The sequence below is a fragment of the Pseudomonas sp. CCNWLW23 genome (assembly GCF_037095675.1).
GTDB classification, from domain to species: domain Bacteria; phylum Pseudomonadota; class Gammaproteobacteria; order Pseudomonadales; family Pseudomonadaceae; genus Aquipseudomonas; species Aquipseudomonas atacamensis.
Map to the genome: position 1 here is coordinate 198,979 of NZ_JBAWKM010000004.1, position 114,777 is coordinate 313,755.

Here is a 114,777-nt window from a genome sequence, read left to right on the forward strand (position 1 = left end):
CATGGTGCAATCCTTCTAAGCAGAGGAATGGCAAACGACTCGATCTCCCTGTCGGAACCGATATCCCTGTGGGAGCGAGCCTGCTCGCGAAGGCGTCAGATCAGTCGACATCGCTGTTGAATGACCCTCCGCTTTCGCGAGCAGGCTCGCTCCCACATTGGGTTTCCGGCTCCTTCAGTGGGAGCGCTGTGGCGTCAGAGATCAGCCAGGGTCGAAACCAGAATCGCCTTGATCGTGTGCATGCGGTTTTCCGCTTGCTCGAAGGCGATGCAGGCCGGCGACTCGAACACGTCGTCGGTCACTTCGATGCCGTTTTTCAGGTGCGGATATTGTTCGGCGATCTGTTTGCCGACCTTGGTGTCGCTGTTGTGGAAGGCCGGCAGGCAGTGCATGAACTTGGTACGCGGGTTGCCGGTGGCTTTCATCAGGTCGGCGTTGACCTGATACGGCAGCAGTTGCTGGATACGCTCGGCCCAGGCTTCCACCGGTTCGCCCATCGATACCCAGACATCGGTGTGAATGAAGTCGACGCCCTTGACCGCTTCTTTCGGATCTTCGGTGAGGGTGATGCGTGCGCCGCTTTCCTCACCGTATTTTTTGCAGCGCGCCACCAGATCGTCCAGCGGCCACAGGGCTTTCGGCGCGCAGATGCGCACGTCCATGCCGAGCTTGGCGCCGATCAGCAGCAGCGAGTTGCCCATGTTGTTGCGCGCGTCGCCCAAGTAGGCGTAGCTGATTTCGTGGATCGGCTTGTCAGCGTGTTCACGCATGGTCAGCACGTCGGCGATCATCTGGGTCGGGTGATATTCATCGGTCAGGCCGTTGAACACCGGCACGCCGGCGAACTTGGCCAGCTCTTCGACGATTTCCTGCTTGAAGCCACGGTACTCGATGGCGTCGTACATGCGCCCGAGCACGCGGGCGGTGTCCTTCATGCTTTCCTTGTGGCCGATTTGCGAGGAGTTCGGGTCGATGTAAGTGACGTTGGCGCCTTGGTCATAGGCCGCCACTTCGAAGGCGCAACGGGTGCGGGTCGAAGTTTTCTCGAAAATCAGGGCGATGTTGTTGCCCTTCAGATGCTGTTGCTCGGTGCCGGTGTATTTCGCGCGTTTCAGATCGCGGGACAGGTCGAGCAGGTAACGCAGCTCACGTGGGGTGTGGTGTTCCAGGCTGAGCAGGTTACGGTTGTGAATGTTAAAAGCCATGATGGATCTCCTTGGGTTTCGGTTATCCCCTTGGCCGCGCTCGATAAGTCGCGGCGAAGGCTCAAAGATTAGTAATCGATAGGGTCGCGGATGATCGGGCAGGTCATGCAGTGGCCGCCGCCACGGCCGCGGCCGAGTTCGCCGGCGCTGATGGTGATGACCTCCACGCCAGCCTTGCGCAGCAGGGTGTTGGTGTAGGTGTTGCGGTCGTAGCCGATGACCACGCCCGGTTCCATCGCCACCACGTTATTGCCGTCGTCCCATTGCTCGCGTTCGGCGGCGAAGCTGTTGCCGCCGGTTTCCACTACGCGCAGTTTCGGCAGGTTGAGCGCCGCAGCGACGGTGTCGAGGAAGCTGCCTTCTTCGCGGCGGATGTCGATGCCGCCCTGTTTGCTTTCGTCAGGGCGCAGGGTGAAGGCGACGATCTGGTTGACCACTTCCGGGAAGATCGTCACCAGGTCGCGGTCGCAGAAGCTGAACACGGTGTCCAGGTGCATTGCCGCGCGGGATTTCGGCAGGCCGGCGACGATGACTTTTTCCACTGCTTTGTTGTTGAACAGGTTCAGCGCCAGTTGGCCGATGGCCTGACGCGATGAACGCTCGCCCATGCCGATCAGCACCACACCGTTGCCGATCGGCATGACGTCGCCGCCCTCAAGGGTAGAGTTGCCGTGATCCTTGTCCGGGTCGCCGTACCAGATCTCGAATTCGGCGTTGGTGAACTGCGGATGGAATTTGTAGATGGCGGTGGTCAGCAGGGTTTCCTGACGGCGCGCCGGCCAGTACATCGGGTTCAGCGTCACACCACCGTAGATCCAGCAGGTGGTATCGCGGGTGAACTGGGTGTTGGGCAGCGGCGGCAGGATGAAGCTGGAGTGGCCGAGGAAGTCGCGGAACATCTGGATGGTCTTGCCACCGAAGCTGTCCGGCAGATCATCGGCCGAGACGCCGCCGATCAGGAACTCGGCGATGTGCCGTGGCTCGAGGCTTTTCAGCCAGGATTTCACTTCGCTGATCAGGCCCAGGCCCACCGAGTCGGCCGTCACCTTGCGCTCAAGAATCCAGTCCAGCGCTTCGGGAATGGCGACGATGTCGGTCAGCAGGTTGTGCATTTCCACCACGTCGATGCCGCGCTCGCGCATCTTGGTGACAAAGTCGAAATGGTCGCGCTTGGCTTGCGCCACCCACAGCACGTCATCGAACAGCAGTTCATCGCAGTTGTTCGGGGTCAGCCGCTGATGGGCCAGACCTGGGGAGCAAACCATGACTTTACGCAGTTTCCCGGCTTCGGAGTGGACGCCGTACTTCACTTTTTCCGTGGTCATTTCTGTGTTCCTCCAGATGACAATTCAATCAGGGGTTACAGCGTCAGGAAGCCATCGTAGAGACCGTAGGCCGCCACCACGGCGCCCACGACCACTGCGGCGAAAATCAGCTTCTCGACGTTGGTGAAAACCGGTTGTCTGAGTTCCAGCTTGGCCTTGGCGAACAGGATTGCGCCGGGCGCATAGAGCAGGGCCGACAGCAGCAGGTACTTGACCCCGCCGGCGTACAACAACCACACCGCATAGATCAGGGCGATACCGCCGATGATCAGATCCTTGCGCCGCTCGGCGGCAAAGCCTTCGTAGCTCTCGCCGCGCACCGCCAGCAGCAGGGCATAGGCCGCCGACCACAGGTAGGGCACCAGAATCATCGAGGTGGCGAGGTAGATCAGTGACAGGTAAGTGCTGGCCGAGAACAGGGTGATGATCAGGAACACCTGCACCATCGCGTTGGTCAGCCACAGGGCGTTGACCGGCACATGGTTGGCGTTTTCCTTGCGCAGGAACTCCGGCATGGTGTGGTCTTTGGCGGCGGCGAACATGATCTCGGCACACAGCAGCACCCACGACAGCAGCGCGCCGAGCAGCGAGATGATCAGGCCGACGCTGATCAGCACCGCACCCCAGTGACCGACCACATGCTCGAGCACGGCGGCCATCGACGGGTTCTGCAGTTTCGCCAGTTCCGGCTGGGTCATGATGCCCAGCGACAGCACGTTCACCAGCACCAGAAACAGCAGCACGGTGATGAAGCCGATCACGGTGGCCTTGCCGACGTCAGAGCGCTTCTCGGCGCGGGCGGAAAAGATGCTCGCGCCTTCGATGCCGATGAACACCCAGACGGTGACCAGCATCATGTTGCGCACCTGGTTCATCACGCTGCCCAGGTCGGGGTTCTTCACGCCCCAGATGTCGGCGGTGAAGATGTCCAGTCTGAACGCGAAGACTGCGATCAACACGAACAGCAGCAGCGGCACGACCTTGGCGACGGTGGTCACCAGGTTGATGAACGCCGCTTCCTTGATCCCGCGCAACACCAGGAAATGCACGCCCCACAGCAGCAAGGACGCGCCGATCACCGCCGCCGGGGTATTGCCTTCGCCGAAGATCGGAAAGAAATAGCCGAGGGTGCTGAACAGCAGAACGAAGTAGCCGACGTTGCCCAGCCAGGCGCTGATCCAGTAGCCCCAGGCCGAGGAGAAACCCATGTAGTCGCCGAATCCGGCCTTGGCGTAGGCGTAGACTCCGCCGTCCAGGTCAGGCTTGCGATTGGCGAGGGTCTGAAAGACGAAAGCGAGGGTGAGCATGCCTACTGCGGTGATGGCCCAGCCGATCAGCACTGCACCGACGTCGGCGCTGGCGGCCATGTTTTGTGGCAACGAAAATATCCCGCCGCCAATCATTGAACCGACTACCAGTGCAACCAGTGCACCGAGTCTTAGTTTTCCGGGCGCTTCAGACATTTGCATGACTCCATTGCAGGAAAGGAGAGCTCACAGCCTAGTACTGTTGTCTGTTCGAACAGCTGACATGGATCAGTGCATGGTCACATTCCATTGTTAATGAATGACTTGTGCGCCCGTTGCGGGCATAACGCTGTAGCCTCAAATGCCCATTCCAGAGCCGTTTCGCTGAGGCAGTCGAGAATAGCTATTAATGCTTTCGAACTATGACGCTAGTTGCTTTTCAGCGATTGGCAAATGTCGGTCATCTGTTTTCAGCACAGAATCGAATAATCAAGATCGGCGCACAAAACTGACTTAATGTGCTACGCCTTATCGTGGTCGGCTATATATAACGCTGCGAGATTCGGCATTACCTGATAAACGTCATCTACCCTTAGGCTTTTAGTCGGCTGTTGTTACAAATAAACAACAACGACTCTTTCAAGGAGATCTGCATGTCGCAACCGACGCAAAAGCTGCGCCTTGGTGCGTTGATCGCGCTGGTGGTGGGGTCGATGATCGGCGGGGGGATTTTCTCGTTGCCGCAGAACATGGCGGCACGCGCCGATGCAGGGGCGATCCTGATCGGTTGGGGCATTACTGCGATAGGCATGCTGACGCTGGCGTTCGTCTTTCAGACCCTGGCCAATCGCAAGCCGGAGCTGGACTCGGGCGTCTACGCCTACGCCAAGGCCGGGTTTGGCGACTACATGGGATTTTCATCAGCGTGGGGTTACTGGATCAGTGCCTGGCTGGGCAACGTCGGCTATTTCGTCTTGCTGTTCAGCACCCTTGGCTATTTCTTCCCGGTGTTCGGTCAGGGCAATACGCCGATCGCCATCGGCTGCGCTTCGGTGCTGTTGTGGGCGGTGCATTTTCTGGTGATGCGCGGGATCAAGGAGGCGGCGCTGATCAACCAGCTGACCACCGTGGCCAAGGTCGTGCCGCTGATCATGTTTATCGTCATCGCTGCCGTCGCGTTCAAGGCAGAGATCTTCACCCGCGACATCTGGGGCCGCAGCAACCCGAACTTCGGCGGGGTGATGGATCAGGTGCGCAACATGATGCTGGTCACCGTGTTCGTCTTCATCGGCATCGAAGGCGCCAGCGTCTATTCGGCCCGCGCGGAGAAACGCAGCGACGTCGGCCGCGCCACGGTGATCGGGTTTCTTGGCGTGCTGGCTCTGCTGGTACTGGTCAACGTGCTGTCGCTGGGGATCATGAGCCAGCCGGAACTGGCCAACCTGCAGAACCCTTCACTGGCGGCGGTGCTCGAGCACATCGTCGGGCCGTGGGGCGCATTGCTGATCAGCGTCGGGTTGGCGATTTCCTTGCTCGGTGCTTTGTTGTCCTGGGCCTTGCTCTGCGCGGAAATCCTTTTCGCCACGGCCAAGGACAAGACCATGCCGGCGTTCCTGAAGAAGGAAAACAAGAACCACGTGCCGGTCAACGCGCTGTGGCTGACCAATGCGATGATCCAGATTTTCCTGCTGATCACGCTGTTCTCGGCGGGCACTTATACCAGTCTGATTTACCTGGCGTCGTCGATGATTCTGGTGCCGTACCTGTGGTCAGCGGCCTACGCGGTACTGCTCAGCGGGCGCGGCGAAACCTACGAGCACGCGTCGGCCGAGCGCACCAAGGATCTGCTGATTGGCGGCATCGCCCTGGTTTACGCGGTGTGGCTGTTGTACGCCGGCGGGGTGAAGTATCTGCTGCTGTCGGCGCTGCTGTATGCGCCGGGGGTGATTCTGTTTGCCAAGGCCAAGCGTGAACAGGGGCAGCCGGTTTTTACCACGGTGGAGAAAGGGATTTTTGCCTGCGTGGTGATCGGGGCTGGGCTGGCGGCGTATGGGTTGTATAGCGGGGTATTGTCGTTGTGATCTGAAAAGCAGCCCCTCACCCTAGCCCTCTCCCAGAGGGAGAGGGGACCGACCGAGGTGTCTGGCGCTATACATCGACCTGAGCGATCGAGTCGATTATGGATTCGACAAAAATCTTTCACGTCGGCGTAACTCTCCAGTATCCCCCAATCAGTCCCCTCTCCCTCTGGGAGAGGGCTAGGGTGAGGGGCTTCTCATGGCCAACAGGGAGGATGCGAGCCCAACTCCGTCGCCGGCCAATTCCACTGCACCGCCGTCCCGCTGATCTGCACCGGTACGCGCAACCTTCGCGCCGGCCCCCACGCGGTGTGTTCAATCGCCGGATCCTGATCCAGTGCATCTTCGGCCCGCAGCAGGTCATGCGTCCCCGGGCCATGCTCGACCAACAGCTTCGCCGTACGCGCCAGCGACAACCGCGCCGAACCTCCGCAACCGTTGGCCAGTCGTTCAGTCAGCAGCCTTATCGCGCTCGCCGCCAGCAGATACCCGGTTGCATGATCCAGCGCCTGCACCGGCAGCGGCGTCGGTTTATCGCTGTGCTTCCAATGCTGTCCGGCCTCGGCGATGCCGCTGCTCATCTGCACCAGGCTGTCGAAGCCCCGGCGGTTCTGCCAGGGGCCGCTCCAGCCGTAGGCGTTGAGGCAGACGTCGATCAGCCCCGGTGCCAGTTGCCTTCGACGTTCAATACCAAACCCCAGATGTTCCAGCGCATCGGCGCGATAGCCGTGGAGCAAGATGTCGGCGTCTTGCAATAAACCTTCGAACACTGCGCGATCCGCTGGCACTTGCAGATCCAGCCGCGCGCAGCGTTTGCCCACGGTCATCTCCGGAACGACGCCGGGTTCGTTCCAGCTCGGTGGATCGATGCGCAAGACGTTGGCGCCCAGCCCGGCGAGAAAGCGGCTGGCGGTGGGGCCGGCGAGCACGCGAGTCAGGTCGAGCACCTTGATCCCGGCCAGAGGTCGTGCGATCGAGCCTTGCCATGGGCTGCGGTTCTCGTCCGTCTGCTCGATGAATTGCACCAGCGCTTCAGCATTCACCGCCAGCCCTTGCGGGTGTTGCTGCCACTGCGTCCAACTGCGCATTTCGGCGGCGCAGCCCTTGGCGTCGACCACCGCCTGCTCAAGCTCCGCGCTCGCCCACTGTGCGACTTTCGCCGCCATTGCGGCACGATCGGCGCAGGCGCCGAGCACGCGTTCTGCGGCGGCGCGGTGGTGCGGGGCGTTGGTGTGCAGACGGATCCAGCCGTCCCGGGTCGCATAGTCGCCGGCGATTGCGTCCCATAACGGCGGCACCTGCCAGCCGATCGGGCGCAGCGAGGTGGAGAACCACAACGAGGCCAGACGGCGGTCGACTGCAACCGCAGGCAAGTGCCCGGTTTGCTGGAGAAGCAATTCGCTGAGCGCTTGCCCGGCAGCGGCGATGCTGGCGCAGGCCAGTTCAGTGACGGCGAACGCCGAGGGCAACGCGCCGTCACCGTTGAAGGGGATCGGCGTGTGGGGCAGGCCGAGTGCGGTTTGGATGGACGTGAGCAGATCAGTCATCGAAGGCCCTCCGGAACGAGAGGGCGATGATAGTGCAAAACATAACCGGGCTGGATTGAAGATCGTTCCCACGCTCCGCGTGGGAATGCCGCCCGGGACGCTCTGCGTCCCAATCGAAAGCTGGAACGCGGAGCGTCCCTTGATGCATTCCCACGCGGAGCGTGGGAACGATCGATAGGTGGGGTAGCGGCTAGACGCGAAACTGATCCATCAATTTCATCTGCTGGCTCGCCAGGCTGTTGAGCTGGCTGCTGATCGCTGCCGATTCGGTGGCCTGTTCGGTCAGGGTTTCGGTCACGGTGCGAATCGCCGAGACGTTGCGGTTGACCTCTTCGGCCACTGCGCTTTGCTCTTCGGCGGCGCTGGCGATCTGCAGGTTCATGTCGCTGATCACCGTTACCGCGTCGCTGATCTTGCCCAGTGCATCGACCGCCTGACGAATCTGCCCGGCATTGTTGTGCGCCTGGGTCTGGCTCGAATGCATGGTCGCGACCACGCCACGGGTGCCGGTCTGGATGCGCTCGATAACGATGCGAATTTCTTCCACCGAATCCTGCGTGCGCTTGGCCAGGTTGCGCACCTCATCGGCGACCACGGCAAAACCGCGACCGCTTTCGCCGGCGCGGGCGGCTTCGATGGCGGCGTTGAGGGCCAGCAGGTTGGTTTGTTCGGCGATGCTGCGGATTACTTCCAGCACCGAACCGATCTGCTCGCTGTTCACTGCCAGCGCTTCGACCTCGGTCACTGCTTTGCTGACCTCATCGGCCAGTTGATTGATGTCGCGGGTGCTGCGCTCGATGATCGCCATGCCGTCCTTCGCCGACTGATCGGCACCCTTGGCCGCGTTGGCTGCGTTCGAGGCACTGTTGGCGACGTCGTGGGCAGTGGCGCTCATTTCGTTGGAGGCGGTGGCAACCTGATCGATTTCGCGGAACTGCACCTGCATGCCTTCGCTGGTCTGGCGGGCAATTTCCGATGACTGATCAGCCGTGCCACGTGCTTCGGTGATGCTCTGTTTGATCTGCGCGATGGTCGGCTGAAGCTTGTCGAGGAAGCGGTTGAACCAGTTCACCAGTTCGCCCAGTTCATCTTTCTTGCTGTAGTTCAGGCGCTGGGTCAGATCGCCTTCGCCGCTGGCGATGTTTTTCAGCATCTCGGCGACGCTGTTGATCGGACGGGTGACGCCGGAGGCGGTGAGCCAGATCAGCAGCAGGCCGACCAGACCGGCCACGCCCGCTACCATCAGCGCAGTGATCACGCCGGTTTGTTGTGCGTCATCGAGTACCGCTTGCAGCTTTACCGAATCGGCCAGCAGCACGTGCTCGGGCAGGTCGATGACCACGCCCCAGGCGCGCGAATTGCCGATCGGGTCGACCGGGTAAACCGCGCGAATCAGCTCGCCCTGTTGGAGAATTTTTGCCGTGCCGCTGCCGACCAGTTGCAATACATCCTTGCCGTCAGCGCCGAGGGTGTCGCTGATTTTTTTGCCCACTCGCGTCGCGTCGGCACTGTCGGCCGCCAGCACGCCGCTGCCGGAGACGATCAGCATGTGCCCGGCGTTGTTGAACAGGCTGCGCTGCGAGTCGACGGCGGCGGCTTGCAGGGCGTCGAGCGCGATGTCGACACCGACCACGCCGATCGCTTTGCCATCCACCAGCAGCGGCACGGAAATGGTCGTCATGAGCATTTCCTTGCCACCGACGGTGTCGGCATACGGGTCGAGCAGGCAGGTGCGTTTGTTGTCGCGAGGGCAGGTGTACCAACTGTTGTACGGCGTGCCGCTGACGCTGAGGGTGGTTTTGGTCAGGTCGTCTTCGACCATGATTGTATTCAGCGCGGCGCCGGCGGCACGGCTCCAGTACGAGGCGAATCGCCCGGCTTCGTTGGATTGCCGCGCGGCATCGTTGGCGAATTCGCTGTCCTTGCCGTCGAGGCCATTGGGTTCGAAGGCCAGCCAAATGCCCAGGACTTTATCGTTGCGCTCGAAAGCGGTTTTCAGGCTTTGATTCAACTCTTCACGAACAGCGCCGGCTTCGAGCGAACGCTTGGCCGCCATCGTCCGCAGATCCTTGATCTGATCGGCGAGGGCGGTGACCACCAGCAGGCTTTCACCAAAGGTTTTCTGCACCCGCACCGCTTGTTCGGCGGCCTTGGCCTGCAGCAGGTTCTGCACGCTGGCGGTGAGCAACTGGTTGCTGGATTGACTGACCAGCGCGTCGTTCTCGTTGGTCTGGTAGATGTTCATGCTGACAATCAGCACCACCACTCCGAGCAGGCACAGGCCGGAGAGCAGGACGATTTTCAGGCGAATGGAAAGAGAGTCGAACATGGGGCGATCTCGCGAATGGAATAAACAGGTGGCTGGGCCGGAAGCCCGGTTTGCCAAATCCATTCAGCGCCATTCAATCCTCATCGGCGTTAAGCGAAACGGCATGAGGCGCTTGCCGACGGACGGTCGCTGCTAAACGTTTGCGCAGGGAAAAGTGCTGAAAAGGCTTTAATTACAGGGATGTTTCACTACACCGACGGGCGTCTCCGGGCGCGACCAGATCCACAGGTTGCCCAGGCCCATGCCGGCAATCGCCAGATAGATCGGCCAGCCGTGATCGAGCATCACCAGCATCAAAGTGGCGCACAGCAGCATGCTGACGGTGGCACTGAGCTTGGCCTTGCGCGCGATCACCCTGCCGTTGCGCCAGTTACTCAGGATCGGCCCGAACAGGCGATGATTTTCCAGCCACGCACTCAGGCGCGGCGAACTGCGGGTCGCGGCCCACGCGGCTAAAAGGATGAACTCGGTGGTCGGCAGGCCGGGCACGACGATGGCGATCAGGCCAATGCCGAGGCTGACATAGGCCAGCACGCCGAACAGCAGACGGGCGAGTTTCGAGGTGGCGGGTGTGGGCATGGGCTCAGCGGTGGCTTCTGAAGCGGAACGGGGATCTTACAGATTTGTGGTGAGCCCTGTGGGAGCGAGCCTGCTCGCGAAAGCGGTTGATCAGCCACATTGATGTTGAATGTGCTGCCGTCTTCGCGAGCAGGCTCGCTCCCACAAAGGATAGAGTTGCTTCAAGCTACTTCGGCTTCTATCGCATAAGCCCGTTCCAGCAGCACGGTAAAGCGGTTGAACGCATCCAGTGCACCTTGCTCAACTTCCGCCTCTTCCGCTGCCGTGAACGGCAACGCATCGAGGGTGCGCACAAAGCTTTTCCAGCCCTCGGCGCGGCCACCTTGCGGTTCTGCCAGATGCCGGGCACCGAAGCTTTCGCTCAACTCCAGCGCCACCGCGCGCTTGATCAGGAACGCCGCGCCGAGCTTGGAACCCTCGGAAACAAAGATCCAGCCCAGCGCCCGCGCCTTGCTCGGGTTTTTCAGCGCGCCGGCCACCGGCGCCGGGACTTCGGTGTCGAGGTCGGCGAGGTCAGCCCTGGCCGCTTCGGCGCGGCAACGGGCCGGCAGATCCGGGACGATCGCGGTCAGTTCGGCATCGTTGTACAGCTCGACCAGTTCCGCCTGGAACAGGTATTGCGCGACGACGAAACGGGCGAAGCTGGCGCGGGTTTCGAACGGCGCGTGGGCTTTGACCAGCGCATCGAGTTTGCTGTGCGGCTCGTGGGTGATCTGGTTCAAGCGTTGCGAACGCAGGGATTTTTCCGGGGCAGTCATGGGGTGTCCTTGATAAATGAGGCGCTTGATAACAAGACGTACGGGCGGGCGGCGGACAGTAAAAAAACCTCACTGCGCGGCGCGAACACGCGCAGTGAGGCCGGGCGGATCAGATGTCCCAGATCAGGTTGATCGCGAAGTTGCGTCCCGGTTGGGTCAGGCGATCGAGGTTGGCCGGTTGCGTCACCGAGGCTTCGCCGACGCTGTCGTAACCGCGCACGTCATCCCATAGCCAGTATTTCTTGTCGGTCAGGTTGTAGACGCCGCCGCTGACGGTGACGTCGTCGGTCACCTTGTAATAGCCGGCCAGATCGAGAATGCCGAAGCCCGGGGTCTTGAACTGGCTGCTGACGCCGTCCGGCGACTTGAAGTTGCTGTCGTCGACGCGGTCCTTTTTCTTCACCACGGTCCAGCTCAGCAGGCCGCCATAGTTGTCCTGGTCGTAACCGAGACCGAACACGCCGGTGAGCGGGTTGACGCTGTTGATCGGCTCGCCGCTATCGTTGTTGCGACCGTAGGCGTAGGCGATCGAGCCTTGGGTATACAGGCCTTGCGGCGCGCCGAACGCATCCAGGTTCAAGCGACCTTTGACTTCCGCACCCTTGATGGTGGCGCGCTTGATGTTGTTGCTCTGGAAGGTCAACTGATCGTCGCCCGGCTTGACCGCGTCCTCGTTGATGAAGTCGCGGTACTTGTTATAGAACACCGCGACGTCGAACGAACCCTGCTCGAAATTCCCGCGCAGGCCGGTTTCGAAACCTTTGCTTTTTTCCGGCTCGAGGTCGGAGTTGGGCGCCACGGTGTAGCCGGTGGTGTTGTTCTCGAAACGCCCGTACAGCGATTTTGCCGTGGGCGTGCGGAAGCCTTCGGCGTACTGGCCGTACCAGGTGTAGTTGTCCGTCAGTGCATAGGTCAGGCCGAATTTTGGCGAGACTTTGTGCCAGGTCTTGTTCTTGTCGCTGACCGTGCCCTGGCCGTCGGCATTCACGGTGTTGAGGAATTCCTCGGTGATGTGCGGCTTGAGCTGGGTGTAGTCGTAGCGCAGGCCCGGCAGGAAGGTCCAGTCGTTCCAGCTGATCTGATCCTGGGCGAACAGGCTGTAGGTATTGATGGTCGGATCGGGGAAATCAGAGGCCTTGGCCAGCACGTCCGCCGCACTGGTCGCGCCAATCGCCGTGCAGCCGCGACCGACGGCCACGCAGGTGCCGTCGCCGCTGCGTGAACCGGTGACTTTCTGCTGTTTGATAGTGGTGCCGTAAGTCAGCAGGTGATCGGTGTCACCGATGGCGAAAGCCTTGTCCAGTTGGGCGTCGAACACCCACTGTTTTTCTTCGTAGATCGTGTCGCGGGTACGCAGCACTTTACGAGTGATCGGGTAGTACAACTCTTCGGTGCTCTGGTCGGTCTTGGCGATCTGGTGATTGAGGCTCCACTTGACGTTATCGGCGAGCAGGCTGTCGAGGGCGAACGAGTGTTCGATACCGAAACGCTCGCGGGTGATGGTGTCGTTGCCGGTGCGCCACTGATACATGCCGCCGGGCAGGACGCTGCTCGGAATGGTCGGCGCGCCGTTGAAATACGGGCCGCCGTAGGCACTTTTCTGGTCGGTGTCGCGATCGTCCTTGTACTTTTCGTAGGTCAGGCCCAGGCGCGAGTCGTCGTTGTAGTTCCAGCCGAGCTTGGCCAGGACGTTGGTCGCGCGCACGTCTTCCGGGTTGGCGGCGGTGCGCGCAAGGCCGGTGCCATTGTTGCCGCCGAAGGACTCGGTTTCGTGTCCGTCGCGCTGGCTGTAATGCAGCAAGCCGTCGAACTCACCGCTGCGCCCGGCGACGGTGGCGGACTTCAGCCAGCTGTCATCAGCGGAGCTGTAACCGCTTTTCAGGCGCGCGCCGACGTCCTTGCCCGGTTTGATGATGTCGTCGGCGTCCAGCGTGTAATAGCTGACCGCGCCGCCGATGGCGTTGCTGCCGTACAGCACCGAGGCCGGGCCACGGAGGATTTCCACGCGTTTGACGATTTCCGGGTCGACATAGTTGCGCTGGCTCTTGGCGTAGGGGCCGTTGAAGAAACCGTTGGGAATCTCCACGCCATCGACCTGGGTCAGGATGCGGTCGCCGTCGATACCGCGAATGTTGTAGCCACTGATGCCGCCGCGCTGACCGGCACCGCCAACGGAAACGCCCGGTTCGTAGCGCACCAGATCCTTGATGGTATTGACGTTGTTGCGGTCAAGCTCTTGGCGATCATGCACGCTGACCGTCGAGGGCACGCTGTTGACCGACTGTTCCTGGCGAGTGGCGCTGATGGTCACCTGATCGAGATTGAGCGTGCCGCTGCTGTTGCGTTTTTCCAGCACGACATTGTTGTTGCTCAGTTTGCGAAAGCTCAGGTTGGTCCCCACCAACAGGCGCTCGAGGGCTTTTTCCGGCGGCAGCGAACCGCGCACGCCCGGCGACGAGACGTTCTGCCCCAACTCGGCCGGCAGGCCGACCTGCCAACCGGTCACGGCGGTAAAGGCATTCAATGCCGAAACCAGTGGTTGCTGGCCGATGGCGAACGCGTAATCGCCCATGTTGCGCGTCGGTTGCTCGGCGGCCGCCAGCAGCGGTGCGGTGCCAGCCATGAGGATGGCCGCAGTCAGCAGCGACAGTACGCGGGAAGGGGAAGCAGTCTGGCGGGTAAGGCGTGAGGACATCGATAGCGCTCCGTGTCGCACGAATCTTTATAGGTGCTGATCGGCATGGTTAGATGCGAATCAATTGCATTGGCTATAACGAGACGTACTGTCGTTGGCTATCGAGTAAAAATAATTCTCATTCAGTTCAGAATCACCAGCGCAGGGAATTCCTGCAGGCGCGCCGAGGTGATGTGGGCGAGAGAGCGGACCACGTCGAGCGGCTGGTCGAGACGGTAATTGCCGGTGACGGCGACGTCGGCCAGTTGCTCGTTGTTGTTGATGATCCAGCCCGGATAGTAGCGGCGCAGCTCGGCCAGCACCTGATTCAGCGGGCAGTTCTCGAACACCAGACGGCCTTCAACCCAGGCCAGATCGGCATTGGCGTCGAGCTTGGCAGGGCGATCAAATCCGTTGGGGCCGATGCGAATGCTTTCCCCGGCACGCAGGCGCACCCGGGCATCGTTGTGGGTGGCGCGCAGATCGACATCGCCACGTTGCACATTCACTTGCGCGACCCCGTCGAGGTAGCGCACGGCGAATGCGGTGTCGTGGACGCTGGCCGTTACCGGACCTGCGTCGATCTCCAGCGGCTGATTGCGCCCGCTGGCGATCTCGAAAAACGCCTCGCCCTGAAACAGCCGCGCCACGCGCTGTTGATCGTTGATGGTGCTGGAAAACGCCGAGTTGGTATTGAGCAGGACCTTCGAGCCGTCCTCCAGTTGCAGCCGCTGACGCTCGCCAACCACGGTGAGGTGATCCGCTTGAATGCGCATCGGCAGGTTGCTGAAACTGAACAGCCCGAGGATCAGCACCGCAGCGGTAGCCAGCGGTTTCCAGTGCGGGCGCAAGCGTTTGAGAAAAGTGATTTTTACCGGTTTTGCTGCCAGAGCCTCGGCGCACAGTGCGACTTGCGGGCCGTCCCAGATCGCCTGGGCCTTGGCGAATGCCTCGGCATTCAACGGATCAGCCGCCAGCCAGGCATGAAATTGCCGGGTCTGTTCCTCATCCGGGCTGCCGAGCACGATGAGCCAGTCCAGCGCCTGGTCCATTGCAGCTGCAGCGTCCCGCGCTAAATCGGGCGAAGGCGGGCGGTGGGTGTCCGTCACGGTGGTTCCTCAGGGCTTCTGGCGAAGCAAGGCTTCTGGCGAAGCAGTTTCTAGCTTCAAGCTGCAAGCTGCAAGCCGGATGGGTTACTGCATTTCGTTTTTGCTTGCCGCTTGAAGCTTGCAGCTCAAAGCTTGCCACTGCCGTTATGTCGTTCGGCAACGCCGATGCAGATCGACATGATCAGTTTCAGTTCCTTCTGCACGGTGCTCAGCGAAACATCAAGTTCATCAGCGATTTCCTGATAGCTGTGGCCGTGCAAACGGCTGAGGATGAAGATCTGCTGCTGGCGCGGGCTGAGTTGGCTGAGGCTCACGTTCAAACGCTCCAGCAGTTGTTCGGCGTGGGCGGCGTCTTCAGCGCTGCTGGCGGGCGCGGCGATGCTCTGCACGACATCTTGCGGCACGTCGTCGACCATGGTCCGCGCATGAATCTTGCGCGCGCGCAAATGATCCAGCGCCAGATTGCGCGCGGTCTGGAAGACAAAGGGTTCAAGGTGATCAATGGCCCGTTCGCTCAACGCCCGGGTCACGCGCAGGTAGGTCTCCTGCAACAGGTCTTCAGCGGTGCTGTGATTGTTGACCATCCGTTCCAGCGTGCGCAGCAGGGAAGTGCGCTGGGCGAGGAAGACGTGGTTGAAGCGCGATTGACTCACGGGAGGACCTGATCCATTTCGAGCGAATGATAATGCTTATCATCCAGCCGAATGGTCAAGTGCTGATTTCGAATTGAAATCGGATCTCCTGTGGGAGCGAGCCTGCTCGCGAAGGCGTCGTGTCAGTCAATTCCATATCGACTGACAGAAAGCTTTCGCGAGCAGGCTCGCGCCCACAGGGATTGGGGGCCGGCTGAGATTATTCGGCGTTACACAACGCCAGGCAGTTATCCAGCATGCGGTTGGAGAAGCCCCATTCGTTGTCGTACCAGGCCAGCACTTTCAGCAACTTGCCACTGACTTTGGTGTGGTTGGCGTCGAAGATTGACGACAGCGGGTTGTGGTTGAAGTCGCTGGAAACCAGCGGCAATGTGTTGTAACCAAGAATTTTCGAATGCTGGCTCGCCGCTTTCAGCAGGGCGTTGACTTCGTCGGCACTGGCTTCTTTCTTCAGTTGCACGGTGAGGTCGACCAGCGACACATTGATCACCGGTACGCGCACAGCCATGCCGGTCAGTTTGCCCGCCAGCTCCGGCAGCACCAGGCCTACCGCTTCGGCTGCGCCGGTCTTGCTCGGGATCATGTTCTGCGTGGCCGAGCGGGCACGGTACGGGTCGCTGTGATAGACGTCGGTGAGGTTCTGGTCGTTGGTGTAGGCGTGGATGGTGGTCATCAAACCGCTTTCGATGCCCAGCTCGCGATGCAGCACCTGCGCCACTGGCGCGAGGCAGTTGGTGGTGCACGAAGCGTTGGAAATGATCTGGTGCGACTGACGCAGAATGTCGTGGTTGACGCCATAAACGACGGTGGCGTCGGCGCCTTTGGCCGGGGCAGAAATGATCACCTTGCGGGCGCCGGCGCTGATATGCGCGGCAGCTTTGGCACGGTCGGTGAACAGACCGGTGCATTCGAACACTACGTCGATTTTTTCAGCGGCCCACGGCAGGTCGGCCGGGTTGCGAATGGCGCTGACCGCGATGCGGTCGCCATTGACCGTCAGGCTTTCGTTATCGTGCGCCACTTCGGCGTCGAAAGTACCGTGGACGGTGTCGTATTTGAGCAGATGGGCATTGATCGAACTGTCACCCAGATCGTTGATCGCGACGATCTGCAGGTCTTGACGATAGCCTTGGGTATACAGTGCGCGCAGGACATTACGGCCGATGCGGCCGAAACCATTGATTGCAATTCGAAGAGTCATGGAACAGCGCCGCCGTCGTTTTGTTGTTGGAATTACAAGATTATTCGCATAAAAATAGAAAACAAGCCTTTTTAGTGGCAATATTTTGTTTTATCTACAACGAGTGACCTGAATCAACTGGTCCGAATGGTCAAAAAAGCCGTCTGTCATTCCAACAACAACGGCGTTTGATCAGCATAGACAATCAGGTCGCCACATCCGTTAGCCTGGAGTTCTACACATGCATCCCCGCGTTCTTGAGGTCACCGAACGGCTTATCGCCCGCAGCCGCGCCACGCGTCAGGCTTACCTTGCATTGATTCGCGGCGCTGCCACCGACGGCCCGATGCGCGGCAAGCTGCAATGCGCCAACTTCGCCCACGGCGTGGCCGGTTGCGGCACTGAAGACAAGCACAGCCTGCGGATGATGAACTCGGCGAACATCGCCATTGTGTCTTCGTATAACGACATGCTTTCGGCGCACCAGCCGTACGAAGTCTTTCCACAACAGATCAAGAACGCCCTGCGCGAAATCGGCTCGGTCGGCCAGTTCGCCGGCGGCACTCCGGCCATGTGCGATGGCGTGACCCAGGGTGAGCCGGGCATGGAACTGAGCCTGCCCAGCCGCGAAGTGATCGCGATGTCCACCGCCGTGGCGTTGTCGCACAACATGTTCGACGGCGCGCTGATGCTCGGCATCTGCGACAAGATCGTTCCGGGCCTGATGATGGGTTCGCTGCGTTTCGGTCATCTGCCAACGATCTTCGTACCGGGCGGGCCGATGGTTTCGGGGATTTCCAACAAGGAAAAAGCCGACGTCCGCCAGAAGTACGCCGAAGGCAAGGCGACCCGTGAAGAGCTGCTGGAATCGGAGATGAAGTCCTACCACAGCCCGGGCACCTGCACCTTCTACGGCACCGCTAACACCAACCAGTTGCTGATGGAAGTCATGGGCCTGCACTTGCCGGGCGCGTCTTTCGTCAACCCGAACACACCACTGCGCGACGCCCTGACCCGCGAAGCCGCGCATCAGGTCACGCGCCTGACCAAGCAGAACGGCAACTTCATGCCGATCGGCGAAATCGTCGACGAGAAGGCGCTGGTCAACTCCATCGTTGCCTTGCACGCCACCGGCGGCTCGACCAACCACACCCTGCACATGCCGGCCATCGCCATGGCCGCTGGCATTCAACTGACCTGGCAGGACATGGCCGACCTTTCCGAAGTCGTGCCGACCCTGAGCCACGTCTACCCGAACGGCAAAGCCGACATCAACCACTTCCAGGCAGCGGGCGGCATGTCGTTCCTGATCCGCGAACTGCTCGGCGCCGGCCTGCTGCACGAAGACGTCAACACCGTGCTCGGCCATGGTCTGAGCCAGTACACCAAGGAGCCGTTCCTCGATAACGGCGAGCTGGTCTGGCGCGAAGGCCCGATCGACAGCCTCGACGAAAACATCCTGCGTCCGGTATCCCGTGCGTTCTCGCAAGAGGGCGGCTTGCGGGTGATGGAAGGCAACCTCGGTCGCGGGGTGATGAAGGTTTCTGCCGTTGCGCTGGAGAACCAGATCGTCGAAGCACCGGCGATGGTGTTCCAGGATCAGCAGGATTTGGCGGACGCATTCAAGGCCGGTCTGCTGGAGAAGGATTTTGTCGCGGTGATGCGCTTCCAGGGCCCGCGTTCCAACGGCATGCCCGAGCTGCACAAGATGACGCCGTTCCTCGGCGTGCTGCAGGATCGCGGCTTCAAAGTGGCGTTGGTGACTGACGGGCGCATGTCCGGCGCGTCGGGGAAAATCCCCGCAGCGATTCACGTCAGCCCGGAAGCTTATGTCGGTGGCGCTTTGGCGCGCGTGCAAGAGGGCGATATCATCCGCGTCGATGGCGTCAAAGGCACCTTGGAACTGAAGGTCGACGCCGCCGAATTTGCAGCGCGCGAACCTGCCAAGGGCCTGTTGGGCAACAATATTGGCAGCGGCCGCGAGCTGTTTGGCTTCATGCGCATGGCCTTCAGCTCGGCGGAGCAGGGCGCCAGCGCCTTCACTTCTGCCCTGGAGACGCTTAATTGAAACTGGCTTTGGTCGGTGACATCGGAGGCACCAACGCGCGGTTCGCGTTGTGGCAAAACCAGCAACTGCAATCGGTTCAGGTGCTGGCCACGGCCGACTTTGCCACCCCGGAAGAGGCAATCGCCTTGTACCTGAGCGGGCTCGGTCTGGCGCCGGGCTCGATCGGCTCGGTGTGCCTGTCGGTGGCAGGTCCGGTGAGTGGCGATGAATTCAAATTCACCAACAATCACTGGCGGCTCAGCCGCAGCGCGTTCTGCAAGACCTTGCAGGTCGAGCAGTTGTTGCTGACCAACGACTTCTCGGCGATGGCGCTGGGCATGACCCGCTTGCAGCCCGGCGAATTCCGCGTGGTTTGCGAAGGCACGCCGGAGCCGTTGCGCCCGGCGGTGGTGATCGGCCCGGGCACTGGCCTGGGTGTCGGCACCTTGCTCGATCTCGGTGAAGGCCGCTTCGCGGCGTTGCCGGGCGAGGGCGGCCACGTCGACCTGCCGCTGAGCAGTCCGCGCGAAACGCAACTGTGGCAACACATCTACAACGAGATCGGCCATGTCAGCGCGGAAACCGCGTTGAGCGGCGGCGGCCTGCCGCGGCTGTACCGGGCGATCTGCGCGGTGGATGGCCATGAGCCGAAGCTTGAGACGCCGGAAGCGATCACCGCCGCCGGTCTGGCCGGTGATCCGATTGCTTTGGAAGTGCTCGAGCAATTCTGCTGCTGGCTGGGTCGCGTTGCCGGCAACAACGTGCTCACCACCGGCGCGCGCGGTGGCGTGTTCATCGTTGGCGGAGTGATTCCACGCTTCGCCGATTTCTTCCTCGCCAGCGGCTTCGCCCGCTGCTTCGCCGACAAGGGCTGCATGAGCGATTACTTCAAAGGCATCCCGGTCTGGCTGGTGACCGCGCCGTATTCCGGCCTCGTTGGTGCCGGTGTGGCCCTGGACCAATCAATCCCGACCTGAAATGCAATCCAATTGTGGGAGCGAGCCTGCTCGCGAAAGCGGTGTGTCAGTCAACAGATCTGTTGAATGTTAAAACCGATTCGCGAGCAGGCTCGCTCCCACAAGGGTTTCTGTAGTGTTTGTTAGTTTGATGCTTAAGGCATAATCCGCCCCAACTCCAACAACAAGGATGCCTTCGAAGTGAGCTCAGTCAACAAGTCGATATTGTTGGTCGATGACGACCAGGAAATACGCGAGTTGCTGGAAACCTACCTGACCCGCGCCGGGTTTCAGGTGAGGGCCACCGCCGATGGTGCCGGTTTTCGTCAGGCGCTCAACGAGGCGCCGAGCGATCTGGTGATCCTCGATGTCATGCTGCCCGACGAAGACGGCTTCAGCCTGTGCCGTTGGGTACGCCAGCACCCGCGTCAGGCACAGGTGCCAATCATCATGCTGACTGCCAGTTCCGACGAAGCCGACCGGGTGATCGGTCTGGAGCTCGGCGCCGACGATTACCTCGGCAAACCGTTCAGCCCGCGCGAACTGCAAGCGCGGATCAAGGCCCTGCTGCGTCGCGCGCAATTCGCCCACGAACGCAGCGGCAGCGAAGTGCTGGTCTTCGACGACTGGCGCCTGGACACGGTCAGCCATCGGCTGTTCCACACCGACGGCGAGGAAGTGATCCTCTCCGGTGCCGATTTCGCCCTGCTGAAACTGTTCCTCGATCATCCGCAGCAAATCCTCGACCGCGACACCATCGGCAACGCCACCCGTGGCCGCGATCTGATGCCGCTCGATCGCATCGTCGACATGGCCGTCAGTCGTTTGCGCCAACGCCTGCGCGACACCGAAAAACCGCCACGGCTGATCCGCACGGTGCGCGGCAGCGGTTATCAGTTGGCAGCCAATGTGGTTGCCGGCAATGCTCACTGAGTCGCTACGCAAATTTGCCAACCGCATACCGGTGCCGCGCTCACTGCTCGGGCGGATGCTGCTGCTGACTCTGCTGGCGGTGCTGTTCGCGCAGACGCTGTCGAGCGTGATCTGGGTGTCGCAACTGCGCGCCACCCAGCTCGAAGGCCTGGTCACCAGCGCCCGCAGCCTGGCGCATTCGATGACTGCCAGCGTCAGCTATTTCCGTTCCCTGCCGGTGGCCTACCGACCGCTGGTGCTCGATCAGTTGCGCAGCATGGGCGGCACCCGGTTTGTCGTGACGCTCAATGACAAGCCGCTGGGCATGGACGTGCTGCCGGTGACGCCGCGCAAGGCTGCGGTGATGCAAGCGGTGGACGAAGTGCTGCGCCAGTCTCTGGGCCATGACACGGATATTTCGGTGACCTTCGTCAGCCCCGAAGACCTGCGGATTTTCAACGCCGGGCTGAAACTTGATGAATTGCCACGCTCCTGGGCGCATTACGCGCTGACCCTGGAGCCGGTGAATCCGCCGGTGCTGGTCACGCAGATTCAAATGGCTCCGGGGGAATGGCTGTACATCGCCTCGTTGCTGCCGGAGCCGTACACCAGTCTCGAAGAGCAAGGCCTGCCGGCGCAGCAGGTGTGGTTTATCGTCCTGACCAGCGGCTTTTTGCTGTTGTTCATCGGCCTGCTGGTGCACTGGCAGAGCCGGCCGCTCAAGCGCCTGGCGCGGGCAGCGCGGGATCTGTCGCTGGGCGCCGATGTCGAGCCAGTGGCGGAGGGCGGTGGCAGTGAAGTGGTCGAAGTCGGTCGCGCGTTCAACACCATGCGCGAACGCATCAGCCGCTACCTGACCGAACGCAGCCAGTTGTTCAGCGCGATTTCCCATGATCTGCGCACGCCGATCACGCGTCTGCGCTTGCGCGTCGAACTGCTCGAAGACGAACAGCTGCAAGCCAAGTTCGGCCGCGATCTGGATGAGCTGGAGCTGCTGGTCAAAGGCGCTCTGCAATGCGTGAAAGACACCGACATCCACGAGAACATCGAGCCGGTGGATCTCAATCATGTCCTCGATTGCCTGGTCGAGCCGTATCTGGCGCCGAACGGCAATGGCCGCGTCACTCAGCATGGCCGCGCGCTGTCGGCATACCCGGGCAAACCACTGGCGCTCAAGCGCTGCATCGGCAACCTGATCGACAACGCCTTGAAGTACGGGCAGAACGCGCATCTGCACATCGATGACGATGACAGCGCCTTTGTTCTGCATGTCGATGATGAAGGGCCGGGTGTGCCGCAGCAGCGGCTGGAGCAAGTGTTCGAGCCGCACTTCCGTTTGGCGGGGCAGCAGCAGGGTTATGGCTTGGGCCTTGGCATTGCGCGCAACATTGCGCATAGCCATGGCGGCGAGGTGACGTTGCAGAACCTGCGTGAGGGCGGGTTGCGGGTGACGTTGCAGTTGCCTCGGTCTGTGGATTAGCCCCGAAAAGCCCCTCACCCTAGCCCTCCCGAAACGTCGGACCGCCCAGAGGGAGAGGGGACCGATTGGGGGATGCTGCTGAGCTGCGCTGACCTGTAAATGCGGTGGTGAATCATAATCGCCAATATTTTTCAGGTCGACAGAGGACGCAAGACACCTCGGTCGGCCCCCTCTCCCTCCGGGAGAGGGTTGGGGTGAGGGTGCTTTTGCTCTTCTTTTTTGTCACGAGCTAGTGACAAATACCGTCCCCTTCGTTACAAGCCCGCCCCGGCCCGTTGTTTAGACTGCCCGCAGTCCTAACAACAAAAAAGGGTCACACCATGGACACCTTTCACCCAGACTTCAGCAGTTGGCTGAACGCCCCTGCCCACCAGCAATGGCTCGCCGCCGAAGGCCTGCGTCTGCTGGATTTCGCCAAGGCATCACGACTGCCCGAAGGCTTCGGCAACCTCGACGAGCGCGGCCGTTTGCCGGCGCACGCGCAAGCCGAGACCATGAACACCGCGCGCATGACCCACAGCTTCGCCATGGCCCACATTCAGGGCCTGCCGGGGTTTGCCGAGCTGGTCGATCACGGTATCGCCGCGTTGCGCGGGCCACTGCGTGATGCGTTGCACGGCGGCTGGTTTGCGGTGGCCGAACACCGCGACGACAACACCGGCAAGAACGCCTACCTGCACGCCTTTGTCGCGCTCGCCGCCAGCTCCGCCGTGGTCGCACAACGGCCCGGCGCCCAGGCCTTGCTCGATGACGCCATCGACATCATCGACACTTATTTCTGGAGCGAAGAAGAGGGCGCCATGCGCGAATTCTTCAATCGCGACTGGAGCGAAGAAGAAGCCTATCGCGGCGCCAACAGCAACATGCACGCGACCGAAGCATTCCTCGCGCTGGCCGATGTCACTGAAGATCCGCGCTGGCTGGTGCGCGCCCAGCGCATCGTCGAACGAGTGATCCATGGTCACGCTGCAGCCAACGACTACATGGTCATCGAACACTTCGATCGCGATTGGCAACCGCTGCGCGAATACAACCACGACAATCCGGCTGACGGTTTTCGTCCTTACGGCACCACGCCGGGCCACGGTTTCGAGTGGGCGCGCTTGCTCCTGCATCTTGAAGCCGCGCGGGTGCAGGCCGGCATGCTTACGCCGGGCTGGCTGGCGACTGATGCGCAAAAACTCTTCGAAAACAATTGCCGGCACGGCTGGGATGTCGATGGCGCACCGGGCATTGTCTACACCCTCGACTGGCACAACAAAGCCGTGGTCCGCCATCGCCTGCACTGGACGCATGCCGAAGCCAGCGCCGCCGCCAGTGCCTTGCTCAAACGCACCGGCGACGGGCAATACGAAACCTGGTACCGGCTGTTCTGGGAGTTCTGCGAGACGAATTTCATCGACCGCTGCAACGGCAGTTGGCATCACGAACTCAATCCGCAGAATGTGCCAAGTGCCGATATCTGGCCGGGCAAGCCCGATCTGTATCACGCCTGGCAGGCTGTGCTGATTCCGCGATTGCCGCTGGCGCCAAGCATGGCCACGGCTTTGGCGCAGTTGTCCCAGCCTGTTGCTGTGTAACCATGTCGTGACATTTACGCGTCCCTTCGTTACCTGCGAAGCGAAACGCTCTGTTTAAACTCCGTGCAGCGCAAGCACCAGACTTGCAATGCATAACAACAAGAAAGGTACATCTCGAATGAATGCGATTTCTCGCCTCGCTACTGTCATTTCTGTCGCCTCCCTGTTCCCGCTCGCAATCCTGCCGCTCAGTGTCTCCGCTGCCGATTCCAAAGGTTCGGTCGAAGTCGTGCACTGGTGGACCTCCGGTGGCGAAAAAGCCGCTGTCGATGTGCTCAAGGCCCAAGTCGAAAAAGACGGTTTCACCTGGAAGGACGGCGCTGTCGCCGGTGGTGGCGGTGCGACTGCCATGACCGTGCTGAAAAGCCGTGCCGTTGCCGGTAACCCGCCAGGCGTAGCGCAGATCAAAGGCCCGGACATCCAGGAATGGGCGTCGACCGGCCTGCTCGACACCGACGTTTTGAAAGACGTCGCCAAGTCGGAAAAGTGGGACAGCCTGCTCGACAAGAAAGTCTCCGATACCGTGAAGTACGACGGTGATTACGTGGCCGTGCCGGTGAACATTCACCGCGTGAACTGGCTGTGGATCAACCCGGAAGTCTTCAAGAAAGCCGGCATCACCAAGAATCCAACCACCCTCGAAGAGTTCTACGCGGCCGGCGACAAGCTGAAAGCGGCGGGCTTCATTCCGCTCGCCCACGGCGGTCAGCCTTGGCAGGACAGCACCGTGTTCGAAGCCGTGGTGCTCTCGGTCATGGGCGTGGATGGCTACAAGAAAGCCCTGGTCGATCTCGACAACAAAGCGCTGACCGGCCCGGAAATGGTCAAGGCGCTCACCGAGCTGAAGAAAGTCGCGACCTACATGGACGCGGACGGCAAAGGCCAGGACTGGAACCTCGAAGCGGCCAAGGTCATCAACGGCAAGGCCGGCATGCAGATCATGGGTGACTGGGCCAAGTCCGAATGGACCGCCGCCAAGAAAGTCGCCGGCAAGGACTACGAGTGCGTAGCGTTCCCGGGCACCGACAAGGCATTCACCTACAACATCGACTCGCTGGCCGTGTTCAAGCAGAAGGACGCAGGCACTGCGGCCGGTCAGCAGGACATCGCCAAAGTCGTGCTGGGTGAGAACTTCCAGAAAGTCTTCAGCATCAACAAAGGCTCGATCCCGGTGCGCAACGACATGTTGAACAACATGGACAAGCTCGGCTTCGATTCCTGCGCGCAGACCGCTGCCAAAGACTTCCTCGCGGACGCCAAGTCCGGCGGCCTGCAACCAAGCATGGCGCACAACATGGCGACCACGCTGGCCGTGCAGGGCGCGTTCTTTGACGTAGTCACCAACTACATCAACGACCCGAAAGCCGACCCGGCCGATGCGGCGAAGAAACTCGGCGCGGCGGTTCAGTCGGCCAAGTAATGCTTGGCCCTGTAGGAGTGGGCGTTTGTGGTGAGGGGATTCATCCCCGATGGGTTGCGAAGCGACCCCGGAAAGTTGCAGCGGCGCAGTGTCTGAAATACCGCATGTAATGATTTCGCGACTGCTGCGCAGTCGATCGGGGATAAATCCCCTCGCCACAGGGCTCACTCCTGCAAGGGAATGCTTTCGTAAACCCTTATTGTGGATTTCCCCATGAGTTCTGTTGCTGTGTTCAGCAAGGCCTCGCCGTTCGATGCATTGCAGCGCTGGCTACCGAAACTGGTGCTGGCGCCGAGCATGTTCATCGTGCTGGTGGGCTTCTATGGCTACATCCTGTGGACGTTCATTCTGTCGTTCACCACCTCGACTTTCCTGCCCAACTACAAGTGGGCCGGTCTGGCGCAATACGCGCGGTTGTTCGACAACGATCGCTGGTGGGTGGCGAGCAAGAACCTCGCCGTGTTCGGCGGCATGTTCATCGGCATCACTCTGGTGATCGGCGTGTTGCTGGCGGTGTTCCTCGACCAGCGCATCCGTCGCGAAGGCTTTATCCGCACCATTTACCTGTACCCGATGGCGCTCTCGATGATCGTTACCGGTACCGCGTGGAAATGGCTGCTCAACCCGGGCATGGGCCTGGACAAATTGTTGCGTGACTGGGGCTGGGAAGGTTTCCGTCTGGACTGGCTGATCGACCCTGATCGCGTGGTCTACTGCCTGGTGATTGCCGCTGTGTGGCAAGCCTCGGGCTTCATCATGGCGATGTTCCTCGCCGGCCTGCGTGGCGTCGATCAATCGATCATCCGTGCTGCGCAGATCGACGGCGCGAGCATGCCGCGCATCTACTGGAAAGTCGTGCTGCCAAGCCTGCGTCCGGTGTTCTTCAGTGCGGTGATGATCCTCGCGCACATCGCGATCAAGAGCTTCGACCTCGTTGCGGCAATGACCGCCGGCGGCCCGGGTTATTCCTCCGACCTGCCAGCGATGTTCATGTATTCCTTCACCTTCAGTCGCGGCCAGATGGGCATGGGCTCGGCCAGTGCGATTCTGATGCTCGGTGCGATCCTCGCGATCATCGTGCCTTACCTGTATTCCGAGCTGAGGACCAAGCGTCATGACTAGTCTCGCTGCCAAACCTGCGATCAGCTTCAGTCGCATCGCGATCTACGCGGTGCTGATCCTTGCGGTGTTCCTCTATCTGGTGCCGCTGGTGGTGATGTTGCTGACCAGCTTCAAGACCCCGGAAGACATCAGCACCGGCAACCTGCTGAGCTGGCCGACCGTGGTCAGCGGCATCGGCTGGGTCAAGGCCTGGGCCACGGTTGACGGCTACTTCTGGAACTCGATCAAGATCACCGTACCGGCGGTAATCATCTCCACCGCCATCGGTGCGTTGAACGGTTACGTGCTGTCGATGTGGCGCTTCCGTGGTTCGCAGTTGTTCTTCGGTCTGCTGCTGTTCGGCTGCTTCCTGCCGTTCCAGACCGTGCTGCTGCCAGCCTCGTTCACCCTCGGCAAGATGGGCCTGGCGAGCACCACCACCGGCCTGGTGTTCGTGCACGTGGTCTACGGTCTGGCGTTCACCACGCTGTTCTTCCGCAACTACTACGTGAGCATTCCCGATGCGCTGGTCAAGGCTGCGCGTCTGGATGGCGCGGGTTTCTTCACGATTTTCCGCCGCATCATTCTGCCGATGTCGACGCCGATCATCATGGTCTGCCTGATCTGGCAGTTCACCCAGATCTGGAACGACTTCCTGTTCGGGGTGGTGTTCTCCAGCGGTGATTCGCAACCGATCACCGTGGCGCTGAACAACCTGGTCAACACCAGCACCGGCGCCAAGGAATACAACGTGGATATGGCAGCGGCGATGATCGCCGGCCTGCCGACCCTGCTGGTCTATGTGGTCGCAGGCAAGTATTTCGTGCGCGGGCTGACGGCCGGCGCGGTCAAGGGGTAATCATGGCTACGCTTGAACTTCGCAACGTAAACAAGACCTACGGGGCCGGCCTGCCGGACACCCTGAAGAACATCGAACTGTCGATCAAGGACGGTGAATTCCTGATCCTCGTCGGCCCGTCGGGCTGCGGCAAATCGACCTTGATGAACTGCATCGCCGGCCTGGAAACCATCACCGGCGGCGCGATCATGATCGGTGATCAGGATGTCAGCGGCATGAGCCCCAAGGATCGTGACATCGCCATGGTGTTTCAGTCCTACGCGCTGTACCCGACCATGAGCGTGCGCGAGAACATCGAGTTCGGCCTGAAGATCCGCAAGATGCCACAGGCAGCGATCGACGAAGAAGTCGCCCGTGTCGCCAAGCTGTTGCAGATCGAACACCTGCTCAACCGCAAGCCGGGCCAGCTCTCCGGTGGTCAGCAACAGCGCGTGGCGATGGGCCGTGCTCTGGCGCGGCGGCCGAAGATCTACCTGTTCGACGAACCGCTGTCGAACCTCGACGCCAAGCTGCGCGTCGAGATGCGTACCGAAATGAAACTGATGCACCAGCGCCTGAAAACTACCACCGTTTACGTGACCCACGACCAGATCGAAGCGATGACTCTGGGCGACAAGGTCGCGGTGATGAAGGACGGCATCATTCAGCAGTTCGGTACGCCGAAAGACATCTACAACAACCCGGCCAACCTGTTCGTGGCGAGCTTCATCGGCTCGCCGCCGATGAACTTCATCCCCCTGCGTTTGCAGCGCAAGGACGGTCGTCTGCTGGCGCTGCTCGACAGCGGCCAGGCGCGCTGCGAATTGCCGATGAGCATGCAGGACGCCGGGCTTGAAGATCGCGAAGTGATCCTCGGCCTGCGCCCGGAGCAGATCGTGCTGGCGAACGGCGAGGGCAATGGTCTGCCAAGCATCCGCGCCGAAGTGCAGGTCACCGAACCGACCGGTCCGGACACCCTGGTGTTCGTCAACTTGAACGACACCAAGGTCTGCTGCCGACTGGCGCCCGACGTGGCACCGCAGGTAGGCGAAAGCCTGACGCTGCAGTTCGATCCATCAAAGGTGTTGTTGTTCGATGCCAATACCGGTGAGCGTCTGGGCGTTGCGGGCCAGGTGCAGACAGAAAACCGGTCGGCGAATGTGGCGGAGTTCAAAGGGCGCTGAAGAACAATGCTGGAATGCGGTCCTGTGGGAGCTGGCTTGCCAGCGATGGCATCAAACCGGTTTGGCGACAGACCGAGTCGCTCGCATCGCTGGCAAGCCAGCTCCCACAAGGGCCGGTTCCACAAAGGAGCACGCGGTGAATGGCCTGTCATTCGTCGCACTTTATGTAAACCGCGTTAGATAAAAACAGTTAATAACAATAAAGACGAGGATGTAGGGATGAAAAAGAAACACGTCAATGCCCGGTTGATCTGCCAGGTTTCTGCGGCAGCTGCACTGGTGCTGGCCGGTAATGCAATGGCGGCGGATGCGTTCAGCTCCGACTCCAAGTGGATGACCGGCGACTGGGGCGGCGAGCGCACCAAGCTGATCGAGCAGGGTATCGACATCAAGGCCGACTACGTTGGCGAGATGGGCGCCAACCTGAACGGCGGCTACAACGACGACAAGACCGCGCGTTACGCCGACCAGTTCGGTCTGGGCGTGGCCCTCGACCTGCAGAAACTGTGGGGCTGGGACAACACCCAGGCGAAGATCCAGCTGACCAACCGTAACGGCTACAACATCTCCAACGACCGCGTTGGCGATCCGCGTGCCGGCACCCTCAGCTCCTCGCAGGAAGTCTACGGCCGTGGCCACATGGTGCGTCTGACCCAGTTGTGGATCCAGCACCAGTTCTTCGACAACAAGCTCGACGTCAAGGCCGGTTACTTCGGCGAAGGCGAAGACTTCAACACCTTCCCGTGCGACTTCCAGAACCTGGCGTTCTGCGGTTCGCAAGTGGGTAACTGGGCGACCAACATCTGGTACAACTGGCCCGTCAGCCAGGCCGCGATCCGTGTGAAGTACAACATCAACGACGAGCTCTACGCGCAAATCGGTGCGTACAACCAGAACCCGTCGCAACTGGAACACGGCAACGGCTTCAAGCTCAGCGGCAGCGGCACCAAAGGTACCGTGCTGCCGGTTGAGTTGGTCTGGTCGCCGAAGGTCAACAGCCTGCCGGGCGAATACCGCGTCGGTTACTACAAGAGCACGGCCGATGCCGACGACGTTCGCGAAGACGTCAACGGTCTCGATGCGGCAACCACCGGTGATGACTACAAGTCGCACAACAGCAAAAGCGGTTACTGGTTCGTTGCGCAACAGCAACTCACCAGCCACAACGGTGATGCCACTCGCGGTCTGAACATCGCTGCCAACGCGACTTTCCACGACAAGGACACCAACTTCATCGACAACTACCAGTCGGTGATGTTTGTCTACAAAGGCCCGTTCGATGCGCGTCCGAAAGATGACATCGGTATTGGCGCTGCGCGTATCCACGTCAACAAGGACGTCAAGCGCAATGCTGAACTGCTGAACGCTGCCAACGGTGTGTCCGACTACAACAACGCCGCGTTCTCGCCGATTCGTGAGACCGAGTACAACTACGAACTCAACTACGGCATCCATGTCACCAACTGGCTGACCGTGCGTCCCAACCTGCAATACATCACCCATCCGGGCGGTGTGGATGAAGTCGATAACGCTTTGGTCGCTGGCCTGAAAATTCAGTCAACGTTCTGACGCGTCTGCGATAAGCTCCTCTCTATGTGCGCATTTTGCGGACAGCCAAGGCTGTCCGCTTTTTTTTGTGACACAGGTCAGATGTGTTGCTTGATGATTTTTTGTGGCTGGAGAATTTTTTGTGGCGAGGGGATTCATCCCCGCTGGGCTGCGAAGCGGCCCCAAATCCTACAAGCACAATCTGGCTGATACACCTCGGTGAATGGTATTCAGGGCCGCTTCGCGACCCAGCGGGGATGAATCCCCTCGCCACAAAGTGCTATGCAAGGCTTTTGGATTGATAAGTACCCCATGATTTTCAGGACCGTAGCCAATGCATGAGCATCCGCTGCAACGCTTCTTCAAATCCCTGCGCGAGCGACCGGTGTTCGCCTGGGAGCGCTATCAGATGCGCGACGTGTTGGTGATCGATCATCCGCTGTGTCAGGCGGTGTTCAGTCGTCAGGGCGCGCAGTTGCTGCATTTTCAGCCGCGCGGGCAGAAGCCGTGGTTGTGGTGCGCGGCGAAGTGGCCGCATGTCGGCGCGATTCGCGGTGGCGTGCCGGTGTGCTGGCCGTGGTATGGCCGTCATCCGAGCGAAAACGCGTGGCCGTCCCATGGTTGGGCGCGACTGCTCGACTGGAAACTGCTCGACAGCAGCAGCGCCGAGGATGGCGTGCGCCTGCACTGGCAATTACAGCTGTGCGACTGGCAGGTTGACCTGCATGCGCACCTTGGCGAACGCATGGAATTACGCCTGAGCACCGAGCATCAGGACGACATGCCGTGCCAGTTGAGCCAGGCTTTGCACGCTTACTGGCGTATAGGCGATGTTGGTGAGATAGCGCTGTCTGGGCTCGAAGGCGCGCAGGGTTATGATCAGTTGAATCGTCAGGTTTGCCAGCAGGAAGGCGAGTTGCGAGTCGATGGCGGCTGTCAGCGGGTGTTCCAGCACGACGGCGAATTGCAGCTCAAGGATCACGCCTGGCAGCGCGAGTTGTGCATCGATACCGGTGACAGCGGCGACACCGTCGTCTGGCATCCCGGCGCGCGGCCGTTGCTGGGGGTGAGCTGGGACGAGGTATCGGAATTCGTTTGCGTAGAAGCAGCAGCGGGCGGCACCGACAGCCTGCACCTGGCGCCGGGGGAGAAGGCGCATTTGAGTTTGCAGGCGTGGGCAGCGGCTTAGTGCGTCAAGTACACCGATACCCTCACCCTAGCCCTCTCCCAGAGGGAGAGGGGACCGAATGGGGGATGCTCAAGAATTACGCCGACGTGAAAGTGCAGTTCTGAATCCATAATCGACTGGATATTTCAGGTCGATGTACCGCGCAAGACACCTCGGTCGGCTCCCTCTCCCTCCGGGAGAGGGCTGGGGTGAGGGGGCTTTTGATCTTTAGTTGAATTCATCCCCAACCGGATACCGGCTGGCATTCAGGCTCTCTTTGATCTTGCGCAAATGCGGTTGGAAATCCACCCCGCGACGCAACGTCATCCCGGTCGCCAGCACATCCAGCACCGTCAACTGAATGATCCGCGACGTCATCGGCATGTAAATGTCGGTGTCTTCCGGCAACGGAATATTCAGGCTCAAGGTACTGGCCTTGGCCAGCGGTGAATTCTCCGCCGTCAGGCCCAACACCGAAGCACCGTTCTCGCGGGCAATCCGCGCCACTTCCACCAGCTCGCGGGTACGCCCGGTGTAGGAAATGATCACGAACAGCTCACCGGTGTGCGCCACCGAAGCAATCATTCGCTGCATCAGCACATCGGCATGCGCGGTGACCGCAAGGTTGAAGCGGAAGAACTTGTGCTGCGCATCCAGCGCCACCGGGGCAGAGGCGCCGAGGCCGAAGAAGTGGATCTGCCGGGCCTGGATCAACAGGTCGACGGCGCGGCTGATCAGGTTCGGGTCGAGTGCCTGGCAAGCACTGTCCAGGGAGGCGATGGCGCTGCCGAAAATCTTCTGCGTGTACGCCTCGGGATTGTCGTCAGCCTCGACCGCGCGGCTGACATACGCCGCGCCACTGGCCAGGCTCTGGGCCAATTGCAGCTTGAGTTCGGGATAACCGCTTACACCGAACGAGCGGCAGAAACGGTTGACCGTCGGTTCGCTCACCGAGGCGGCCTGGGCGAGGGCGGCGATGCTGAAGCGGGTGGCCTGCTGCGGGTTGAGCAGGATCACCTCGGCGACCTTACGTTCGGCCTTGTTCAGCTCTTCAAGGCGACTCTGGATCTGTTCCAGTAAATTTCGCACGCGGTCCATATGGAATTCCTGATTCACCGACGCAGAGTTGCGTCGGGCTATGCAAATTGGGCCTTTGATATGGCCCGTGACGGTGGCCTATCCTACTGATGCGTCCGGGCGACCACCACTCGGATTGAGTATTCTGCGAAAATGTTGTGGTTATTACTACATTTTCCCTTGAGTGATGCCTTGAAAAAAGGTATTTGTAGCTTAACTTGATAAAAGAACAAACATCATGCCTTCCATTACGGTTGAACCGTGCACCTTTGCCTTGTTCGGCGCGCTTGGCGATCTGGCCCTGCGCAAGCTGTTTCCTGCCCTGTATCACCTTGACGGTGCCGACCTGCTGCACGAGGACACGCGCATCATCGCGCTGGCCCGTGAGCCCGGCAGCGAGCAGCAGCACATGGCGTTCATCGCCGCCGAATTGCGCCGTTACGTCGGCAAAGAGCTGAACGAAACCGTGGCCGAGCGCTTTCTCGCGCGCCTGACCTATCTGCACGTCGACTTCCTCAAGGCTGAGGATTACGTGGCGCTGGCGGAACTGGCCGGCAGCAGCCAGCGCATGATTGCCTACTTCGCTACTCCGGCGGCGGTGTACGGCGCGATCTGCGAGAACCTCGAGAAAGTCGGTCTGGCCGAAAACACCCGTGTAGTGCTGGAAAAACCGATCGGCTCTGACCTGGAGTCCTCGCGCAAGGTCAACGACGCCGTCGCGCAGTTTTTCCCGGAAGACCGCACCTACCGCATCGACCACTATCTGGGCAAAGAGACCGTTCAAAACCTGATCGCCCTGCGCTTCGCCAACAGCCTGTTCGAAACCCAGTGGAACCAGAATTACATCTCCCACGTGGAAATCACCGTGGCCGAGAAGGTCGGCATCGAAGGCCGTTGGGGCTATTTCGACAAGGCCGGCCAACTGCGCGACATGATCCAGAATCACCTGTTGCAGCTGCTCTGCCTGATTGCCATGGACCCGCCGGCCGACCTGTCCGCCGACAGCATCCGTGACGAGAAAGTGAAAGTGCTCAAGGCGCTCGCGCCGATCAGCCCGGAAGGCCTGACCACACAAGTGGTGCGCGGCCAGTACATCGCCGGCCACAGCGAGGGCAAATCCGTTCCGGGTTACCTCGAAGAACCGAATTCCAACACCCAGAGCGACACCGAAACCTTCGTCGCCCTGCGTGCCGACATCCGCAACTGGCGCTGGGCCGGCGTGCCGTTCTACCTGCGTACCGGCAAGCGCATGCCGCAGAAGCTGTCGCAGATCGTCATCCACTTCAAGGAACCGTCGCACTACATTTTCGCCCCGGAGCAGCGTCTGCAGATCAGCAACAAACTGATCATCCGCCTGCAACCGGACGAAGGCATTTCCTTGCGCGTGATGACCAAGGAGCAGGGCCTGGACAAGGGCATGCAACTGCGCAGCGGGCCGCTGCAACTGAATTTCTCCGACACCTGGCGTAGCGCGCGGATCCCCGATGCCTATGAGCGGTTGTTGCTGGAAGTGATGAACGGCAATCAGAACCTGTTTGTCCGTAAAGATGAAATCGAAGCCGCGTGGAAGTGGTGTGACCAGCTGATCGCCGGGTGGAAGAAATCCGGTGACGCGCCCAAGCCGTATGCGGCCGGGTCGTGGGGGCCGATGAGCTCCATTGCTTTGATCACGCGGGACGGGAGGTCGTGGTATGGCGATATCTGATGTGCAACTGCCGACGGGCGTGACTGCCCGCGAATTCAACAGCCCGGTGCTGCTCGCCGAAGGCCTGGCGCTGAACGTTGCCAAGCAACTGAGCGACGCCATTGCTGCACGCGGCAACGCGGTGCTGGTGGTGTCCGGCGGGCGCAGCCCGGTAGCGTTCTTCCAGCACCTGGCCAAGCAGGAGCTGGACTGGTCGAAGGTCGTCGTGACCCTGGCCGACGAACGCTGGGTACCGGTTGAACATGCCGACAGCAATGCCGGCCTGCTCAAGCAGTATCTGCTCAAAGGCCCGGCAGCCAAGGCGCAGTTCCTCAGCCTCTACAGCGCGGCGGCCAACGTCGAGCAGGCTGCGGAACAGGCCGATCGTCTGCTCGGCGAACTGCCGCCGATCGACGTGCTGGTATTGGGCATGGGCGATGACGGTCACACCGCGTCGCTGTTCCCCGACAGCCCGAACCTCGCCGAAGCCCTGCAAGCCGATGGCACGCGCCGTTGCTGGCCGATGCTGGCGCCCAGCGTGCCGCGTCAGCGCCTGACCATGAGCCGCGCGCTGCTGGCCTCGGCCCGGCACAAGATTCTGTCGATTTCCGGTCAATCGAAACTGACCACCCTGAATGCCGCGCTGGCATCCGATGACGTTGCGGCCATGCCGGTGCGCGCGTTTCTGCAACCTACGTTAGAGATTTACTGGTGCCCATGAGCCAAGGAACAGCCGCTATGACAACCCCATCCCCGACCGTTTCCATGGCGGACAAAGTTGCCCTGATCGACAGTCTCTGCGCCAAGGCGCGGATCCTGCCAGTGATCACCATCGCCCGCGAACAGGACGTGCTGCCACTGGCCGACGCCCTCGCCGCCGGTGGCCTGACCGCGCTGGAAGTGACCCTGCGTTCGCAGTTCGGCCTCAAGGCCATTCAGATTCTGCGCGAACAGCGCCCGGAACTGATGACCGGTGCCGGCACCGTGCTCGACCGCAACATGCTCGCAGCGGCGGAAGCGGCCGGCTCGCAATTCATCGTCACCCCGGGCATCACTCGTGACCTGCTCGAAGCCAGCGTCGACAGCCCTATTCCGCTGTTGCCGGGCATCAGCAACGCCTCGGGGATCATGGAAGGCTACGGTCTGGGCTATCGCCGCTTCAAGCTGTTCCCGGCGGAAGTCAGCGGTGGCGTGGCGGCAATCAAGGCGCTCGGCGGCCCGTTCGGCGAAGTGAAATTCTGCCCGACTGGCGGCGTCGGCCCGGCCAATATCAAGAGCTACATGGCGCTGAAAAACGTCATGTGCGTGGGCGGTAGCTGGATGCTTGATCCGGAGTGGATCAAGAACGGCGACTGGGCGCGTATTCAGGAATGCACTGCCGAAGCCTTGGCGCTGCTGGACTGATCTTTACCCCTACACCTCGTTGTGTGCTTTACGGCTTTATGGTGCGCTTGGTCGGCGCACCTTTTTTTTGCGCTGAAAAAACTGCCGATACATGCGGCGATACATAGTTACTGCACGCTGTCTTTTTCACGGGGTTAATCTGCGTCCATCTTATGGAAGAGAGAACGCCTCATGGACGACCGTCAGTCTCTGACCCTTACACCACAATCCCGTTATCAACCGAAGCAACTTCCCCTCGGCCGCCCCGCAGCCGATTCCCAAGTGCGCAATATCAGCCAGGGTGTCCAAGGCCTGCCGCTGATCCTGCGTCTGTCGCTGGTCGATGCGATGACCAGCGAGCCGGTCATCGGCGCGCTGGTGCGCATTCAACAGCGTGTCGATGGCGACACCAGCCTGGGCGGCAATCAATTGACTGATAGCCATGGCATCGTCCGCTTCACCAGTGTCTATCTGGATCGACCTGCGCACGGGGCTGCTTGCCTGAAGCTGAACGTATTCATTCCCGGCGACGAAGCAGGAGCCCAAGCTCACCACGAGGCCTGGGCCGGCACCTTGCACCTCCCAGGCCGCTGCGGCTGTGAAGCTGCCGCCGAGGACGCCTTGCAGTTGGTATTGCAGCCGATCGCCGGCGCCGATCTTGAAGACGGCGCCTTCGCCAGCCTGACCCTCGGCATCGACACCTTCGCCGTGTCGGCGCAGTTGGGTCTTGAAGGCTACGAAAAAAACTCCGGTGTGCCGTTCTAGCGCAGCTGGTTCAATGCGTGGACCAACTGCTCCATCTCGCCAGCCGTGGTGGTCAGCCCCGGGGTGATGCGAATGCACGGCCCGCATGCGGCGCCGGTGCGCACCACGGTGAACAGGTTGAATTCGCTGAGCAGCCGCTCGGCCATGGCCTGTTGATCGGCATGCCGGGTGAAGCGCAGCGCGGTGATCCCGCAATACAGTTGCGGGTCGTCCGGTGTCAGCACCTCGATGCCCGGCAGGTGCCGCACGGCGCTGACCCACAGGTTGCGCAGGTAATTCAGGCGTGGGCTTTTGGCGGCGGCGCCACCGAGGGCGTCGTGCTCTTCGAACACCAGCGGCAAGGTCATCAGCGCCGGGATGTTCGGCGTGCTGTACGAGGTGCGCGCGCGGATATCGGTAACCGGGTAATGCATCTCGCCCATGTCCGGATCGATATCAGCCAGACGCTGCGGGGCGATATAGATGAAGCCAAGGGTCAGCGGTGCGCCGATCCATTTGTGCAGGTTGTAACCGGCGAAAGCGATGCCCAACGCTTGCAGGTCAAATTCAATCTGGCCGAGGGCGTGGGCACCGTCGAGGATGATGTCGACGCCGTGCTCTTTGGCCAGTGCGGCGATGGCCTGCACCGGCATGACCAGACCGGTGCGATGGGTGACATGGGTCAGCGCCATCAGTTTGAGCTTCGGGTGGCGGGTAAAAGCTTCGCGGTAGCTTTCCAGCAGGCTGTCGAAACTGGCGGGATGGTGGTGGGTAATCTCGATGACCTCAACGCCACGCTGTTGCGCCAGCCAGCGCATGGCGCCTTTGACCGTGTCGTACTCAAGATCACAGATCAGCACCTGATCGCCCGGTTGCAGGCGATTGTAATTGCGGATCAGCGATTGCAGGCCTTCGGTGGCATTGCGCGTCAGCGCCACGCTTTGCGCGCGGACGCCAATCAGTTCGGCCAGTTGCGCGCGGATTTCGAGGTTGTCGTGCTGTTCAAAGCGCTGGCGTGCATAAATCGAGTTACTGGTGTTGATCAGCTCGATGTTGCGCTGGTATTCCTCGATCACTGTGCGCGACATGCGCCCGAAGTAACCGTTTTCCAGGTTGACCGGGCCGGGCTGCACATCGTATCGGTCGGCAAAGGTTTGCCAGAAGGCTTCGTCACGGGCGCGGCGGGTGTTGTCAGGCATGGTCGGCAAGGCTCAAGAGGGAAGGGCGCGTCAGTGGCGCGGGGCGGGTTTGCCGTGTTTGGCGCGCAGCGGCTCGAGCAGGTCGGACAGGCCGTTGTGGTCGATCTCCTGCATCAACGCCAACAGGCCGCCGAGTTCACCGTGGGGAAAGCCTTCACGGGCGAACCAGTTCAGATAGGGGCCAGGCAAGTCGGCAATGATCCGCCCTTTGTATTTGCCGAAGGGCATCTCGCGGGTGATCAGCAGTTCGAGTTTTTCCGGATTCATCAGCACGCTTCATCGATTCACATGACAGCCCGGAAAATACAGGCATTCTGCATGCAGGCCAAATGACAGATCATGCAAAAAACCAGCATGCAGATGGTTCAATCTTTCTTAAGTCACTGAAAACAAAGATATTTTTACCTTAAGCGAAGCTGGCACGCACACTGCAATATCCCTTGCATCTTCAACCCATCGCAAGGAATTGAAAAATGACCGACATGAATAAAGAAGCCATTTCTGTACTCAACGACCTGATTGAAACCTGCAAGGACGGTCAGGAAGGGTTCAAGACTTGCGCCGAAGACATCAAGCACCCAGAACTGAAAACCCTGTTCGTGCAGCGCTCCGCCGATTGCGCCACCGCAGCGGCCGAGCTGCAGGCTCAGGTACGTTCGCTGGGCGGTGATCCGGAAACTTCGACCAGTGTTGCCGGTGATCTGCACCGTCGCTGGGTCGACGTCAAATCCATGTTCACCGGTAAAGACGAAGAGGCTGTACTGAACGAAGCCGAGCGCGGTGAAGACCATGCGCTGAAGGCTTATCGTGAAGCTATCGAGAAGATCAACAAGCACAATCTGGTGGGCATCAAGGATCTGGTTGAGCGTCAGTACCACGGCGTACAACGCAACCACGACCAGGTGAAAGCCCTGCGTAACCAGGCTCGTGCCAACTCGTAAGAGTTAGTCGGCTGATAAAAAACGCCAGCTTGTCTGGCGTTTTTTTGTGCCCGCAGGAAAAGCCCCTCACCCTAGCCCTCTCCCGGAGGGAGAGGGGACTGACCGAGGTGAATGCCGGAGTTACGCCGACTTGAGCGATCTGAGTTGAACTCTGGTTCTGGAAGGTCTTGAAGATCGCCCGCGCCGAGCGCAGGATTTGAATCCGATGCAGATCAGCTCCCTTTCCCCCTCGCCCCCTTGGGGGAGAGGGCTGGGGTGAGGGGGTAGCAATCTACCTGACACTTCCCAATCATCAGCCAATACTGATCGCCGGCAATGTCGGCAACGTCACCGTCTGCTGTTTGCGCGGTGCGAGAATTTCGGCCTCGCCATCCACTACCAACTCATCACGCTGATTGAATACGCGAGTGGCAATGCGCACGCGGAATTTCGGCAGTTTCTCCAGAATTTCCAGGCGCACCGTCAGCGTGTCGCCGATCTTCACCGGCTTCTGGAAGCTCATCTGCTGACCGATATAGATAGTGCCCGGCCCAGGCAATTCACAGGCCACCGCTGCGCTGATCAGCGCACCGCTGAACATGCCGTGGGCGATGCGCTCCTTGAACATGCTGGCGGCGGCAAACTCGGCGTCCAGGTGCACCGGGTTGTGGTCGCCCGACATCGCGGCGAACAGCTGAATGTCGCGCTCTTCGACAGTCTTGCTGTAGCTGGCGGTCTGGCCGACTTCAAGGGCTTCGTAAGGGATGTTGGTAACCTGGGTCATCGGTCTCGATTCCTGTGACGGATTTCAGTCAATCCACAAAAAATTTATTCGCTGCGCTGTGGGCGCCGGTGGCTCAGGGCCTGGTCGATCCAGGCGAGCACATCGGTGGTCACTTCGTCGCGATTGCTTTCATTGAACAATTCGTGCCGGGCCTGCGGGTAGATCTTCAGTTGCAGATGCTGGCTGCCGGCCCTGCGCAAGGCATTGGCCAGATCTGTCAGACGCTTGCCCTCGCTCACCGGATCACATTCGCCGCCAATCACCAGCAGCGGCAGGCCCGGATCGATCTGCGCGAGATTGGACGCTTTGCTGATTTGCTGCAAGCCGCCGAGCAGGTCGATCCACAGCTGATTGGTGCAGCGAAAGCCGCACAACGGGTCGGCGGCGTACTTGTCGACCTCGGCCGGGTCGCGGCTCAGCCAGTCGAAACGGGTGCGCACCGGTTTGAATTTATTGTTGAACGTGCCGAACGACAGCCACTCGATCAATGCACTGCGGCCCTTGCCGCCCTGGCGCAGTTTTTCCAGCCGGGCTATCAGCCGCGCGGCGCGATACAGCGCCACCGGCTGGAAATTCGAGCCGCTGAGAATCGCCCCGTGCAGACTGGCGCTGTGGTGCAACAAATAGCCTTGGGCGATGTAGCTGCCCATGCTGTGGCCGAGGAGGATGATCGGCACGCCGGGATGTTGCTGGCCGATGTGCTGGTTGAGGCTGGCCAGATCGCCAACGACCTTGCACCAGCCATCGTCATCGGCGAAATGGCCGAGAGTGCCGTTGTCGGCGGTGCGGCCATGGCCACGCAGATCCGGGGCGTAGACGCCATAGTCTTTGTCGCAAAACGTGTCGGCGAGCCGCGCGTAGCGAGCGCTGTGTTCGGCCATGCCATGGGCCAGCAGAATCACCGCTTTCAATGGCGTGGCCGGCAGCCAGCGGTTGACGTACAGGCGGCTGCGGTCACTCGCGTCCAGCCAGAAGGTGTCGTGGGTCATGGCGATTCCTTTGCTCAGCATCGCCACAGTGTATAGCGCGTCTGATCAGCTCACGCCACGGCAGGAAGATTCACGGGATCAATGAGGGCTTGGGTCATATTTGCCTCAATGGCCATAGCTGCTAGTGTCCGTGAAGCTCCGCTTTGTGCTTTTCGCCTTCCATGGACGAAGCAGAAACGACAGAAAGCGGCTCCCGGATCGGCTCAGGTAACGAGGACAAGAACAATGCAACCTGATTTCTGGAATGACAAACGCCCGGCCGGCGTACCGCTGGACATCGACATGGGCGAGTTCAAGTCGGTCATCGAAGTGTTTGAGCGTTCCTGCAAGAAGTTCGCTGACCGCCCGGCGTTCAGCAGCATGGGCATCACCCTGACCTACGCCGAACTGGAGCGCCAGAGCGCGGCGTTCGCCGGTTACCTGCAGGCCCATACCGATCTGGTGCCGGGGGATCGCATTGCGGTGCAGATGCCCAACGTTCTGCATTATCCGATTGCCGTGTTCGGCGCGCTGCGCGCCGGGCTGATCGTGGTCAATACCAACCCGTTGTATACGCCACGGGAAATGCGCCACCAGTTCAAGGATTCCGGCGCGCGCGCGCTGGTCTATCTGAACCTGTTCGGGCAGAAAGTCCAGGAAGTGCTGCCTGACACCGACATCCAATATTTGATCGAAGCGAAGATGGGCGACCTGATGCCCACCGCCAAAGGCTGGCTGGTCAACACCGTGGTCAGCAAAGTGAAGAAACTGGTTCCCGAGTATTCGCTGCCGCAAGCGACCTCGTTCAAAAGCGCGCTGCGCATGGGCCGCGGCCTGGGCATCAAACCGCTGAACGTCGGCCTCGATGACATCGCCGTGCTGCAATACACCGGCGGCACCACCGGCCTGGCGAAGGGCGCGATGCTCACCCACGGCAATCTGGTGGCGAACATGCAGCAGGTGCGCGCCTGTCTGGCTCAGCTCGGCCCGGACGGTCAGCCGCTGTTGCGCGAAGGCCAGGAGGTGATGATCGCGCCGCTGCCGCTGTACCACATCTATGCTTTCACCGCGAATTGCATGTGCATGATGGTCTCGGGCAATCACAACGTACTGATCTCCAATCCGCGCGACATTGCCGGCTTCATCAAGGAACTGAAGAACTGGCGCTTCTCGGCGCTGCTGGGTTTGAACACCTTGTTCGTTGCGCTGATGGATCACCCTGACTTCAAGACCCTGGATTTCTCCAGTCTGAAGCTGACCAACTCCGGCGGCACCGCGCTGGTCAAGGCCACCGCCGAGCGCTGGGAGCAGATGACCGGTTGCCGTATCACCGAAGGCTACGGCCTGACCGAAACCTCGCCAGTAGCCTGCACCAACCCTTACGGCGATCAGTCGCGCCTGGGCACGGTGGGCCTGCCGGTGCCGGGCACGCTGGTGAAAATCATCAACGATGACGGCGTCGAACAGCCGCTGGGCGAGCGCGGCGAGCTGTGCATCAAAGGCCCGCAGATCATGAAGGGTTACTGGAACAAACCCGAAGCCACCGCCGAAGTGCTGGATGCCGAGGGTTGGTTCAAGTCTGGCGATATCGCCGTGATCGACCCGGACGGTTTTGTGCGCATCGTCGATCGCAAGAAGGACATGATCATCGTCTCCGGTTTCAACGTGTACCCCAACGAAATCGAAGACGTGGTCATGGCCCACCCGAAAGTCGCCAACTGCGCGGTCATCGGCGTGCCGGACGAACGTTCGGGAGAGGCGGTGAAGCTGTTTGTGGTAGCGCGGGAGAGCGGGGTCAGCCTGGAAGAGCTGAAGGCGTACTGCAAAGAGAATTTCACGGCCTACAAGGTGCCGAAACACATCGTGCTGCGTGAGTCGTTGCCGATGACGCCTGTAGGGAAAATTCTGCGGCGCGAGTTGCGGGATATCGCCTAGGTCTGAACCGCAGCGCTTGTGACATTCGCGAGCAGGCTCGCTCCCACAGGTATCGATGGTTTCTGTGGGAGCGAGCCTGCTCGCGAATCTTTTGTGCCCGCTGAATTCGGGGGTTTTGGGGAGTTATAGGATTTTTGCTCTAAAATGACCGCTGGAAAGTCTTGAGTCATCAATATGACTGTAGGGGCCTCTTTTGGCTCTGGTCGACCCTTGGCAAAGCTGCTACTCTCGGCGCGCTTTGTGACTTCTCGGCCTGTAAAACGCCGGATTCACCAATACAAAACACACACCAATAATAATCGCATCAAATGCGGTGAAGAATTCGCGTTGCTGAGGAGTGGGCTTCCATGATCGAAGACTTTTGGAAGGATAAGTACCCGGCTGGAATCGCAGCCGAGATCAATCCAGACGAGTATCCGAACATTCAGGCAGTGTTGAAGCAATCCTGCCAACGCTTCGCCAACAAACCGGCTTTCAGCAACCTCGGCAAGACAATCACCTACGGTGAGCTGTACGAGCTGTCCGGGGCCTTTGCCGCGTATCTGCAACAGCATACCGACTTGCAGCCCGGTGATCGAATCGCCGTGCAACTGCCCAACGTCCTCCAGTACCCGGTCGCGGTCTTCGGTGCCATTCGCGCCGGGCTGATCGTGGTCAACACCAACCCGCTGTACACCGCGCGGGAAATGGAACACCAATTCAACGACTCCGGCGCCAAAGCCCTGGTGTGCCTGGCGAACATGGCGCACCTGGCCGAAGCCGTGGTGCCGAAGACCGGCGTCAAGCACGTCATCGTCACCGAAGTCGCCGACTTGCTGCCGCCGATCAAGCGCCTGCTGATCAACAGCGTCATCAAGTACGTGAAGAAAATGGTCCCGGCCTATCACTTGCCCAAAGCCATCAAATTCAACGACGTCCTGAGCAAGGGCCACGGCCAGCCAGTGGCCGAAGCCAACCCGGACAGCGGCGATGTCGCGGTGCTGCAATACACCGGCGGCACCACCGGCGTGGCCAAGGGCGCGATGCTGACGCACCGCAACCTGGTCGCCAACATGCTGCAATGCAAGGCGCTGATGGGCTCCAACCTCAACGAAGGCTGCGAGATCCTGATCACGCCGCTGCCGCTGTATCACATCTATGCGTTCACCTTTCATTGCATGGCGATGATGCTGATCGGCAACCACAACATCCTGATCAGCAACCCGCGCGACCTGCCGGCGATGGTCAAGGAACTGTCGAAGTGGAAGTTCAGCGGTTTTGTCGGTCTGAACACGCTGTTCGTGGCGCTGTGCAACAACGAAGGTTTCCGCAAACTGGATTTCTCCGCGCTTAAAGTCACCCTGTCCGGCGGCATGGCCCTGCAACTGGCCGCAGCCGAGCGCTGGAAAGCCGTGACCGGTTGCGCCATCTGCGAAGGCTACGGCATGACCGAAACCAGCCCAGTGGCCACGGTCAACCCGATCCAGCACATCCAGATCGGCACCATTGGCATTCCGGTACCGTCGACCCTGTGCAAAGTCATCGACGATGCCGGTGTCGAGCAGCCGCTGGGCGAAATCGGCGAGTTGTGCGTCAAAGGCCCGCAAGTGATGAAGGGTTACTGGCAGCGTCAGGAAGCCACCGATGAAATGCTCGACAGCGACGGCTGGCTGAAAACCGGTGACATCGCGCTGATCCAGCCGGACGGCTACATGCGCATCGTCGATCGCAAGAAAGACATGATTCTGGTGTCTGGCTTCAACGTCTATCCGAACGAACTGGAAGACGTGCTGGCGACTTTGCCGGGCGTGTTGCAGTGTGCGGCGATCGGCGTGCCGGACGAGAAGTCGGGTGAGGCGATCAAGATTTTCATCGTCGCCAAACCGGGAGTGACCCTGACCAAAGAACAGGTCATGGACCACATGCGCGCCAACGTTACCGGCTACAAAGTGCCGCGTTCGGTGGAATTCCGCGATGCCCTGCCGACCACCAACGTCGGCAAGATCCTGCGCCGCGAATTGCGGGATGAAGAGCTGAAGAAGATCAAGGCCAAGTCTGCCGCGTAATAAAAAGCCCCGCAGATGCGGGGCTTTTTGTTGGTGCCGAGTAGGGCTTGAGTCATGCTTCGAGACTGCCCCTCACCCCAGCCCTCTCCCAGAGGGAGAGGGAGCCGATCAGGGATAATTCGGATCTTGAGTTCGGCTGGATATTTCAGGTTGGCATATTCCGCGAGAGCAACTCGGTCAGTCCCCTCTCCCTCTGGGAGAGGGCTAGGGTGAGGGGAACGGGCCGCGCCGCCAATATTACTGACGAAACGGCGCAAAATTCACATTGGTCCCCGCCGGTCGCATGTCCTGCAGATACGAATCCTTGTCCGCACTCAATTCCAGGCTCAGCGCCGCCTTGCGTTTGCCTTCGTTGCGAATCACCAAACCTTCGAGCTTTTCGCGCAGGAACACCGTCGGCACTTCCAGGTGCAGCAATTCATCGGTGGCCGGGGTGTGCAGCAGCAAGTGAATCCACTCGTACTGACCGATGGCCAGACGCGACACCGGCAGGTCGAACCACCAGATGTTGCGGTTACGGTTCAGTTCGGCGAAGTGGCAGTTGTTGGTGCCGAGCACGGCGCCGCCCAGTTCCTGGTTGCGACGGGCGATGGCCTGGGTTTTATTGAGCTTCATGACATTCCTGCGAATCGGTGTGCCGGGCTCAGCGCCCGTAGGCTGAGCATTCTCGGGGCAACGCCGGCAAACATAAAGCGCAACCTGCATGCCACGACGAAATGCCGGCAAAATAAATGAAACTCGGCGCAAAGCGCACCGGTCAATCGTTACGTAATGACTTTTCTTCCCTTTATGCTTCACGGAGAAACACCATGAGTAGCACAGGCGATAAAGTAAAAGGCATGGCCAACGAAGCCGTCGGCAATATCAAGCAAGGCGTCGGCAAAGCTACTGATAACGACAAGATGCGCGCCGAAGGCAAGGTTCAAGAGAAAAAAGGTGAAGCCCAGCAAGCGGTTGGCAACGCCAAGGACGCTGTGAAAAAGGGCGTCGACAAGGCGTAAGCGAGCCTTGAACGAATCACACGAGCGGCCATCCAAGGATGGCCGTTTTTGTATCAGAACCCTGCGGTCATCCGCCAAAGGATCGCCAAGTAGGCTACCTTGAGGTAAAAAACGGCCCCTGAGTCGCCACGACTTCAACCTTTTGCGGCGCAAGGAGACGCGAATGATATTCCCGGACATGAAAGGTCTGCCCCTGCACCGGGTGATGGTGCGCACGGTCACTGAGTTCGTCGATGACGAAATGTCGACCTACGCCTCGGCACTGGCCTACCAGATGCTGTTCTCGCTCTTCCCGTTCATTCTTTTCCTGATCGCCCTGATCGGTTTCCTGCACCTGCCGGATTTCTTCTCCTGGCTGCGTCTGCAATCCGAACTGGTGCTGCCGCCGCAGGCGCTGGAGCAGGTCAATCCGGTGATCGATCAGTTGCAGCAATCCAAGGGTGGCCTGCTGTCCATCGGTATCGTCATCGCCCTGTACACCGCGTCCGCCGGCGTGCGCCTGATGATGAGCGCGATGAACGCCGCTTACGACGTGGTCGAAGGCCGGCCGATCTGGAAGCGTTTCCCTTTGTCGATCGTCTACACCGTCGGCATCGCCGGCATGCTGCTGATCGCCGCCGCGCTGATGGTGCTCGGGCCGCAGGTGATGGGCTGGATTGCCGCACAAGTGGGGCTGGAAGACTTCATCGTCACGGTGTGGACGATTGCGCGCTGGCCGGTGATCGTGATTCTGATGATGGTCGCGGTGGCGTTGATCTATTACGTGATGCCCGACGTCAAACAGGACTTCCGCTTCATCACCCCAGGTTCGGTGCTGGCGGTGGTGGTGTGGATCCTAGCCTCGTTGGGGTTTGCCTTTTACGTGAAAACCTTCGCCAACTACAACGCGATGTATGGCAGCATCGGGGCGATCATCGTGCTCTTGCTGTATTTCTACATTTCCTCCGCAGTCCTGTTGCTCGGCGCGGAGATGAACGCGGTGATTGAGCACATGTCCGCCGAAGGCAAGGAAAAGGGCGAAAAAGCCCCTGGCGAGCCTGACGAATCCCCCAAACAACACGTCTCGGGCCTGGGCCGCGATCATTCGCTCAAGCCGGACACTGACGAAGCGCGACCATGATTCGTGAAATTCTGAAAATGGGTGATGAGCGCCTGCTGCGCATCGCCGCGCCGGTACCACCGGAAATGTTCAACAGCGCCGAGCTCTGGCAATTGATCGACGACATGTTCCAGACCATGGAAAGCGTCGGCGGCGTTGGCCTCGCGGCGCCGCAGATCGGCGTCGACCTGCAACTGGTGATCTTCGGCTTCGAACACAGCGAGCGTTACCCGGATGCTGAAGCAGTGCCGCAGACGATCCTGATCAATCCGCTGATCACGCCGTTGAATCCACTGATGGAAGAGGGCTTCGAAGGCTGTCTTTCGGTGCCGGGGCTGCGCGGCGCGGTGGAGCGTTATCAGCAGATTCGCTACGAAGGCTTTGATCCCAAGGGCGAGCCGATCATGCGCGTGGCCTCGGGGTTTCATGCACGGGTGGTGCAGCATGAATGCGATCACCTGATCGGCCGGCTGTATCCGTCGCGGATTACCGATTTCAGCAAATTCGGTTTTACCGAAGTGCTGTTTCCGGACCTTGATCCCATGGCTGACGACTGATTGTCAGAACACCATCAACCCCTGTGGGAGCGAGCCTGCTCGCGAACGCGGAGTATCAGAACCAACTTCGGCGCTGACACACCGCATTCGCGAGCAGGCTCGCTCCCACAAGAGTTCAGCGTAAATCTGCGGGATTGAGTTCCATCGCAATCATCGGCTTGCTCCGCGCATACCGACTCAACCGCTCGGCCATCGCCTGCGGCAGCGGCGGATCGAAGCTGAACCCACGCCGCTCATAAAACCCGCGCAAATCCGGATGGCAAAACAGCCACACCGGCTCGTCCACCTCAGCAACCGCCGCCGCGATCAGTTGCGCAGCAATGCCCTGCTCGCGACACCCCGGATCAACAAACACCCCCGTCAGCCAATGCCCGCCCGATACTGGACGCAGGCACAGCGCCGCAACGATCTCGCCGCGCCGCGCTACCCACAATTGTGCCTCGCGCACGGCTTTCATCGACGACTGGTGGCTGCGGTAGAACTTGTTCATCAGCGGCCACAACGATTCGTCGAGCTGGCTGTAGTGGATATCGGACATGGTTCGGGCTGTCGCTGCGAAAAGCGCCGATTATAAAAGAACGCGCGCTTCGGGATAGGTGTATACCTGAACTCACACCCCTGTGAGTGGAGTACCGATCATGTCCAAAGGTATGGATTCAAAGAAAGCCGCGAAGAAGAAACCGGCCAAAACTGCGATTGAAAAACGTGCCGAGAAGAAAGCCAAGAAGGTCGACATCTTCGGCCATTAAGCAATCTCTACGGGAGCCCGTTTCGCGGGCTTCCGCTTCGCTGGCGAAAACGCCCGTTTTCGCCACACTGTCTCCCGCGCTGAACCGTTTCTTGTGCAAAAAATGCCAGATACTGGCCGACTAGTGGCCTTGCGCCCGGCGTCGGGATGGCTATGCTTTGCAGGTAACTAACCATGTCGACCGTCATGCCAACAGGGCGGCGGTACCAGGTTGGTCCGTGATTCATGCTGCCAGAGTGCGCAATCCAAGGCACCGACACTGAACCAACAAGGAGCGTCATCTAAATGGAAGTTCTTCTACGCGTTAGGGCTGGCCCGCTTGCGGGCTATCAAGAAAAGGATGTCTTGATCAGAGCGTCGCTGCTGGGACCCTCCGATTGATCATCATTTATCACCTGACAACTTCCTCCCGTGGAGGAAGGCGTGTGCCTGTTCTGTGGAACGTAGTGATGGATCTTGCAAGACCTGAACTTTCATCAAATCAAAAGAACGCGCGGAAGGTGATACAACCATGTTCAACCTACATCACAAGGCTGACCTGCGGGAAATCGAGCGTTTCAGCTGTGCGCTGACCGAGGCCAACGCGAAAATAGAGGCAATCAGCCGCTCGATGGCGATGATCGAGTTCACCCCGGACGGCATCGTTCTCGACGCCAATGAGAACTTCTGCAAGACCATGGGCTACAGCGCCGAAGAAGTGCGCGGCAAACACCATCGGATCTTCTGCGAAGAAAGCTTTTATCGCAGCGAGGACTACGCGAAGTTGTGGCGTGACCTGGCCCGTGGTGAACCGTTCAGCGGCACGTTCCTGCGTCTGAACAAGAGTGGCCGGGAAATCTGGCTTGAAGCCAGTTACATGCCGGTGTTCGGGCCTGACAAACAGGTCAGAAGTGTCATCAAGGTTGCGGCGGACATCACCGCACGCATCAACAAAGAGCATGAAGAAGAAGCCATGCTGGCGGCGATCGGCCGTTCCATGGCGGTGATCGAGTTTACCCCCGAAGGCAATGTCATCCGCGCCAACGACAACTTCCTGCAGACCATGCAGTACACGCACCCTGAAATTGTCGGCCAGCACCACAGCCTGTTCTGTCACCGCGCCGAAGCCGAATCCGCGCAGTACAAGGCGTTCTGGGCTTCGCTCAATCGCGGCGAATATCACTCGCACCGTTTCGAGCGCAAGAACAAGTCCGGGCAGATGGTTTATCTGGAAGCCTCGTACAACCCGCTGTTCGACGCCAAGGGCCGCTTGTACAAAGTGGTCAAGTTCGCCAGCGACATCACCAAGCAGATGACCACCCTGCAAAACGCTGCGGAATCGGCCCACAGCACCTCGGTACAAAACGACGCGTGCGCGCAAAAAGGCTCACAAGTCGTGCAGCAGACCGTGCAGATCATTCAGGACATTTCCCGCGATCTGAACGAAGCGGCGGTGAGCATCGATGCGGTCAGCAAACAGTCGGACATCATCGGCACCATCGTCCAGACCATTCGCGGCATTGCCGATCAGACCAACCTGCTGGCACTCAATGCAGCGATCGAAGCGGCGCGCGCCGGTGAGCATGGACGCGGTTTTGCCGTCGTCGCCGATGAGGTGCGCAGCCTCGCCGCGCGGACCAGTCAGGCCACTCTGGAAATTGTCGACGTGGTGCGCAAGAACCACGACCTGTCGCTGAGCGCGGTGTCGAGCATGCAGTCGAGCCTGAGCCGAACCGGGTTGGGCGTGGAGCTGGCGAACGAGGCGGGCGAGGTGATCCTCGAGATTCAGCAGGGCTCGCGGCATGTGGTGGATGCGATCAGCCAGTTCAATGAAACCCTGCAATTGAACTGAGCTGTTCAACGTCACCAATAGCCAATGTGGGAGCGAGCCTGCTCGCGAAAGCGTTGTGTCAGTCAAGCCTATAGCCACTGACAAGACGCCTTCGCGAGCAGGCTCGCTCCCACAGTTGAGTCATGTGTTGGCCTTTCAGCGATGCGCGATATTTTCCAGTGCAAGATTACGCGTACGCGGGCCGAACCAGCCGATGGTCAGCATCACGATCAGCATGCTGATGACGATGAACGCCAGTACCCCCGGCGTGCCGAAATTATCCAGAAACATGCCGATCAGCAGACTGCTGAACACCGTCGACAAGCGACTGAACGAATAGCAGAACCCGACCGCGCGGGCGCGGATGTTGGTCGGGAACAGTTCGCTCTGGTAGGAGTGATAACTGAAGCTCAACCAGGCGTTGCAGAAGGTGATCATCACGCCGCAGAAAATCAGCCCGAACGCGCTGCTCTGCAGGGCGAACAGGGTGCCGAAGGTCATCGCGCCGAGGGCCGAGCCGACGATCTGCCATTTGTTTTCGAAGCGGTTGGCGAACTTCACAAACAGCAACGGCCCGAGCGGGTAGGCGAGGGTGATGATGAAGGCGTACATCAAACTGTGGGTGACGCTCACGCCTTGCCCCGAAAGCAGCGCCGGCAACCAGTTGCCGAAACCGAAGAAACCGATCGCCTGAAAGATGTGGAAGACGATCAACATCAATGCGCGGCGGCGGTAGGGCGGCTGCCAGATATCGGCGAAGCGGCCCTTGCCTTCGACATCGACGGGCACCGGTTCCGGCGCATCCAGCGCTTTGCCGTAATCCTTGGCGCAGCGCGCTTCGAGATGGTCGAGGATCCGGTTGGCCTCATCAAAGCGACCATGCTGCGCCAGCCAGCGCGGCGATTCCGGCAGACGCTTGCGCAGCCACCAGATAAACAGCGCGAACACCGCGCTGGCCAGCACCACCCAACGCCAGCCGGACACCCCGAACGGCGCTTGTGGCACCAGCCACCACGACATCAAGGCCACCGCCGGCACCGAGAGGAACTGCACGAAAAACGCAAAGGCGAACGCCGAGCTGCGCATGCGCTTGGGCACCAGTTCCGAGAGGTAAGCGTCGATGGTCACCAGCTCGATACCGAGGCCGATGCCGACCAGAAAACGCATGCCGATGATGCCCAGCGCCGAGGTCTGAATGCCCATCAGCACTGTCGCCACCGTGTACCAGATCAGCGCGAAGGTGAAGATCGCCCGGCGGCCGAAACGATCCGCCAGCGGACTGAGCAGGCTGGCGCCGAGGAACAGGCCGAGGAACGTCGCCGAGGCAAACGCCGCCTGATCGGAGAAACCGAACACCCCCTGATTGCCCGTGGCGAACAAGCCGTCGCGAATCAGCCCAGGACTGATGTAGGCGGTCTGGAACAGATCGTAGAGTTCGAAAAATCCGCCGATCGACAGCAGCGCCACCAGACGCCAGATGGTAGCAACGGCGGGCAGCCGATCGATGCGGGCGGAAATTTCGGCGGCGCGTACCGGGTCGATGCCATCACTGGGCGCGGCGGCGGGAGCGTGAGCAGTCATAGGCTGATCCATTTTTTATTGATGGAAAAGCTTAGCCTGCTATCGGTGTTAGCGGATTGTGAATGTCGGCGGTTTAACAGGTTGAACCGCTGATTTCTCGCAATATCTGCTTACGAATTAGCGATTTATGTCGCAGCGGTAGAATCCGGCAGCGCCGAGCTCGGCAGGCCGAAAATGCGGTCGAACAGCCAGTTGAATACGAAGGTGTAGCACGGGATGAAAATGATCAGTGCCAGATCCAGCAGGAACGCCTGCATCAGGCTGATGTTCATCCACCACGCAATCAGCGGAATCAGGAACACGATCAGCGTCAGTTGAAAGCCGACCGCATGGGCGATGCGCCGTTTGACCGTACGGGTGCGCGAGATCTGGCGACTTTCCCAGCGCTCGAACAATGAGGTGTAGATGAAATTCCAGGTCACGGCGATGCTGGTGATGATCACCGCCAGCGGCCCGGTGCTGCCCGGCGATGTACCCGACAACAACGCCAGACCGAGGGCCGAGAAGGTCATGCCGATCACTTCGTAGAGCGACACGTAGACCAGTTTGCGTTTCACGCCTTGCATACAGATTTGCCTCTTTCTTGCCAAATGTTGGCCAGCAGGGCTGGCGAAGGCGGCGAAAGATAGCTTCAATAGACCTGACAGAAAAAGTCGGTAGCTTTCAGTTTTATTGATAGGTGAGGCATTTGAATTTCAGTAGCGACAGCATTGAGTTGTTTCTCGCGGTGATCGAACGCGGCTCGTTCTCCGCCGCCGCGCGGCAGTTGGGTAAGGTGCCGTCGGCAGTAAGCATGGGCATCGCCAATCTTGAAGCGGAACTCGGTTACCCGCTGTTCGACCGCAGTCATCGAGAGCCGCAACCCACGGCGATGGCGCAGTCGTTGGTGCCCCACGCGCGACTGATCGCCGAGCAGCTCAAGCAGTTGCAGGTGCACGCGGTGGAGCTGTCGCTGGGGCTGGAAAGCAGGTTGTCGATTGGCGTGGTTGCGGACGTTGATCGGCGGCGCTTGCTGGCAGCGATCAAGGTGATTGCCGAGCGGCATCCGTTGCTCGACATCGAAGTGCTGACTGCGCCGCAGGATGATGTGCTGGCGATGTTGCACCGTGGCCGGGTCAGCCTGTGCCTGGCGTTCGCCGGTTTGAGCGTGAATGCGCTGGAGCGGTTTCAGTTTGTCGGCAGCGAACGCATGATCGCCACGCTGGCGGCGGACAGCCCGTTGTTGCAGGGGCGTGATGTGTTTCTCGAAGATCTGGTGCAGGTGCGGCAGATCATCGTCGCCAGCCGTGACTTGCCGATCAGCGAAACGCGGCCGTTGGTGGCCGAATCCTACTGGCGTACGGACAATCTTGAGACGGCAATGGAAATGGTCGAAGCGGGGTTGGGCTGGGGTAATTTTCCGCTGTCGGTGGTGCAGCCGTGGCTGGACACGGGACGTTTGAAAAGGCTGAATTTTCGCAACATCGAAAATGGCCTGGTGCTGCCGGTGCACGCGGTGTGGCTCAAGAGCCAGCCATTGCAGAAGGGCGCGCAGGCTTTAGTGGACCTGCTCAGCCATTGAATTTGATAGAGATCCCCTGTGGGAGCGAGCCTGCTCGCGAAGGCGTCGTGTCAGCTGCATCAATGCTGACTGACCCACCGCTTTCGCGAGCAGGCTCGCTCCCACACGGGTTGTGTTTCAACTCAGCATTTGTGAAGGGTCAGGTACTCTCGCGCACCTTCAGCTCAAATCCCATGTCCTCCACAGGTCGCGCTACTTTGTTACCCGCCATCAACGTGAGCATCTGCTCCGCCGCGCGCCGGCCGATCGCCTCGCGTGGGGTATTGATGCTGCTCAGGCGCGGGACCATGTGCTCGGACATCGGCAAATCGTTGAAACCGAGGATCGCCACCTGCTCGGGAATCTTGATGCCGTTACGCAAGGCTTCAAGCAGCGCACCTTGGGCCAGGTCATCGTTGCCGAAGAAAATCGCATCAACATCCGGATGCGCCGCCAGCAATTGCAGGAACAACTCGCCACCCAAGCCCACCGACGAAGCACGCGGTGTCAGCACTTCCAGATCCGGGTCGTAACGGCCCGCCTTCTGCAACGCCTTGCGGAAGCCTTCACCGCGCAACAACGTGCGCTGATCCAGCTGCGCACCAATGTAGGCCAAGCGCTTGCGTCCGCGAGACAGAAGGTGTTCGGCGGCAGTTTCCCCGGCGCTCAACTGCGAGAAACCCACGCAATTGACTCCGGCAGCACTGTCGAGCTCCATCATGTACACGCAAGGAATGTTGCTGGCCTCGATCATCCGCCGCGAACTTTCCGTGCGATCAAACCCGGTCAGCAAAAAGCCGCGCGGCTGATAAGCCATGTAGTTGCGCAGCAGGTTTTCTTCTTCATCGCGCGAGTAGTGGAAGTTGCCGATCAGCACTTCGAAGCCCTTGGGCGTCAGCACCCGATGAATGGCTTCCAGGGTGTCGATGAACAGCAGGTTGGACAGCGACGGCACGAGTACCACTACCGAATGGCTCTGCGCCGAGGCCAGTGCGCGGGCGGCGGGGTTGACTACGTAGTTGAGTTCGAGCGCGGCTTTCTGCACTTTTTCCACCAGTTCGGTGGCTACCGTGCTCACCCCGCGCAAGGCGCGCGAGGCAGTGATCGGGCTGACGCCGGCCAGGCGGGCTACTTCGTTGAGGGTCGGACGGCCGGTGGTGCGGGTATTTTTATCGTTCTTGGGGGAGGTCATCGGGCGGCTTGCCAAACAAAAATCAAGGCACTAAGGTAGCGCTGTCCTGATGCAGCTGCAAATGCGTGAGCGCGGTCCTGCCTGATCAGTGCTCTTTGGCGTCAGGAACAAACCTGCTGCAACCCAAAAAAACGACAAGAAGGCGTCGGCAACTTCTGCCTGTGCACTAGAGTCATAGCTAGCAAAGGTAGCGCTGTCTGCGCGCTGAGGTGTTATATGAGTCATCCCATCACCGCCCTGGTCATCATGGGCGTTGCCGGTTGCGGCAAGACGTGCGTCAGCCAGGCCCTGTGCCAATTGAGCGGCGCCACTGCCATTGAAGGCGATACTTTTCATCCGGCCGCGAACATCGAAAAGATGAGCGCGGGGATCCCCCTGAACGACGAAGACCGCGCCGGCTGGCTCGACAGCCTGTGCGATGAACTGCGTCGCGTCGATGCCCAAGGCCAACGCCCGGTGTTGACCTGCTCCGCCCTTAAACACAGCTATCGCGAACGTCTGCGCAGTGCCTTGCCGGGCCTGGGTTTCGTGTTTCTTGAATTGACTCCGGAAGTCGCCGCCGAGCGTGTATCGCACCGCCCGGGCCACTTCATGCCGGCAACGTTGATCGAAAGCCAGTTCGCCACCCTCGAATCGCCCGAGGGCGAGCCGCTGACTCTGCCGCTCAATGCCTCGATTCACAGCGTCGAAGAGCTGGCCCTGCAGGCTCACGTCTGGTGGCAGGCCAACGGTCTGAAACAGGCGGTATGAGTATGTTGAAAAAGACAGCGCTGTCCTCCCGACTTCTGTTCAACCCGCTTTAATAACAACAACAATCCAGGAGACACCCCCCATGTTTGGCATGTCCCACGAGACGTTCCTGCTGCTCGATGCGGTGGTCACGGTAATCGGCCTGATTATCCTGATCACCAAATTCAAGATTCACCCGTTCATAGCCCTGACCATCGCCGCCGCATTTCTTGGCCTGACTTCCGGCATGCCGATCAACACCATCATCAAGGCGTTCCAGGACGGCTTCGGTGGCGTGCTCGGTTTCGTCGGCATCATCCTCGCCCTGGGCACCATGCTCGGCAAAATGATGGCCGAATCCGGCGGCGCCGATCAGATCGCCCAGACCCTGATCCGCGCCTTCGGCAAGGACAAAGTCCAATGGGCAATGATGTTCGCCGCGTTCCTGGTGGGCATCCCGCTGTTCTTCGAAATCGGCTTCGTGCTGCTGATTCCGCTGGTGTTCATCGTTGCGCGTCGCACTGGCGTATCGATCATCAAAATCGGTATCCCGCTGCTCGCCGGCCTCTCTGCCGTGCACGGTCTGGTGCCGCCGCACCCGGGTCCGCTGCTGGCCATCGGCGTGTTCGGCGCTGACATCGGCAAGACCATTCTCTACGGTCTGATCGTCGCACTGCCGACCGCTATCATTGCCGGTCCGATCTTCGGTACTTTCATCGCCAAGCACATCCCGGGTCACCCGAATCAGGAGCTGGTCGATCAACTGGCCCGTGAAAACGATTCGGCCAACCTGCCAAGCTTCAGCATTACTCTGGTCACCGTGCTGCTGCCGGTGTTCCTGATGCTGCTGAAAACCTTCGCTGACGTGGCGCTGCCGGACGGCAACTTCTTCCGCATCTGGATGGACATGATCGGCCACCCGATCTCCGCACTGCTGCTGGCGTTGCTGTTGTCGCTGTACACCTTCGGCTACAAGCAGGGCATCGGTTCCAACCAGATGCTCAAGTGGCTCGACGCAAGCCTGGCGCCTACCGCTGCGATCATTCTGATCATCGGTGCCGGCGGTGGCTTCAAGCAGATGCTGGTGACCAGCGGCGTGGGTGACGTGATCGGCCACATGGCGGTCAGCGCGCAGATCTCGCCGATCCTGCTGGCCTGGCTGGTGGCGGCGGTGATCCGTATTGCAACCGGTTCGGCCACTGTGGCGACCATCACTGGCGCTGGCATTGTGGTGCCGGTTGTCGGCATGATTCCGGGCGTCAACCGTGAGCTGCTGGTGCTGGCCACCGGCGCCGGTTCGCTGATCCTGTCCCACGTCAACGACGCCGGTTTCTGGCTGGTCAAGCAGTACTTCAACATGACCGTGGCCGAAACCTTCAAGACCTGGACCGCGATGGAAACCATCCTCTCGGTGGTCGGCCTGGGCTTTATCCTGCTGCTGTCGCTGTTCGTTTAAGCGGCAGTTTGCAGGCACAAAAAAACCGCAGTGATGCGGTTTTTTTGTGTCCTGATTTCACGGTTCACTGAAAGCCATTGTGGGAGCGAGCCTGCTCGCGAAGGCGTCGTTTCAGCTGCATCTATGCTGACTGACCCACCGCTTTCGCGAGCAGGCTCGCTCCCACAGGGGACAGGTGTCAGGCAGGGGATTTCGGATTGAAGCCATCCGCGCGGAACATCCCGCGAATCCCGCGCACGGCCTGACGAATGCGGTCCTGATTTTCGATCAGGGCGAAGCGCACGTGGTCATCACCGTACTCGCCAAAGCCCACCCCCGGCGAGACGCAGACCTTGGCCTCGGCCAGCAGTTTCTTGGCGAACTCCAGCGAACCCAGATGCGCATACGCCTGGGGAATCTTCGCCCAGACATACATCGACGCTTTCGGATTCTCGACCATCCAGCCCAGCTCATGCAGGCCCTTGACCAGCACGTTGCGACGCTGACGATACTGCTCGGCGATGTCGCGCACGCATTGCTGATCGCCTTCCAGCGCGGCAATCGCCGCCACTTGCAGCGGGGTGAAAGTGCCGTAGTCGTGGTAGCTCTTGATCCGCGCCAGGGCGCTGACCAATTCCGGGTTGCCGACCATGAAACCGATGCGCCAGCCGGCCATGTTGTAGCTCTTGGACAGGGTAAAAAACTCCACCGCAATGTCCTTGGCCCCCGGCACCTGCATGATCGACGGGGCTTTCCAGCCGTCGTAGACGATGTCGGCATAAGCCAGGTCGTGGATGACCAACACGTCGTATTGCTTGGCGAGGGCGATCACCCGCTCGAAGAAATCCAGCTCCACGCACTGCGCGGTCGGGTTCGACGGGAAGCCAAGGATCATCATTTTCGGCTTGGGGATCGAACCGCGAATGGCGCGCTCCAGCTCATCGAAGAAATCCACCCCCGGCACCAGCGGCACCGAACGCACCTGAGCGCCGGCAATCACTGCGCCGTAAATGTGGATCGGATAGCTCGGGTTCGGCACCAGCACCGTGTCGCCCTGGTCCAGTGTCGCGAGCATCAAATGCGCCAGGCCTTCCTTGGAACCGATGGTGACAATGGCTTCGCTTTCCGGGTCGATATCGACTTCGTAGCGCTGCTTGTACCAGTTGGAAATCGCTCGGCGCAGGCGCGGAATGCCTTTGGACGTCGAGTAACCGTGGGTGTCCTCACGTTGGGCGACCTGCACCAGTTTTTCGACAATGTGCGGCGGCGTGGCGCCGTCGGGATTGCCCATGCTCAGGTCGATGATGTCTTCACCACGGCGGCGAGCGGCCATCTTCAGCTCGGCGGTGATGTTGAACACGTAAGGGGGGAGTCGATCTATGCGCGCAAAGCGGCGCGGCGAACCTTGTTCGGCCATTATTGCCTCGGATAACGTAAGCGCCCGGAACCGTCCGAGCGACGCTGGTCACTGCGGTGACCTGTGGCGGAAGATAAGGGCAGTGATGGCATACTGTCCAGCGCGGTTGTAAACATTTTTTTCAAGGAAAATCGGTCAATGGAATTCACCAGCGGCTTCTTGCTGAGCCTTTCGCTGTGCCTGGATATCGGCGTAGCCAACATCGCGATGATCACCCTGGCCATGCAGCGCGGCTACTTTCAGGGCTTCGCCCTGGGCCTGGGCACCTGCGTCGGCGACCTGATCTATGCGGTGCTGGCCTTGGCCGGCATGACCGTTTTGCTGCAATACGAAACCGTGCGCTGGGTGCTATGGATTGGCGGTTCGGCGCTGCTGATCTACTTCGCGGCGAAGATGATTTATTCGGCGATCCACCACGAAGCGCTGCTGGCGGAAACGGCGGAAGTGGGGCAGAACTCCCATCGCAAGGAATTCTTTCGCGGCATCTTTCTCGCGATGTCGTCGCCGAGTGCGATTCTCTGGTTTGCTGCGGTCGGCGGCACGTTGATCGCCCGGTCCGGTGGCGGTGGTCCGTTGAGTTCGGCGCTGTTTCTCGGTGGTTTTCTCTGCGCCGGGCTGCTGTGGTCGGCCGGTCTGTGCTTCGCGGCAAGCCACGGCGGCAAGCTGCTGGGCGACAAGCTTCTGCGCTACTCCTATCTGGCATCGGCGGCGATCTTCTGTTATTTCGCGGTGTACGTGATCGTTTCTGGCTACAACGAGTTTGTCGGCTCGGGCGCCGTCGAGCAGTTGCACTCGCTGTAAACGTGCGAAACGGGTCGGGCTTTCTATACTCCCAGCCGAATCCACTTTTCCCTTCTGAGGAGTCGCGTCATGGATGAACAACAACGCGTCGAGATAACCGAGCCTCGCTTCGAACACGGGCAATTTCTGCTGATTGCCGGTTTCGGCGGGCGATTCACTCAGGAGACCACCGAAGACATTCCCGCGTTGTGGGAAAAACTGATCCCGCACTTGGGAAAAATCCCCGCGCAAGTCAACGAAATAACCTACGGCGTTTGCTGCAATGCGGATGGCGAGGGCGGTTTCGAATACATCGCCGGGGTGCAGATCGACAACCTCGACGACCTGCCGGAAAAGTACCGCTGGGTTGAAATCCAGCCGCAGAAATATGCCGTGTTCGAGCACAAGGGGTCACTGGCGCAACTCCCTGACACCTTCCAGTACATCTGGAACACTTGGCTGCCGCAGTCCGGCCACGAAGCGGCGGACGCGCCGGAGTTCGAGCGCTACAGCGAGGATTACAACCCGAAACTCAATACCGGCACCCTGGAAATCTGGCTGCCGATCAAGGCCAGAGCGGCGTAACAATCGAGGCGGAGCATGTCAGCCCCGGTGGTTGTGCTTTATGCTGGCGGGCCTTGTTTCCACAGATTTTTGAGCTGCCATGAACACCGTGATCCGCAACGTCAGCGCCGCCGACCTCGACCGCTGCTACGCCATCGAAACCGTCGCCTATGAAGGCGACGAAGCCGCCACCCGTGAAAAGATCGCCACGCGCATCGCCACCTGGCCGGACGGCTTCATCGTCGCCGAGGTGGACGGCGTGGTCGCCGGTTTCATCAATTCCGGCGCGGCGTTCGACGTGCAGATGTCCGACGAAGCCTTCAAGGAACTGATCGGCCACGACCCGAAAGGCCCGAACGTGGTGATCATGTCGGTGGTGGTGCACCCGGATTACCAAGGGCAGGGCCTGGCCAAGCGCCTGCTCACCGAATTCATCGAACGCATGCGTGCCATGGACAAAGCGACGATTCATCTGATGTGCAAGGAACAGCACATCGCGCTATACGCAGGTTTCGGTTTTGCCTACATCAAACCGTCCGAATCTGACCACGGCGGCATGGCATGGCACGAGATGATCCTGACCCTCTGAACTTCAATCAAAACTGTGGGAGCGAGCCTGCTCGCGAAAGCGGTATTTCAGCGAAGCAAGTGTCGACTGACACGACGCCTTCGCGAGCAGGCTCGCTCCCACAGGGTTTTGAGGTGTCTGTAGTTGCGCGGTTAGTAAAGGCTTTCACGCACCCGTTTCGGCGCTTCCCGATCGTAGGTGTCGGCGTCGAACTGGCCGTCATTCAGGCGCTTGTGAAATGCGCCAGCAGATGGCAAGGCCGAGCGCGGCAGGTGCGTTTCGGGATTCCACGCATCCGAGCGGACAAAGGCTTTCGAGCAGTGAAAAAACGCCGCGTCCACCGTCACCAGCAAGACAGTTTTCGCCGGTTTGCCATTCACCGCGAAACTCTCCAGCAACGCCGGTTCATCGCTGATCAGGGCCGTGCCATTGACCCGCAATGTTTCGCCGATCCCGGGAATGATGAACAGCAGCGACACCCGCGAATCGTGCAGCACATTGCGCAAGGTATCGATGCGGTTGTTGCCCGGGCGATCCGGCAGGGCCAACGTGTTTTGATCAATGATCCGAACAAACCCCGGCGCATCACCGCGCGGCGAGTTATCGAGGCCATCGGTCCCCACCGAGCTGACGATCACTAGCGGCGACAGGCGCACCATCGCCTGATAATCCTCGTTGAGAAAGCCGATCTGCTTGCGCACGGCGCGTTCGTGGGGCCGGCCGTAAATGGCTTCCAATGCTTCTATCGAATCGATCATCGTTTATCCCTCTACGATTTAAAAAAACAGCCCCATCCGCCGCTCGTAACCGATCCGGCCCTTGTACGCTTCGCCGCTGTCGACATAGCCATGCCTGGCGTACAGCGCAATCGCCGCCTCGTTATCAGCGTCCACCGACAATTCCAGCCCCTTGATCTCCGGCCACGCCTCGCGGGCGACAGCGGGCAGCGCTTGCAGGCAGGCCTTGCCGTAACCCTTGCCCTGCGCGCGCCGATCGACCTGCAGAGCATGCAATGTGGCGCTGTGTTCGTCGGCCCAGTCGGGCAATACCGGTGGGCGCTTGAGCAGCAGAAACGCTACCGGTACGTCGTCCGCCAGCAGGGCAAAACCCTTTACGCCAGGGCCGGGCTTCGACAGCAGGGTGTGCAAGGCACCGTGGATGTCGCCGGAGAATTTGATCTGCTCGGGGTGAATTTCAATCGACTCGACTTGCTCGCGCTGCAAAGGGCTGAGGCTGTCGTAAGGCACGAGTTGGGCTGACACGGGAATTTCCTTTTTCCTACAAGGATTGAAGCTCGGATTCTAGCGACATTGTTGTCGGCGAAATTTTTTTGTTTGCCCTGTCGATCTACGCAAAGGGCAAACGACTAAGGACGTCTTCACAACAAAAACCACGGAGAACACCATGAGCGCACAAAGCGAAATCCAGACCCTTATCAACACCTACCGCGAAGCAGTAATGGCCAAGGACGTCGAAAAAGTCATGGCCCTGTACGCCGACGACATCGTCTCGTTCGATGCGATCAAGGCCCTGCAATTCAAAGGCAAAGCGGCGTACCGCGCGCATTGGGTCGAGTGCATGGAAATGTGCCCCGGTCCGCACATCTTCGAGTTCCACGAAATCGCCATCGAAAGCGCCGACAACATCGCTTTCGCCCACTGGGTGGCCAATTGCGGCGGCACCAACGACAAGGGCGAAACCCAGAGTTGCTGGATGCGCGTGACCGCCTGTTATCGGCAAGTCGGCGGGGCGTGGAAGATTGCCCACGAACACTGGTCGGCACCGTTCGATCCGATGAGCGGCGCGACGCTGTTCGATGTAACCCCCTGATCTTCAGCCATAGTTGATCCGTTCGAATCAGGAGATCGCCATGAAATACCTATGCTTGGTCTACAGCGATGAACGCCTGCTGCACACCTCGCCGGACAGCCCGGAAGACGCCGAATGCTGGGCCTACGCAGAGTCGATTCAGGGCAGCGGGCGGATGATCGCCGCCGAAGCGCTGGAGTCGGTAGAAACCGCCACCACCGTACGGATGCGTAATGGCAAGTTGTCGATCACCGACGGGCCTTTCGCTGAAACCAAGGAGCAACTGGCCGGTTTTTACCTGATCGATGCCAAGGATCTCAACGAAGCGATTCAGGTGGCCGGCAACATTCCGGCAGCGCGGGTTGGCAGCGTTGAGGTACGTCCGGTGCGGCAGTTGAATGTCTGACGTCCGGGCGCGGGTCGAGCAGGTCTACCGCGAGGATTCGCGGCGGATTCTGGCCACGCTGATCCGCCTGCTCGGTGATTTCGACCTCGCCGAAGAAGCTTTGCACGAGGCGTTCTTCGTCGCGGTCGAGCGCTGGCAACGCGACGGCGTGCCAGACAACCCGCGTACCTGGCTGGTCTCCACCGGACGTTTCAAAGCCATCGATGTGCTGCGCCGGCGCGCGCGGTTCAAGGCGTCGCAACCGTTGCTGATGGCGCAACTCGATGAGCTGGAACAGGCTGACTGGAGTGGCGAAGACGTGGAAGACGATCGCTTGCGGCTGATCTTCACCTGCTGCCACCCGGCCCTGGCGGCGGATGCGCAGGTGCCGCTGACCTTGCGCGAAGTCTGCGACCTCACCACCGAGGAAATCGCCCGTGCTTTTCTCTCGGCGCCGGCGGCGATTGCCCAGCGCATCGTCCGCGCCAAGGCGAAGATCCGCGACGCGAAAATCCCTTATCAAGTGCCCACGCTGAACGAATTACCCGAGCGCCTCGACAGCGTGTTGCGGGTGATTTATCTGGTGTTCAACGAAGGCTATTCGGCCTCGGTCGGTGCCGAGCTGACCCGCGAGGATCTGACGCGCGAAGCGATTCGGCTGGGGCGATTGTTGATGGAGTTGCTGCCGGAGCCGGAAGTCATGGGTCTGCTGGCGCTGATGCTGCTGCATGAATCACGCCGGCCGGCACGAACCTCGCCGAGCGGTGAACTGGTATTGCTCGACGATCAGGATCGCTCGTTGTGGGATGCCCGGTTGATGGCTGAGGGTTGCACGCTGGTCGAGCGCGCGCTGAGTACGCGACGCTTTGGGCCATACTGCCTGCAAGCGGCGATTGCAGCGGTGCATGCGGAAGCGCCGTCGGCGGCGCAAACGGACTGGCAGCAGATTGTCGGTCTGTATGACGTGCTGCTGCGCGCGGTGCCGTCGCCGGTGATCGAGTTGAACCGGGCGGTGGCGGTGGCCAAACGGGATGGGGCGTTGGCCGGGTTGTTGTTGGTAGAAGGGATTTTGGCGCGTGGGGAGTTGCAGGATTACCACTTGGCGCATTCGGCGCGGGCGGAGTTTTGCCGGCAGTTGGGCCGGGTGGAGCAGGCGCGGGCGGCGTATCAGCGGGCGCTGGAGTTGACGCGGCAGGAGCCGGAGCGGCGGTTTATTCGAGCACGTATCATGGCGCTCGAAATGCTCTGACCTTGGCGCTCTGGCTAGTGTGGGCAGCCTGTGGATTGCCCTCACCCTAACCCTCTCCCAAAGGGAGAGGGGACTGATCGGGGGATATTGGAGGGATTCACCGACTTGAACGAATTGTCTTGAATCCATAATCGATAAGGTTTTTCAGGTCGATGCATAACGCCAGACACCTCGGTCGGCCCCCTCTCCCAAAGGGAGAGGGGACTGATTGGGGGATATTGCAGGGATTCACCGACTTGAACGAATTGTCTTGAATCCATAATCGATAAGGTTTTTCAGGTCGATGCATAACGCCAGACACCTCGGTCGGCCCCCTCTCCCACCGGGAGAGGGCTGGGGTGAGGGGCTTTTGATTTCAAGCGCTTATTCGAGCATCTTGCTGAGCAACCAACTCCCTGCCGGCCCCGGCGGATACAAGCGCGACCACAAGGCGTCGACAAACACCGGTTTCGGCCAGCCGCGCACATTCAGCTCTATCAGCAAATCATTGGCATAACGCTGCACCAGCCACCTCGGCAACGGTGCCCAGCCAAAACCCTTTTCAGCCATTTCCAGCAGCATCAGATAACTCGGCGCCGACCACACCCGGCCTTTGCCACGGCTGTCATACGGATTGACGATGGTCGCCAGCCGCAATTCGCGATGTTGCTCGAGGATCTGCTGATCCACATGCTCAAGCTTCGCCAACGCATGCTCGCGGCTGACGAACAAGGCTATCTCCGTGCGCTCGGCCACAGTGGAGGTCACCAGATCCGGCGGGTAGTTGTCCTGCATTTCCGCGAAGGCCAGATGCGCCCGGCCGCGCTGGACCAGTTCGATCAGGTCTTCGCATTCGGCAATCAGGCATTCCAGCTCAAGCTCCGGATAACGCTGCTCGAAACCCACCAGCGCCGCTTCGAAACGATAGGACTGATAAGTGTCGGAAATCGCCACGGTCAGCTTCGGTTCCACACCTTGGGCCAACTGCCGTGCGCTCATCTCCAGACGACTGGTGGCGGCCAGAATCGCCTCGGCTTTTTGCAGCATGACGTGGCCGGCGGGGGTGAGTGTCGGTTTGCGGCTGCTGCGGTCGAATAGCTGCAAATCCAGATCAATCTCCAGACTGGCGACCGCCGCGCTGATGGTCGACTGACTGCGGCCTAACTTGCGCGCTGCCGCCGAGAACGAGCCTTGCGTCGCTGCCTGGACAAACGCCAGCAGCACTTCCTGCGAAGCCATGAACTATCGCCTTGATCGATGGTTATTGGTTATGAAGTATCGGTATTAAGTTGGATCATGGCAACCATCGTCAAACAAGGAGTCAGGCCATGACTGCCCACAAGTCCATCACCGAACGTGTTTTCCAGGCAGTTGGTTTCGAGTTTCTCGCGATCCTGATCTGCACGCCGCTGCTCGCCTGGATCATGCAAAAGCCGCTGCTCGACATGGGCGCGGTGACCGTGTTGATCGCGCTGTTGGCGCTGGCGTGGAACGTGGTGTTCAACCGTTTTTTCGACCGTGCATTGGCGCGGATGAATCTGCCGCACAACGCCTGGGTCCGTGTAGTTCATGCATTGCTGTTCGAAGGTGGATTGATCGTGATGGGCGTGCCGCTGATTGCCTGGTGGCTGTCGGTCAGCCTGTGGCAGGCGTTGTTGCTCGACATCGGCGTGCTGCTGTTCTTCCTGCCGTACACCTATGTCTACCACTGGGGTTATGACGTACTGCGCGAGCGCTTCATGGCCCGCCGCACATATGAAAGCTGAGGTAGCCCTGTGGCGAGGGGATTTATCCCCGTTGGGCTGCGTAGCAGACCCGATTTTGGGGCCGCTCCGCAGCCCAGCGGGGATAAATCCCCTCGCCACAAACGGTCTGTTGGTTGAGGTCAGAGAAACATGCCGCCAGACGCCTCGACCCGCTGACCGTTGATCCACTGTCCACCCTCCGACAGCAGCAGCGCCAGTGCACCGCCAATATCATCCGGCAGCCCTACACGACCCAGCGCAGTGTTGCTGGCAACCATCGCGTTGACCGCGCTGTTGTCGCGCACCGTGCCACCGCCAAAATCGGTTTCAATCGCACCCGGCGCTAGGATATTCACGCCAATCTGCCGCGCCCCAAGCTCTTTCGCCTGATAACGCGTCAGCACTTCCATAGCACCTTTCATTGCCGCGTAAGCGCCGTAACCCGGCAGGCTGAAGCGGGTCAGGCCGCTGGAAATATTGACGATGCGCCCACCGTCATTGATCAGCGGCAGCAATTGCTGAGTCAGGAAAAACGGCCCTTTCAACTGCACATTCATCAGCAGATCGAACTGCTCCGGAGTGGTTTCGCTGAACAGCGCATGCACGCCGACCCCGGCGTTGTTGATCAGGAAATCAAAGCGCTGACGCTCAAAGGTTTGCCCCAATACCTGTTCAACCTGCGCGGCAAACGCGGCGAAGTTTTCGCTGTGGCCGACGTCCAGCTGCAGCATCGCCGCTTTTGCGCCGAGCGCCTGCAATTCAGTGACCAGCGCCTGGGCCTCGTCGGCGCGGCTGTTGTAGGTGCCGATGATGTCGATGCCTTGCGCGGCGAGGTGCAGGGCGGTGCTGCGGCCGAGGCCACGACTGGCGCCAGTGATCAGTGCGATTTTGCGGTTCATGCTGACTTCCTCGATTGCGTTGAGTGGGGATGGAAGAAGTTTATTTATCCGCCCTGAGGTGATAAACACGGCAAAAGCGGAATCACTGATCGGCTCAGCCGAACAATCACCGGGGCTCGCCATGAACAAACTGGAACTGCTGCGGACCTTCGTCCGGGTCAGCGAACTGTCGAGTTTCACTCTCGCCGGGGAAAGCCTCGGCCTGCCGCGCTCCACCGTGTCCGAACAGGTGCAGGCACTTGAAGCCTTGCTCGGCACGCGGCTGTTGCAGCGCACCACGCGCAAGGTGCAGGCCACTCAGGATGGACTGGTGCTGTATGAACGCAGCAAAGATCTGCTCTCGCACATGGATGAAATCGAAGGGTTGTTCCGTCAGGACGAGGCTTCGCTGACCGGGTGCATCCGCGTCGACATGCCGAACATCCTCGCGCGACGCTTGATCATGCCGCGCCTGCCGGAATTCATGGATCGCCACCCGAATCTGCAGATGGAAATCAGCAGCACCGATCGCCGTGTCGATCTGCTGAGCGAAGGTTTCGACTGCGTGTTGCGCATCGGCGCGCAGCCGGATCAGTCGGTGGTCGCCCGGCATCTCGGCGACTTCCCGATGGTCAATTGCGCCAGCCCGGCTTACCTGCAACGTTACGGCGTGCCGCAGACCATCGAGGATCTGGCGCAGCATCGGCTGGTGCATTACGTCGGCGTACTGGGCTCGCGTTCGGAGGGGTTCGTCTATGAGGAAAACGGCGAGGTGCGGCGCGTGGCGATGGCCGGCAGTGTCACGGTCAACAGCACCGATGCCTATGAAGCGGTGTGCCTGGGCGGCTTCGGCCTGACGCAGGTACCGCGGACCGGCATGCAGCCGCATCTGGAAAATGGCGAACTGGTGACCGTACTGCCGCAACACACCGCACCGCCGATGGCGATTTCGTTGTTGTACGCGCGGCAACGGCATTTGCCGCTGCGGGTGCGGGTGTTTATGGATTGGCTCGGCGATGTCGTACGTTCAACGCTCTGACATTGAGCACATTGCCCCTGTGGGAGCGAGCCTGCTCGCGAAAGCGCCATGTCATTCAACATTGATTTATCTGACACACCGACTTCGCGATCAGGCTCGCTCCCACAGGGAGGACCTGTTGTGTGTGGGATTTGCGCTCAATAATCCCCACGCTTGCGAAACGCCCAGCGCCCGGCAATCACGGTGAACGTCGCCACCAGCGCGACCAGTACCCAAAATCCGTGCGGGTCTTGGGACAGCGGCACACCGCCGACATTCATCCCAAAAAAACCGGCAATGATGTTGATCGGCAAGGCCAGGACCGTCACCACCGTCAGGGTGAACAGCGTGCGGTTGCTCTGTTCGTTGAGGTTGGCGGCGATTTCTTCCTGCAACAGTTTGATCCGTTCGCCGAGGGCGGTGAGGTCGTTGATGATCAGCGCAAACTCCTCGGTGGATTTGCGCAACTCCTTGACGTCCTCCTTCTGCAACCACGGCGGCGGACGATTGAGCAGGCGCAGCAACGACCCTGGCTCCAACGCCAGCAGCCGTTGCAGTCGCACCAGCACGCGACGGTTGGCGCCAAGTTCGGCGCGGTTGGTCGACAGGCGCGAGGAGAGCAGTTCGTCTTCGACCTGATCGACACTCAGGCTGGTCTTGCGCACGATCTGCGTCAGCACTTCGCCCTGATCGCGCAGCAAATGCACGAGCAGTTCCGAGGGCGAGCGAAAGCATTCGCCGGCCTTCACCGACGAGCGCAACTTGTCCACCGAGTGCAGCGGTTGCAGGCGCGCGCTGACGATCAGTTTGCTGCGCACGCAGACCCACAGCGTCGACACGTCGGAGGAGACCATGCTGCTGAGGTTGAACACCACATCGTTGACCACCGCCAGCAGCGCCGAATCGACATGCTCGATGCGCGTCGAACGCGAACCTTCGTGCAGCGCTTCGAAAAACTCCTCGGGTAATTGCAGATGACTTTTCATCCAGCGCTCGCACGCGGCGTGGGCCAGGTTCAGGTGCAGCCAGAGAAATTCTTCGCTGTCACCGTCATCCTGCAAACAGCGCAAAGCCGTCGCCGAATCGATCTCGCGCCCGCGCTCCCCGGGCAGGAAGCGAAAGCCGTAGAGCAAGCCAAACAGGTCCGGGGCGCGATGGCTGATATCGAGGCTGTGGTTCATGGCGGCTCGCTGCGAGGAGGGTGTCTGGTGGGGGATTTTCAGGTTCACCTGAGCGGCATCATCGCAAGCCAACATGACCGTTTTGTGACAGCAAAGTGACTGCAAATCAACGCGTTACCGACTGTCGGAAGATTCTCAAGAAGCGCTCTGGCGCGCCGATCTCGGTTGAGTTAGGTTGCGCGCCATTGGCTTTCGGTCATGGTGTGTCGACAGGGAAGTCCGGCCATTTTTCACGTCCGCTCGGGCGTGCCTCATCCCTGCTTCGAGTACCTTGCAATGCTGCAAAAATCCCTGAGAACGCAAATTCTCGCCCTGCTGAGCGGCAGTCTGCTGGCGATATTGTTGATCGCGCTGGCCTGCTTTCATTTCCTCTCCAACGGCGTGCAAAGCTATAGCCAGTTGATCGCCGGCCCGTTGCACACGTCGCAACTGATCGATGAAGCCAACCTGCAATTCAAAGTGCAGGTGCAGGAATGGAAAAACGTCCTGCTGCGCGGCAAGCAACCGGCGGACCTGGCGAAATACTGGAGCCAGTTCGAAGAGCGTCAGCGCGACGTGCAGAATATTCTCGGCGAACTGGCCGGCCAGAAAGGCATCGAGGCAACTCTCAAATCCCGCATCGAACGATTGCGCGAGGAGCATCGCCAGTTGGGCGCGGCCTACCAGAAAGGCCGCGATGCCTACGTCGCTGCCGGTGGTGATCCGAGCGCCGGCGACGCAGCGGTCAAAGGCGTCGACCGCGCCACCAGCGAGCAGATGAGCGCACTGGTCGCCGAGCTGCGCGAGCAGGGCACCGCGCAATCGGCGTTGATCAGCGCCAGCGCTGAGCGCACCGTGTGGCTGGGGCTGCTGGTGATGCTCGCGTCGGGCTTGTTGATCGGTCTGCTGAGCCTGTGGCTGGTCAGCCGCAACCTGATCGAGCCGATCCGCAACCTCATCGATTACGTCACCCGCTTGAGCCGTGGCCAGTTGGCCGTACGTGTTGTCAGCGAGCGTCGCGATGAACTGGGCAACCTCGCCGCCGCAGCGAACACTCTGCGCGATTTTCTGGCGGACACCTTCACTCGCTTGCAACGCAGCGCCGGTGATCTGGACAGCGCCAGCGGCGAGTTGAACGCCATTGCCACGACCATGGCCGGCGGCACCAGCGAGCAATTCAACCGCACTGATCAAGTGGCCACGGCGATGAATGAAATGTCCGCCACCGCCCAGGAAGTCGCCCGTCATGCCGCCGATGCCGCGCGCGCTGCGGACGATGCCGATCACTCGGCGCAGCAGGGTGAAAAGGTCATGCAGACCACCATTCACTCAATCACGCAGATGCGCGGCGAAATCGCCAACACCGCCACGGTGATCCGTCGCCTGGAAACCGACAGCGGTCGTATCGGCAAGGTGCTGGAAGTGATTCGTGGCATCGCCGAACAGACCAACCTGCTGGCGCTCAACGCAGCCATCGAAGCGGCGCGTGCGGGTGAGGCCGGGCGTGGTTTTGCCGTCGTCGCCGATGAAGTGCGCAACCTCGCCCAGCGCACGGCGGAGTCGATCATCGAGATCAACCAGATCATTCAGAACGTGCAGACCGGCGCTGTCGATGCCGCGCAGGCTATCGAGAGCGGCCAGGCGCGCAGTGATGAAAGCGTCGAACAGGTGACCCAGGCCGGCGCGATGCTGGAGCGCATCACCTTGGCGGTGGAGGCGATTCGCGACATGAACCGGCAGATCGCCACGGCGGCAGAAGAGCAGACTTCAGTGGCCGAGGATATCTCGCGCAACCTGACTGAAATCACTGCGATTGCCAGCACCAACCTCGACAACGTGCAGCGCACCGAAAGTGCCAGTCAGAACCTGCATGGGTTGTCGGGGCAGTTGAATGAGGTGACGGCGCGGTTGAGTGCTTGATTTTGGGTGGCGGTTTGTCAGCCCCTCACCCTAACCCTCTCCCGGAGGGAGAGGGGACTGGCCGCAGGGAATGTGTGAATTGCACCGAACTTGCAATACCGAGTCGAACTCGGGTTTGAGCGGCCCGCAAATCGGCTCCCTCTCCTGGGGGAGAGGGCTGGGGTGAGGGGGATCGATTTCACAGACCACACAAAGTTTGCGCGCCAATCCGCAGCCACAAAAAAGCCGCACGATCGTTAAATCGTGCGGCTCTTTAACAGCGGTCTATCAAGTGTCTTGCTTGTCGCTCAGCACTTTACCGGTGGTGGCATCAAAGTCCACGTCGAACTCTTTGCCGTCAGCAGTTTTAAGTTCAACTTCATACTCGTAACCATTGAAGTGGTTATCCAGGTCGGTGTCGGTAATCGTTGCGCCCGGGTGCAGTTTCAGTGCTTCGGCGTTCATCGATTCCAGCGACTTGATCTTGCCGTCCTTGACCAGTTGCGGGATCTGGTCGATGCGAACATCAGCCTGAGCCAGGCCAGCGGTGAGGGTCAGGGCAGCGGCGGTAAACAGGGCAGTCAAAGTTTTCATCGGTTCATTCCTTGGCAGTGCGTTGAAGTGGTTGATCTGTGTAAGTGGGTTCAGATTAACCAGCGCAACTTAACTCACCCTTAAATCTCTGCTTCGCGATAAAACTGCTCTTTGTCGGAGCGAGCCTGCTCGCGAAGCAGGCGACTCGATAACAACTTAGAAACCGTTCTTCTTCAGAACCTCATCAACACTGCCAACAGCCGGACGCTTGTAAAACTTCAACAGTTCACTGGCGCGGTTGGTAAAGATGCCGTCGACACCCGCTGCCATGACTTTCTCGTAGTCCACCGCCTCGTCGACCGTATAAACATGCACCAGCATGCCCTGATCGTGGGTGTACTGGTTCATCCACGGTTGCACCAGGTCGGAGTAACTCTGATCACCACCCTGGGTCAGCTTCGCCGAAGGGCCAGTGCCGATCGCGCCCTGGGCCTTGGCGTAGTCGACCCATTGCTTGAATTCCGCCTCTGACTTGGGTTCCTGCTTGCCGTAGAAAACGTTTTTGTCTTTCTCGCCGGACGCGGCAAACGTCACGGCGGATTTAGGCTCGATGCTGCCTTCGCCGACCCACAACAGCAGGATCTTCGGCACTTGCGGCATTTCCTTTTCCAGCAATTGCAGGCTGTTCTTATCGAAGGTCTGCAGGATCACCTTGCCTTTGCCCTGACCGACGCCGAGCGCACTTTTCGCCAGTTTCGAACCGGCCGGACTGAGCCAGCCGCGATCCTGCAGTTTTTCCTTGAGGTCATGTTCGATGCCGGGAAACAGCTGCGGCTCTTTGGTTTCGATGTACAGGCCCGGCTTGTGCTGCGGGTTGGCGCGGGCGATGTCGATGATTTCATCGAGGGTAAGAATCTTCAGCCCGGCGTACGAGGGGCGTGCGCGGTCAGGATATTTGCTGTTGAACCAGCTGCCGGCATCGAGGGTTTTCAGTTCGGCCATGGTGAACGCGGTGGCCGGGCTGTCCTTGCGCTCGGGGAATTTGCTGGCGACGTCGGTGGTGCGTTGCAGGTTGTCGTCGTGCAGGGCGAAGAGCACGCCGTCCTTGCTGCGCTGCAAATCCATTTCCAGGTAATCGGCGCCGAGGTCACGGGCCAGTTTGTAGGCCGCAGCGGTGGACTCCGGGGCATCGAACGACGCGCCACGGTGGGCGATCACCGCCGGATGCGGAATGCCATGGGCGGCAGCGATTGCCTTGGGCTCCGGGTGGCTGGCGGCATGCGCCTGACCGAGGCCGAACAACAGACTCAGCACCAGAGCGCTTCGGGTAAAAGTGGCAGGCATGGTCGAGTTCCTTTCGCAGGTTTTTTTCGAGACGTACCTTTTAACAATTGACGCGCCGCAGGGCTATCGCCAGACCCACATAAACCGAGCAAAACGGAAATTTCCTGCACTTTTGTGGCGCTGTTTGCAGTACGCTTGCCCTCGGCTGACGCCCCGGCAGAGGGCGCGCCGCTACATTGCCCTGCGTGTAAACCATCGATCATCTTTCGTGAGGTTTACCATGCGCATCACCTCCCAACTCATCTGCCAGGCCGCCGACGATCTCAAAGGCTTCGTCGGCCTCAACCGCAAAACCGGCCAGTACATCGTGCGCTTCAGCGAAGATTCATTCGGCATGGACGTGGCCGACGACGGCATCATCCCCGCCAGTGAATTCGTCTGGGCGAAGGCGTCGGACACCACCATGACGCTCAAGCGCGAGTTGATTCAGTTGCTGCTCGATCAACACATCGACGACCGGATCAACATCACCGAACCGCTACGGGTTTACATGAGCAAGGTTGAAGTGCCGGAGATTGTTGCGGTGCGGAGTCTGGTGCGCGGTTGAGGTATTGCAGTGTGGTTGCGGGCCTCTTCGCGAGCAGGCTCGCTCCCACAAGGATTTCGTGAACGCCACAGATCCAATGTGGGAGCGAGCCTGCTCGCGAAGGCGGCGTTGTGGGCGCCGCCAACCTCAATGGCCGAATGCATAACGCTCAATCCCGCAATCCGCAGGCTTCGATAAATGCGCGAACCAGCGGTGGCATTTTTCCTTTTAGTGCGGCGCGTTCCGGCTGGAACAGCGTGGCGACGAAAAACGGATGTTTTTTCAATTCGATAGCGCGCAGATCCCCCGCTGAATCACGGCCTACCGCTTGTAGCTGATCGCTCATCAAATGCTGTTCGAACTGCGGATTCACGCCGTAGCGGCAGCGATAGCCTTCTTCAATTTCAGACTTTTCGTACGCCTTGGCGATCAACGAGCCGGGCTGGAGGTGAATGACGTCGATGGCTTCAACCAGCGAGCAGCTCAGCGGCGTGAGCACAGCGCGTTCGGATTCTGGCGAGGTTTCCCCGTGCTCGGCGTCGGCCCAGCCCAGCACATTGCGCGAATATTCCAGAACCGCGTGCTGAAAACCGCCACAGGTGCCGAGGAAAGGTCGCCCTTGCTCGCGGGCAAAGCGGATGGCGCGTAGCGCACCGTCTTCACTTTTATAAGGGCTGGCGGGTACACACCAGAACCCATCGAATTGAGTCAGCGCAGTGTCGGTGCCGATCTCTTCAGTGGCCAACCACTCGAACTGCACGGTGCGTTGCAGGTGTTCGGCGACCAGGCCGAGTGCAACCGGGATCGCTTGATGAGCGGTGACTTGGGGGTCGTAATCGCCAACCAGGGCGATGCGGACGGCGCGATTTTCCATGGGATTTCCCTGCGCTTGCTGATGGATGGCAGTCACTATAGATCGCGTGATTGCCATCCCACTATCCCGAGTTTCACCTGGTGACTGAGACTACCGCCATTACCCCGACACCCGCTCATTGGCAAACATGCTCACCGCATCCACCGCCTCACTGGCGCCATCGCGAATCTGCAGAATCACCGTGCCGGCCTGATTGGCCAGTTCCACGCCTTCTGCGGCGCGGTCGCGGGTGCCTTGCATGCTTTTGATCGCCTGCCGTGTTTCGCTCTGGATCAGACTGATCATGGTGGAGATCTCGGCGGTGGAACCGCTGGTGCGCGCCGCCAGCTGCCTTACTTCATCGGCCACCACGGCAAAGCCGCGGCCCTGTTCACCGGCGCGCGCGGCTTCGATGGCGGCGTTGAGGGCGAGCAGGTTGGTCTGATCGGCGATTGCGCGGATGGTGTTGACGATGGCGGTGATCTGCTCGGAGCGGTCGCCCAGTTGTGCGATCAGCGTTGAGGACTGGCTGATGTCCTCGGCGATTTCGCGCATTTCGCTGGCAGCCTGTTGAATCACCTGCGTACCTTGCTCGGCGACTTTTCGCGTCGCTACCGAGATGTGATAAGCGGTGCTGGCACTGCGTGCGTCCTGCTCGTGTTGCTCGACACGGGCGGTAACGTCAGACGCGAACTTCACGACTTTGTACAAACGCCCCGAAGCGTCGTAGACCGGGTTGTAGTTGGCCTCCAGCCAGACGATCTGACCGCGTTTATCCACGCGCTCGAACTGCCCGTGGAAGAACTCGCCCTGATTCAGGCGCCGCCAGAAATCCTGATAGGCGCCGCTGTTGACCAGCGCCGGGGTGCAGAACAGGCGGTGATGCTGGCCCTTGAGCTCTGCGAGGCTGTAACCCATGCGCGAGAGAAAATTCTGGTTGGCGGTAAGAATGTTGCCGTCGAGATCGAACTCGATCACCGCCATCGCGCGATCGATCGCCTGTAGCTTGGCGTTGGCCTCGTTCTCCTGCTGCACCTTGGCGGTGACATCCATCGCGTACTTGACCACTTTGATCACCCGTCCCGACGCATCCTTGATCGGGTTGTAACTGGCCTCGAGCCAGATCGGCTGGCCTTTGCTGTTGACCCGTTCAAAGGTGCCGGACTGGAACTGACCGTTTTTCAGGCGTGACCACAGCTCGGTGTATTGGACACTGCGCCCGAATTCCGGCGTGCAGAAATGCCGGTGCGGCTGGCCGATCGCCTGGGCAGCCGTGTAACCCATGGTCTTGAGGAAATTGTCATTGGCACGCAACACCACGCCATCAAGATCGAACTCGATCACCGCCATCGAACGGTTGATCGCTTCGAGCATCGCAGCTTGGTCAAAAACGGTGTGTTGCAATTCAGCGAGGGCGGCTTTCTGGCGATTGAAAAACATGCTTGCGATACTCGGGAAGTGGGGAAAATCAAAAGGATTCAGTCCCTATTCCTGCGCCGGCAGACCGAAATGCACGGACGGCATTCGGTGGTGACTGCTCAATGCCAGCGTTCCGTTACTGGCAGATGGCTACTTATACAAAACTTAATAAAGTTGTACAAGAAAGGAATTTTTCACAACTTTGTATAACTTTTTGCGAAATTAGTTGTACGCGGCTCGCCGCACCAGTGATTCACCGCTGATACAGTGCCAGGAACATCTCCAGCGCCGACTCGGCAACTGCATTCTGCGCGTCTGGATCAAGGGCCGCGCGACCCAGCGAGATCTGCGGCCAGAACGCGAATGCCTTGAGCAAACCTTGTACTTGATGCGCGGCAAATTCTGGATCCACCGGTTTGAGCCGTCCGTCGGCTTGCGCCGCGCGTATCCAGACAGTCAGGCCTTCCTCGCGCTCGCCCATGCGCTCGATCATGTTCTGCGCACGTTCGGGGGAATGAATGGTTGCGGCAATCGCCACCCGGGCGAGGGTGAGAAAATTCTCGTCAGCCATCATCTGCACTTTTTGTTGCAGCATCAGGCGCAGCTGCTCATGCAGCGGTCGCTCGCGGTCGTAGCTCACCGATGGCTCGGCAATGATCCGCGCCCACAACTGATTAAGGATCTCGGCGAACAGCTCTTCCTTGCTCGGGAAGTGGTTGTACACCGTCCGCTTCGACACCCCCGCCGTGGCGGCGATCTTGTCCATGCTGGTGATTTCGAACCCGTGGGCACGGAATTCGGCGATCGCCGCCTGGATGATGGCTTCGCGTTTGCGGTCGGTGAGGCGTTGTGGAGCGGTCATGAGCGGACTTCGGCAGAGAAGGGGGGAAATTACACTCGGCAGTTTACTTGGCGCCGGCTTTGATGCAACCTAGAAACTACACCGCTCAGTGTAATGTTGCGTTAATCCTCGCACCTTACAAACCAGAGCGTTTGGCCTTTGCGTGCAGCTTGGCCATTTTCATTTCCCGTGGAATACCGTGCAGTACACGGTTTTTCGGAGTCGTTCAGTCATGGCCAATCCAGTCTCTCTCCCGGACAACACACCCACGCCTGAAGCCTCGCGCCAGGATCAAGGGCTGTTTCGCAATCATGCGCCGGTGCAGCGCGAAGGCCTGCGCAAAATGCTGCGGATCATGTGGAACATGATTTTCCACAAACCGCGCGACACCCGTCCGAGCGCCGCCATTCCTGTGCAGCCGCTGACCCGTGAAGATCTGCTCGCAGCGCCCAATCACAGCGTTTACCGCTTGGGGCACTCGACGCTGCTGCTGAAGATGCGCGACAAATTCTGGATCACCGACCCGGTCTTCGCCGAGCGCGCCTCGCCAGTGCAATGGGCGGGTCCGAAACGCTTCCACCAACCACCGATCAGCATTGACGAGCTGCCACCGATCGAAGCGGTGATCCTCTCGCACAACCATTACGACCATCTCGACTACGAAGCGGTGCTCAAACTCGCCGCCAAAACCACTTACTTCCTGACTCCGCTGGGCGTGGGCGACACCCTGATCAAATGGGGCATCGACGCCAGCAAGGTGCGCCAGTACGACTGGTGGCAGGGCACCGAAATCGCCGGTATCCGCTTCATCGCCACCCCATCGCAGCACTTCTCCGGCCGTGGCCTGTTCGACGGCAACAGCACGCTGTGGGCGTCATGGGTGATGATCGACGCCGACACACGAATCTTCTTCAGCGGCGACAGCGGTTACTTCGACGGCTTCAAACGCATCGGCGAACAATACGGCCCGTTCGACCTGACCCTGATGGAAACCGGCGCCTACAACGTCGAATGGCCCCACGTGCACATGCAACCGGAAGAAACCCTGCAAGCCCACATCGACCTCAAGGGCCGCTGGCTCTTCCCGATCCACAACGGCACCTTCGACCTGGCCATGCACGCCTGGCACGAACCTTTTGACCGCATCCTTGCGCTTGCATGGGAACGCAGTATTGCGATTACCACACCGCGGATGGGGGAGGCGTTCAACCTTGCGCATCCGCAACGGGGGAGTGCGTGGTGGATGGCGGTTGAAGAGGAGGGGGAGGCGCTTGCTCAGAATGCCTGACGCGTTCGCCTCAAGCGAATACCACCTCAATACGGCCCTCTTTCCGTGATCGGGGGGCCGATTTGACTACAATTTGCACATCTCGCCCGAGACGTGAAAGGCATTCCATCATTTTGGCCTCACTGATTCCGCGAAATTTGCCACGCAGCATTTCGGAAAGCTTGGGTTGTGATAGTCCCAAGATTTCTGACGCCTGAATCTGAGTGAGATGACGCGCCTTAATGATTGCGCCAATTTTCGCTGCGAGCTGCGACTTCACCTGCATTTCACTTGCATTGGGTAAGTCCAGATCGTGATAGACGTTTCCGCTACCTACTTCAATCTCCATGGTTTTCTGCTCCTTTCGCATGTTCCTGGGCGGCTCGAAGTCTGTTTCTGATCAGATCAATGTCCGACTGGGCGGTTTTAATCCCGCTTTTCGACTTTTTCTGAAAGCAGTGCAAAACGTAAATTGCACTGCCAAAACGAACCGTATAAATGGCGCGGTAGGTGTCGGTGTCGAAGTCTTCTATCAACTCCAGGACACCTGCGCCTCCGAACCCTTTCAATGGTTTTGCATCTGAATACTTCAGGCCACATTGAGCCAGATCCAGTGCGTGACCAAAAACGTCTTGTACCTCTGTGGGCATCTGCTTGAGATCTTTTTTACTACTGCAGACCCACATAAGCGGCTTCCTTGCACTCATGCGAAATATACCTATTTTGGAATAATTATCAAATTGCCATTTCAGTCAGCCATCGCAAAATCCCCACGCCCCACCGATTCCCCCGACATACCCTGCGCCCTGACACTGCGCCCCGGTGCAAACCCCGGGAAGAACACCAACCCCTGCGCTTCGAACCGATAAGCCAGTGCCAGTCTCGCGGCGTCCGCCACGTCCTGCTGCGCTTCGAACCGCTGGATATCTGCCACCGCCACTTCGGCCTCGCGCGACAGTTGGTCAACGCTCCAGCCCAGCATGGCGCGGGCCTGGACGCAGTGGGTCGGGGTGAACTGGAAAAGGGCAATGCGTTCGAGGACGTGGTTCATCGCAAGAGAGGCCATGGTGTGCTCCGGGCTCAAAAGTGCTGATTGAAAATGTACTGTGTTTTTGTACAGTTGTTTTCGGCCGGGATCAAATGCATTTTTCGAGTTTGCCTAGTTCGTCGGCTCCAACCAGACGGACGGTGCCTGTCCCAGCACACGCCGAAACATCGTCGAAAACGCCGCCGGGCTCTCGTAGCCGAAGTCCAGGGCGATCCGCGTCACCGCTTCCCCCGCCGCCAACCGTGCCAACGCCTGCACGACGCACGCCTGCTGCCGCCACTGACGAAAGCTGAGCCCGGTCTGCTGCCGAAACAATCTGTTAAAGGTGCGCAAGCTTATGTGTAACTGATCGGCCCAATCCTGCGGCGATTGGTGGGCATTGGGCATGTTCAGAAAGGTCTGACACAGGCTGAGGAGTTTTCCTTCGGCGGGCATGGGAATGTGTAGGGCAAGGGGCGCGCTGCGTGCCAGTTCATGCAACATCAAGTTGATCAGCACACCGTCGCGTCCGGCCTGGTCGTACATCAGTGGCACGTCCACCGCTTCCATCAGCAAATGCCGCAGCAGTGGCGACACATTGAGCACTTGGCAGTCCGGCCCCAATTCCACGTTGCCCGGTTCGACATACACACTGCGCGTGCTCACCCCGAGCATCAACACCTCATGGGCCACGTCCGGTGGAATCCACACCGCGCGTTGCGGCGGCACCACCCAATTACCGTTCCGAGTGCTGACTTGCATCACGCCTGTTGCGCCGTAGAGCAATTGCCCACGTCGATGCGTATGAAACGGGAGTAGGTGGCCGTGGGAATAATCGGTACCGATGGCCACGACCGGGCGAGGCGTGTCATCGAGCTGATTGATCGAAATATTGCGCATCAGGCGTGTTCCAGCGATTGGCGTAAACGCGAACATTATTGGCCCAACTACTGAAGCCGGCCAGTGCATCACGCTCTAATGTCCTGGGCTCCCCGATCCTGGACGCCCACTATGTTCTACCTCCTGCTTACACTGTTCGGTTGCCTCACCGGCATCAGCGCCGTGCTCTTCGGTTTCGGCGGCGGCTTCGTCATTGTGCCGCTGCTCTATCGGATGCTCACCGCCAGCCACGCAGCCGACGACCCCATCGCCCAGTCGGCCATGCACATCGCCGTGGCCACCTCGACCTGCGTGATGATCGTCAACGCCCTGATCGCCACACGCAAACACCAACGCGCGGGCAATCTGCTCAGGGAATATCTTTGGCCATTGGGCGGGTTTATCGGCGTGGGCGCGATCGTCGGCGCCATCGCTGCGATGTGGGTCAACGGCCAAGTCATCCGCTACGCCTTCATCGCCTATATAGGCGTGACCATCGTCGATTGCCTGCTGCGCCAAGGATTTCTCACACAGTCCCAAACCACTTTCCCACGGCGACTGACCATGACGGAAACATCCGCCGGCGGTGTAGGCATCGGCGCCGTCGCAACCTTCCTCGGCGTAGGAGGAAGCGTCATGACCGTGCCGCTGCTGCGCCGTTGCGGACTGAGCATGTCGCAAGCGACGTCCATGGCCAATCCGCTCAGCCTCCCGGTAGCGTTGGCGGGGACGTTGACGTACATGGCGCTGGCCGGTTTCACTGAGTCTGATTTGGGCGTTTGGTATATCGGGTATGTCGATGTGCTGGCGTTTGCGCTGCTGACGGTTGGTTCGTTGCTGGGGATCAGATTGGCTGCGCCGTGGATAGGGCGAATACCGGATCGGCTGCATGCGCGCGTGTACATCGGTTTACTTATGGTGGTGATGATCAGCATGTGCTTGAGCTGAGCGCGACGGCGCTCGATTCCAGCGCGCAAGCTCGCCATAATCCGCAGCTACTTTCGCGGGCAGTTGCTCGCTTATTCAAGGATGAAGTGATGTACCGAGGACTGTTACGTCTTTTTGCTGTTTTTCTTCTAACGGGTTCTTTTGTCTCGACGGCAACTTGGGCCGAGACCGGCGCGCAGTTGTTCACCGGCACGTTGGGTAAATCGTCTATCGTCCTCGAAATAAATCCTCGTACCGGAGAGGGACGTTACTTTTACAAGAAGTACCGCAAGGATCTACCACTCGACGGTGCTCTGGACGGGGAAACGCTTGTGCTGGAAGAAGGCTCGCGGATAGACGACTCACGCCCGACCTTGCGTCTGCGGCCGACAACTGATGGTTGGTATGGCGAGTGGACGAGCACCGCTGGGAAAAGCCTGAAGATCAAGTTACAGCCAGCCGTCATCCCCGATGTAGCGGATGATGCCTTGCCCTTTTTCACCACACTTCACGACAAGTACCCTTATGAATACCTGCGGCTGCAGGGCGTCACACTCAAAAAAGGCAACATCGACACCTTCATGGGCTACACGCTGCAGTGGTGGAGCGAGCCGAAGACAGGCACTTCTCTGTTTGAAGTGGTCTCGGGTTATTCCCTTGAAGAGCGTCGACGCATCAACCAACAATTGATGGCGCGTTTGTGGAGCGAGGTATTGTCGTCTTATGGATGTTCAGGCAGTTACGCGCAGTCGAGCCAACCACTGTGGATGTCGTCAACAGTGATGAGTGTTCTGATTTCATCAGATTATTTCTGCGGCGGTGCCTATCCGGATCAAAGCCAGGATGCGCTCAACTTCGACACTAAAACAGGCAGACTCCTGACCCTTGATGATGTTTTGTGGGTGGGGCAGGGCAAGCCATTGCATTTCCAACGAGAGGGCGACTTCGGCGGGGAGGCGTCCGGCTCGTCTGATTCCTGGTCTAACTACCGCAGTGAGGAACTGGCACCCTGGCTGGTCGCGCAGTTGCTGAAACTCTACTCCAGTGAAATGACCGTTACCCCCGAAGGTGAAAACGACTGCAACTACGACGAGAGTTATCCCTGGCAATTTCCCGGTTGGCACTTCACGGAGCTGGGCATCAAGCTCGAGCCATCATTTCCCCACGTCGCGGCGGTCTGCGGATTCGTCGACTGGAGCGTTCTGCCGTACACAATCGTCAAACAACATCCGGGCGGGGTTGCACTGCAACTGCCTTGATGTCGCGTTTACTTTCATGCGCAGCCCCTCGATTCCCGACCACAACCCCGCCATAATCGCCGCGAATTTATCCGCGCCGGCCCTCAAATGCCGGCGCGACCTCTGACTCTTTCAAGGAACGATCAATGCTCAAGGGACTGATGCGCCTGGCGCCATGCGCTGCTGTGCTGTTCTCGCTGATTCCAAGTGTCCACGCCGATGATGGCCGACGCGTGTTCACCGGCACGTTGGGCAAAATGCCGATCGTCGTAGAGCTCAATATCACGCAGCAGGACGAAGTAACCGGTCGGTACTTCTACGAAAAATACCATCGTGATTTGCCGCTCAGTGGCGCGTTGCAGAACAGCACGCTGACCTTGACCGAGGGCAATAATCGCTATGGTGACGACAAGCCGCTGTCAACGTTGGAACTTGAAGAAACCGGCAGCGGCTGGCAGGGCGAATGGAAAAGTCCGCAGGGCAAGAAGCTGCCAGTGAAACTCATCGAGGCCAGACTTACCGCCCCCACCTCATCAACTTTGCCGTTCATTGCCGCTTTGCCCTACAGCGAGCCTTACGAGTATTTGCGCCTGCAGGGACTCAAACTGAAACCGGCGAAGAAAGAAAACTTCATGGGCTACGACCTGCAATGGTGGACAGAGCCTGAGACAAAGATTTCCCTGTTCAGCGTGGAGTCCGGATTGTCGAAAGATGATCAGCAACGGGTCAACCAGCAGTTGCTTGGACGCCTCTGGAATGAAGTCATCAGTTACCACGGCTGCCAGCTGCAGGGCGGCGAAAACGTCGAATTTATGCAACAGGTGCAACCGAAAATGATCTCGCCAGCCGTGGTCAGCCTGAACATCTCGACCAGCTATTACTGCGGCGGCGCGCATCCAGACTTCGGCGATTCACCGCTCAACATTGACGTCAAAACCGGCCACCCGCTGTCCCTCGAAGATGTGCTGTGGGTCGGTGAGGGCAAACCACTTTTACATGCCGAACGCGACAGCTTGGGCGACGAACCTCTGAGCAAGGACGAAAGTAACGCGCGCTATCAGTACGTAAGCAAAGAGTTGGTGCCGTGGGTGATCAAACAATTCACGGCCCTGTACCCCACAGAAATGAAGACACCGACGGGAGATGACGACTGCAACTTCCAGGACGAAAGCATCTGGGGGACTTCACCTTGGTACTTCACCGAGAAGGGCTTGTACCTCGGCGCGTACTTCGCTCGCGTGCAACGCTCTTGTGATAGACCTGACTGGTCGATCCTGCCGTACTCCCTAGTCAAACAACACCCTGGCGCCGTAAAACTGCAACTGCCCCAAGGCTAGCCATCACTCCAACCCCGGCGCTTCACGAATAATGAAGTGATCCAGGTTCTCGATATTGGCATTGAAGACCTCGAAAGGCTTTTCGGGGTTCTTCTTGCCGGGCACCTGCTTCAACTCCGGCGTCACCCCATAGAAGAAACAGAACAACGCCTTGTCGCTATCCACCGCGTGCTTGATCTCTTCCAGAAACGCCTTGCGCTTGCGGTAGTTGTCGATCAGCTTCTTGTTCAGATAAACGCTGACCGGATACGGCTTCTTCTTGCTGTCTTCGGGCTTCTTGAACCAGACCTTGTCCTCGAAATCGATACGAAAACTGGCGCTGTGGAAGTCCTCGATCTTCTTGATCCGCCCCCAGTAAATCAGCCCCTTGTTGTCCGTCAGATACTCGATCTTCTTGAAGAACGAACTGTACGGCGCCGTATGCTCGCCAATCTTCAACGGCATGCGCTTGAGCAACTCCTTGTCGGCGAAGTTGGAAACAAAACACTCCACCGGATGCGCAAACACACTGGTCTTGTCCGGCGCCGACTCACGACTCGCTGACTCCTTACCACTGTCTGCCACCATCCGAACCGGATCATCGCGCAACACATCCGCCGCCCCCGCTGGCGTGACAGGCTTGCGTACATACTCACGCCGGGTCAGCAATAACTCCGATGGGAAATGCTCCTCACGCCCGTCATCCACCTCGCCATCCGCCGTCTCAACACCAGACGCCGACGCCTTCAAACTCACATACGGACAACCCGCCACATGCTGCGTCGTGGGCAGATTCTTGAAGTGCGGCGTGCGCACGTAATTCACATTCTTGGCATTGAATGTACCCAACTCATTGGAAGCCTCGAACGCCGCACGACAGGCATCGTTGGGGCACTGGAAGTGTTCCTTCGCCGAGTCAAACGCCACCGTTTCATCGAAATTGAGATCGCGAACATCATAGATCGACAACTTGTCGTCGAGGCTGAGGCAGTAGGCGAGATCGAATTTCATGGTGGGGCTCGGATCCTTGAGTTGGGGAGGGGTATTAATAGCGGGAGGCGGCGCGGGTTGCACTGATTGTTTTCAGGATGATGCGGGATTTGTGGGAGGCAGCCTGTTGGTGAATTGGTGGTATCAACTCATCACCGAATCCAGACACCCAGTCAGTAGCAAAAACTCTCCCTAGTGACAGAGCTTTATCCCTCCGGAATCAGCCTTTTCACCCTTGTATAAAGCGAAGCTGTAAACGCCACGCGATCATTTGAATGGTGACAACGACGATGGCAATTCGGACAAAGTGCTACAGCGTTCGAAACTTGATCCGAACCCTTATCTGCAAGTGGTTTGACATGGTGGACTTCAAGAAACGGCAGATCATGCATCTGAAACGGAGCCGGGTCGCCACAGCCTTCGCAATGCCCCTCGGCTTCATTTCGAACCCAAGCTCTAACCTCGGGATCGCGAACGTAAACCGTGCGAGTACTTGACGCTTTCTTTGGTTTCTTTATGCCTTTCGGTGGCTCCTTTATATGTTTCTTCTGAATTGCAGCAGCGCGACGCTCTAGTGTTTCTTCGTCGGCTGTCGGAATAGCAGGGTCGCCCGGCTGGAAGCCGCGATTTGTGAGAGCTATTCGAATTAACTGCTCAACGTTCGAACCAACGTTTTCCGCCGGTTTGTAACCCTTAATGGGTTTCCGATCCATCGTCATCAGGACTTTGGAAATGTTCTGCATTCGGAATTCGACAGAGCCTTTTGTACGAGTCGACAAGGCTGATGCGCGTAGTTCGCGATTCTCATGTGCCTTGTTGAATTTGTGACCCGCGAGCTCTAAATCAAGCATTCTGAGATAGGTGTCAACCGCTGCCTCAATCTCAGCAACAGTCCAGTCAGTGTCTTTTTTCTTGTTGCTCATAAAATCGCCGAGGGTTGAAAACCCTCGGACGATACTGAGTGGCCATCACGGCTGTCTAGGAAAATTCCTACAGAAAATAGCGACGGATCTCTCGAGATCCGACAACCACATCGCTAACCCATCGAATGCTTCGAAGACTGAAACACCTGCGTGACCCTTCGCCACCAGGAGTTCTCTACCGAAGCTCGACGTGGATTTTGATCATTTAACAGATAAGGCATATCCCGAAGCCGAATCCAGCCCTCATCTTGCCAATGCAGCAAACTCAAAGACATTTCCGGCCAATCCAACAAACTCAACATTGGCCGATGTGAATCCCCCGAATCCTGCGCATCGCGCAATGTCGGCACTACCTCATTGGTCAACCACTCACGCAGCAACCGATTTCCCGGTACGTAGTGATAGATCAATAGCGCATACACCCCCGATTCACTGAGCATCAGATGCTGTTCTGGTTCTCGAAAGTACTCGATCCGCATGACGCGGCGTTGATCGCTATCTAGCTTGTGGACCACCCGATCATTCAGGTGGAAGCCCATCAAACGGCCAACATCCCGGGCGGAGAACCATGGCTGATTTTCGAGTAGAAGGGCATGTAGAGAAAGGTTGTGGCGAGAGAAAACAGTTACCGAGCATGGATCCGACATATCTATGACCTCTACGTTATGGATTTTGGGCGGGCCTGACCCCAACGTAGAGCGGACTTAAAAAATCCCAACGAGCAGAGCAGTTGTCACCGACGAATTACGCGTCTGTGTCACTGACGAAGCTTTCTACGTTGGGCGTTTCTTAGGCACCTGCCACAGAGCTTAGTAGCGCTCGCAGCAGGCTTCAATGGGAAGCGACTGTAAGTGCTGTAGGAGATTGAGCGCTGTGACGTAGGCGTAAAAAGGCTCACCGATCGCCCATAAAAAAGCCCCGATCAGATCGGGGCTTTTTGCTTTCTCGACTTGTCGACTCAGGCAGCAATCGTCAAATCATGCCAAGCGAGACTATTAGTCCCAGCTCAGAGCACCACCAGTTTGGTATTCGATCACGCGCGTCTCAAAGAAATTCTTCTCTTTCTTCAAGTCCATAATCTCGCTCATCCAAGGGAACGGGTTAGTCGTCCCTGGATATTCCTCTTTCAAACCAATCTGCGACAAACGACGGTTAGCGATGAACTTCAGATAGTCCTCCATCATCGCCGCGTTCATACCCAACACGCCGCGAGGCATGGTATCCCGTGCGTATTCGATCTCCAGCTGCGTACCCTGCAGGATCATCTGGGTCGCTTCTTCTTTCATCTCAGCATCCCACAAATGTGGGTTTTCGATTTTGATCTGGTTGATCACGTCGATGCCGAAGTTCAGGTGCATGGATTCGTCGCGCAGGATGTATTGGAACTGCTCGGCGACGCCGGTCATTTTGTTGCGGCGGCCCATGGAGAGGATTTGGGTGAAGCCGCAGTAGAAGAAGATGCCTTCCAGAACGCAGTAGTAGGCGATCAGGTTGCGCAGCAACTCTTTGTCGGTTTCCGGGGTTCCGGTTTCGAACTTCGGATCGGAGATCGAGCGGGTGTATTTCAGGCCCCAGGCTGCTTTCTTCGCGACCGATGGGATCTCGTGGTACATGTTGAAGATTTCGCCTTCATCCATGGCCAGCGATTCGATGCAGTACTGGTAGGCGTGGGTGTGGATCGCCTCTTCGAAAGCCTGGCGCAGGATGTACTGGCGGCATTCCGGGTTGGTGATCAGGCGGTACACGGCCAGCACCAGGTTGTTGGCAACCAGGGAGTCGGCGGTGGAGAAGAAGCCGAGGTTGCGCATGACGATGCGGCGCTCGTCGTCGGTCAGGCCTTCCGGGTTTTTCCAGAGGGCGATGTCGGCGGTCATGTTGACTTCTTGCGGCATCCAGTGGTTTGCACAACCGTCCAGATACTTCTGCCAGGCCCAGTCGTACTTGAAAGGTACGAGTTGGTTGAGGTCGGCGCGGCAGTTGATCATGCGCTTTTCGTCAACGGCGACACGGGCGGAGGCGCCTTCGAGTTCGGCGAGGCCTTCGGCGACGTCGAGGGAGTTCAGTGCAGCTTTGGCGCGGGCCACGGCGGCCGAGTCGTCGGCGGTGACGGCGCGGGCTTCCAGCGCTGCGGCGCCGCCGGCGTTGTCGAGGCGGTCCATGTTGGCTTCGCTTGCGTGGCCGGCATTGGCGCCTTTCACGGTTGCGACTTCACTGTCTTCTTTATCGAATTCGTCCCAGCTCAGCATGACGTGTCGTCTCCTGCGTGAGGGCTTGTGCCCGTGTGAAACCTGAAGGGTTGGTTTTTCACACGGCCAAACAAGCCGCGTTGGATGTCGTTTTTTGCAGCGCTGCACGCAGGCAAATAAACAGAAATTTTGACGGGTCCCGAGAGCCTCTGATGGGCGCAATCAGCGTCGGGCACTGTTGCGGGGCTTCAGAATGGCTTTTGCTCCCTGTAAGGGAATATTGCTGACCCGTATAGGGCGGCATTATAGGGAAATTTTTACCGGCGTGGTGCGGCGAATCGGCTCATGGCGAGGCCGAGGAGGGGTGGATTTCGGTCCGACCGAGGGATTACAGGGCTTTGCGCGGAATCGGCCCGAGCAGATTTTTTTTCGTTAATTTTTTGGCAGGTGTTTTTTTGTTTAAAAAATAGCCAGAAAAGCAGGTTTTTCACTATATCTAGTGTTTTGCAAGCCTTTTTCGCGGCTCCAGACACAACTGAGCCCGACCGAAGCCGGGCTGGAATCGACCCTCAATGTAGCGTTGAGCGATCCGATTCGGTGCAGTCTGATTCAGTTCGTGCAGCCGTTGCCCATGATGCTGTAGCGCAGGATGTGGCGTTGGCCTTTGGAGTCGTCGTATTCCATTTTTGCCGGTACAACTTCGCAGACATTCGGAATTTCGCTCATCGATACAACTTTGGCGATGTCCAGATGTGTGGAGTAAGTGTATTCCTCGATGACCGGTTGTTGCTGTGCGACATCAGTCGGGACCTCGTCTGCCATGGCGGTTGCGCACAGACTGCTGAGGGCCAGAACCAATAAAGCTTTCATTTCTAATTCACCTTTTTGAGGTCGAGTGGGGTCACGCAACCTTTTTAGGGTTGCGTGTGGAGCTTGAGTATTTGATGCGTTACTTGGAGAGCTGGATTAACGGCCTTCGTGGGGGCTGTAACGTTGTTAATCGCGGTTGCCTTGTTGGCGAGGTGAATTTTAGGGCGGTGGGATGCAGGTAAACAGGGGCGGTTTTGATAAACACTTTTGATAGATTTGGTAACAATCGATTGAGGTCTTGGTGTCCGGCCGGATGGGGTTTGCCTGACGGACCGCGTTGACTGCATCGCTGGCAAGCCAGCTCCCACATGGAATGCGGACATTTTGTAGGGGCTTGTTACTACCATCGTCGAATGGTTCTATGGCCCCCACCCGGCTACAACGGGGTCATACAAAAACAACTATTACACCGAGGTAGGAAAGATGAGTGCGGCTTCTCTGTATCCCGTTCGTCCCGAGGTTCTGGCAAACACGCTGACTGACGAGGCGACCTACAAAGCCATGTACCAGCAGTCGGTCGTCAACCCTGACGGCTTCTGGCGCGAGCAAGCCAAGCGTCTGGACTGGATCAAGCCTTTCACCACGGTGAAGCAGACGTCGTTCGACGATCACCATGTCGACATCAAGTGGTTTGCCGACGGCACCTTGAACGTTTCCTATAACTGCCTCGACCGCCATCTGGCCGAGCGCGGCGACCAAGTCGCAATCATCTGGGAAGGCGACGATCCTTCCGAAAGCCGCAACATCACCTACCGCGAACTGCACGAGCAAGTGTGCAAACTGGCCAACGCCCTGCGCGGTCAGGACGTGCACCGTGGCGATGTGGTGACCATTTACATGCCGATGATTCCCGAAGCCGTGGTCGCCATGCTGGCCTGCACCCGGATCGGCGCGATTCACTCGGTGGTGTTCGGCGGTTTCTCGCCGGAAGCCCTGGCCGGTCGCATCATCGACTGCCGCTCGAAAGTGGTGATCACCGCTGACGAAGGCATCCGTGCCGGCAAGAAGATTTCCCTCAAGGCCAACGTCGATGACGCGCTGACTAACCCGGAAACCAGCAGCATCCAGAAAGTCATCGTCTGCAAGCGCACCGGTGGCGACATCAAGTGGAACCAGCATCGCGACATCTGGTACGAAGACCTGATGAAGGTCGCGGGCACCGTTTGCGCGCCGAAAGAGATGGGCGCCGAAGAAGCGTTGTTCATCCTTTATACCTCCGGCTCCACCGGCAAGCCGAAGGGCGTGCAGCACACCACCGGCGGTTATCTGCTGTATGCGGCGATGACCCACGAACGCGTGTTCGACTACCGTCCGGGCGAAATCTACTGGTGCACCGCCGACGTCGGCTGGGTCACCGGCCACAGTTACATCGTCTACGGCCCGCTGGCCAACGGCGCGACCACCGTGCTGTTCGAAGGTGTGCCGAACTACCCGGACATCACCCGGGTGGCGAAGATCATCGACAAGCACAAGGTCAACGTCCTCTACACCGCGCCGACCGCGATCCGCGCGATGATGGCCTCGGGTCAGGCCGCCGTGGAAGGCGCCGATGGCAGCAGCCTGCGTCTGCTCGGTTCGGTGGGCGAGCCGATCAACCCGGAAGCTTGGGACTGGTACTACAAGAATGTCGGCAAGTCGCGTTGCCCGATCGTCGATACCTGGTGGCAGACCGAAACCGGCGGCAACATGATGAGCCCGCTGCCGGGTGCCCACGCGCTGAAGCCGGGTTCGGCGGCGCGTCCGTTCTTCGGTGTGGTGCCGGCGCTGGTCGACAACCTCGGCAACATCATCGAGGGCGAGGCCGAAGGCAATCTGGTGATTCTCGATTCGTGGCCGGGTCAGGCGCGTACGTTGTATGGCGATCACGATCGTTTCGTCGATACCTACTTCAAGACCTTCCGTGGCATGTACTTCACCGGTGACGGCGCGCGTCGCGATGCCGACGGTTACTACTGGATCACCGGGCGCGTGGACGATGTGCTCAACGTCTCCGGCCACCGCATGGGCACCGCCGAGATCGAGAGCGCGATGGTCGCGCATCCGAAGGTGGCCGAAGCTGCGGTGGTGGGCGTGCCGCATGACATCAAGGGGCAGGGCATCTATGTCTATGTGACCTTGAAGAACGGCGAGGAGCCGACCGAGCAGTTGCGCCTGGAGCTGAAGAACTGGGTGCGCAAGGAGATCGGCCCGATCGCTTCGCCGGACGTGATCCAGTGGGCACCGGGGCTGCCGAAGACCCGTTCGGGCAAGATCATGCGCCGCATCCTGCGCAAGATCGCCACGGCGGAATACGATGGGCTGGGCGATATCTCGACCCTGGCGGATCCGGGTGTGGTGCAGCATTTGATTGATACGCACAAGACCATGAATGTTGCTTAAGCGTTAGAAACATAGGAGCCCTGTCCGGTGATGCCGGGCGGGGCTTTTTTATGGCTGTGAGGTTTGTGGTGGCTGGGAGGGCTTCTTCGCGAGCAGGCTCGCTCCCACAAGGAAACGGGCGCATTTTTGATCGTTCCCACGCTCTGCGTGGGAATGCAGCAAGGGACGCTCTGCGTCCCAGAAGCCGACGCAGAGCGTCGAGGGAGGCGTTCCCACGCACCGTGGGAACGATCAGCGACTCAACCAATAATTATCGATCTGCGCCGTCAGACCTTTCCCGCTGTTACCCGCCACAACCCAATGTGTAACCGCCCGCGCCAAACCGGGGCGAAGGGAAACGCGGTGCGCCGTTTTAGAGCCTCCAAAGCCCCGCGGAAAAATAAGACATAACGCTGCGCTTGCCGGATTAGAAGGGTTTGCGAATAATGGGCCCGCAACTTGCAATATGTATCGGTTCACTGTCTTTCGCTCTTGCATGAATTTGCAGGGCTGTCAATGAGCTCAAACCGCTTTCTCGGTGCATCTGTAATTAGTTGTCGCATTGAAGAAATATCGGCTTCGGGCCTGTCGTTAGAATGCCGATCACTCGCTCATCGTGGCTGACGTTGAAATCGCCTGCGGTTTCAACGGGAAATTTCCGCCGATGCGCAACCGATTTCCGATTCACCCATTCGCATATTGGGCTGTCGCTCACTCTGCCGTTTTTGCCCTTTACCGATGGAGTCCCAAGATGAAGAAACTTGTGCTGCTTGGCGCCCTGGCACTGTCCGTGCTGTCGCTGAATGCCGTCGCTGACGAAAAACCTGTGAAGATCGGCATCGAAGCGGCTTACCCTCCATTCGCTTCGAAAGCACCGGACGGCAGCATCGTCGGTTTCGACTACGACATCGGCAACGCGCTGTGCGAAGAGATGAAGGTCAAGTGTGTGTGGGTCGAGCAAGAGTTCGACGGTCTGATCCCGGCTCTGAAAGTACGCAAGATCGACGCGATCCTGTCGTCGATGTCGATCACCGAAGATCGCAAGAAGTCGGTCGACTTCACCAACAAGTACTACAACACTCCGGCGCGTCTGGTCATGAAGGCCGGTACTCAGGTCAGCGAAGGTCTGGCTGAACTGAAAGGCAAGAACATCGGCGTACAGCGTGGCTCGATCCACGAGCGTTTCGCCCGCGAAGTTCTGGCTCCATTGGGCGCCGAGATCAAGCCGTACGGCTCGCAGAACGAAATCTACCTCGACGTGGCTGCCGGTCGTCTCGACGGCACCGTGGCTGACGCCACCCTGCTGGACGACGGTTTCCTGAAAACCGACGCTGGCAAAGGCTTCGCATTCGTTGGCCCGGCCTTCACCGACGTCAAATACTTCGGCGACGGCGTAGGTATCGCAGTGCGCAAGGGCGACGCCCTGAAAGACAAGATCAACACTGCCATCGCGGCCATCCGCGAAAACGGCAAATACAAAGCAATCCAGGACAAGTACTTCGCCTTCGACATCTACGGCAAGTAAGACGTCTCTGCGACAAGTCCGAAATGGCGCAAGCAACAGAATCTCTGCGGTTTGCGCCATTTTTTCATCCCAACTTTCGAGGACCTGAATCATGTTGAAAGGCTACGGGGCTGTCATCCTCGATGGCGCATGGCTGACGCTTCAGCTCGCCTTGTCGTCCATGGCTCTGGCCATCGTTCTCGGGCTGATCGGTGTCGCGTTGCGCCTGTCGCCGGTGCGCTGGCTGGCGTGGCTGGGCGACCTGTATTCGACGGTGATCCGCGGCATTCCCGATCTGGTGCTGATCCTGCTGATCTTCTACGGCGGTCAGGACTTGCTCAACCGCGTCGCGCCTATGCTCGGCTATGACGACTACATCGACCTGAACCCGCTGGCCGCCGGTATCGGCACCCTCGGTTTCATCTTCGGTGCGTACCTCTCGGAAACCTTCCGTGGTGCGTTCATGGCGATCCCCAAGGGCCAGGCCGAAGCGGGCATGGCCTACGGCATGAGCAGTTTTCAGGTGTTCTTCCGGGTTATGGTGCCGCAGATGATTCGTCTGGCAATTCCCGGCTTCACCAACAACTGGCTGGTACTGACCAAGGCCACCGCGCTGATTTCCGTGGTCGGTCTGCAAGACATGATGTTCAAGGCCAAGCAGGCGGCGGATGCCACGCGCGAGCCTTTCACCTTCTTCCTCGCAGTGGCGGCGATGTACCTGGTGATCACCAGTGTTTCGTTGCTGGCATTGCGTCACCTTGAGAAGCGCTACTCGGTAGGCGTAAGGGCGGCTGATCTATGATCTTCGACTACAACGTCATCTGGGAGGCACTGCCGCTGTACTTCAGCGGCCTGCTGACCACCCTCAAACTGCTCGCGCTGTCGCTGTTCTTCGGTTTGCTCGCGGCGTTGCCGCTGGGGCTGATGCGCGTCTCGAAAAACCCGTTCGTCAACGGCGCCGCGTGGCTGTACACCTACGTGATTCGTGGCACGCCGATGCTGGTGCAGCTGTTCCTGATCTACTACGGTCTGGCCCAGTTCGAAGCGGTACGCGAAAGCTTCCTGTGGCCGTGGCTGTCCAGCGCAACGTTCTGTGCCTGCCTGGCGTTTGCGGTCAACACCAGCGCCTACACCGCAGAAATCATTGCCGGCAGCCTGAAGGCCACGCCGAACGGTGAGATCGAAGCGGCCAAGGCCATGGGCATGTCGCGCTTCAAACTGTACAAGCGCATTTTGCTGCCGTCGGCCCTGCGCCGCGCGCTGCCGCAGTACAGCAACGAAGTGATCATGATGCTGCAGACCACCAGTCTGGCGTCGATCGTGACCCTGATCGACATCACTGGCGCGGCACGTACCGTCAACGCGCAGTTCTACCTTCCGTTCGAGGCGTACATCACCGCTGGCGTGTTCTACCTGTGCCTGACCTTCATTCTGGTCAAGCTGTTCAAACTGGCCGAGCGTCGCTGGTTGAGCTACCTCGCGCCACGGAAGCACTGATATGCAACGCATTGATCACGTATTGCCGTGGAGCCACTTGGGCAGCGAGCGCAAGGTTTCGGTTTTCCGTTTCGGCAGCGGCGAGCGCAAGGCCTACATCCAGGCCAGCCTGCACGCCGATGAACTGCCGGGCATGCGCACCGCCTGGGAGCTGAAAAAGCGCCTCGGCGAACTCGAAGCCCAAGGCTTGCTCAACGGCGTGATCGAGCTGGTGCCGGTGGCCAATCCGATCGGTCTCGGGCAATTGCTGCAAGGCAATTTCCAGGGTCGTTTCGAGGCGGGCAGCGGCAAGAATTTCAACCGTGATTTCGTCGAGCTCAGCGCGCCGGTCGCGGCGGCACTGGGCGAAAAACTCGGTGATGATCCGCACGCCAACGTGCGCCTGATCCGCCAGGCAATGGCCGACCACTTGGCCGGCTTGCCTGAAGCGAGCAGCCAGTTGCAGGGCATGCAGCGTGTGCTGCTCAGCCACGCCTGCACCGCCGATGTGGTGCTGGATCTGCACTGCGATGCCGAAGCCGCGCTGCACATGTACGCGCTGCCGCAGCACTGGCCGCAGTGGCGTTCGCTGTCGGCGCACCTGCACGTCAAGGTTGGTTTGCTCGCGGAAGATTCCGGCGGCAGCTCGTTCGATGAAGCTTGCTCGTTGCCATGGCTGCGCCTGTCGCGGCAGTTTCCCGATGCGCAGATTCCGCTGGCGTGTCTGGCGACGACCATCGAGCTGGGCGGGCAGGCCGACACCGGCCGCGTCGAAGCCGAGGCTTATGCTGAAGGCATTCTGGCGTTCCTTGCCGAGCAAGGTCTGATCACCGGCGAGTGGCCGGACCCGGCCTTCGAACCGTGCGAAGGCATGCCGTTCGAAGGCACCGAATTGTTGTTCGCACCGCACCCCGGTGTGGTGAGTTTTTCCCGCAAGCCCGGCGAATGGGTCGAGGCGGGCGACGAGATTTTTCAAGTGATCGACCCTGTGTCCGATCGGGTCAGCACGGTATGTGCTGGTACGTCCGGGGTGCTGTTTGCCATTGAACGGCTGCGCTATGCCCAACCCGGTTTCTGGCTGGCCAAGGTGGCGGGGCGCGAAGCGCTGCGTCACGGGCGCTTGCTCAACGACTGACTGACTGTTTTTGTGAGAACCGACCGCATGTACAAACTTGAAGTCCAAGACCTGCATAAACGCTATGGCAGTCACGAAGTGCTCAAGGGCGTGTCCCTGAAAGCCGCCGCCGGCGATGTGATCAGCATCATCGGCTCCAGTGGCTCCGGCAAAAGTACTTTCCTGCGCTGCATCAACCTGCTCGAGCAGCCGCACGCCGGCAAGATCCTGCTCAACAACGAAGAGCTGAAACTGGTGGCGAACAAGGACGGCGCGCTGAAAGCCGCTGATCCGAAACAGTTGCAACGCATGCGTTCGCGCCTGTCGATGGTGTTCCAGCATTTCAATCTGTGGTCGCACATGACCGCGATTGAAAACATCATGGAAGCGCCGGTGCACGTGCTCGGCGTACCCAAGTACGAAGCGCGCGAAAAAGCCGAGTACTACCTGAACAAGGTTGGCGTGGCCCATCGCAAAGACGCGTTTCCGGGGCACATGTCCGGCGGCGAACAGCAGCGCGTGGCGATCGCCCGTGCGCTGGCGATGGAACCGGAAGTGATGCTGTTCGACGAGCCGACTTCGGCCCTCGACCCAGAGCTGGTCGGCGACGTGCTGAAAGTCATGCAAGCGCTGGCGCAGGAAGGCCGCACCATGGTCGTGGTGACCCACGAAATGGGCTTCGCCCGTGAAGTGTCGAACCAGTTGGTGTTCCTGCACAAAGGCGTCGTCGAAGAAAGCGGCAACCCGCGCGAAGTGCTGGTCAATCCGCAGTCTGAGCGTTTGCAGCAGTTCCTGTCGGGCAGCCTGAAATAAATCAGGGCTGCCGTTGTGCACCAGATTAGGTCATGCTTCGCGATCTTCTGGCTGGCTCAGATCCCCTGTGGGAGCGAGCCTGCTCGCGAAAGCGGTAGAACAGCCAGCAATTATGTTGACTGGTACACCGCCTTCGCGAGCAGGCTCGCTCCCACATTCTGATCTTCACCGGTTTCAGGATTTGTGTTCATTTCCGGGCTAGCATTGGCCCATGCCTTCATCACCGTTGTTCGTTTCGGATTGCCCGCCCATGACTGCCCATCGAATTGGTTTCCTGATTTGGCCCAGCACTAAAGCGTTGACGCTGGCGCTGGCGGAGGAGGCCTTGCGTGTTGCGCAGCGGGTGCACCCGGACGTGGTTTACGAACTGTCGTTCTTGCAGGCCGAGCCGCAGAGCGAAGGTGCCTGGCAATTGCCCGGCGAACCCTGGGCCGGCAAGCTTGAGAACTTCCAGAAACTGTTCCTGCTCGCCGACGAGCCGCCGACCACCCTGGCGCCGGCGCTGAGCAGTGCGCTCAAGCAATTGGTGCGTGCCGGTTGCGTGATCGGTGGTCTGTCGGCCGGTGTCTATCCGTTGGCCCAGCTCGGTTTGCTCGACGGTTATCGCGCCGCCGTGCACTGGCGCTGGCAGGACGATTTCGCTGAGCGCTTCCCGAAAGTCATCGCCACCAGTCATCTGTTCGACTGGGATCGCGATCGTTTGACCGCTTGCGGTGGCATGTCGGTGCTCGACCTGTTGCTGGCGGTGCTGGCTCGCGATCACGGTGCGGAACTGGCCGGTGCGGTGTCGGAAGAACTGGTGGTCGAGCGCATCCGCGAGGGCGGTGAGCGTCAGCGCATCCCGTTGCAGAATCGCCTCGGCTCCAGCCATCCGAAGCTCACCCAGGCGGTGTTGCTGATGGAAGCCAACATCGAAGAGCCGCTGACCACCGACGAAATCGCCCAGCATGTGTGCGTATCCCGCCGGCAGCTGGAGCGGATCTTCAAGCAATACCTCAACCGCGTGCCGAGCCAGTACTACCTGGAATTGCGCCTGAACAAGGCCCGGCAAATGTTGATGCAGACCAGCAAGTCGATCATCCAGATCGGCCTGTCGTGTGGCTTCTCCTCGGGGCCGCACTTCTCCAGCGCCTATCGCAATTTCTTCGGTGCCACGCCGCGGGAAGATCGCAACCAGCGACGCAGCAGCAGCCCGTTCGAATTGTCGTCAGTGCCGCCGGAGCGTGGCTGAGCGCGGGCCGAGTTCAATCGGTGTCGATGCTGCTGGAAAAATCATGGAAGTCCTCAAACGACTCATACACGGTGTCGTTGCTCGCCTGTCGCTCCGCCAGGCGCAGTTGATACGCCGCCTCATAACGCTGCAGGCGCTGCTGGCTTTCTGCGGTCAGCAGGTTGTCGCCGAAGGCATATTCGGTCAACACCTCGCCGGGCTGTGAAGGAAACTCGCCCGGCAACTCGGTGATCGCGTTCCCGGACAAGTCCGCGTACCTCAATCGAGGCAGTTCGAACAGACCGTCGGGCACCTTGCTCAAGGCGCAATTGCCCAGACGCACATCGGTCATCTGCGGGAAATGACTCAGATCCGGAGCCATGTTGAGCGGATTGTCGCTCAGGTCCACGGATCTCAGGTTTCTCAGCGTTCTGAAGGCTTCTGCGTTCTGCGCAGTCAGCGTGATTTCACAGCCAGGCAGATACAGGCTGTGCAATCTGTCCATTCCGAAGATTCTGGGGGGAACCTCGCGCAACGGATATTTGCGGATGGTGATGCTTTTGAGTTTGGGAAAAAGCGCCAACAATTGATCGACCCTGGGCGGCGCGGACGCTCCGCTTGTCAGTCGCAACTCTTCGATATGGTCGAAGCTTGCGGCCAGCGCCGGCAGCTCGCCGGTGAACGAAATGTCGCAGGTAACTCTTGGGTCCATGATGAACGTGGGCGCCCGGCGCAGGTCGGTTTCCAGATCTCGCCTGAAATGTTGGCGATTGCGTGTTTCCCTGGCTGCCGCGTCGTTCGCCAGTGGCATCTGCGTGCCAGGATCGTTGGGGATCTCGTTTGCCCAGCTATCCAGGCGTTCGAGCAGACTGGTGAGGCCGGCTTTGCGGCGCATCAGCTCAAGACGTCCATCGGCCAGCGTACCCGCCAGCTTGTAGACCAGATCGTTGGCATCGAAGCCGGACAGCGACGGGTAAAGGCTTTGCGCCAGATCGATGTCGTCCTGTTGGACCCAGACACCGAAATTGTCGGCTTTGGCCTGGAAAGCGGCTTTGACACGTTCTCTGGAAGCAACCGACAACGGGTTGGCGCCCAGTTCAACGCCGCGACCGGAATAACGCGTCAGCTCCGTCGGCACTTCGATGATGTTGTTGTCGCTCAGCAATGCAACTTCCAGCTGCGGCAGCTGTTCCAGCCCGGCAGGAACGCTATCGATTCCGGTGCTGGTCAGATCGATGAACGTCAGGTTCTGCAGTGCCGACACATCGGGCGTGACCTGCAGCGGATTGCTATACAAGTCCAGAGATTTCAAGCGGGTCAGAGTGGACAAGACCGCTTGTCCGGCAGGATCCAGTGTGATCTGGCACTTGCTCAGCATCAACGTTTCCAGCGACGGCAGGCTTTGCAGCGCTTGCGGCATCTGGCCCAGGGAAAAATCCTGCAGTTCCAGGCCCTGCAATCCGCTGAAGCTGGTGAGAAAACCGTCGGAAACCTTCAGTGCCGGATTGCCCTGCAGACTGAGATGGGAGATGTGACTGAAGTCGGCAGCCAATTGCGGTAACTCACCGGTAAATGCCGCATTGGCATTGAATGTGTTGAACCGTAGTGCTGAATTGTCGGTGCGCCTGCCGCGCCACAGTTGTTCGAGGCTTTCGCTGAATTTATGTCTCTCGGCGAGTTCTGCGGCTTTTTCCTGCGCAGTCCATGGCCGTTCTGTCGATGGATTGTTGACTGGCAGACGCTCACGCCATGCGTTGAGATCGCCAATCATGCGGGCGATTTCGCCCTCCCACCTGATCAGTTGCGCCGTGCCGGTCTGTAATGTCCCGGGCAGGCGATAAATCATGTTGATCGCAGCGTTTTCCCCAAGTCGCGGGAACAGTCTCTGCGCCATGGCAATGTCAGCCGATGGCGGCTTGATCCGGAAGTTGCGCCCGTGTGCCGCGTAGTAGAACTTGACGCGTTCGCGGGCATTTATCGACAGAGGGTTGTCGTTCAGATAGATGCCGTCGGCCTTATCGGGCTTCAGGCTGAAGATAGCGTCCGGCAGCTCGGTAATCTGGTTGTTGGCAAGCGAGAGCTCTCGCAGCAGCGGATGCTCGGCGATGCCCTTCGGCACGCTGGTCAGATCGGTATGGCCAAGTAAAAAGTGGGTTACCTTGGGCAGGGTGGTCAGATCGGGCGCGTTTGACAGTGGGTTGTGGCTCAGGTCGAGCAGCTGCAACTCGGACAGGGTGCCGAGTACTTGCTGCCCGGCAGGTGACAGTGTCAGCGCGCAGTCATTCAGTTTGAGCTCTTTGAGATACTGCAGGCGGCCGACGAATGAGGGTATGTCATAGAGCGTGAAGGCTTTTAATTTCAGCGTCTGAAGATTCGGGAACAAGGCAGCGAACGGCTCCAGTCCGGCGGTCGTCACGTTGCCGGTGAGCTTGAGGCTGGTCACGTGATCGAAGTTGACACTCAGGCGCGGCATTTCGCCGAGAAACTTCAGGTCTGCCGCAAACAATGCGCTGCGCTTGCCGCTTCCCATCGATCTTTCGCTCCAGAAATCCTCCAGCAATTGCTTGAAGTCCGAGCGTGCGGATCGTTGCGCCAGATGCTCGCTTACGCTCAAGGCCTGGCCTGTGACCGGGTGCGCGGACGGAATTGCCGAGGCCCAGCGGGTCAGGTCATCGCGCATCTGTTGCTGCTCCGCTTTCCAGCGAAGGAGCTGTTTGCGGCTGTCGCCCAGATTGCCGGGCAAGTCGTAGATCATCTCGCTGGCCTCCTGCTTGTTCAAACCGGGAAACAGCTGCCGGGCGAGGCTGACATCCTGCTCAGGCGCCAGGACGTCAAAGTCGTTTCGATGGATGCGGAAGTAGTTTTTGATCTGATCGCGCGTTGCTGCCGATAGCGGATTGTCGGCAAGGTCAATGCCGTCACTGCGCTCGGCGGGGAGGTCGAACAGCGCCTCCGGCAATTGCGTGATGCGGTTGCCCGAGAGGGCTGCGATTCGTAACCCCGGATGGCTGCTCAGTCCTTCGGGAACGACGGTCAACCCGCAGTTGGACAGGTCGAGATGGAACAATTCCGGCAACAGGTTCAGGTCGGGGAACGTTCCCAGCGGATTGTCGCTCAGGTCCAGCGTGTCCAGAGCGGTGAGTGACAGCAGCGCAGCCTGGTTTTCCGGGGTCATGACCACGCCACAATTCTTCAGTTCCAGATCGGTCAGCCGAGGCAGTTTTGCTTCGCCAAGCGCCAGCGGTTCCAGTTCGAAGCCGCTCATTTTCAGCTTGGCAAGGTTGGGCAAGCACTCCACGAAGCGCAGGGCGGCGGTGATATTGGCGTTGCCAACGAGGTTCAACCGGGTAACGCGCTCCAGACCGGTGCTGAGTATCGGCATATCGCCACTGAAGGCCGCCGTTGCCCTGAGTTCTTCAAGGCGCGGGTACGTGGGCGGGCTGCGCCAGAATTGTTCGATCTGTTGCGCAAAGTCTCGCCTGGCATCAAGTTCGCGGGTCTGCGTCTCGAGCGGCAGACGTTCTCCCGATTCGGCGGCAGTCACGGCGGCCTGGTTGATCCATTGGCTGAGTTCGAGATTCAGAACGCCGAGCTCATTTTCCCAGCGTGACAACTGTGCTCCGCACTCGGCCAATGGCCCGGGCAATCGGTACAAAACCCGTGTCGCGCCTTCGGTGTCAAGGGAAGGGAACAAGGCGATGGTGCGCTGCAGATCCTCCTGCTCAGGCCGGACCCCGAAGTGCTTGCCGGTGTGCTCGTAAAACACTTTGACCCGTTCGCGAGAGGCCGCGGTCAACGGGTTGTCTGCAAAGGTGTAACCATCGCTGAGGGAACTGGCCAGGTTGAAGAACTTTTCCGGTATCCGCGTGATGCGGTTGCGATCGAATTGCGCCGAGATCAATCGCGGATGATCCAGCAGATCGTCGGGCACCGTATGAATGCCGGTGTCGGACAGATTGACGTAGCGTAACGAAGGCATCGCGTGCAGGTCCGGCGGCAAGCCCAGTGCATTGCCTTGCAGATCCAGCAGGGTAAGTTGTGGCAAGGAAGCCAGCACCGACTCTGTGACCGTTGTCAGGCTCACTCGGCAATCGCGTAAACGCAGTTCGCGCAGCGAGGGCATTGAAGTCAGTGCTTGCGGCAGGCTGGGCAGATTGAGGTTGCGCGCATCAATATTCTGCAACTGACTGAAGGACTGCAGAAAGCTGTCGACAGATGTGGTCATCGGGCTGCCATCAATGGCGAGCGAGGTGATATGGCTGAAGTCCGCTGACAACACCGGCAAGTCGCCCATCACCGCCGGTGTAAGGCGCAACGCGTATCCGGCGGCGAAGCCCTGTTGATTGATACCCGTGACGTGCTCCCGCCTCCAGGCTTTGAGCAATTGCTCCCTGAGCAGCCTGCGATTCTGGAGTTCGGCGCGCTTCTCCAGCGACGTCAGCGCCGTGCCGGTTTCGGGATGCAAGGCGGGCGGATTGTTGGCCCAGACATGCAGCTCGTTCTGCAATTGCAAGTAGTCATTTTGCAAGCGAAGCATCTCTGCGCGCGGGCCTGCGGGACTCCTGCGCATGCTTTCGGCGAGAAAGCGCATCTCATGATTCGACATGCGTGGATAGAGCACGCGGATGTCTTCTTCGAGGGTGTGCGGCTGGTAAGCGGGGCGTGGCGGACGCGGAGCATGGGCGTAACCGTCGGTACCGAGCAGGCGCAGGGTGTCGACAGTCGGCGCTCGGGACGGCGTATCGGCAATCACCTGACGCCACTCGTTGCGCTCGAGCGTACGTTGACGAATGGCCGCCTTCAGCGCCTGACTCTGACCGATGCGCAGGTCCAGGCTCTGGCGCTCGCTGTCGGGCAATGCGTACAACAGGCTGGAATAGAAATCAGTGAATGAGTGCAGCTGCTGCCCACGATCGTCATAAGGTTGATATTGGCCATCGTCGCGGCGAACCAGCACCTTGTGTGCAGGCGCATCGTCACGGCCGATGGTGTCCAGTAATGTGCCCCCGTAGCGCCCATCACGGATTTCGATGCGCACATCACCACTCCAGCCCGGCAGCAGTTTGAGGCTGTGCAGCGCCAGAGAGTCAGAGTCGGGGTTGCTCACCGAGGCCAGCTCAAGGCCCTCATATGCGCGGGCAACGCGCACCTCGTCACTGGCCATCTGCATGAGCGTCTGTTGGCGCGGGGGCAATTGTCCTTCGCTGATCTGCAGCAGTTCGCTGCCGGTCGCGGTATCGAGCAGTTCGCGGGTAATGCTGGCCGGCAATTGCGGAGGGTGGGTCTTGAGTCGTGCCGCCAGCGGGTCGTCGAGGTGCTGGAGGGCTTGATAACGCGACTCGAACAGCGCGCTTGTGTTGCGTCTGGCGAGGTCCGCCACTTGCTTGCGCAGGTTCTGGCTGCGGACCTCGATGGACGGCGTCGGTCCGGCGAAGGGCTCGTCCAGCAAGGCTTTGATCTGCGTCTCGTCGACGGTTTGGAGCAGGGTTTTGAGCACGTCGCCACCGATCAGTTCGCCCTGGCGCAGTTCGGTCACGGGCAGGGTGGTGTCGGCAGACGATTGCCACAGTTGCTCGCCTTGGCGATCGAGCAGACGCAGGCATTTGTCGCCTGGCCAGCGACCGTATTCGCTGAGCACCTGCAGCTGCATGACCGGATCGGCGCGCAAAAAAACTTCGGCGTCATCGCTGTCGAGCTGGTCGATGAAGCGTTGCAACTGCTGATCAAGCTTGAAGCGCTGGATGCTGTCGGCCAGCAGCGGCGGGACCTTTTCCTGCTCGACATGCATTTTGCGCAACGCGTCTTCGCTGGTTCCGCTGATCTGCAGGACGGTTTCGCGCTCGCTCGCGGACAAGCTCTCGACCGCAGGGCCGATACGGCGCAGCGCGGTTGCGCCATCCCACTCCAGCGGTTGCTCGAGTTCAGTGTGCCAGGCACCTTCGCCGTTGTGGCGCAGCACCGGCTGGTATGCGTCGGGGCGACTCGGATGTTCGATGCGGTACTGCCCTGGCACCTGACTTTCCCTGACTGCAAAGTGCGCGTCCTCCAGGGGCAGCAGGCGCTTGTCTTCATGGGTATGCAGACCCAGCGCATCGGGTTGCGAATCGGCAGTCGGGCGCTGCGGATGTTTGTAGCGTTCGAGATCCGGTTGCCAATAGCGGGTGTCACCATTGGCCAGTTGTACCGGTTTGAAGCGGTCGATGAACGCCACGATTTCCTTGGGCAATACCTTGCGAAACTCGGCCGCGCCAATCGCACCGCCGACGGCGAACATGCCCAACTGGATCATCGATTCCACGGTGCCCATCAGGTGTTCGACCGCTTCGGTCGTGCGCCCCTGCGCCCACTCGACAATGCCTTCGAATACTTCATCGAGCATCTGATAGGCCATGTACGCCATCATCGCTTCACCGAGCACCGGCACGAAGGGCGCGACGATCATCGCCGCGGTCTGGGCGATGGAAGAGAGGATGTTGACCAGCGAATCCCAGAATGCCCAGCGCGCCCTTTGATCAACCAGGGCAGTCGGTACGGCAATGGTTCGGGCGTCATTGAAAATCTTGTTCAGCTTTGCCTGGTACAGGTGCTGCCATACATCGTCGTAAAACGGCGTCAGCGCAGTCTGCAGGTCGGGCCGCTCCACCGGGGCTTCGCGCCACGCCGGCAGCGGGTCGCCGGGTTCGTGCGGATGCCAGCGGATTTCACTCAGCCGGCTGTTGAGAGTGCTGAAGAAGAAACCGCGCTGGTCGTGGTTGACGAAGCGGCTGAAGAATTGCTGATAGTCCCTGGAGCGCAACTGGCGCGTCAGTTCCACGACCATTTCCAATGGCGAGGCGTACTCCTTGAACGGATGTTCGGGGTCATCCGGGACGTAGGCGACGACGCGCGCTGCATTGCGTGTCATGTACAGGTCCGGGGCGAATACCACGATGCCGGTCAGCGGTGCGCAAAGCATCGTCATGTCATGACACAGCAGCGGGGCGCCATGCACATGCAGGCCTTTCACGCCGTCGAGCATGGCCTCGATCGTGCGTAACGCGTTTTCCGAGACATCGCGGTTCATCCGCGCCCATTGCAGGGCAGCCTTCATCGCGGCCTTCTGGCTGGCGTCGATTTTGCCGCGCAAGACCGACGCGACCATCGGATCGGAATAGCCCAGATTGTCTTCCAGACTGGCTTTGTATTTCGCGCCGATATCCAGTCGACGGCACAGTTTTGTGAAAGCGGAAATGCTCAGTTTCGCCTTGATCTCGGGCAGGGTTTCAAACTGCCCTGTGGCCGAGGGGGCGCTGGTGAATGTCGACTCGGCTTCGAAGGCGTTGTCTTCGGTTTCCCTGTCTTCGAAGTTATGCAGCGCAGCCTCGAGCAGTGACACGGACCAGGCGCGGGCGCCGGTGCGGATCGGAAACCACGGGGTGGTGGCGGGAATGTACAGGCGCACGTAGGTGTTTCTGACATCCAGTTCCAGATCGAAGCAGCTTTTCAGCTCGGCCTTGAGCAGGGGCTCGGCGAAGGCTGCAGCGTCCTGCAAGTGCTCCAGGCTTTTATCGACCCGGCTCTGGGCGCTGATATGCGCCGCCCCAAGGCTTTTCATCAGCGCGTGCTGTTCGGCTGGCGCGTTCTTGAGCGCGGTCGGCTGTTGCGGGAGGCTGCTTTTCAGTGCTTCTCGCCGAGTGGCTGAGGTGTCGCCCAGCCAGGCGGGAATCGCGTTTTTCAGTGGTTGATAGTGCTCGTCCGCATGGTGCGCGTCAGTTGCGTCATCCGGGATTGCCGATGGGGGTGCTTCAGACAAATGCATGGCCATTCCTTGGCGTTGGGAAGAACCCTCAGCAAATCAGCAGCAAGCGCCCCCCGTGCGGTAGATATTTATGTCTCTGCCGTGGGGGCTGACTTGGTATCCTGCGCGGCCTGCCGCAAATCGGCCGCGCCCGGTAAACTGCGCCTTTGCGACGCTATATGTCGCATTGCCGTAAACCCGGGAAAATCCGGGGTTTGCGCTATAAGAAGTTGTCGCTTGGCGACAAGGCCGGGCACCCAACTGTCCTTACAATCCCCTCATCGCTCGCCAGTTCCAGGCGGGTGTTCCTCTTCAGGAGACTCCGATGTCCGTTGAGCACGCTGCGGTACAACGCGCCGATTTCGACCAGGTAATGGTTCCCAACTACGCGCCTGCCGCTTTCATTCCGGTGCGTGGCGCCGGTTCCCGGGTCTGGGATCAGGCCGGCCGCGAGCTGATCGACTTCGCCGGCGGGATTGCCGTCAACGTCCTGGGCCACGCGCATCCGGCGCTGGTCGGTGCCTTGACCGAACAGGCGAACAAGCTGTGGCACGTGTCCAACGTGTTCACCAACGAACCGGCCCTGCGTCTGGCGCACAAGCTGATCGACGCCACGTTTGCCGAGCGCGTGTTCTTCTGCAACTCCGGCGCCGAAGCCAACGAGGCCGCATTCAAGCTGGCCCGTCGCGTCGCATTCGACCGTTTCGGCACCGAGAAATACGAAATCATCGCCGCGCTGAACAGCTTCCACGGCCGTACCCTGTTCACCGTCAACGTCGGTGGCCAGTCGAAGTACTCCGACGGTTTCGGCCCGAAAATCACTGGCATCACCCACGTTCCCTACAACGATCTGGCCGCACTGAAGGCCGCGGTGTCCGAGAAGACCTGCGCGGTCGTGCTCGAGCCGATCCAGGGCGAGGGCGGCGTACTGCCGGCCGAGCTGGCTTACCTGCAAGGTGCCCGCGAACTGTGCGACGCGAACAACGCCCTGCTGGTGTTCGACGAAGTGCAGACCGGCATGGGCCGCAGCGGCAAGCTGTTCGCCTACCAGCATTACGGCGTGACCCCCGACATCCTTACCAGCGCCAAGAGCCTGGGCGGTGGTTTCCCGATCGCGGCGATGATGACCACCGAAGCGCTGGCCAAACATCTGGTTGTCGGCACCCACGGCACCACTTACGGCGGCAACCCGCTGGCCTGCGCCGTCGCCGAAGCGGTGATCGACGTGGTCAACACCCCTGAAGTGTTGAACGGCGTGAACGCCAAGCACGACAAGTTCAAGACCCGCCTGCAACAGATCGGCGAGAAATACGGCCTGTTCACTCAGGTGCGTGGTCTCGGTCTGCTGATCGGCTGCGTGCTCAGCGAAGCGTGGAAAGGCAAGGCCAAGGACATCTTCAACGCCGCTGAGCAGGAAGGCCTGATGATTCTCCAGGCTGGCCCGGACGTGATCCGTTTCGCCCCGAGCCTGGTGGTGGAAGACGCCGATATCGACGCCGGTCTCGACCGCTTCGAACGTGCTGCGGCGAAGTTGACGCAAGCCTGATGGACCTTTCGGCGCCTGGAGTTTTTCCGGCGCCGAACCAATTTTTGATACCGGGCACATTCACCTGTTGGATTGAACCTGTGGTGAGGGGATTTATCCCCGATGGGCTGCGCAGCGGCCCCAGATTTTTGGGGGTGCTTCGCCCCCCAGCGGGGATAAATCCCCTCGCCACAAGTCCCATTCCTGCATCGATCTTTATGTGGGCCCGGTTTTTTCTGTGAATATTGAAGAGAAAGGAGTGACACCATGCTGGTGATGCGCCCCGCGCAAATGGCTGATCTGGGCGAGGTACAGCGTCTGGCTGCGGACAGCCCGATTGGTGTCACTTCCTTGCCGGATGACGTGGAACGTCTGAGCGACAAGATTGCCGCGAGCGAAGCTTCGTTTGCCGCCGAAGTGAGCTTCAACGGTGAAGAGAGCTACTTCTTCGTCCTCGAAGACTCGAGCACCGGCAAACTGGTCGGTTGCTCGGCCATCGTTGCTTCCGCCGGTTACTCGGAGCCGTTCTACAGCTTCCGTAACGAGACCTTCGTCCACGCCTCCCGCGAGCTGAAGATCCACAACAAGATCCACGTGCTCTCGCAGTGCCACGACCTGACCGGCAACAGCCTGCTGACCAGTTTCTACGTGCAGCGCGAGCTGGTCGGTTCGCCGTGGGCCGAGCTCAACTCTCGCGGCCGTCTGCTGTTCGTCGCCAGCCACCCGGAGCGTTTTGCCGATTCGGTGGTGACCGAGATCGTCGGTTACAGCGACGAGAATGGCGACTCGCCGTTCTGGGATGCGATCGGGCGTAATTTCTTCGACCTCAACTACGCCGAGGCCGAGCGTCTGTGCGGGCTGAAAAGCCGCACCTTCCTTGCCGAGCTGATGCCGCATTACCCGATCTACGTGCCGCTGCTGCCGGATTCCGCCCAAGAGGCGATGGGCCAGGTGCACCCACGGGCGCAGATCACCTTCGACATCCTGATGCGCGAAGGCTTCGAGACCGATCACTACATCGACATCTTCGACGGCGGCCCGACCCTGCATGCGCGGGTTTCCGGGATCCGTTCGATCGCCCAGAGCCGCGTGGTGCCGGTGAAGATCGGCGAGCCGGTCAAAGGCGCCGGGCGTCAGTACCTGGTGGCCAACGCACAGTTGCAGGATTACCGCGCGGTGTTGCTGGAGCTGGATTACGCGCCGGGCAAACCGGTGACGCTGGATATGGAAGCAGCCGAAGCCCTGGGCGTCGGTGAAGGTGCCAGCGTGCGCCTGGTGGCGGTTTAACGCCTTAGCGAGTTTCACGGGTGGCGCGAGCGGCCCGTTTGAGGAGATAGCATGATTGTTCGTCCCGTACGCAGCAGCGATTTATCCGCGCTGATCGACCTGGCCCGCAGCACCGGCACCGGCCTGACTACCTTGCCGGCCAACGAAGAGCGCCTGACCCACCGGGTCGGCTGGGCCGAGAAGACCTTTCGCGGCGAAGCCGGGCGTGGCGATGCCGACTATCTGTTCGTGCTCGAAGACGATGACGGCCGCGTGGTGGGGATTTCCGCCATCGCCGGTGCAGTAGGCCTGCGTGAGCCCTGGTACAACTTCCGCGTCGGTCTGACGGTCAGCGCTTCGCAAGAGCTGAACATCTACCGCGAAATCCCGACGCTGTTTCTGGCCAACGACCTGACCGGCAATTCCGAGCTGTGCTCGCTGTTCCTGCACGCCGATTACCGCAACGGCCTCAACGGCCGGATGCTGTCCAAGGCGCGCATGCTGTTCATCGCTGAGTTCCCGGAGCTGTTCGGCAACAAGATCATCGCCGAAATGCGTGGCGTGTCCGACGACGCCGGGCGCTCGCCGTTCTGGGAAAGCCTCGGTCGGCACTTCTTCAAGATGGAATTCAGCCAGGCCGATTACCTGACCGGCGTTGGCAACAAGGCATTCATCGCCGAACTGATGCCGAAATTCCCGCTGTACACCTGCTTCCTCTCGCCCGACGCGCGCAACGTCATCGGCCAGGTGCACCCGGACACCGAACCGGCACTGGCGATGCTCAAGAGCGAAGGCTTCAGCTATCAGGGTTACGTCGACATCTTCGACGCCGGCCCGGCCATCGAATGCGAAACCAGCAAGATCCGCGCGGTGCGTGACAGCGAAGCGCTGGTGCTGGCTGTGGGCACGCCGGGCGATGACGCCACGCCGTTCATCATCCACAACCGCAAACGCGAGGATTGCCGCATCACGGCTGCCCCAGCGCGTCTGGCTGCGGGCACCCTGGTGGTCGATCCGCAGACCGCGAAACGTCTTCAACTCAGCGCCGGCGATCAGGTTCGCGCCGTGGCGCTGTCCGCTGCACGGGAGTCGAAATAATGAATTCGCTATACATCGCAGGTGAGTGGCTGGCCGGTCAGGGCGAAGCCTTTCAATCTTTGAACCCGGTGACCCAGCAAGTGCTGTGGGCGGGCGAGGGCGCGACTGCCGCGCAGGTCGAATCGGCGGTTCAGGCTGCTCGCCAGGCATTTCCTCAGTGGGCACGTCGCACCCTCGAGGAGCGCATCAGCGTCCTCGAAGCTTTTGCTGCTGCGTTGAAAAACCACGCTGACGAACTGGCTCGCACCATCGGCGAAGAAACCGGCAAACCGCTGTGGGAAGCTGCGACCGAAGTGACCAGCATGGTCAACAAGATCGCGATTTCGGTGCAGAGCTACCGCGAGCGCACCGGCGAGAAGAGCGGCCCACTGGGCGACGCCACCGCCGTGTTGCGCCACAAGCCCCACGGCGTGGTCGCGGTGTTCGGCCCTTACAACTTCCCCGGTCACCTGCCTAACGGTCATATCGTCCCGGCGCTGCTGGCCGGTAACAGTGTGCTGTTCAAACCCAGCGAACTGACGCCGAAAGTCGCCGAGCTGACGGTCAAGTGCTGGATCGAAGCCGGTCTGCCGGCAGGCGTGTTGAACCTGCTGCAAGGCGCGCGGGAAACCGGTATCGCTCTGGCGGCGAACCCGGGTATCGACGGTCTGTTCTTCACCGGTTCGAGCCGCACCGGTAATCACCTGCATCAGCAATTCGCCGGGCGTCCGGACAAGATTCTGGCGCTGGAGATGGGCGGCAACAACCCGCTGGTGGTCGATCAGGTCGCTGATCTGGACGCGGCGGTGTACACCATCATTCAGTCGGCGTTCATTTCCGCCGGCCAGCGCTGCACCTGCGCCCGCCGTCTGCTGGTGCCGCAAGGCGCGTGGGGCGACAGCCTGCTCAAGCGTCTGGTGGAAGTCAGTTCGACCATTGAAGTCGGTGCCTTCGATCAGCAACCGGCACCGTTCATGGGCTCGGTGATTTCCCTCGGCGCGGCCAAAGCCTTGATGGATGCGCAGGAACAACTGCTGGCCAACGGCGCGGTGGCGCTGCTGGAAATGACTCAGCCGCAAGCGCAATCGGCCTTGCTGACCCCGGGCATTGTCGATGTGACGGCCGTGGCCGAGCGTCCGGACGAAGAACTGTTCGGGCCGCTGCTGCAAGTGATCCGCTATGCCGATTTCGGCGCGGCGATCACTGAAGCCAACAACACCGCTTATGGACTGGCCGCCGGTTTGCTCTCCGATTCCGAAGCGCGTTACCAGCAGTTCTGGCTGGAAAGCCGCGCCGGCATCGTCAACTGGAACAAACAGCTGACCGGCGCCGCGAGCAGCGCGCCATTCGGCGGTGTCGGCGCCTCGGGCAACCACCGCGCCAGCGCCTATTACGCAGCGGATTACTGCGCATACCCGGTGGCGTCGCTGGAAACCCCGAGCCTGGTGTTGCCTGCCTCGCTGACACCCGGCGTGAAAATGGCGTAGCGCCCATTCGCGAGCAGGCTCGCTCCCACAGGTTCAGTGGTGTTCACACATTTTGTGTCCAACCTAAATCCTGTGGGAGCGAGCCTGCTCGCGAAGGCCGCGCCTCGGTCTTAAAGAATAGTTACTGAAGCCTATAACAACAGATTCTCGTGGAGCCTCGCTGATGAAATCCTATGAAGTCAATTTTGACGGTCTAGTGGGGCCGACCCATAACTACGGTGGTCTGTCCTACGGCAACGTCGCCTCGCAGAGCAACAGTCAGCAATCCTCGAATCCGAAGGAAGCGGCGCTGCAAGGTCTGGCGAAGATGAAAGCGCTGATGGACATGGGCTTTCAGCAAGGCGTGCTAGCTCCGCAGGAGCGTCCCGACGTGGCCGCGTTGCGCCGTCTGGGCTTCAGTGGCACTGACGCGCAGGTGATCGAGCGCGCCGCCAAAGAAGCGATGCCGCTGCTGGTCGCCAGTTGCTCGGCGTCGAGCATGTGGGTGGCCAACGCCGCCACGGTCAGCCCGAGTGCCGACACCGCTGACGGCCGCGTGCACTTCACCGCCGCCAACCTCAATTGCAAATATCACCGCAGCATCGAACACCCGACCACCAGCCGCGTGCTCGGCGCGATGTTCGCCAATCAACAGCACTTCGCCCATCACGCCGCTTTGCCGGCAGTGGCGCAGTTCGGCGACGAAGGCGCGGCCAACCACACGCGTTTCTGCCGTGAGTACGGCGAAGCGGGCGTCGAGTTTTTCGTGTTCGGCCGCAGTGCGTTCGACAACCGTTTCCCGGCGCCGCAGAAATACCCTGCACGCCAGACCCTCGAAGCCTCGCAAGCCGTCGCGCGTCTGCACGGTCTGCGTGACGAAGGCGTGGTCTACGCGCAGCAGAACCCCAACGTTATCGATCAGGGCGTGTTCCACAACGACGTGATCGCCGTGGGCAACGGTGAAGTGCTGTTCTATCACGAGGATGCCTTCCTCGAGACCGACAAGATGCTTGCCGAGCTGCAAGGCAAACTGGCCATGGTCGGCGGCAACTTCCAGTCCGTTTGCGTGCCGCGTTCGGCGGTCACCGTGGATGACGCGGTGCGTTCCTACCTGTTCAACAGCCAGTTGCTCTCGCGTCCTGACGGTTCGATGCTGTTGATCGTGCCGCAGGAATGCCAGGCCAACGAACGCGTCTGGGCTTATCTGCAAAGCCTGACCAGCTCCGGCGGGCTGATCCGCGAAGTGAAGGTCTTCGATCTCAAGCAGAGCATGCAGAACGGCGGTGGCCCGGCGTGCCTGCGTCTGCGCGTGGCGCTGAATGAAACCGAACTGGCGGCAGTCAACCCAGGCGTTATCATGACGGCCCCGTTGTACGGTTCGTTGACCGCATGGGTTGAAAAGCACTACCGCGACCGCCTGAGCGAAACCGACCTGGCGGACCCGCAGTTGCTGCTTGAATGCCGGACGGCACTGGATGAACTGACGCAAATCCTTAAACTGGGCGCGGTTTATCCTTTCCAGATCAATTGATCGCCAGCGCGCTGCCTGAACGTGGCGCGCGGCGTGTCACCCAAGAGAGTAAAAACATGAGCGATTCCCTGCAGCTGATCCTTGAAGACACCGACGGCACGCAATTGCAAACCTCGTGCACCCGCGTCGCGGTGATGTGGCAAGGCAAAGAGCTGTGGATCCAGCAGGACGGCCGTGGCCAGCTGCTGATCGGCGTCGACGTCGAGGAAGGTGACGAAGAGTACGCCAACCTGCTGCTGCGCCCATTGGCGACTAATCTGGTAAGTCTGCAACTGGAAATGGAACCGGCTGACCTCGGCGCTGACGAGGATCACGTACACGGCCCGGATTGCAACCACGACCACTAAGGAAACCGCTCTATGCTCGCCCTCGGCAAACTGCTTGAACTGACCCTCGCCGGCCGCGAACCGGCGGAGAAGACTCAACTGACTGTCGAAGGCGTGCGCATGCGCTGGTTGAGCGAAGGGGCGCTGGAAGTGCGGCCCCCGGAAGCGCGCGACAATGGCCTGGACCTGCTGCTGTCGGCAGGCATCCATGGCAACGAAACGGCACCGATCGAGTTGCTTGATCGGCTGCTGCACGACATCGCACGCGGCGATCTCAAGCCGCGCGCACGCATTCTGTTCCTGTTCGGCAACCCGGAAGCGATTCGCAAGGGCGAGCGTTTCGTCGAGCAGGACGTTAATCGGCTGTTCAACGGTCGCCACGAACAAAGCAGCGGCTCGGAAGCGCTGCGCGCCTGTGAGCTGGAACGGCTGGCGGCGAGTTTCTTCAGCAAGCCCGAGCGCCAGCGTCTGCACTACGACCTGCACACCGCGATTCGTGGGTCGAAGATCGAACAGTTCGCCTTGTACCCGTGGAAGGAAGGGCGCCAGCATTCCCGTCGCGAACTGGCGCGCCTGCGCGCCGCCGGCATGGAAGCAGTACTGTTGCAGAACAAGCCATCCATCGTCTTCAGTTCGTACACCTACGACAAACTCGACGCCGAGGCTTTCACCCTGGAACTGGGCAAGGCGCGGCCGTTCGGGCAGAACGATGGCGTCAACGTCTCACTGCTGGAAACCCGTCTGAAACAGATCATCGAAGGCACTGAGCCGGAGACGGAAGAAGGGCTGGACGGTTTGCAGCTGTTCAGCGTGGCGCGGGAAATCATCAAGCACAGCGATGCGTTCCGCCTGAACCTGCCGGCGGACATCGAGAACTTTTCCGAGCTGGAACCGGGTTATGTGCTGGCCGAAGACCTGGCCAATACCCGCTGGGTGATCGAAGAGCAGGGCGCACGGATCATTTTCCCCAACCCCAAGGTCAAGAACGGCCTGCGCGCCGGCATCCTGATCGTCCCGGGCACCGACGAAAACCTCGCCTGATAGCGACATCTGAATCGGCACAAAACCAATGTGGGAGCGAGCCTGCTCGCGAAAGCGGTCTACCAGTCAACTTGTCGTCGGCTGGCAGTCCCTCTTCGCGAGCAGGCTCGCTCCCACATTTGATTTGAGTGAGGTCAAAAACTCACTCGACGTTACACGGCTACAGCACGCGGCTCGGTTCGACGCAACGCGCGAATCTTCTGCAACGTATCGGCGCAAGTCCGCGCAGCTTCCTGGCCCTTGTGCACAAAGTGCTCGAAGAAGAACTTCTGATGCTCTTCGCCCGAATGGAAGTGATGCGGGGTCAGCGACACCGAGAACACCGGCACTTCGGTTTCCAACTGCACCTGCATCAGGCCGCTGACCACCGATTGCGCAACGAACTCGTGACGGTAAATGCCGCCGTCCACCACCAGGGCGGCGGCGACGATGCCGGCGTAACGGCCGGACTTGGCCAGCAGCTTGGCGTGCAGCGGCATTTCAAAGGCGCCGCCGACTTCAAAGAAATCGATGTCCGCTTCCTGATAACCCTGCACCAGCATTTCAGCGACGAAGCCTTTGCGGCTCTGGTCGACGATTTCCTTGTGCCAGCAGGCCTGGATGAACGCGACGCGCTCGCCCTGTGGGTGTTTGCTTTTGCTGTCGATAGCGGTGGGTTGCATGTTCTGACTCCTGTTTGTGTGAAAAACAGGGCGTTATGAATCGAAAGGGATGCAAGGGTGCGAACGCAGGCACGGATGCACGCGGACGGCCCTTTGGCGTCGATCCCGTTCTCTCTTCATCCGGACTATGACCGTCGGCCCCGGAATCACACCGGGTCTGCTGACCTTGCCGACGCACCCGACTCAAGTCGTGTGCAGCGCCAAGCGCTCGCGGGCTATGCGCATTGCGCGCAATTACCGCCGGTGGGGAATTGCACCCCGCCCTGAGAACGTTTGTGCCGCCCAATCTCGGGCAGCGGGCAGTTTGTAACACATATTTTTCGGTCCTGCACAGAACCTGTGGGAGCGAGCTTGCTCGCGAAAGCGGCTTCACATTCAACGAATATGCTGCCTGTTACTGCTCTTTCGCGAGCAGGCTCGTTCCCACATGGATTGTGCTTTTTCCTGAGGACGGTGATTTTTCCTTCTTCAAGGCTTGATTAATCCGCGCCATGACCGCAGTAATCCCACTTCACAAAGGGATTTCCCCATCTGACCAGAGGCCAGGTTCATGAGCGTTATTGATCTTCGCAGCGACACCGTCACCCAACCGACTCCCGCCATGCTCGACGCGATGACCGCAGCGGACACCGGCGACGATGTGTACGGCGAAGATCCGACGGTTAATCGCCTCGAGGCAGAACTGGCCGAGCGCTTGGGCTTTGCTGCTGCGCTGTTCGTGCCGACCGGGACCATGAGCAACCTGCTCGGCCTGATGGCGCACTGCGAGCGTGGCGACGAATACATTGTCGGTCAGCAGGCGCACACCTATAAGTACGAAGGTGGCGGGGCGGCGGTGCTCGGTTCGATTCAGCCGCAGCCGCTGGAAGTGCAGGCCGACGGTTCACTGGATCTGGATCAGGTTGCGGCCGCGATCAAACCGGACGATTTCCATTTCGCCCGCACCCGTTTGCTGGCGCTGGAAAACACCATGCAGGGCAAGGTGCTGCCGCTGGAGTATCTGGCGCGCGCGCGACGCTTTACGCAGGAACACGGCCTGCAATTGCACCTCGACGGCGCGCGGTTGTACAACGCGGCGGTCAGGCTCGGCGTCGATGCCCGGGGGATCACCCAGCATTTCGATTCGGTGTCGGTGTGCCTGTCCAAAGGCCTCGGCGCGCCGGTCGGCTCGGTGCTGTGCGGTTCCGAGCAACTGATCGGCAAAGCGCGGCGTTTGCGCAAAATGGTCGGTGGCGGCATGCGTCAGGCCGGGTTGCTCGCGGCGGCTGGCCTGTACGCGCTGGATCATCACGTCGAACGGCTGGCGGATGACCATGCCAACGCGCAGTTGCTCGCCGAGGGTCTGCGTGAGGCCGGTTTCGTCGTCGAGCCCGTGCAAACCAACATGGTCTATGTGCAAATGGGCGACAAGGCCGCAGCACTCAAGGACTTTGCCGGCGAACGCGGGATCAGGCTCAGCGCCGCTGCGCGCTTGCGCATGGTCACGCACATGGACGTCAGCCGCGCGCAAATCGAACAAGTGATCGCGACATTCGTCGAGTTTTCACGCAAGTGACAGCGTCAGCCGTCCAATTGACCGTTTCTATCGTATAAACACGCTGTACCCCGCGCGCAGGGCCGATATAATGCGGCCCTTTGCCGTCGCTTCGTCTCACGACGTTTCGAACAGGCCTTTGGCCGCAGCCTCCGTGGAAGAACCTAATGAAAAGCGCAGAAATCCGTGAAGCCTTCCTTCGCTTCTTCGAAGAGCAAGGCCACACCCGTGTAGCCTCCAGCTCTTTGATTCCGGGCAACGACCCAACCCTGCTGTTCACCAACGCGGGGATGAACCAGTTCAAGGACTGCTTCCTGGGCCAGGAAAAACGTGCGTACACCCGTGCCACCAGCAGCCAGAAATGCGTGCGCGCCGGCGGCAAGAACAGTGACCTGGAAAACGTCGGTTATACCGCGCGTCACCACACGTTCTTCGAGATGCTCGGTAACTTCAGCTTCGGCGACTACTTCAAGCACGACGCGATCACCTTTGCCTGGACCTTCCTGACTGGCGTGCTGAAGCTGCCGAAGGAAAAGCTCTGGGTCACTGTCTACGCCACCGACGACGAAGCGTATGACATCTGGACACAGAAAATCGGTGTGCCCGCCGAGCGCATGATCCGCATCGGCGACAACAAGGGCGCTCCATACGCTTCCGACAACTTCTGGACCATGGGTGATACCGGCCCGTGCGGCCCGTGCACCGAGATTTTCTACGACCACGGCGAGCACATTTGGGGCGGCCCGCCGGGCTCGCCGGAAGAAGATGGCGACCGCTACATCGAAATCTGGAACAACGTGTTCATGCAGTTCAACCGCACCGCCGATGGCGTGTTGCATCCGTTGCCAGCGCCGTCGGTGGACACCGGCATGGGCCTGGAGCGGATCAGTGCGGTGATGCAGCACGTCAACTCCAACTACGACATCGACCTGTTCAAGAACCTGCTCAAGGCTTCGGCTGAAGCGATCGGCTGCGAAAACGGCGATCAGTCGTCGCTCAAAGTCGTTTCCGACCACATCCGTTCCTGCGGTTTCCTGATCGCCGACGGCGTGCTGCCGTCCAACGAAGGTCGCGGTTACGTGCTGCGCCGGATCATCCGTCGCGCCTGCCGTCACGGCAACAAGCTCGGCGCCACCGGCAGCTTCTTCTACAAGATCGTCGCGGCGCTGGTTGCCGAGATGGGCGAAGCCTTCCCGGAACTGCAGAAGCAGCAAAGCAACATCGAGCGCGTGCTCAAGGCTGAAGAAGAGCAGTTCTCCAAGACCCTGGAGCACGGCCTGAAAATCCTCGAGCAGGATCTGGCCGAGCTCAAAGGCACCGTGGTGCCAGGCGACGTGGTGTTCAAACTCTACGACACCTACGGTTTCCCGATGGACCTGACCGCCGACATCGCCCGCGAACGCGGCCTGACCGTCGACGAAGCCGGCTTCGAGCGCGAGATGGAAGCGCAGCGTGTTCGCGCGCGTTCGGCCAGCTCGTTCGGTCTGGACTACAACACCCTGGTCAAGGTCGACGTGGCCACCGAGTTCACCGGTTACGCCGCCACCAGCGGCTCGGCGAAAATCGTTGCCATCTATAAGGATGGCCAGTCGGTCGACGTGCTGAGCGAAGGTCAGGAAGGCGTGATCGTGCTCAACCAGACGCCGTTCTACGCCGAATCCGGTGGCCAGATCGGCGACTGCGGTTTCATTCAGGCCGGCAGCAGCCGCTTCGACGTGCGCGATACCACCAAAACCGGCGGCGCATTCCTGCACCACGGTGTGCTGGCCTCGGGCAGCCTGACCATTGGCGCACCGGTGGAAACCCACGTCGACGCCGAAGTGCGTCACGCCACCGCGCTGAACCACTCGGCCACTCACTTGCTGCACGCCGCGCTGCGTCAGGTGCTCGGTGAGCATGTGCAGCAGAAAGGTTCGCTGGTTGACAGTCAGCGCCTGCGTTTCGACTTCAGCCACTTCGAAGCGATCAAGCCAGAACAGATCAAGCAGCTGGAAGACATCGTCAACGCCGAGATTCGCAAGAACTCCGCCGTTGAAACCGAAGAAACCGACATCGAAACCGCGAAGAACAAAGGCGCCATGGCGCTGTTCGGCGAGAAGTACGGCGACAGCGTGCGCGTGCTGAGCATGGGCGACTTCTCGGTCGAACTGTGCGGCG

The 114,777-nt window shown here is 59.9% G+C and carries 98 protein-coding genes, 4 pseudogenes and 1 riboswitch (1 of these 103 only partly in view); of the genes and pseudogenes, 58 read left to right on the forward strand and 44 right to left on the reverse strand.

Going from position 1 to position 114,777, the window contains the following annotated elements; all coding sequences use genetic code 11:
• Window positions 1–194: 194 nt before the first annotated feature.
• From V8J63_RS07980 to arcD (V8J63_RS07990), 3 genes are all read right to left on the reverse strand, one after another.
• Window positions 195–1,205, reverse strand: a complete 1,011-nt coding sequence (locus tag V8J63_RS07980) for an ornithine carbamoyltransferase (protein WP_024014074.1) — start codon at window positions 1,203–1,205, stop codon at window positions 195–197.
• A gap of 68 nt (window positions 1,206–1,273) precedes the next feature.
• On the reverse strand, window positions 1,274–2,530 hold the full coding sequence (arcA, locus tag V8J63_RS07985; protein ID WP_016773516.1) for an arginine deiminase: 1,257 nt from the start codon (window positions 2,528–2,530) through the stop codon (window positions 1,274–1,276).
• A 35-nt stretch (window positions 2,531–2,565) separates the two neighbouring features.
• Window positions 2,566–3,993, reverse strand: coding sequence for an arginine-ornithine antiporter (gene arcD, locus V8J63_RS07990; RefSeq protein WP_024014073.1), 1,428 nt, complete (start codon window positions 3,991–3,993; stop codon window positions 2,566–2,568).
• 437 nt (window positions 3,994–4,430) lie between these two features.
• Between arcD (V8J63_RS07990) and arcD (V8J63_RS07995) the strand changes: the two genes are divergently transcribed.
• Window positions 4,431–5,858, forward strand: a complete 1,428-nt coding sequence (gene arcD, locus V8J63_RS07995) for an arginine-ornithine antiporter (RefSeq protein WP_336463864.1) — start codon at window positions 4,431–4,433, stop codon at window positions 5,856–5,858.
• 194 nt (window positions 5,859–6,052) lie between these two features.
• Here the strand turns inward: arcD (V8J63_RS07995) and V8J63_RS08000 are convergent, their stop codons facing one another.
• The 9 genes and pseudogenes from V8J63_RS08000 to gap all read right to left on the reverse strand — a co-directional run bounded on the left by V8J63_RS08000 (window position 6,053) and on the right by gap (window position 16,705).
• Complete coding sequence (locus tag V8J63_RS08000; protein ID WP_336463865.1) at window positions 6,053–7,402, reverse strand: CoA transferase; 1,350 nt, start codon at window positions 7,400–7,402, stop codon at window positions 6,053–6,055.
• 190 nt (window positions 7,403–7,592) lie between these two features.
• Window positions 7,593–8,348 (reverse strand): methyl-accepting chemotaxis protein, encoded by a 756-nt coding sequence (locus V8J63_RS27735; RefSeq protein WP_371699605.1) that lies wholly within the window; start codon window positions 8,346–8,348, stop codon window positions 7,593–7,595.
• A 102-nt stretch (window positions 8,349–8,450) separates the two neighbouring features.
• Window positions 8,451–9,794, reverse strand: a pseudogene (locus tag V8J63_RS27740) (PDC sensor domain-containing protein); the annotation flags it as partial.
• Between the two features lie 105 nt (window positions 9,795–9,899).
• Window positions 9,900–10,310, reverse strand: coding sequence for a YbaN family protein (locus V8J63_RS08010; RefSeq protein WP_336463867.1), 411 nt, complete (start codon window positions 10,308–10,310; stop codon window positions 9,900–9,902).
• A 161-nt stretch (window positions 10,311–10,471) separates the two neighbouring features.
• Window positions 10,472–11,068 (reverse strand): biliverdin-producing heme oxygenase, encoded by a 597-nt coding sequence (locus tag V8J63_RS08015; protein ID WP_336463868.1) that lies wholly within the window; start codon window positions 11,066–11,068, stop codon window positions 10,472–10,474.
• Between the two features lie 109 nt (window positions 11,069–11,177).
• Window positions 11,178–13,763, reverse strand: coding sequence for a TonB-dependent receptor (locus tag V8J63_RS08020; RefSeq protein ID WP_130886996.1), 2,586 nt, complete (start codon window positions 13,761–13,763; stop codon window positions 11,178–11,180).
• Between the two features lie 122 nt (window positions 13,764–13,885).
• Entirely contained in the window at window positions 13,886–14,851 is a 966-nt protein-coding gene (locus tag V8J63_RS08025) for a FecR domain-containing protein (RefSeq protein WP_197892551.1), read from the reverse strand.
• 125 nt (window positions 14,852–14,976) lie between these two features.
• Window positions 14,977–15,504, reverse strand: coding sequence for an RNA polymerase sigma factor (locus tag V8J63_RS08030; protein WP_076563927.1), 528 nt, complete (start codon window positions 15,502–15,504; stop codon window positions 14,977–14,979).
• 199 nt (window positions 15,505–15,703) lie between these two features.
• Window positions 15,704–16,705, reverse strand: a complete 1,002-nt coding sequence (gene gap, locus V8J63_RS08035; RefSeq protein ID WP_016773526.1) for a type I glyceraldehyde-3-phosphate dehydrogenase — start codon at window positions 16,703–16,705, stop codon at window positions 15,704–15,706.
• Window positions 16,706–16,925: 220 nt separating this feature from the next.
• Here gap and edd point away from each other — a divergent pair, with 220 nt between their 5' ends.
• The 11 genes from edd to V8J63_RS08090 all read left to right on the forward strand — a co-directional run bounded on the left by edd (window position 16,926) and on the right by V8J63_RS08090 (window position 30,939).
• The gene (gene edd / locus V8J63_RS08040) at window positions 16,926–18,752 is read left to right on the forward strand and encodes a phosphogluconate dehydratase (RefSeq protein ID WP_217878720.1); all 1,827 of its coding nucleotides are present in this window, start codon (window positions 16,926–16,928) and stop codon (window positions 18,750–18,752) included.
• On the forward strand, window positions 18,749–19,708 hold the full coding sequence (locus V8J63_RS08045) for a glucokinase (protein WP_336463869.1): 960 nt from the start codon (window positions 18,749–18,751) through the stop codon (window positions 19,706–19,708). The genes edd and V8J63_RS08045 overlap by 4 nt, the downstream gene beginning before the upstream one ends.
• 180 nt (window positions 19,709–19,888) lie before the next feature.
• On the forward strand, window positions 19,889–20,620 hold the full coding sequence (locus V8J63_RS08050) for a response regulator (RefSeq protein WP_016773529.1): 732 nt from the start codon (window positions 19,889–19,891) through the stop codon (window positions 20,618–20,620).
• Entirely contained in the window at window positions 20,610–22,079 is a 1,470-nt protein-coding gene (locus tag V8J63_RS08055) for an ATP-binding protein (protein ID WP_016773530.1), read from the forward strand. The genes V8J63_RS08050 and V8J63_RS08055 overlap by 11 nt, the downstream gene beginning before the upstream one ends.
• Before the next feature lie 320 nt (window positions 22,080–22,399).
• A complete protein-coding gene (locus tag V8J63_RS08060) occupies window positions 22,400–23,659 on the forward strand; it encodes a D-mannose isomerase (RefSeq protein WP_125926432.1) in 1,260 nt (419 codons plus the stop codon).
• A 118-nt stretch (window positions 23,660–23,777) separates the two neighbouring features.
• A complete protein-coding gene (locus V8J63_RS08065; RefSeq protein WP_024014061.1) occupies window positions 23,778–25,079 on the forward strand; it encodes an ABC transporter substrate-binding protein in 1,302 nt (433 codons plus the stop codon).
• Window positions 25,080–25,292: 213 nt separating this feature from the next.
• A complete protein-coding gene (locus V8J63_RS08070) occupies window positions 25,293–26,201 on the forward strand; it encodes a carbohydrate ABC transporter permease (RefSeq protein WP_016773533.1) in 909 nt (302 codons plus the stop codon).
• The gene (locus V8J63_RS08075) at window positions 26,194–27,039 is read left to right on the forward strand and encodes a carbohydrate ABC transporter permease (RefSeq protein WP_016773534.1); all 846 of its coding nucleotides are present in this window, start codon (window positions 26,194–26,196) and stop codon (window positions 27,037–27,039) included. The genes V8J63_RS08070 and V8J63_RS08075 overlap by 8 nt, the downstream gene beginning before the upstream one ends.
• Before the next feature lie 2 nt (window positions 27,040–27,041).
• Complete coding sequence (locus V8J63_RS08080; protein WP_125926434.1) at window positions 27,042–28,202, forward strand: ABC transporter ATP-binding protein; 1,161 nt, start codon at window positions 27,042–27,044, stop codon at window positions 28,200–28,202.
• A gap of 219 nt (window positions 28,203–28,421) precedes the next feature.
• On the forward strand, window positions 28,422–29,771 hold the full coding sequence (locus V8J63_RS08085) for a carbohydrate porin (protein WP_336463870.1): 1,350 nt from the start codon (window positions 28,422–28,424) through the stop codon (window positions 29,769–29,771).
• 313 nt (window positions 29,772–30,084) lie between these two features.
• The gene (locus V8J63_RS08090) at window positions 30,085–30,939 is read left to right on the forward strand and encodes a D-hexose-6-phosphate mutarotase (RefSeq protein WP_073472039.1); all 855 of its coding nucleotides are present in this window, start codon (window positions 30,085–30,087) and stop codon (window positions 30,937–30,939) included.
• A 207-nt stretch (window positions 30,940–31,146) separates the two neighbouring features.
• On the opposite strand, the gene V8J63_RS08095 is transcribed toward V8J63_RS08090, so the two are convergent.
• Window positions 31,147–32,007, reverse strand: coding sequence for a MurR/RpiR family transcriptional regulator (locus V8J63_RS08095; protein ID WP_169842436.1), 861 nt, complete (start codon window positions 32,005–32,007; stop codon window positions 31,147–31,149).
• Between the two features lie 226 nt (window positions 32,008–32,233).
• Here V8J63_RS08095 and zwf point away from each other — a divergent pair, with 226 nt between their 5' ends.
• The 4 genes from zwf (at window position 32,234) to V8J63_RS08115 (ending at window position 35,827) form a co-directional block, all read left to right on the forward strand.
• A complete protein-coding gene (zwf, locus tag V8J63_RS08100; protein WP_016773537.1) occupies window positions 32,234–33,700 on the forward strand; it encodes a glucose-6-phosphate dehydrogenase in 1,467 nt (488 codons plus the stop codon).
• Complete coding sequence (gene pgl, locus V8J63_RS08105) at window positions 33,687–34,400, forward strand: 6-phosphogluconolactonase (RefSeq protein ID WP_024014058.1); 714 nt, start codon at window positions 33,687–33,689, stop codon at window positions 34,398–34,400. The genes zwf and pgl overlap by 14 nt, the downstream gene beginning before the upstream one ends.
• A gap of 17 nt (window positions 34,401–34,417) precedes the next feature.
• Entirely contained in the window at window positions 34,418–35,083 is a 666-nt protein-coding gene (locus V8J63_RS08110; protein WP_016773539.1) for a bifunctional 4-hydroxy-2-oxoglutarate aldolase/2-dehydro-3-deoxy-phosphogluconate aldolase, read from the forward strand.
• Between the two features lie 171 nt (window positions 35,084–35,254).
• Window positions 35,255–35,827, forward strand: coding sequence for a hypothetical protein (locus V8J63_RS08115; RefSeq protein ID WP_336463871.1), 573 nt, complete (start codon window positions 35,255–35,257; stop codon window positions 35,825–35,827).
• Here the strand turns inward: V8J63_RS08115 and V8J63_RS08120 are convergent.
• The gene (locus tag V8J63_RS08120; protein ID WP_336463872.1) at window positions 35,824–37,005 is read right to left on the reverse strand and encodes an aminotransferase class V-fold PLP-dependent enzyme; all 1,182 of its coding nucleotides are present in this window, start codon (window positions 37,003–37,005) and stop codon (window positions 35,824–35,826) included. The genes V8J63_RS08115 and V8J63_RS08120 overlap by 4 nt on opposite strands.
• A gap of 30 nt (window positions 37,006–37,035) precedes the next feature.
• A complete protein-coding gene (locus V8J63_RS08125) occupies window positions 37,036–37,272 on the reverse strand; it encodes a DUF3820 family protein (protein ID WP_003227425.1) in 237 nt (78 codons plus the stop codon).
• Window positions 37,273–37,478: 206 nt separating this feature from the next.
• On the opposite strand from V8J63_RS08125, the gene V8J63_RS08130 reads away from it, so the two are divergent.
• Window positions 37,479–37,946, forward strand: a complete 468-nt coding sequence (locus V8J63_RS08130; RefSeq protein WP_016773542.1) for a ferritin-like domain-containing protein — start codon at window positions 37,479–37,481, stop codon at window positions 37,944–37,946.
• A gap of 292 nt (window positions 37,947–38,238) precedes the next feature.
• Here the strand turns inward: V8J63_RS08130 and V8J63_RS08135 are convergent, their stop codons facing one another.
• Window positions 38,239–38,709 carry a MaoC family dehydratase gene (locus V8J63_RS08135; protein WP_003227420.1) on the reverse strand — a complete coding sequence of 157 codons (471 nt, stop codon included), beginning with the start codon at window positions 38,707–38,709 and terminating at the stop codon, window positions 38,239–38,241.
• A 44-nt stretch (window positions 38,710–38,753) separates the two neighbouring features.
• Window positions 38,754–39,698, reverse strand: a complete 945-nt coding sequence (locus V8J63_RS08140; RefSeq protein ID WP_130927182.1) for an alpha/beta hydrolase — start codon at window positions 39,696–39,698, stop codon at window positions 38,754–38,756.
• A 225-nt stretch (window positions 39,699–39,923) separates the two neighbouring features.
• On the opposite strand from V8J63_RS08140, the gene fadD2 reads away from it, so the two are divergent.
• Window positions 39,924–41,612: a long-chain-fatty-acid--CoA ligase FadD2 gene (fadD2, locus tag V8J63_RS08145; protein ID WP_024014054.1), complete on the forward strand. Its 1,689-nt coding sequence runs from the start codon at window positions 39,924–39,926 to the stop codon at window positions 41,610–41,612.
• Between the two features lie 347 nt (window positions 41,613–41,959).
• Window positions 41,960–43,657: a long-chain-fatty-acid--CoA ligase FadD1 gene (fadD1, locus tag V8J63_RS08150; protein ID WP_024014053.1), complete on the forward strand. Its 1,698-nt coding sequence runs from the start codon at window positions 41,960–41,962 to the stop codon at window positions 43,655–43,657.
• A 237-nt stretch (window positions 43,658–43,894) separates the two neighbouring features.
• Here the strand turns inward: fadD1 and V8J63_RS08155 are convergent, their stop codons facing one another.
• Window positions 43,895–44,272: a hypothetical protein gene (locus V8J63_RS08155; protein ID WP_336463873.1), complete on the reverse strand. Its 378-nt coding sequence runs from the start codon at window positions 44,270–44,272 to the stop codon at window positions 43,895–43,897.
• A gap of 194 nt (window positions 44,273–44,466) precedes the next feature.
• Between V8J63_RS08155 and V8J63_RS08160 the strand changes: the two genes are divergently transcribed.
• From V8J63_RS08160 to def, 3 genes are all read left to right on the forward strand, one after another.
• Complete coding sequence (locus V8J63_RS08160) at window positions 44,467–44,658, forward strand: CsbD family protein (protein ID WP_016775518.1); 192 nt, start codon at window positions 44,467–44,469, stop codon at window positions 44,656–44,658.
• Between the two features lie 163 nt (window positions 44,659–44,821).
• Complete coding sequence (locus V8J63_RS08165) at window positions 44,822–45,778, forward strand: YihY/virulence factor BrkB family protein (RefSeq protein WP_336463874.1); 957 nt, start codon at window positions 44,822–44,824, stop codon at window positions 45,776–45,778.
• A complete protein-coding gene (gene def / locus V8J63_RS08170; protein WP_130902303.1) occupies window positions 45,775–46,314 on the forward strand; it encodes a peptide deformylase in 540 nt (179 codons plus the stop codon). The genes V8J63_RS08165 and def overlap by 4 nt, the downstream gene beginning before the upstream one ends.
• A gap of 115 nt (window positions 46,315–46,429) precedes the next feature.
• Here def and V8J63_RS08175 read toward each other — a convergent pair whose 3' ends face one another.
• Window positions 46,430–46,852, reverse strand: coding sequence for a GNAT family N-acetyltransferase (locus tag V8J63_RS08175; RefSeq protein WP_123443668.1), 423 nt, complete (start codon window positions 46,850–46,852; stop codon window positions 46,430–46,432).
• Between the two features lie 826 nt (window positions 46,853–47,678).
• Here V8J63_RS08175 and V8J63_RS27745 point away from each other — a divergent pair.
• Both V8J63_RS27745 and V8J63_RS27750 read left to right on the forward strand, forming a co-directional pair.
• Window positions 47,679–48,350, forward strand: a pseudogene (locus V8J63_RS27745) (PAS domain-containing protein); the annotation flags it as partial.
• A gap of 117 nt (window positions 48,351–48,467) precedes the next feature.
• Window positions 48,468–48,893 (forward strand): annotated as a pseudogene (locus V8J63_RS27750) (methyl-accepting chemotaxis protein); the annotation flags it as partial.
• A 135-nt stretch (window positions 48,894–49,028) separates the two neighbouring features.
• Here the strand turns inward: V8J63_RS27750 and V8J63_RS08185 are convergent.
• On the reverse strand, window positions 49,029–50,453 hold the full coding sequence (locus V8J63_RS08185; RefSeq protein WP_336463876.1) for an MFS transporter: 1,425 nt from the start codon (window positions 50,451–50,453) through the stop codon (window positions 49,029–49,031).
• A gap of 125 nt (window positions 50,454–50,578) precedes the next feature.
• Window positions 50,579–51,019: a PACE efflux transporter gene (locus V8J63_RS08190; RefSeq protein ID WP_130887391.1), complete on the reverse strand. Its 441-nt coding sequence runs from the start codon at window positions 51,017–51,019 to the stop codon at window positions 50,579–50,581.
• Window positions 51,020–51,141: 122 nt separating this feature from the next.
• On the opposite strand from V8J63_RS08190, the gene V8J63_RS08195 reads away from it, so the two are divergent.
• Window positions 51,142–52,014: a LysR family transcriptional regulator gene (locus tag V8J63_RS08195; RefSeq protein WP_217878710.1), complete on the forward strand. Its 873-nt coding sequence runs from the start codon at window positions 51,142–51,144 to the stop codon at window positions 52,012–52,014.
• A 139-nt stretch (window positions 52,015–52,153) separates the two neighbouring features.
• On the opposite strand, the gene V8J63_RS08200 is transcribed toward V8J63_RS08195, so the two are convergent.
• A complete protein-coding gene (locus V8J63_RS08200; RefSeq protein ID WP_024014046.1) occupies window positions 52,154–53,185 on the reverse strand; it encodes a LacI family DNA-binding transcriptional regulator in 1,032 nt (343 codons plus the stop codon).
• A 216-nt stretch (window positions 53,186–53,401) separates the two neighbouring features.
• Here V8J63_RS08200 and V8J63_RS08205 point away from each other — a divergent pair, with 216 nt between their 5' ends.
• Together V8J63_RS08205 and V8J63_RS08210 are read left to right on the forward strand one after the other, a co-directional pair.
• Entirely contained in the window at window positions 53,402–53,935 is a 534-nt protein-coding gene (locus tag V8J63_RS08205; RefSeq protein ID WP_110602466.1) for a gluconokinase, read from the forward strand.
• Between the two features lie 82 nt (window positions 53,936–54,017).
• Entirely contained in the window at window positions 54,018–55,370 is a 1,353-nt protein-coding gene (locus V8J63_RS08210) for a GntP family permease (protein WP_016773551.1), read from the forward strand.
• A 178-nt stretch (window positions 55,371–55,548) separates the two neighbouring features.
• Here V8J63_RS08210 and alaC read toward each other — a convergent pair whose 3' ends face one another.
• Window positions 55,549–56,766: an alanine transaminase gene (alaC, locus tag V8J63_RS08215; RefSeq protein WP_110602462.1), complete on the reverse strand. Its 1,218-nt coding sequence runs from the start codon at window positions 56,764–56,766 to the stop codon at window positions 55,549–55,551.
• A 138-nt stretch (window positions 56,767–56,904) separates the two neighbouring features.
• On the opposite strand from alaC, the gene V8J63_RS08220 reads away from it, so the two are divergent.
• From V8J63_RS08220 to V8J63_RS08230, 3 genes are all read left to right on the forward strand, one after another.
• Window positions 56,905–57,567: a LysE family translocator gene (locus V8J63_RS08220; RefSeq protein WP_016773553.1), complete on the forward strand. Its 663-nt coding sequence runs from the start codon at window positions 56,905–56,907 to the stop codon at window positions 57,565–57,567.
• Between the two features lie 69 nt (window positions 57,568–57,636).
• Window positions 57,637–58,131 carry a GyrI-like domain-containing protein gene (locus tag V8J63_RS08225; protein WP_336463877.1) on the forward strand — a complete coding sequence of 165 codons (495 nt, stop codon included), beginning with the start codon at window positions 57,637–57,639 and terminating at the stop codon, window positions 58,129–58,131.
• Between the two features lie 79 nt (window positions 58,132–58,210).
• Window positions 58,211–58,699 (forward strand): GNAT family N-acetyltransferase, encoded by a 489-nt coding sequence (locus tag V8J63_RS08230; RefSeq protein WP_336463878.1) that lies wholly within the window; start codon window positions 58,211–58,213, stop codon window positions 58,697–58,699.
• Window positions 58,700–58,830: 131 nt separating this feature from the next.
• Here V8J63_RS08230 and V8J63_RS08235 read toward each other — a convergent pair whose 3' ends face one another.
• Both V8J63_RS08235 and V8J63_RS08240 read right to left on the reverse strand, forming a co-directional pair.
• A complete protein-coding gene (locus V8J63_RS08235) occupies window positions 58,831–59,436 on the reverse strand; it encodes a pyridoxamine 5'-phosphate oxidase family protein (RefSeq protein WP_110602454.1) in 606 nt (201 codons plus the stop codon).
• A gap of 18 nt (window positions 59,437–59,454) precedes the next feature.
• A complete protein-coding gene (locus V8J63_RS08240) occupies window positions 59,455–59,940 on the reverse strand; it encodes a GNAT family N-acetyltransferase (protein ID WP_024014041.1) in 486 nt (161 codons plus the stop codon).
• Window positions 59,941–60,082: 142 nt separating this feature from the next.
• Here V8J63_RS08240 and V8J63_RS08245 point away from each other — a divergent pair, with 142 nt between their 5' ends.
• Genes V8J63_RS08245 through V8J63_RS08255 form a run of 3 tightly spaced genes read left to right on the forward strand, consistent with a single transcriptional unit; the run spans window position 60,083 to window position 62,121 of the window.
• Complete coding sequence (locus V8J63_RS08245; protein WP_024014040.1) at window positions 60,083–60,508, forward strand: YybH family protein; 426 nt, start codon at window positions 60,083–60,085, stop codon at window positions 60,506–60,508.
• Between the two features lie 40 nt (window positions 60,509–60,548).
• Window positions 60,549–60,893: a YciI family protein gene (locus tag V8J63_RS08250; protein WP_024014039.1), complete on the forward strand. Its 345-nt coding sequence runs from the start codon at window positions 60,549–60,551 to the stop codon at window positions 60,891–60,893.
• Entirely contained in the window at window positions 60,886–62,121 is a 1,236-nt protein-coding gene (locus V8J63_RS08255; RefSeq protein ID WP_336463879.1) for an RNA polymerase sigma factor, read from the forward strand. The genes V8J63_RS08250 and V8J63_RS08255 overlap by 8 nt, the downstream gene beginning before the upstream one ends.
• A gap of 363 nt (window positions 62,122–62,484) precedes the next feature.
• Here the strand turns inward: V8J63_RS08255 and V8J63_RS08260 are convergent, their stop codons facing one another.
• Window positions 62,485–63,339 (reverse strand): LysR family transcriptional regulator, encoded by an 855-nt coding sequence (locus tag V8J63_RS08260; RefSeq protein WP_125926449.1) that lies wholly within the window; start codon window positions 63,337–63,339, stop codon window positions 62,485–62,487.
• An 89-nt stretch (window positions 63,340–63,428) separates the two neighbouring features.
• Between V8J63_RS08260 and V8J63_RS08265 the strand changes: the two genes are divergently transcribed.
• Complete coding sequence (locus tag V8J63_RS08265; protein WP_130889003.1) at window positions 63,429–63,866, forward strand: multidrug/biocide efflux PACE transporter; 438 nt, start codon at window positions 63,429–63,431, stop codon at window positions 63,864–63,866.
• Window positions 63,867–63,985: 119 nt separating this feature from the next.
• Here the strand turns inward: V8J63_RS08265 and V8J63_RS08270 are convergent, their stop codons facing one another.
• Window positions 63,986–64,744 carry an SDR family NAD(P)-dependent oxidoreductase gene (locus V8J63_RS08270; RefSeq protein ID WP_336354263.1) on the reverse strand — a complete coding sequence of 253 codons (759 nt, stop codon included), beginning with the start codon at window positions 64,742–64,744 and terminating at the stop codon, window positions 63,986–63,988.
• Window positions 64,745–64,865: 121 nt separating this feature from the next.
• Here V8J63_RS08270 and V8J63_RS08275 point away from each other — a divergent pair, with 121 nt between their 5' ends.
• Window positions 64,866–65,762 (forward strand): LysR family transcriptional regulator, encoded by an 897-nt coding sequence (locus V8J63_RS08275; protein WP_336463880.1) that lies wholly within the window; start codon window positions 64,866–64,868, stop codon window positions 65,760–65,762.
• Window positions 65,763–65,899: 137 nt separating this feature from the next.
• Here the strand turns inward: V8J63_RS08275 and V8J63_RS08280 are convergent, their stop codons facing one another.
• The gene (locus tag V8J63_RS08280; RefSeq protein ID WP_016773564.1) at window positions 65,900–66,922 is read right to left on the reverse strand and encodes a transporter; all 1,023 of its coding nucleotides are present in this window, start codon (window positions 66,920–66,922) and stop codon (window positions 65,900–65,902) included.
• Window positions 66,923–67,777: 855 nt separating this feature from the next.
• Here V8J63_RS08280 and V8J63_RS27755 point away from each other — a divergent pair.
• Window positions 67,778–67,936 (forward strand): annotated as a pseudogene (locus V8J63_RS27755) (HAMP domain-containing protein); the annotation flags it as partial.
• 117 nt (window positions 67,937–68,053) lie between these two features.
• Window positions 68,054–68,821 (forward strand): methyl-accepting chemotaxis protein, encoded by a 768-nt coding sequence (locus V8J63_RS27760; RefSeq protein ID WP_442963515.1) that lies wholly within the window; start codon window positions 68,054–68,056, stop codon window positions 68,819–68,821.
• A 267-nt stretch (window positions 68,822–69,088) separates the two neighbouring features.
• On the opposite strand, the gene V8J63_RS08290 is transcribed toward V8J63_RS27760, so the two are convergent.
• Together V8J63_RS08290 and V8J63_RS08295 are read right to left on the reverse strand one after the other, a co-directional pair.
• Window positions 69,089–69,394, reverse strand: a complete 306-nt coding sequence (locus V8J63_RS08290; protein WP_016773566.1) for a PepSY domain-containing protein — start codon at window positions 69,392–69,394, stop codon at window positions 69,089–69,091.
• Window positions 69,395–69,550: 156 nt separating this feature from the next.
• Window positions 69,551–70,678, reverse strand: a complete 1,128-nt coding sequence (locus V8J63_RS08295) for a glycerophosphodiester phosphodiesterase (RefSeq protein WP_076563895.1) — start codon at window positions 70,676–70,678, stop codon at window positions 69,551–69,553.
• 220 nt (window positions 70,679–70,898) lie between these two features.
• Between V8J63_RS08295 and V8J63_RS08300 the strand changes: the two genes are divergently transcribed.
• Window positions 70,899–71,225 carry a DUF2025 family protein gene (locus V8J63_RS08300; protein ID WP_130887352.1) on the forward strand — a complete coding sequence of 109 codons (327 nt, stop codon included), beginning with the start codon at window positions 70,899–70,901 and terminating at the stop codon, window positions 71,223–71,225.
• Between the two features lie 148 nt (window positions 71,226–71,373).
• On the opposite strand, the gene V8J63_RS08305 is transcribed toward V8J63_RS08300, so the two are convergent.
• The 3 genes from V8J63_RS08305 to V8J63_RS08315 all read right to left on the reverse strand — a co-directional run bounded on the left by V8J63_RS08305 (window position 71,374) and on the right by V8J63_RS08315 (window position 74,338).
• On the reverse strand, window positions 71,374–72,078 hold the full coding sequence (locus tag V8J63_RS08305; RefSeq protein WP_336354261.1) for a CTP synthase C-terminal region-related (seleno)protein: 705 nt from the start codon (window positions 72,076–72,078) through the stop codon (window positions 71,374–71,376).
• Window positions 72,079–72,177: 99 nt separating this feature from the next.
• Complete coding sequence (locus tag V8J63_RS08310) at window positions 72,178–73,497, reverse strand: methyl-accepting chemotaxis protein (protein ID WP_336463881.1); 1,320 nt, start codon at window positions 73,495–73,497, stop codon at window positions 72,178–72,180.
• A gap of 232 nt (window positions 73,498–73,729) precedes the next feature.
• Window positions 73,730–74,338, reverse strand: coding sequence for a TetR/AcrR family transcriptional regulator (locus V8J63_RS08315; RefSeq protein ID WP_264365654.1), 609 nt, complete (start codon window positions 74,336–74,338; stop codon window positions 73,730–73,732).
• 211 nt (window positions 74,339–74,549) lie between these two features.
• Between V8J63_RS08315 and V8J63_RS08320 the strand changes: the two genes are divergently transcribed.
• Entirely contained in the window at window positions 74,550–75,605 is a 1,056-nt protein-coding gene (locus tag V8J63_RS08320) for an MBL fold metallo-hydrolase (RefSeq protein ID WP_336463882.1), read from the forward strand.
• Window positions 75,606–75,615: 10 nt separating this feature from the next.
• Here V8J63_RS08320 and V8J63_RS08325 read toward each other — a convergent pair whose 3' ends face one another.
• The 4 genes from V8J63_RS08325 to V8J63_RS08340 form a co-directional block, all read right to left on the reverse strand.
• Entirely contained in the window at window positions 75,616–75,933 is a 318-nt protein-coding gene (locus V8J63_RS08325) for a helix-turn-helix domain-containing protein (protein WP_122602120.1), read from the reverse strand.
• Window positions 75,923–76,270, reverse strand: a complete 348-nt coding sequence (locus V8J63_RS08330; RefSeq protein ID WP_336463883.1) for a type II toxin-antitoxin system RelE/ParE family toxin — start codon at window positions 76,268–76,270, stop codon at window positions 75,923–75,925. Before V8J63_RS08330 ends, V8J63_RS08325 begins: the two co-directional genes overlap by 11 nt.
• A 62-nt stretch (window positions 76,271–76,332) precedes the next feature.
• Window positions 76,333–76,650 (reverse strand): XRE family transcriptional regulator, encoded by a 318-nt coding sequence (locus tag V8J63_RS08335; RefSeq protein WP_336463884.1) that lies wholly within the window; start codon window positions 76,648–76,650, stop codon window positions 76,333–76,335.
• Window positions 76,651–76,743: 93 nt separating this feature from the next.
• Window positions 76,744–77,511, reverse strand: a complete 768-nt coding sequence (locus V8J63_RS08340) for an AraC family transcriptional regulator (RefSeq protein ID WP_336463885.1) — start codon at window positions 77,509–77,511, stop codon at window positions 76,744–76,746.
• Between the two features lie 111 nt (window positions 77,512–77,622).
• On the opposite strand from V8J63_RS08340, the gene V8J63_RS08345 reads away from it, so the two are divergent.
• The 3 genes from V8J63_RS08345 to V8J63_RS08355 all read left to right on the forward strand — a co-directional run bounded on the left by V8J63_RS08345 (window position 77,623) and on the right by V8J63_RS08355 (window position 80,992).
• A complete protein-coding gene (locus V8J63_RS08345) occupies window positions 77,623–78,438 on the forward strand; it encodes a sulfite exporter TauE/SafE family protein (protein ID WP_336463886.1) in 816 nt (271 codons plus the stop codon).
• The gene (locus V8J63_RS08350; protein ID WP_223630880.1) at window positions 78,426–79,676 is read left to right on the forward strand and encodes a hypothetical protein; all 1,251 of its coding nucleotides are present in this window, start codon (window positions 78,426–78,428) and stop codon (window positions 79,674–79,676) included. Before V8J63_RS08345 ends, V8J63_RS08350 begins: the two co-directional genes overlap by 13 nt.
• A 125-nt stretch (window positions 79,677–79,801) precedes the next feature.
• On the forward strand, window positions 79,802–80,992 hold the full coding sequence (locus tag V8J63_RS08355; RefSeq protein WP_313871870.1) for a hypothetical protein: 1,191 nt from the start codon (window positions 79,802–79,804) through the stop codon (window positions 80,990–80,992).
• Between the two features lie 3 nt (window positions 80,993–80,995).
• Here V8J63_RS08355 and V8J63_RS08360 read toward each other — a convergent pair whose 3' ends face one another.
• The 5 genes from V8J63_RS08360 to V8J63_RS08380 form a co-directional block, all read right to left on the reverse strand.
• Window positions 80,996–81,982, reverse strand: a complete 987-nt coding sequence (locus V8J63_RS08360; protein ID WP_130902296.1) for a hypothetical protein — start codon at window positions 81,980–81,982, stop codon at window positions 80,996–80,998.
• A 185-nt stretch (window positions 81,983–82,167) separates the two neighbouring features.
• Window positions 82,168–82,884, reverse strand: a complete 717-nt coding sequence (locus tag V8J63_RS08365; RefSeq protein ID WP_125926460.1) for an HNH endonuclease — start codon at window positions 82,882–82,884, stop codon at window positions 82,168–82,170.
• Window positions 82,885–82,997: 113 nt separating this feature from the next.
• The gene (locus V8J63_RS08370; RefSeq protein WP_186567701.1) at window positions 82,998–83,531 is read right to left on the reverse strand and encodes a BRO-N domain-containing protein; all 534 of its coding nucleotides are present in this window, start codon (window positions 83,529–83,531) and stop codon (window positions 82,998–83,000) included.
• Window positions 83,532–83,879: 348 nt separating this feature from the next.
• Complete coding sequence (locus V8J63_RS08375; protein WP_016773579.1) at window positions 83,880–85,130, reverse strand: ribonucleotide-diphosphate reductase subunit beta; 1,251 nt, start codon at window positions 85,128–85,130, stop codon at window positions 83,880–83,882.
• Between the two features lie 549 nt (window positions 85,131–85,679).
• Window positions 85,680–85,940, reverse strand: a complete 261-nt coding sequence (locus V8J63_RS08380) for a DUF2790 domain-containing protein (protein WP_016773580.1) — start codon at window positions 85,938–85,940, stop codon at window positions 85,680–85,682.
• A gap of 423 nt (window positions 85,941–86,363) precedes the next feature.
• Here V8J63_RS08380 and acs point away from each other — a divergent pair, with 423 nt between their 5' ends.
• The 7 genes from acs to argR all read left to right on the forward strand — a co-directional run bounded on the left by acs (window position 86,364) and on the right by argR (window position 94,436).
• Window positions 86,364–88,319, forward strand: a complete 1,956-nt coding sequence (gene acs, locus V8J63_RS08385; RefSeq protein WP_336463887.1) for an acetate--CoA ligase — start codon at window positions 86,364–86,366, stop codon at window positions 88,317–88,319.
• 730 nt (window positions 88,320–89,049) lie between these two features.
• On the forward strand, window positions 89,050–89,823 hold the full coding sequence (locus V8J63_RS08390) for an ABC transporter substrate-binding protein (RefSeq protein ID WP_024014020.1): 774 nt from the start codon (window positions 89,050–89,052) through the stop codon (window positions 89,821–89,823).
• A gap of 91 nt (window positions 89,824–89,914) precedes the next feature.
• A complete protein-coding gene (locus V8J63_RS08395; RefSeq protein ID WP_016773583.1) occupies window positions 89,915–90,604 on the forward strand; it encodes an ABC transporter permease in 690 nt (229 codons plus the stop codon).
• Complete coding sequence (locus tag V8J63_RS08400; RefSeq protein ID WP_024014019.1) at window positions 90,601–91,299, forward strand: ABC transporter permease; 699 nt, start codon at window positions 90,601–90,603, stop codon at window positions 91,297–91,299. Before V8J63_RS08395 ends, V8J63_RS08400 begins: the two co-directional genes overlap by 4 nt.
• A 1-nt stretch (window position 91,300) precedes the next feature.
• Window positions 91,301–92,413, forward strand: a complete 1,113-nt coding sequence (locus tag V8J63_RS08405) for a succinylglutamate desuccinylase/aspartoacylase family protein (protein ID WP_336463888.1) — start codon at window positions 91,301–91,303, stop codon at window positions 92,411–92,413.
• Window positions 92,414–92,440: 27 nt separating this feature from the next.
• Window positions 92,441–93,205 (forward strand): ABC transporter ATP-binding protein, encoded by a 765-nt coding sequence (locus tag V8J63_RS08410; protein ID WP_007912705.1) that lies wholly within the window; start codon window positions 92,441–92,443, stop codon window positions 93,203–93,205.
• Between the two features lie 250 nt (window positions 93,206–93,455).
• Window positions 93,456–94,436, forward strand: a complete 981-nt coding sequence (gene argR, locus V8J63_RS08415) for a transcriptional regulator ArgR (protein ID WP_024014018.1) — start codon at window positions 93,456–93,458, stop codon at window positions 94,434–94,436.
• Between the two features lie 13 nt (window positions 94,437–94,449).
• Here argR and V8J63_RS08420 read toward each other — a convergent pair whose 3' ends face one another.
• Window positions 94,450–102,213 (reverse strand): dermonecrotic toxin domain-containing protein, encoded by a 7,764-nt coding sequence (locus V8J63_RS08420; protein ID WP_336463889.1) that lies wholly within the window; start codon window positions 102,211–102,213, stop codon window positions 94,450–94,452.
• Window positions 102,214–102,517: 304 nt separating this feature from the next.
• Between V8J63_RS08420 and V8J63_RS08425 the strand changes: the two genes are divergently transcribed.
• The 7 genes from V8J63_RS08425 to astE all read left to right on the forward strand — a co-directional run bounded on the left by V8J63_RS08425 (window position 102,518) and on the right by astE (window position 110,424).
• Window positions 102,518–103,738 carry an aspartate aminotransferase family protein gene (locus tag V8J63_RS08425; protein WP_016773586.1) on the forward strand — a complete coding sequence of 407 codons (1,221 nt, stop codon included), beginning with the start codon at window positions 102,518–102,520 and terminating at the stop codon, window positions 103,736–103,738.
• Between the two features lie 246 nt (window positions 103,739–103,984).
• Window positions 103,985–105,004: an arginine/ornithine succinyltransferase subunit alpha gene (gene aruF, locus V8J63_RS08430; RefSeq protein WP_024014015.1), complete on the forward strand. Its 1,020-nt coding sequence runs from the start codon at window positions 103,985–103,987 to the stop codon at window positions 105,002–105,004.
• Window positions 105,005–105,055: 51 nt separating this feature from the next.
• Window positions 105,056–106,081, forward strand: coding sequence for an arginine N-succinyltransferase (astA, locus tag V8J63_RS08435; RefSeq protein ID WP_024014014.1), 1,026 nt, complete (start codon window positions 105,056–105,058; stop codon window positions 106,079–106,081).
• Window positions 106,078–107,547, forward strand: a complete 1,470-nt coding sequence (astD, locus tag V8J63_RS08440; protein WP_164558284.1) for a succinylglutamate-semialdehyde dehydrogenase — start codon at window positions 106,078–106,080, stop codon at window positions 107,545–107,547. Before astA ends, astD begins: the two co-directional genes overlap by 4 nt.
• 163 nt (window positions 107,548–107,710) lie before the next feature.
• Window positions 107,711–109,057, forward strand: coding sequence for an N-succinylarginine dihydrolase (astB, locus tag V8J63_RS08445; RefSeq protein WP_125926464.1), 1,347 nt, complete (start codon window positions 107,711–107,713; stop codon window positions 109,055–109,057).
• A gap of 56 nt (window positions 109,058–109,113) precedes the next feature.
• A complete protein-coding gene (locus V8J63_RS08450) occupies window positions 109,114–109,404 on the forward strand; it encodes a hypothetical protein (protein ID WP_016773591.1) in 291 nt (96 codons plus the stop codon).
• Window positions 109,405–109,416: 12 nt separating this feature from the next.
• Window positions 109,417–110,424 carry a succinylglutamate desuccinylase gene (gene astE, locus V8J63_RS08455; RefSeq protein WP_197892449.1) on the forward strand — a complete coding sequence of 336 codons (1,008 nt, stop codon included), beginning with the start codon at window positions 109,417–109,419 and terminating at the stop codon, window positions 110,422–110,424.
• A gap of 152 nt (window positions 110,425–110,576) precedes the next feature.
• On the opposite strand, the gene V8J63_RS08460 is transcribed toward astE, so the two are convergent.
• Window positions 110,577–111,086: a 6,7-dimethyl-8-ribityllumazine synthase gene (locus V8J63_RS08460; protein WP_024014011.1), complete on the reverse strand. Its 510-nt coding sequence runs from the start codon at window positions 111,084–111,086 to the stop codon at window positions 110,577–110,579.
• A gap of 103 nt (window positions 111,087–111,189) precedes the next feature.
• Window positions 111,190–111,361, reverse strand: a riboswitch (FMN riboswitch).
• 275 nt (window positions 111,362–111,636) lie between these two features.
• On the opposite strand from V8J63_RS08460, the gene ltaE reads away from it, so the two are divergent.
• Together ltaE and alaS are read left to right on the forward strand one after the other, a co-directional pair.
• A complete protein-coding gene (gene ltaE, locus V8J63_RS08465; protein WP_197892447.1) occupies window positions 111,637–112,641 on the forward strand; it encodes a low-specificity L-threonine aldolase in 1,005 nt (334 codons plus the stop codon).
• A 146-nt stretch (window positions 112,642–112,787) separates the two neighbouring features.
• On the forward strand, window positions 112,788–114,777 hold the 5' portion of the coding sequence (alaS, locus tag V8J63_RS08470) for an alanine--tRNA ligase (protein ID WP_122612069.1). The gene runs 626 nt beyond the window's last position; only the first 1,990 of its 2,616 coding nucleotides appear in the window; it begins with the start codon at window positions 112,788–112,790; the stop codon falls past the right edge of the window.

Bases quoted from the DNA above. Each gene is read 5' to 3' on its own strand.
- argR (WP_024014018.1), top strand. From the start codon at position 93,456: ATGACTGCCCATCGAATTGGTTTCCTGATTTGGCCCAGCACTAAAGCG.
- V8J63_RS08315 (WP_264365654.1), bottom strand. From the start codon at position 74,338: ATGACCGCTCCACAACGCCTCACCGACCGCAAACGCGAAGCCATCATC.
- V8J63_RS08015 (WP_336463868.1), bottom strand. From the start codon at position 11,068: ATGACTGCCCCGGAAAAATCCCTGCGTTCGCAACGCTTGAACCAGATC.
- gap (WP_016773526.1), bottom strand. From the start codon at position 16,705: ATGACTCTTCGAATTGCAATCAATGGTTTCGGCCGCATCGGCCGTAAT.
- V8J63_RS08295 (WP_076563895.1), bottom strand. From the start codon at position 70,678: ATGCCTGCCACTTTTACCCGAAGCGCTCTGGTGCTGAGTCTGTTGTTC.
- V8J63_RS08225 (WP_336463877.1), top strand. From the start codon at position 57,637: ATGGATGAACAACAACGCGTCGAGATAACCGAGCCTCGCTTCGAACAC.
- edd (WP_217878720.1), top strand. From the start codon at position 16,926: ATGCATCCCCGCGTTCTTGAGGTCACCGAACGGCTTATCGCCCGCAGC.
- V8J63_RS08265 (WP_130889003.1), top strand. From the start codon at position 63,429: ATGACTGCCCACAAGTCCATCACCGAACGTGTTTTCCAGGCAGTTGGT.
- V8J63_RS08360 (WP_130902296.1), bottom strand. From the start codon at position 81,982: ATGAAATTCGATCTCGCCTACTGCCTCAGCCTCGACGACAAGTTGTCG.
- V8J63_RS08060 (WP_125926432.1), top strand. From the start codon at position 22,400: ATGGACACCTTTCACCCAGACTTCAGCAGTTGGCTGAACGCCCCTGCC.
- V8J63_RS08460 (WP_024014011.1), bottom strand. From the start codon at position 111,086: ATGCAACCCACCGCTATCGACAGCAAAAGCAAACACCCACAGGGCGAG.
- V8J63_RS08425 (WP_016773586.1), top strand. From the start codon at position 102,518: ATGTCCGTTGAGCACGCTGCGGTACAACGCGCCGATTTCGACCAGGTA.
- V8J63_RS08255 (WP_336463879.1), top strand. From the start codon at position 60,886: ATGTCTGACGTCCGGGCGCGGGTCGAGCAGGTCTACCGCGAGGATTCG.
- V8J63_RS08245 (WP_024014040.1), top strand. From the start codon at position 60,083: ATGAGCGCACAAAGCGAAATCCAGACCCTTATCAACACCTACCGCGAA.
- V8J63_RS08065 (WP_024014061.1), top strand. From the start codon at position 23,778: ATGAATGCGATTTCTCGCCTCGCTACTGTCATTTCTGTCGCCTCCCTG.
- V8J63_RS08205 (WP_110602466.1), top strand. From the start codon at position 53,402: ATGAGTCATCCCATCACCGCCCTGGTCATCATGGGCGTTGCCGGTTGC.
- fadD2 (WP_024014054.1), top strand. From the start codon at position 39,924: ATGCAACCTGATTTCTGGAATGACAAACGCCCGGCCGGCGTACCGCTG.
- V8J63_RS08200 (WP_024014046.1), bottom strand. From the start codon at position 53,185: ATGACCTCCCCCAAGAACGATAAAAATACCCGCACCACCGGCCGTCCG.
- V8J63_RS08275 (WP_336463880.1), top strand. From the start codon at position 64,866: ATGAACAAACTGGAACTGCTGCGGACCTTCGTCCGGGTCAGCGAACTG.
- V8J63_RS08375 (WP_016773579.1), bottom strand. From the start codon at position 85,130: ATGCTGAGCTGGGACGAATTCGATAAAGAAGACAGTGAAGTCGCAACC.
- V8J63_RS08320 (WP_336463882.1), top strand. From the start codon at position 74,550: ATGGCCAATCCAGTCTCTCTCCCGGACAACACACCCACGCCTGAAGCC.
- arcD (WP_024014073.1), bottom strand. From the start codon at position 3,993: ATGTCTGAAGCGCCCGGAAAACTAAGACTCGGTGCACTGGTTGCACTG.
- V8J63_RS27760 (WP_442963515.1), top strand. From the start codon at position 68,054: ATGGCCGGCGGCACCAGCGAGCAATTCAACCGCACTGATCAAGTGGCC.
- V8J63_RS08250 (WP_024014039.1), top strand. From the start codon at position 60,549: ATGAAATACCTATGCTTGGTCTACAGCGATGAACGCCTGCTGCACACC.
- pgl (WP_024014058.1), top strand. From the start codon at position 33,687: ATGGCGATATCTGATGTGCAACTGCCGACGGGCGTGACTGCCCGCGAA.
- alaC (WP_110602462.1), bottom strand. From the start codon at position 56,766: ATGGCCGAACAAGGTTCGCCGCGCCGCTTTGCGCGCATAGATCGACTC.
- V8J63_RS08395 (WP_016773583.1), top strand. From the start codon at position 89,915: ATGTTGAAAGGCTACGGGGCTGTCATCCTCGATGGCGCATGGCTGACG.
- acs (WP_336463887.1), top strand. From the start codon at position 86,364: ATGAGTGCGGCTTCTCTGTATCCCGTTCGTCCCGAGGTTCTGGCAAAC.
- V8J63_RS08380 (WP_016773580.1), bottom strand. From the start codon at position 85,940: ATGAAAGCTTTATTGGTTCTGGCCCTCAGCAGTCTGTGCGCAACCGCC.
- V8J63_RS08010 (WP_336463867.1), bottom strand. From the start codon at position 10,310: ATGCCCACACCCGCCACCTCGAAACTCGCCCGTCTGCTGTTCGGCGTG.
- V8J63_RS08230 (WP_336463878.1), top strand. From the start codon at position 58,211: ATGAACACCGTGATCCGCAACGTCAGCGCCGCCGACCTCGACCGCTGC.
- V8J63_RS08165 (WP_336463874.1), top strand. From the start codon at position 44,822: ATGATATTCCCGGACATGAAAGGTCTGCCCCTGCACCGGGTGATGGTG.
- V8J63_RS27735 (WP_371699605.1), bottom strand. From the start codon at position 8,348: ATGCAGGTGCAGTTCCGCGAAATCGATCAGGTTGCCACCGCCTCCAAC.
- def (WP_130902303.1), top strand. From the start codon at position 45,775: ATGATTCGTGAAATTCTGAAAATGGGTGATGAGCGCCTGCTGCGCATC.
- V8J63_RS08135 (WP_003227420.1), bottom strand. From the start codon at position 38,709: ATGACCCAGGTTACCAACATCCCTTACGAAGCCCTTGAAGTCGGCCAG.
- V8J63_RS08390 (WP_024014020.1), top strand. From the start codon at position 89,050: ATGAAGAAACTTGTGCTGCTTGGCGCCCTGGCACTGTCCGTGCTGTCG.
- astB (WP_125926464.1), top strand. From the start codon at position 107,711: ATGAAATCCTATGAAGTCAATTTTGACGGTCTAGTGGGGCCGACCCAT.
- V8J63_RS08410 (WP_007912705.1), top strand. From the start codon at position 92,441: ATGTACAAACTTGAAGTCCAAGACCTGCATAAACGCTATGGCAGTCAC.
- V8J63_RS08120 (WP_336463872.1), bottom strand. From the start codon at position 37,005: ATGCCTGACAACACCCGCCGCGCCCGTGACGAAGCCTTCTGGCAAACC.
- V8J63_RS08175 (WP_123443668.1), bottom strand. From the start codon at position 46,852: ATGTCCGATATCCACTACAGCCAGCTCGACGAATCGTTGTGGCCGCTG.
- astA (WP_024014014.1), top strand. From the start codon at position 105,056: ATGATTGTTCGTCCCGTACGCAGCAGCGATTTATCCGCGCTGATCGAC.
- V8J63_RS08260 (WP_125926449.1), bottom strand. From the start codon at position 63,339: ATGGCTTCGCAGGAAGTGCTGCTGGCGTTTGTCCAGGCAGCGACGCAA.
- V8J63_RS08420 (WP_336463889.1), bottom strand. From the start codon at position 102,213: ATGCATTTGTCTGAAGCACCCCCATCGGCAATCCCGGATGACGCAACT.
- V8J63_RS08070 (WP_016773533.1), top strand. From the start codon at position 25,293: ATGAGTTCTGTTGCTGTGTTCAGCAAGGCCTCGCCGTTCGATGCATTG.
- V8J63_RS08190 (WP_130887391.1), bottom strand. From the start codon at position 51,019: ATGCAAGGCGTGAAACGCAAACTGGTCTACGTGTCGCTCTACGAAGTG.
- V8J63_RS08110 (WP_016773539.1), top strand. From the start codon at position 34,418: ATGACAACCCCATCCCCGACCGTTTCCATGGCGGACAAAGTTGCCCTG.
- V8J63_RS08000 (WP_336463865.1), bottom strand. From the start codon at position 7,402: ATGACTGATCTGCTCACGTCCATCCAAACCGCACTCGGCCTGCCCCAC.
- V8J63_RS08125 (WP_003227425.1), bottom strand. From the start codon at position 37,272: ATGAATCCGGAAAAACTCGAACTGCTGATCACCCGCGAGATGCCCTTC.
- V8J63_RS08400 (WP_024014019.1), top strand. From the start codon at position 90,601: ATGATCTTCGACTACAACGTCATCTGGGAGGCACTGCCGCTGTACTTC.
- astE (WP_197892449.1), top strand. From the start codon at position 109,417: ATGCTCGCCCTCGGCAAACTGCTTGAACTGACCCTCGCCGGCCGCGAA.
- V8J63_RS08115 (WP_336463871.1), top strand. From the start codon at position 35,255: ATGGACGACCGTCAGTCTCTGACCCTTACACCACAATCCCGTTATCAA.
- V8J63_RS08075 (WP_016773534.1), top strand. From the start codon at position 26,194: ATGACTAGTCTCGCTGCCAAACCTGCGATCAGCTTCAGTCGCATCGCG.
- V8J63_RS08290 (WP_016773566.1), bottom strand. From the start codon at position 69,394: ATGAAAACTTTGACTGCCCTGTTTACCGCCGCTGCCCTGACCCTCACC.
- V8J63_RS08185 (WP_336463876.1), bottom strand. From the start codon at position 50,453: ATGACTGCTCACGCTCCCGCCGCCGCGCCCAGTGATGGCATCGACCCG.
- V8J63_RS08345 (WP_336463886.1), top strand. From the start codon at position 77,623: ATGTTCTACCTCCTGCTTACACTGTTCGGTTGCCTCACCGGCATCAGC.
- V8J63_RS08085 (WP_336463870.1), top strand. From the start codon at position 28,422: ATGAAAAAGAAACACGTCAATGCCCGGTTGATCTGCCAGGTTTCTGCG.
- ltaE (WP_197892447.1), top strand. From the start codon at position 111,637: ATGAGCGTTATTGATCTTCGCAGCGACACCGTCACCCAACCGACTCCC.
- zwf (WP_016773537.1), top strand. From the start codon at position 32,234: ATGCCTTCCATTACGGTTGAACCGTGCACCTTTGCCTTGTTCGGCGCG.
- V8J63_RS08300 (WP_130887352.1), top strand. From the start codon at position 70,899: ATGCGCATCACCTCCCAACTCATCTGCCAGGCCGCCGACGATCTCAAA.
- arcD (WP_336463864.1), top strand. From the start codon at position 4,431: ATGTCGCAACCGACGCAAAAGCTGCGCCTTGGTGCGTTGATCGCGCTG.
- V8J63_RS08405 (WP_336463888.1), top strand. From the start codon at position 91,301: ATGCAACGCATTGATCACGTATTGCCGTGGAGCCACTTGGGCAGCGAG.
- fadD1 (WP_024014053.1), top strand. From the start codon at position 41,960: ATGATCGAAGACTTTTGGAAGGATAAGTACCCGGCTGGAATCGCAGCC.
- V8J63_RS08020 (WP_130886996.1), bottom strand. From the start codon at position 13,763: ATGTCCTCACGCCTTACCCGCCAGACTGCTTCCCCTTCCCGCGTACTG.
- V8J63_RS08155 (WP_336463873.1), bottom strand. From the start codon at position 44,272: ATGAAGCTCAATAAAACCCAGGCCATCGCCCGTCGCAACCAGGAACTG.
- V8J63_RS08340 (WP_336463885.1), bottom strand. From the start codon at position 77,511: ATGCGCAATATTTCGATCAATCAGCTCGATGACACGCCTCGCCCGGTC.
- V8J63_RS08270 (WP_336354263.1), bottom strand. From the start codon at position 64,744: ATGAACCGCAAAATCGCACTGATCACTGGCGCCAGTCGTGGCCTCGGC.
- V8J63_RS08330 (WP_336463883.1), bottom strand. From the start codon at position 76,270: ATGTGGGTCTGCAGTAGTAAAAAAGATCTCAAGCAGATGCCCACAGAG.
- arcA (WP_016773516.1), bottom strand. From the start codon at position 2,530: ATGACCACGGAAAAAGTGAAGTACGGCGTCCACTCCGAAGCCGGGAAA.
- V8J63_RS08160 (WP_016775518.1), top strand. From the start codon at position 44,467: ATGAGTAGCACAGGCGATAAAGTAAAAGGCATGGCCAACGAAGCCGTC.
- V8J63_RS08090 (WP_073472039.1), top strand. From the start codon at position 30,085: ATGCATGAGCATCCGCTGCAACGCTTCTTCAAATCCCTGCGCGAGCGA.
- V8J63_RS08220 (WP_016773553.1), top strand. From the start codon at position 56,905: ATGGAATTCACCAGCGGCTTCTTGCTGAGCCTTTCGCTGTGCCTGGAT.
- V8J63_RS08080 (WP_125926434.1), top strand. From the start codon at position 27,042: ATGGCTACGCTTGAACTTCGCAACGTAAACAAGACCTACGGGGCCGGC.
- V8J63_RS08140 (WP_130927182.1), bottom strand. From the start codon at position 39,698: ATGACCCACGACACCTTCTGGCTGGACGCGAGTGACCGCAGCCGCCTG.
- V8J63_RS07980 (WP_024014074.1), bottom strand. From the start codon at position 1,205: ATGGCTTTTAACATTCACAACCGTAACCTGCTCAGCCTGGAACACCAC.
- V8J63_RS08370 (WP_186567701.1), bottom strand. From the start codon at position 83,531: ATGTCGGATCCATGCTCGGTAACTGTTTTCTCTCGCCACAACCTTTCT.
- V8J63_RS08335 (WP_336463884.1), bottom strand. From the start codon at position 76,650: ATGGCCTCTCTTGCGATGAACCACGTCCTCGAACGCATTGCCCTTTTC.
- V8J63_RS08355 (WP_313871870.1), top strand. From the start codon at position 79,802: ATGCTCAAGGGACTGATGCGCCTGGCGCCATGCGCTGCTGTGCTGTTC.
- V8J63_RS08310 (WP_336463881.1), bottom strand. From the start codon at position 73,497: ATGTTTTTCAATCGCCAGAAAGCCGCCCTCGCTGAATTGCAACACACC.
- V8J63_RS08325 (WP_122602120.1), bottom strand. From the start codon at position 75,933: ATGGAGATTGAAGTAGGTAGCGGAAACGTCTATCACGATCTGGACTTA.
- V8J63_RS08305 (WP_336354261.1), bottom strand. From the start codon at position 72,078: ATGGAAAATCGCGCCGTCCGCATCGCCCTGGTTGGCGATTACGACCCC.
- V8J63_RS08365 (WP_125926460.1), bottom strand. From the start codon at position 82,884: ATGAGCAACAAGAAAAAAGACACTGACTGGACTGTTGCTGAGATTGAG.
- V8J63_RS08450 (WP_016773591.1), top strand. From the start codon at position 109,114: ATGAGCGATTCCCTGCAGCTGATCCTTGAAGACACCGACGGCACGCAA.
- V8J63_RS08055 (WP_016773530.1), top strand. From the start codon at position 20,610: ATGCTCACTGAGTCGCTACGCAAATTTGCCAACCGCATACCGGTGCCG.
- aruF (WP_024014015.1), top strand. From the start codon at position 103,985: ATGCTGGTGATGCGCCCCGCGCAAATGGCTGATCTGGGCGAGGTACAG.
- V8J63_RS08210 (WP_016773551.1), top strand. From the start codon at position 54,018: ATGTTTGGCATGTCCCACGAGACGTTCCTGCTGCTCGATGCGGTGGTC.
- V8J63_RS08235 (WP_110602454.1), bottom strand. From the start codon at position 59,436: ATGATCGATTCGATAGAAGCATTGGAAGCCATTTACGGCCGGCCCCAC.
- V8J63_RS08280 (WP_016773564.1), bottom strand. From the start codon at position 66,922: ATGAACCACAGCCTCGATATCAGCCATCGCGCCCCGGACCTGTTTGGC.
- V8J63_RS08130 (WP_016773542.1), top strand. From the start codon at position 37,479: ATGACCGACATGAATAAAGAAGCCATTTCTGTACTCAACGACCTGATT.